The organism is Pseudomonas sp. ADAK21 (assembly GCF_012935735.1).
Taxonomy (GTDB): domain Bacteria; phylum Pseudomonadota; class Gammaproteobacteria; order Pseudomonadales; family Pseudomonadaceae; genus Aquipseudomonas; species Aquipseudomonas proteolytica.
The window spans coordinates 2,162,402-2,277,744 of record NZ_CP052857.1 but is presented as its reverse complement, the minus strand read 5'-3'; the positions used below and the strand labels follow the sequence as shown (position 1 = coordinate 2,277,744).

The window sequence follows — 115,343 nt, the reverse complement described above, 5'->3', positions numbered from 1 at the left end:
GGCCTGGCGGCGAGGGGCAAAATCATGATGCTTTGCCGGCATGCAAAATATTCCTCAAAGGCATGGCTCAGCGCGGGTTGGCCTCGCATAAATCCCATAATTGACGCTGCAGGCTCTGGCCCGCCGCCCCCATCCCACTGCGCCCATACAGCGCCAGCCGCACGCCCTGCACCGCAGGTAAACCACTGTCGGCGCCGAGCACCACGTGCCCGGTCTGCACCACCCGCTCCGGCAACAGGCTGATACCCAACCCCGCCGCCACCGCAGAACACACACTGGCCAGGCTCGCGCTGGAATAGCCAATGCGCCAGCGCCAGCCACCCACCTCCAGGTGCTGGAGCATTTCGTTGCGGTACAGGCCGCCCACCGGGAACGCCACCAGGGGCAATGGGTCACGGCCCAGCGCCGGCATGCGGCGGCTGTCGACCCAGCACAACGGCTCCGGCCAGGAGGCCAGGCAGTCATCGCTGTCGCCCATCTGCTTGACCAGCAACACATCGAATTCGCCGCCGCGATACTGGCGCAGCAGCGCCGGCCCCAGGCCGCTGGTGACCTCCAGGCGTACCCGTGGATAGGCCACGACAAACGCCGAAAGCAATGGCATCAAGCGCTCGGCGGCGAAGTCCTCGGGCACGCCCAGGCGTAGCACGCCATCGCTCTGCTGGTTGATCAACACATCGGCGGCTTCTTCGTTCAGCGCCAGGATGCGCCGCGCATAGGCCAGCAGGCGCTCACCCTCGACCGTCGCCACCACCCGGCGCTGATCGCGGTCAAGCAAGCGGCAGCCGACGCTGTCTTCCAGGCGGCGCAATTGCTGGCTGACGGTGGATTGGGTGAGGTGCAGGCGTTCGGCGGCGCGGGTGAAATTGGCGCAGTCGACGACGGCGATAAAACTGCGCAACAGCACGGGATCGAACATGAACACCACCATCGTGTTTGCCACTGGTTGGCATGGTTATATTTAATTTCAGAATACCCCAGGCGGTGGCCATACTTCCCGTTCATTGCACTGAAACGAGGTTCCCATGGCATGGCCTACTCCTTTCAAAACCGCCGTCCTGGCATTGGGGTTGATGGTGGCAAGTAACAGCATGGCCGCCGATAAAGGTTTGCTCGACGCCGTGCGTGCCGGGCAATTGGCGCAGGTCGAGCAACTGCTGGCCAAGGGTGCCGATCTGGATACCCGCGCCATCGATGGCAGCACGCCGCTGTTGCTGGCCACCCAGGCCAATCGCGTCGATATCGCCCGCGCCCTGATCGAGGCCGGGGCCGATGTGAACCGCAAGAACCTGATGCAAGACAGCCCTTACCTGCTGGCCGGCGCCAGCGGCCACAATCAAATCCTGGCCATGACCCTGGCCCATGGCGCCGACCTCAAGAGCACCAATCGCTACGGCGGCACCGCCCTGATCCCGGCGTGCGAGCGCGGCCACGTGGAAACGGTGCGCCTGCTGATCGACGCCGGCGTCGACGTCAACCACGTCAACCGCCTGGGCTGGACCGGGCTCATGGAGGCCATCGTGCTCTCGGATGGCGGCCTCGCCCATCAGCAAATCGTCGCCATGCTGATCGGCGCCGGTGCCAATGTGAACCTGCCCGACCGCGACGGCATCAGCCCCCTGCAACAGGCGCAAAAGCGCGGCCAGGTCGCCATCGCCAAACTGCTGCAAGAAGCAGGTGCCCAATGAGCCCACAACACGATCAAGCCTGGCTGCAACGCGCCGTCGCCCTGGCGCAGGACAACGTGGCCCGGGGCGGGCGGCCGTTTGGCGCCGTGCTGGTCAAGGACGGTGCTGTGCTGGTGGAGGCGGTCAACCAGATCCACCTCGACCAGGACCCCACCGCCCATGCCGAAATGCTCGCCATCCGCCGTGCCAGCCAACAGCTCGGCCCACGCCTTGAAGGCTGTGTGATCTACGCCAGCGGCCAGCCGTGCCCGATGTGCCTGGGTGCCATGTACTTGTGTGGCGTGGCCCGCGTGGTGTTTGCCGCGAGCAATGAAATGGCCGCGCCGTTCGGGCTGTCGACTGCCGCGGTTTACCAGCAGATGAGCCTGCCGCTGACCGCCCAGCAACTGCCCGTCGAGCACCTGCCGATGCCGGCCATGCAAGCCCTTTACCGTCAATGGAAGACCCTGCATGACCCTGAATAAATCCCTCGCCGGCTGGGGCCTGCTGGTGGTGCTGGGCCTTAACCTGCGGCCGATCCTCAGCTCCATCAGCCCGTTGCTCGGGGAGATCCGCCTGGCTACCGGCCTGAGTTTCCAGAGCAGTGCCTTGCTCACCAGCCTGCCGGTGGTGTGCATGGGGCTGGTGGCGCTGGTGGGCATCCGCGTCGAGGCGCATTTGGGCGAACGACGCGGGATCGCCCTGGGCTTGATGATGATCCTGCTCGCATGCCTGGCGCGCTGGCTACTGGGCCAGGCACCGGCACTGCTGGCCACGGCGTTGCTGGGCGGGGCCGGTGTGGCGCTGATCCAGGCGCTGGTGCCGGCGATGATCAAGCGCCAGTTCCACCAACGGGTGCCCCTGGCGATGGGAGTGTATTCAGCCTCGTTGATGGGTGGCGGTGGCTTGGCGGCGCTGCTCAGCCCGCTGGTGGCCAGCCATTTCCAGAATTGGCAGGCCGGCCTGGGCATCTGGCTGCTGCCGGCGCTTGGCGCGTTGCTGCTGTGGGCGTGGCTGCCATTGGGCGCGGCGAAAAACCTGCAAGTGGCGCCGCCGCTCCAGGGCCTGCGCAACCGCCGCGCCTGGTTACTGGCACTGTATTTCGGCCTGGTGAACTGCGGGTATATGAGCATGGTGGCGTGGCTGCCGGCGTACTACCAGCAACTGGGTTGGGGCGTGCTGCCCAGCGGCTCGCTGCTGGCGTTCATGACGATTTTCCAGGTGATTGCCGCGCTGTTGATGCCGGCGCTGGCGCAACGCGGTATCGACCGCCGGCCCTTGCTGACCATCAGCCTGCTGGCCCAGACCGTGGGTTATCTCGGCCTGCTGTGGGCGCCGCTGCAATACCCACACCTGTGGGTGGCGCTGATCGGCTTCGGCCTGGGGGCGTGCTTTGCCCTGAGCCTGCTGCTGACCCTGGACCACCGCCGTGACCCACGGGAAGCCGGGCAACTGGCGGCATTCGTGCAGGGCGTGGGCTTCTTGATCAATGCCGTGTCGCCCTGGATGACCGGCTGGCTGCGCGAACTCACCGGCAGTTTTGTCAGCGCCTGGGCGGTGTTGACCGTGACAGTGATCGCGATGCTGGTGGTCACCCGGGTATTCAGCCCAGCCACTTACCGCAGCACCGCCGCTTGCTGATTGTGTAGGAGCGAGCTTGCTCGCGAAAAACGTCAACGATAATGCGCAGAACCAGGTTAACCGCGTCGTCTGGGGGTTCTTCGCGAGCAAGCTCGCTCCTACAGGTGATTGTTGGCTAGAAGTCGTAGCGACCGTCACCACCCAAAAAGCGGCTCGCTGATTTTGTAGGAGCGAGCTTGCTCGCGAAAAACGTCAACGATAACGCGCAGAATCAGGTTAACCGCGTCGTCTGGGGGTTCTTCGCGAGCAAGCTCGCTCCTACAGGTATGCACTCAAAAATCGTAGCGGCCGGTCACGCCCAGGGTGCGCGGGGTGCCCAGTAGCCCTTCATAGCCACCGTTGCCGCCTGTCCACAGGGTGGTGTAGTAGGTTTTGTCGAAGGCGTTTTTCAGCCATAACGACACATCCCATTGACCCTGCTGGAAATCGCCACGCAGGCCGGTGGACAGGTTGACCAGCCCATAACCGGGAATCTGCCCATAGTCCGAATCCTCGACTGTGCCCACCGCCTTCGAACGATAGGCATAGCTGGCGGTAACGTAGGGTTCGAAGCCGTTATCCAGGTTCCATTTGTATTCGCCGTTGGCGTTGGCAATCCACTTCGAGGCACCCACCACCTGGTGCCCGCTGAGGTCGCACGAGGCCGGTGCGCCAGGGCGCAGGCTGACTTCCGGTGGGCATGGCGCATCTTTGTACGACAGGTAACGCACATCGTTGAACGAGCCGTTGAGGTTCAGCGTCAGGCCACGGATCGGCACCAGGGTGCTTTCCAATTCCACGCCACGGGAGCGTACGGAGCCGGCATTGGTCAGGTACTGCACGCGGTTGCCGTAGTCGTAGGCATTGGTCTGGTAGCCATTGACCTGGGTCCAGAACAGGTTGGCGTTGAGTTGCAGGCGACGGTCCCACAGGGTGCTTTTAAAGCCCAGCTCGGCGTTGTTGGCGCGCTCGGTGCCGATCAACAGTGAGTCCGCACCAGCGGTCGGGGCCGAGCCTACCGCCAGGTTGACCCCACCGGATTTCTCGCCATGGGACAAGGTCGCATAGCCCAGCACGTCATCGCTAAAGCGATAACTGAGGTTCAGCAAACCGGACGGGCTGGTGCTGTACTGGTTGAGGTCGCCGGAGTCATACGCGCCCGTGCGCCCATTGCGCGCAGTGGCCGCCGCGCCACTTACGGCTGCGCCCCCCACAGGTGCATTGCGGCTGACCCAGGCGCTTTTTTCTTCATAGGTGCCGCGCAGGCCGGCAGTGAAATCCAGGCGTTCGGTCAGGTGCCAGGTGCCTTGGGCGAACAGGGCAAAACTGTCGGTGCGGATATGCCCGTTGCCGATGCTGGTGACATTGCTCAAGGCCCCGGTCGGCGTGCCGTTCCAGATATCAGCCTGGGGTCCGTAGTAGGCGAAGGATTTGTTGTCCAGATCAGAGCCGAAGTAGTAGGCGCCCACCACGTAATCGAAGAACCCACCGGTCGGCGACGCCAGGCGAAATTCCTGGGACCACTGTTTATCTTCCACCGACACGCCAGCGTTATACGAGGCCGGCACGTTCAGACCATCGTCGTTGCGCGGGGTGAAATTCCACCAACGATAGGCGCTGACCGACGTCAAGGTGAAGTCGCTGGGCAGGGTCCAATTGGCCTCCAGCGAGGTACCGCCCTGGAACACCGTGACACGCTGGTCGTTGTCCAGGTTGACCTTGCGGTGCGCGCCGTTGACCAGGGTCGCCCCGGCTGCATCCGCCCGCGACTGGTAGAGGTTGGTGCCATTGATGGTCGGCCCGGTGCTGTACAACACGCGGGTGCCGGCGCTGGAGGCCTCTTCGTTGTAGTCGCCGATCCAGCGCAGGTTGAAGGCCTCGTTGGGCTTGTACAGCAGTTGCCCACGAAAGCCCTGGCGTGAACCGCCGTTGAGATCGTGGCCGTTGTATTCGTTCTTGATATCGCCATCGCTGCGGGTGCGATAGGCAGAAAAGCGCCCGGCCAATTCATCGTTGAGCGGCCCGGAAATCGTGCCCTTGGTCTGGAAATAGCCGTCTTCGCCCACCGACGTCTCGATGCTGCGCTCCGGAGTAAAACTCGGCGCGCGGGTGCTGATATTGATCACCCCGGCTGTGGTGTTCTTGCCGAACAGGGTGCCTTGCGGGCCGCGCAAGACTTCAAGCTGCTCGATATCCATCAGGTCGAATACCGCCATGCCCGGGCGCCCGAGGTACACGTTGTCGATGTACAACCCGACACTGCCTTCCAGGCCATCGCTGGCCGGGTTATTGCCCAGCCCGCGAATCGACACGCTGGACTGGCGCGCATGCATGTAGGCGACGTTGACGCTGGGCACCAGTTGCTGCAAGTCCTGGATCCGATAGACCCGCTGGCTCTCCAGGGCCTGGCCGCCGATCACGCTCATCGGCGTGGGCACTTCCTGGGCGCTTTCGGTGCGGCGGCGGGCGGTCACGGTGACCGTCTCCAGTTGCCCGCTGGCGCTCTCGCCCTTGGGCACCAGGGCGGGGGTTTCGGCGGCCTGGCTCGGCGTCCAGCCGGCACTGCCCGCCAGCAACAGCGCCAGGGGCAGGCGTTTGAGCCGCCAGAGGGAGGACGGTACAACGGGCTTCGACACACTCATAAGCGGCTCCGGTCGTGCGGAATATGTACAGCCACATATTCCATAAAGTTATTTATTTATGTTTTTACAAACATTTACTGCATAAGAGATAGCCTTTATAAGGAGTCGACCTAATGCATAGCCAATGCATTTCCCCGATATTTTTAATGTGAAAAATGCATATCGACCTGCGCCAGCTCCGTCACTTCATCGCCCTCGCCGAACAGCGCAGTTTTGTCGCCGCCGCGACCACGGTGAACCTGTCGCAATCGGCCTTCAGCCGCAGCATCCAGGCCCTGGAGCACAGTGCCGGTTGCCAACTGGTGGATCGCGGGCGCAAGGACCTGGCCCCGACCAAACAAGGCCAGGTGCTGCTGGAACATGCGCGGCGCCTGGTCAGTGGCGCGCAGCAGTTGGCCAACGAGATCAGCCAGTTCAATGGCCTGGAAGCCGGCGAGCTGCGCTTCGGTTGTGGCCCGGCACCGGCAGCCGGCTTGATCCCGCGCGCCATCGGCAGCTTTATCGGGCGCTACCCCAAGGCTCGTGTGCAGTTCCAAGTGGATGATTGGCAAAGCCTGGGCAAGCGCCTGCTCAGTGAAGAGTTCGAGTTTTTTGTCGCCGACACCCGCCACTTCGAAGCCAACCCCGACTACCACACCCACCGCCTGCGCCCGCGCAAATGGCATTTCTGCTGCCGCAGCGGACACCCGCTGGCCCAGCGCGAAACTGTCAGCGCCGCCGAGTTGATGAGTTATCCCCTGGCCGTGACCATCCGCCCCCCGAACCTGCGCAAGGTCATCGTCGACCTCAGCGGCCGGCCCGACTACACGCCCAATGTCGAGTGCGAGAACGGCTACAGCCTGCTGGGGGTGGTGCTGCGTTCCGACGCCATCGGTATCGTCAGCGCCAACAGCGATGCGCTGCACCTGACCCGGGGCGAGCTTGTGCGCTTGACGATCGAGGGGTTGGCCGAGGACCTGGAGGAGCGCTACACCCGCTATGGCATCGTCAGCCGCGCCGGGTATCGGCTGTCACCGTTGGCCGAGGCGATGATCGAGCAGATCAAGCAGGTGGATGAGCAGGATGACGAGGTGTGTTCGCTGGAGAATTTTGCGGTCTGAGCCACCGCTATCGCAGGCAAGCCAGCTCCCACAATGGAATGCGATCAACCTGTAGGCGCTGGCTTGCCAGCGATGGCGCCAGTCGTCACACCCATGCACCAACTGCATAAACCCCATTCCCCAAATGCACTTGCCTCAACCCCCTCCAACCGGCGAAAACCCTCATCTGCCCCTCATCCGGTGACCCCCATGCCCCACGTGCGCAACGTGCTCTACATCATGTGCGACCAACTACGTCGCGATTACCTCTCCTGCTACGGCCACGCCCATCTGCACACCCCCAACATCGACCGCCTGGCCGCCGCTGGCGTGCGTTTCAGTCGCGCCTACACCCAGGGCACGATCTGCGGGCCGTCGCGCATGTCGGCCTATACCGGGCGCTATGTCAGCAGCCATCAGGTGGCCTGGAACGCGGTGCCGCTGCCCCTCGAAGAGCTGACCATCGGCGACTATCTGCGCCCCCATGGCATCCGCACCGCGCTGGTGGGCAAGACCCACGCCACGCCCAATCTCGATGCCCTGCAACGCCTGGATATCGACCCCGACAGCGCGCAGGCGCAGCCCCTCAATGAGGTGGGTTTCGAAGCGTATTTTCGCCATGACGGCATCTTCCCCGACAGCCCACTGTTCGCCGATAAACGCGAGTCCGCGCCCTATACCCATTACCTGCGCGCGCAAGGTTACGCCGGCACCAACCCTTGGCATGAATGGGCCAATGCCGCCGCCGGCGATGCCGGGGAGGTGCTGAGCGGTTGGCAGATGCGCAACGCCCACTTGCCGGCGCGGGTGGACGAGGCGCATTCGGAAACGGTCTACACCACCGACCGCGCCCTCGACTTTATCCACGAACAAGGCGAGCACCCCTGGTGCCTGCACCTGTCGTACATCAAGCCGCACTGGCCCTATATCGCGCCCGCGCCGTATCACGCGCTGTATGGCGTCGATCAGGTGCAGGCAGCGATTCGCGCCGAGCCTGGGCAAGCCAGCGATCACCCGGTATACCAAGCCTTCCGCCAACACCAGGAGAGCCTGAACTTTTCCCGCGATGAGGTGCGGCTGCGGGTGATTCCCACCTATATGGGCCTGATCAAGCAGGTGGATGACCAACTCGGTCGACTGTTCGATGCGCTGCAAAGCACAGGTCGCTGGGATGACACGCTGATTGTGTTCACCAGCGACCATGGCGACTTCCTCGGCGACCACCAACTGGGCGAAAAAGAGTTTTTGCTGGAGCCGGCGGTGGGTGTGCCGCTGATTGTCCGCGACCCACGCGCCGCGGCCGATATCAGCCGGGGCACGGTGGATCGGCGCCTGGTGGAAACCATCGACGCCCTGCCCACCTTCCTTGAGGCCCTGGGCTTGCCGAGCGCCGAGCATCGTCTGGAAGGCCGCTCATTGATCCCCCTGCTGCATGGGGTAGAAACGGACTGGCGCCGCTACGCCATCGCCGAATACGACTACGCGTTCCAGGCCCCGGCCCGCGAGCGCCTGGCGCAGCCGATCGATCGCTGCCGCATGACCATGGTGCGCAGCGAACGCTGGAAATACCTGGCCTATGACGGCTTTCGCGCGCAACTGTTCGACCTGGAAAACGACCCGCAGGAACTGCACGACCTGGGCGCAGACCCGGCGTACGCCCAGGTGCGCGAAGTGCATCAGGGTTATCTGTTCGAATGGCTACGGGGTTTGAAACGGCGCACCACCATCAGCCACGGGGAGATTGATCTGCGTGGCCAGCGGTTTCGCTATGGTGAGCCTGAGGCAGAGAAGGTGGTGCAGATCGGCGTCTGGTAAACGGGACGCGGACTTGTGTGGGAGCGGGCTTGCCCGCGATTGCGGTGGATCAGTCGACATAGGTGTTAACTGACATATCGCTATCGCGGGCAAGCCCGCTCCCACAGTGGATCTCCCACATTGGTTCGGTGGTGGGCTACAGGCCTTTGGTGGTCTGGCTGCGCTGCCCCTGCACGCTCACCGGCACATCGCCCTTGAGGGTCACGCGGCGCACGATGCGTTCCTGGGTGCCGTAGTCATCCACCGCGTAATGCTGGGTGGCGCGGTTGTCCCAGATCGCCACATCGCCGGTGCTCCAGCGCCAGCGCACGGTGTTTTCCAGGCGGGTGACGTGGCTTTGCAGCAGGTTGAACAGGTGTGCGGAATCGGCCTGCGAGTAACCCTTCAAGCGTTTGACGAAATGCCCCAGCAGCAGGGTTTTCTCGCCACTGACCGGGTGCACACGCACCACCGGATGCTCGGTCTCGTACACCGTCGAGGTGAAGATCTTGCGGTACTCCTCAAGCTTTTCCGGCGCCACATCCGGCTTGCGCGCGGCGTAGTCGTATTCGTTGCTGTGCACCGCCCACAGGGTGTCGGCCAGGGCCCGCACTTCGGCGGTCAAGTCGTTGTAGGCGCTGGCGGTGTTGGCCCAGACCGTGTCGCCACCCGATGCCGGCGCCAGCACCGAACGCAGGATCGAGGCCTTGGGGTAGGCATCGACGAAGGTCACGTCGGTGTGCCAGGAGTTGGCGCGCTGACCACGCCCGCCGTCCAGTTCCATCAGAAAACGCGTGCCATCGCGCACCGGTACCGTGGGGTGGGCAATCGGCTCGCCGAGCAAATGGGCGAACGCTTCCTGGCTCTGGTCATCGAGGTGCGCCTGCTCGCGAAAGAAGATCACCTTGTACTGCACCAGCGCTTGCTGGATGGCTTCGATGGTGGCGGCATCGAGGTCGCCGGACAGTTTGATGCCCCGGATCTCGGCGCCGATACGCCCAGCGACCGGGTGAATATCCAGCGCCAGGGCGACGGGTTGAACAGCGAGTGCGGCATTGCTCATTGGATGACCCTCATGTGTCTGCTTACGGTGGGGTGACGCTGCGCCAACGCTCTATTCATATGCAATTTAGGTCTAGCAAATGAACTAATGCTTCGTTGACGGAATAAGAGCTTGCATTTAAAACCTCAGCTCCCCTGGTCGCAAATGCCTTCGACCTATTTTTAAAATGCCGGGAAAGCATATGGATCTTCGCCAACTGCGCTACTTCATCGCCCTTAACGAACACCGCAGTTTTGTTCGCGCGGCCGACGCCATGGGCATCACCCAGCCGGCGTTCAGCCGTAGCATCCAGGGCCTGGAACAGGAGTTCGGCTGCGTGCTGGTAGACCGTGGCCACAAGGATTTGCGCCCCACGCCGGAGGGCCAGGTGGTGCTGCAACATGCCCTTAGCCTGGTGCACGGCGCCGCGCTGCTGAGCAGTGAAGTGACGCGCATGACCAAGCTCGACGCTGGCGAACTGCGCTTCGGTTGCGGCCCGGCGCCCGCCGTGAAACTGGTGCCGGATGCGGTGGCGCGTTTCGTCAACGCGCACCCGAAAATCCGCACGCGGTTCCAGGTGGATAACTGGGAAACCCTGAGCCGCAGCCTGAGCCGGGAAGAGATCGAATTCTTTATCGCCGACATCCGTCAGTTCGAAGCCGACCCGAACTTCCAGACCCAGGCGCTGACGCCCAAGCGTGGGGTGTTTTTCTGCCGGCCGGGGCACCCGCTGCTGGCCAAGGACAGCCTCTCGACCAACGACATGTTCGACTACCCGCTGGCGTCGCCGCTGATCTCCCAGGGCATTCGCAAACTGCTGGCGAACCTCAGTGGGCGCATGGACTTTTCACCGAGCATCCAGACCGAGCACTTTGCGGCGCTGGTGAAGATCGTGTTGCAGTCCAACGCCATCGGCGTGGGCACCGAGGAAGCCTTTGCCGAGGACATCGCCCGCGGCGCGCTGGTGCTGCTGCACTGGCGCAACCTGCCGCAGAACATGGAGACCATGAGCGCGCGTTGCGGGATAGTCAGCCGCACCGGCTCACGCTTGTCGCCGGCGGCCAAGGCGATGATCGAGACGTTGGTGGCGGTGGATCGCCAGGAAGTGGATGTGGCGGTCTGAAGGGCGCCATCGCAGGCAAGCCAGCTCCCACATTTGACCGCATTCCAATGTGGGAGCTGGCTTGCCTGCGATGAGCATAGGTATCTACACAACTTTCAGAAACTGACGACCTCCCCTGTGGCGAGCGGGCTTGCCCCGCGCTGGGCTGCGAAGCAGCCCTAAACCCGGCCATCGCGGTTTATCTGAAGAAACGCGGCGGGCTTTTTGGGGCTGCTTCGCAGCCCAGCGCGGGCGATGCGGCGTTCCGACAAGCCCGCTCGCCACAATAGCCCTCTCTGCACGGGTTTATGCGCTGCGGCAAATTTGTGTAGGCTGCGATGAGGCCAGTTCATGCGCCGTAGATTTCAGATCCCAGCCGCAGCCAACCCCGGCACCACCCAATCACTGACCTGGAACGGCTTGCGAATCAGCCGCTCCTTCGACGCCAGATCCACCGCATCCTGCAGCTTGCCCAGGAACACCGGATCCAGGGTCGATGGGAAAATCTCGCTGAGTTTCTGGTCCTTCAAATCATTGGTCAGAATCACCGGCGGATAACTCGCCAGCCCCGACACCAGCTCGATATACGCCTGCTTGTTGTTGTCATCGGTCAACCACTGCACCGCCTGCTGCTGGGCCTTGAGCAGCTTGGCCACCACCTCGGGATGGGCGTCGACAAACTTGCCACTGCCCACCAGCACCGCCTGCACGCTGCCCGCGCCACCCAGGTCCTTGGTGGTCAGGGGGATTTCGGCCAGGCCCTTGGCCTGCAGTGAACTCAGGTTCGACCCGCCCCAGGTCGCATCGATCTGTTTGGCGGCCAGGGCGGCCACGGCGGCGTTGAAGTCCAGGTTGATGATTTTCAGGTCCTTTTCACTCAAGCCCTGGCTGGCCAGGGCGCCGTTGAGGGACAGTTGGGTGGCCGTGCCGCGAAACACCGCCACGCGCTTGCCCTTCAGGTCCTGCAAGGTTTTGATCCCCGAACCCGGCACCACGCCCAGGTACTGTTTCACCCCGCGAGCGGTGGCGCTCAGCAGCCGGGTGTCGAGGCCATTGGAGCGGCCGATGATCGCGGCCAGGTCGCCCAGGTAAGCCAGGTCTACCTGGTCGTTGGCGAAGGCTTCATTGATCACGGGGCCGGCGCCCTTGAAGTAATTCCACTGGATCTTGATGCCTTGGTCGGCGAAGGCTTTTTCGAAGATCTGCTGGCTCCTCAATACATCCGTCAGGCCGCCCCCACTGTTCTGGGTGCCGGCGCTCAGGTCGGGCACGGCAATACGGATTTCCTTGAGGTCGGCGGCGTGCACCAACCCGGCGAGCGCAGTGCCGGCGACCAAGGTGATCAAGCGTTTAAAGGGCAGTTTCATGGGGTGTGCTCCTGTGGGCGACGGTGGCCTGGGGAGCAGAAAGTACGCACAACGGGAACAAAACTTTAAATACTATAAATTCACTATTTAATAGCTTTTTGGACTATGCAGCCGCAGACGCCGGTTCCAGAGGGTTATGCATCAACAGCATGGAAAATATTCTTCAAATGCATTGGATGCGTGTCGGGCAGAGGCTTTAAATGGTTTTTCTTATCCCTAAATAATCTTGATTGTTTATTTATAAGATCAAAATCACATAACAAACCTGCCGACCACGGAGGTCTTCCATGGCCCGAATCTCACTGTTGAGCCTGCCCCTGGCCGCTACGCCAAAGGGCGAGCAGACCCATTGGCCGAACCTGAGTGAACGCCTGCTGCCATGGTTGCTGCCACTCACGCTGTTTGCGCTGTGGTGGCTGGCCAGCCGTCAGCATTGGATGAGTGAACAAATCCTGCCGGCGCCCGCGCTGGTCTGGAGCAGTGCCGTGGAATTGGCCGGCGGCGAGTTGTGGAGCCACTTGGCGATCAGCCTGCAACGGCTGTTCTGGGGGCTGTTGGCCGGCATCGGGGCCGGGGCGTTACTGGGCGCGCTGCTGGGCTTTAGTGCCCGTGCCGAACGCCTGGTGTTCCCGACGTTCAGCGCCCTGTCGCAAGTCCCGACCCTGGCGTGGATCCCGCTGTTCATGGTGTTTTTCGGGATTGGCGAAACCCTCAAGCTGGTGGTGCTGGTCAAGGCGATTGTGGTGCCCGTGACCCTGCACACCCTGGTCGGCGTGCGCGATGCCCAGCCCGGTTTGCGCGAGGCCGCACGCGTGCTGCGCTTGCCCAGCCACCTGTTGATCCGTCGGCTGATCCTGCCCGCCGCACTGCCCGCGTTCATGGCCGGGGTACGCCTGGCCCTGGCCGCCGGCTGGACCTCGCTGCTGGCCGTGGAGCTGCTGGCCTCCAGCGAAGGCATCGGCTACCTGATGGTCTGGGCGCGGCAGTTGTTCATGCTCGATATCGTGTTTGTGTGCATCGTGGTGATCGGGGTGCTGGGCGTGGCGATGGATCGCGGCATTGGCTGGCTGGATCGCAAGTGGGTGCATTGGCCCCATCCGGCTACCGCGCAGATCCGCCGTGGCCCGCGCTACCAAGGCTGGCAACGCCTGCAACCCTGGTTGCTGCCCCTGAGCCTGTTGGCGCTGTGGCAGTCAGCGACGGCCCTGGACTGGGTCGATCCCAATATCCTGGTCAGCCCTTGGACCGTGCTGTACACCACCGCCAGCGGCGTATTCGATGGCAGCCTGCTCAGCGCCCTGGGCAAAAGCCTGGGACGCACCTTGAGCGGTTTGCTCCTCGGCGGCGGGCTGGGTTTTGCCCTTGGTCTGTTGTTGGGCCTGTCGCGCCGCAGTGAGCGAGTGCTCGGCCCGACCCTGGCGGCCCTGCGCCAGATCGCGATCTTTGCCTGGGTGCCGCTGCTCACCGCCTGGTTCGGCCTGGGGGAGTTGGCCAAGTCGGTGTTTATCGCCCTGGCCGCGTTTTTCCCGCTGTTCATCGCCACTCAACGCAGCGTGCTGAACCTCTCGCCGCAGCTCAATGAAGCCGCCCAGGTGCTGCGCCTGAGCCTGGCCTTGCGCCTGCGTCGCCTGGTGTTGCCAGGGGCGGCGGCGGGGATTTTCGCCGGGCTGCGCCTGAGCCTGATCTACGCCTGGCTGGGCACCATCGGCGCCGAATATTTCATGCCGTCCAATGGCGGCATCGGCAGCCTGATGATCGGCGCCCAACAGCTGCTGCGCATGGACCTGATCATGAGCGGCATGCTGCTGGTCGGTCTCACCGGCGCGGCACTCAACCTTATCGGCCAACGCATCGAAACCCGCGCCACGCGCTGGAGACACGCATGACTGCACCTATTGTCAGCTTCAACCATGTGGGCAAGACCTTTGACGTCGATGGCTTCGAGCTGGAGGCCATCCGCGAATTCAACCTGGATATCGCCGAAGGCGAGTTCGTCGCGATTGTCGGGTCCAGTGGCTGCGGCAAATCCACGTTGCTGCGCCTGCTGATCGGCCTGGACACGCAGTTTCGCGGCGAGATCCGCGTCGATGGCAAGGCCGTGGAAGGCATCGGCGGCGAGCGCGGCATCGTGTTCCAGGAACACCGTCTGTTCCCATGGCTGACGGTCGCGCAAAACATCGGCCTGGGCCTGGTCAACGAGCCGTTGAGCGAGGCCCAGCGCCAACAGCGCATCAGCGATTTTATCGAGCTGGTCGGCCTCACCGATTTCACCCGCGCCTACCCGCACCAATTGTCTGGCGGCATGGCACAACGGGTGGCGATCGCCCGTGGCCTGGTGGCCAGCCCGCGCATTCTGCTGCTGGACGAGCCCTTCGGCGCCCTCGACGCCCTGACCCGCCAACAGATGCAGGATGAGCTGCTGGCGATCCGTGCCCGCGCGAAGATCACCACAGTGCTGGTGACCCACGATGTGGAAGAGGCGATTTTCCTCGCCGACCGTGTGGTGGTGATGGAGCCCCGGCCTGGGCGGATCAAGCAGGTGGTGGATATCGCCCTGCCCCATCCGCGCCAGCGCAGCAGCTTTGACTTCCACCAATTGCGCGAAGAACTGCTGCACGAACTGATCAGCGACGACCACTACCAACCGCCGCTGCCGGAGCAGATCCGTGACCTGCCCCTGGCCTTTATTGCCTGCTGATTGAGGAGTGTCTTGATGCCGCAACGTCCCAACTTTCTAGTGATCCTGGCCGATGACATGGGCTTCTCCGACCTCGGCGCATTTGGCGGGGAAATCGCCACGCCGCACCTGGATGCCCTGGCGCTGAACGGCCTGCGCCTGACCGACTTTCACACCGCGCCCACCTGCTCGCCGACCCGTTCGATGCTGCTCACCGGTACCGACCACCATATCGCCGGGATCGGCACCATGGCCGAGGCGCTGACCCCGGAGCTGATCGGCAAGCCGGGCTACGAAGGCTACCTCAACGACAAGGTGGTGGCCCTGCCCGAACTGCTGCGCGAGGCCGGTTACCAGACCTTGATGAGCGGCAAATGGCACCTGGGGCTGACGGCGGAACTGGCGCCCCACGCCCGTGGTTTCGAGCGTTCGTTCTCGCTGTTGCCGGGGGCGGCCAACCACTATGGTTTCGAGCCGCCCTACGACGCCAGCACGCCCGGGCTGCTCAAATCCACCCCGGCGCTGTACATCGAGGACGACACCTTCGTCGAGCAATTGCCCGAGGGCTTCTACTCCTCGGATGCCTTTGGCGACAAGCTGCTGCAGTACCTCAAGGAGCGCGACCAGGCCCGGCCCTTTTTTGCCTACCTGCCGTTTTCCGCGCCGCACTGGCCGCTGCAGGCGCCGGTGGAGATCGTCGATAAATACCGTGGCCGCTACGACGCTGGCCCCGAGGTACTGCGCCTGGAGCGCCTGGCAAAACTCAAGGCCCTGGGGCTGATCGATGCCGACGTCGAGCCCCATCCGCTGATCGAGCTGAACACCCAATGGGCGGCTTTGAGCGATGAACAACGCCAGGTCTCGGCGCGGGCCATGGAGGTTTATGCGGCGATGGTCGAGCGCATGGACTGGAACATTGGCCGGGTGGTGGAGTACTTGCGCCAGCAGGGGCAACTGGACAATACCTTTATCCTTTTCATGTCCGACAACGGTGCCGAGGGCGCGCTGCTGGAAGCCTTCCCCAAGTTCGGCCCCGAGCTTTTGACCTACCTCAACCAGCACTACGACAACAGCCTGGGCAATATCGGCCGCGCCAATTCCTATGTCTGGTATGGGCCATCGTGGGCCCAGGTGGCGACGGCACCTTCACGCCTGTTCAAGGCCTTCACCACCGAAGGCGGGATTCGTGTGCCGGCGCTGGTGCATTACCCGCAGTTGGCACTTAAGGGGCAGATCAGCCATGGCTTCGGCACGGTGATGGACATCACCCCGACCATTCTCGACCTGGCCGGCGTGCGTCACCCCGGCAAACAGTGGCGCGGCAAGCCGATTGCACCGCTGCGGGGCAAGTCGTGGCTGGGCTTTTTGTCTGGGGAAACCGCGCAGGTGCACGACGAACATACCGTCACCGGCTGGGAGCTGTTCGGACGCCGGGCGATTCGCCAGGGGCAATGGAAGGCGGTGTATATCCCGGGGCCCGTAGGGCCGGCGACCTGGCAGTTGTATGACCTGGGGCGTGATCCTGGGGAGATCCATGACCTGGCCGTGAGCCAGCCGGAAAAGCTGGCGACCTTGATTGGGCACTGGCAGCAGTATGTGGAGGAAACGGGGGTGGTGCTCAGTGCTTCGCCGTTTCAGCCGGACTGAGGTTTTGTAGTGTCTGGTAGGGCCCTTTCGCGAGCAAGCCCGCTCCCACATTCGACCGCATTCCAAAGAATGTACTCGGTCAAGTGTGGGAGCGGGCTTGCTCGCGAAGAGGCCTCCCCTGGCACCACTTAACCCTGCGCCATCTCCCGCAACCTCAGGACGTCGAGAATCTCAATCTCCCCATACCCCAACCGCACAACCCCCTGCTCTTGCAACGCCTTGAGCAGCGTATTGGTCGTCTGGCGCGATACCCCCAGCATCGCCGCCAAGTCCTCCTGCGCCAATTGCACCACACGCCGCGAGCCATCGATCTCGCCATAACCCTCGGCGATCATCCACAACCGATGGGCTACCCGCACTGACGCGGGCGCAAGGCTCAACTGCTCGATATTGATAAAGCTCAGCCGCAACTTCTGGCTCATCAGCAAGGCCATGTCCCGCCAATAGGCCGGGCTTTGCGCAAGCAGTTGCAGCATCGCCGCCTGCGGTACCTGCAACAGGGTGCAAGGCCCGACCGCGCACGCGTCGTGGGTGCGCGGCAGGCCGTCGAACACAGCGATTTCACCGAACCAGAAAGGCGCCTGCGCCAGGCTCAACAACGCCTCCTTGCCTTGCTCGTTCACCGCGCTGATGCGCAGGCTGCCCTCCAGCACCGCGTACAGGCCGCACGGTGGGTCGCCACGCTTGAACAGCACCTGCCCCGCCGTCAGCTGCCGCACGCGGGCGTGGGCCAGCAGACTATGCTGCAAGGGAGCAGGCAGATGACGGTACCAGTGGCCGCTGGACAGCCGTCCATGCCAAGACTCTGCGTCCATGAGAACTCCAAAGATTGTCGCCCAGTTGACAGTTTGTCGCAGTCCTACAGGGCATGATCAAGCATCCTACAGGAGGAATAACAATGAAAAGCCTCGTCGACCATCTGAGCCAATACGCCGCCTACCACCGCGACCCGCGCAACATCGCCAGCCACTTTATCGGCATCCCCATGATCGTCGTCGCCGTCGCCGTGCTGCTATCACGCCCCGAATGGACAGTGGCCGGCCTATGGCTGTCGCCGGCGGTGTTGCTGGCGTTGTTTTCTGCGGGGTTCTACCTGCGCCTGGAACTGGCGCTTGGGGTGTTGATGAGCGTGCTGATGGGCTTGTCGGTTTGGGCTGGGCATGTGCTGGCAGCGCAAAGCACGCTGGTGTGGCTCAGCAGCGGTATCGGCCTGTTTGTGGTGGGCTGGGTGATCCAGTTTGTCGGCCATTACTACGAAGGGCGCAAGCCTGCGTTCGTCGACGACGTGTCCGGGCTGATCGTGGGGCCGTTGTTTGTGGTGGCGGAACTGGCGTTTCTGGTGGGGTTGCGCCATGAGCTCAAGCGGCAGATCGAGGAGCGGTCGGGGCCGGTGGCCGTGCGTCACAAGAACGCCACGGCCTGAGAGGCACCGGTAATCCCAATGTGGGAGCGGGCTTGCTCGCGAAAGCGCCGGTTCAGTCGGTACATTCAGTGACTGAACCACCGCTTTCGCGAGCAAGCCCGCTCCCACAGGTTTTTTGCAATCTTTTTAAGCCTTTTGCCAGACCTTGGGCTTGAAGAACAACGTCGCGCCCCGCGCCAGCCCGGTGAGGCTGTCGTGGTCCTTCACCACTTCGGCTTCGATCAGTTCGCTCTGGCCTTCGACCTTCAGCGTGATCCGCGTGGTGGCGCCCAGCGGGCGGATGTCGCGCACTTGCGCGGCGTGGTGGTCTTCCAGTTCATGGCGTGACAACGACACCTCGTGCGGGCGGAACAGTACGTGCTGGTCTTCGCCCAGGTGCAGGCGGTTGGAGTCGCCCAGGAAGTGATAGACGAAATCGCTGGCCGGGTTTTCGTAGACGTCGCCCGGTGAGCCGATCTGCTCGATCACGCCCTTGTTCATCACCACGATCCGGTCGGCGACTTCCATGGCTTCTTCCTGGTCGTGGGTCACGAACACCGAGGTCAGGTTGATGTCCTCGTGCAGCCGCGCCAACCAACGACGCAGCTCCTTGCGCACCTTGGCATCCAGGGCGCCGAAGGGTTCGTCGAGCAGCAGCACCTTGGGCTCCACCGCCAGGGCACGGGCCAGGGCGATACGCTGGCGTTGGCCGCCGGAGAGTTGTTCCGGGTAGCGATCCGACAACCAGTCCAGTTGCACCATGTTCAGCAACTCGTGAACCTTGGCCGCGATCTGGGTTTCGTTCGGGCGCTGGCTCTTGGGTTTCATGCGCAGGCCGAATGCGACGTTGTCGAATACGGTCATGTGGCGGAACAGCGCGTAGTGCTGGAACACAAACCCGACGTTGCGATCACGCACATCATGGCCGGACACGTCTTCGCCGTGAAACACGATGCTGCCGGCGTCCGGGGTTTCCAGGCCGGCAATGATGCGCAGCAAGGTGGTCTTGCCGCAGCCGGAGGGGCCCAGCAACGCCACCAGCTCGCCACTCTGGATATCCAGGTTGATGCTGTCCAGGGCCTTGAAGGCGTTGAAGTTCTTGCTGACGTTACGGACTTCGATCGACATGACTTATTCCTCAGCCGCACCGGCGCGCAGGCGGTTAATTCGGTTCTCGCTCCACTGCTTGAGCAGCAGGATGAAGAGCGCCAGGATCAGCAACAGACTCGCCACCGCAAACGCAGCGACGTGGTTGTATTCGTTGTAGAGAATCTCGACGTGCAGCGGCAAGGTGTTGGTCACGCCGCGAATGTGGCCGGACACCACCGACACCGCGCCAAACTCACCCATTGCCCGCGCAGTACACAGCACCACGCCGTAGATCAGGCCCCACTTGATGTTCGGCACGGTGACATGCCAGAACATCTGCCAGCCATTGGCGCCCAGCAGGCGCGCGGCTTCTTCTTCCTGGGTGCCCTGCTCCTGCATCAGCGGGATCAACTCGCGGGCCACGAATGGCACGGTGACGAAGATGGTCGCCAGTACGATGCCCGGCAAGGCAAAGACGATCTGGATATCGTGATCCTGCAACCACGGCCCGAAGAAGCCCTGGGCGCCGAACATCAGCACGTAGACCAGGCCGGCGATCACCGGCGAGACCGAGAACGGCAGGTCGATCAGGGTCACCAGCATGCTCTTGCCACGGAACGAGTACTTGCTCACGCACCAGGCCGCACTGACGCCGAATACCAGGTTGAGCGGTACCGAGATCAGCACCGCAATCACCGTCAGCTTCAAGGCCGACAGCGCATCCGGCTCGAAGATCGCGGCAAAGAATGCGCCGAGGCCGAGCTTGAGGCCCTGGGACACCACGATAAACAGTGGCAACAGCAAGAACAGGGCGAAGATCAGCCAGCCAAGGCCGATCAGGATACGTCGCGACACCGCACTGCCACGGCGGGCAGCATTGGCCGAAGACGCGGCGGAAATAGACGATTGGGACATGTTCCGCGCCTCCTTATGGGTGTTCGATGCGCCGCTGCAACAAGTTGATCAGCAGCAGCAGGACAAAGGAAACCACCAGCATCAGCACGCCGATGGAGGTAGCGCCGGTGTAGTCGTATTGGTCGAGCTTGACCATGATCAGCAACGGCAGGATCTCGGTTTTCATCGGCATGTTGCCGGCGATGAAAATCACCGAGCCGTACTCACCCACGCCTCGGGCAAACGCCAGGGCAAACCCGGTCAGCCAGGCCGGCAGCAGCGCCGGCACGAGGATGTAGCGGAACACTTGCAAGGGCTTGGCGCCGAGGCAGGCGGCGGCTTCTTCGATTTCCCGGGGGATATCGGCCAAGACCGGCTGCACGGTACGCACCACGAAGGGCAAGGTGACGAAGGTCAGGGCCAGGGTGATGCCCAGGGGGGTGTAGGCGATCTTGAAGCCCATGTCGGTGGCGAACTGGCCAACCAGGCCGGACGGCGCGTACAGCGCGGTCAGCGCAATACCGGCCACGGCGGTGGGCAGGGCGAACGGCAGGTCGATCATCGCGTCGATGATCTTGCGCCCGGGGAAGGTGTAGCGCACCAGCACCCAGGCCAGCAGCGTACCGATCACGCCGTTGATCAGCGCGGCGTACAGGGCCGTACTGAAGCTCAGCTTCAACGCCGCCCACACGCGCGGCGCCGAGATGATGGCCCAGAACTGATCCCAGGTGAGTTGGGCGGCGTGGACGAACATGGCCGCCAGCGGTATGAGCACAATCAGGCTGAGGTACACCAAGGTGTAACCCAGCGTCAGCCCGAAGCCGGGTATGACGGGGGAGATACGACGCGACATAAAAGTCCTTGGTTAACAGGTAGATACCACTGCAAGAACAAACCTTTGTGGGAGCCTGGCTTGCCCGCGATGCAGGCACCTCGGTGTATCAGTTACACCGCGGTGATGCTATCGCGGGCAAGCCCGGCTCCCACAGAAAGCTCACGCCTGGCAGCAGTGTGGCTTACTGCGCCGTGTAGATCTGGTCGAACACGCCACCGTCATTGAAGAATTTCGGTTGGGCAGTTTTCCAGCCGCCGAAGTCTTTGTCGATAGTCACCAGGTCCAGTTTCGGGAACTGCTGGGCGTATTTGGCGGCCACATCCTTGTCACGCGGGCGGTAGAAGTTCTTTGCCGCGATCTCCTGGCCAGCCGGGCTGTACAGGTGGTTGAGGTACGCCGTGGCGATTTCGGTGTTGCCCTTTTTCTCGGCGTTCTTGTCGACCACGGCCACGGGTGGCTCGGCGAGGATCGACAGGGACGGCACGATGATGTCGAACTTGTCGGCACCGCCATCTTCCTTGAGGGCCAGGAACGCTTCGTTTTCCCAGGCCAGCAACACGTCACCCTGACCGTTGTTGACGAAGGTAATGGTCGAGCCGCGCGCACCGGTGTCGAGGATCGGCACGTGCTTGAACAGCTCCTTCACGTATTCCTGAGCCTTGGCTTCGCTGCCACCGGCCTTGAGGCCATAGGCCCAGGCGGCGAGGAAGTTCCAGCGGGCACCGCCGGAGGTTTTCGGGTTCGGCGTGATCACCGACACGTCATTCTTGATCAGGTCGCCCCAATCCTTGATGCCTTTGGGGTTGCCCTTGCGCACCAGGAACACGATGGTCGAGGTGTAGGGCGTGCTGGCCTCAGGCAGGCGGGTCTGCCAGTTCTCCGGCAGGGTCTTGCCCAGCTTGGCAATTTCGTCGATGTCGCCGGCCAGGGCCAGGGTTACCACGTCGGCGCGCAGGCCGTCGATCACCGCCCGGCCTTGCTTGCCCGAACCACCGTGGGACTGCTGGATCTTCACGTTGTCGCCAGGGTGTGCCTTTTTCCAGAAGCTGGTGAATTCGGCGTTGTAGTCCTGGTACAGCTCACGGGTAGGATCGTAGGAAACGTTGAGCAGCTCGTAATCCTTGGCCACTGCGGAACCGGCAAACACGGCGCTGGCCAGGGCGGCCAGGGCATAACGGCGAATCGACGACATAGACAAGCTCCTGAAATTCTTGGGTGTTGGCTTTTCTTATAAGTACGGGTCCCGCAATCGAAGCGCCGTGTTGCCTCAGCTCGGTTTGTTGCCCGGGCTCTGCAAGCGGAATTTCTCTTTGCGTTCGATCTGCACCACTTGGGCGTTGTGTACGGTGATTTCCACTGCGCCGAAACGCAGGTCACGCAATGCGCTTTGGATCTCGCGCAAAATGGCTGCTTCGTCCTGGCCGTCAACGCTGCGTAGAGATGCGCTCATGGTCGTGCTCCTGAAATGAGAAGTGCCTGGCAGTGGCGGCACTGCTTGCGGCGTGAGAGCGATAGTAGATAAGCGCGGATATTCTTAAAAATACTATTTAAGAATGTTTATATAACCAGAAAGAATTTTCAGGCAGGGCATGACGTTACGGCGTGCGCACATATAAATGTGGGAGCGGGCTTGCCCGCGATGGCGGAGTGTCAGCCAATAAATCTGGCACTGATACACCGCTATCGCGGGCAAGCCCGCTCCCACATTTACTGTATTGCGGCCCCGCAGAGAGGTCAGCGGATAGCCGGGGCCCGGGCCCAATCAATGTCCGCCGCCAGCATCGGCCGCCCAAACCAGTAGCCCTGGCCGAGGTCGCACTGGTGATTGAGCAGGAACCGCGCCTGTTCCATCTGTTCGATGCCTTCGGCATGCACTTGCATGCCCATGCTCTGCGCCAAGGCGATGACCACCCGCACAATCGCCGCGTCGTCTTCATCCCACGGCAGGCCGGCGACGAAGCCCTGGTCGATTTTCAACTTCTGCACCGGCAGGCGCTTGAGGCGCAGCAGTGACGAATAGCCGGTACCAAAATCATCGATGGCCAGGCTCAGGCCCAGCTCGCGCAGGCGGTGCAGCTGTTCCAGGGCCACTTCCGGGTCATCCATCACCGCGCTTTCGGTGACTTCCAGTTCCAGCTTCGCCGGGTCCAGGCCGGTGTCGTGCAGCACCTTGGCGACCTGCTCGTACAGTTCGTGGCGGCCAAACAGTCGGCTGGAAACATTTACCGCGAGGAACGACAGCGTTTTGCCTTCCTCCAGCCATCGGCACATCTGGCGACAGGCTTGGTCCATGACCCAGGCATCGATCTCGGCGATCAAGCCGGTGCGTTCGGCGATCGGGATAAATTCCGCAGGCGGCACCAGCCCACGCTGCGGGTGCTGCCAGCGCACCAAGGCCTCGACGCCAATCAGGGCGCTGGTTTGCAGATCGTGAACGGGCTGGTAATAGACGCGAAGTTCATGCTGATCCAGGGCTCGGCGCAGTTCGTTGCCGACCTCGATCCGGTTCTGCGCGTGGGCGGTCAGTTCCTCGGTGTACAAGGCAAAGCCTTCACGCCCGGAACTCTTGGCCTTGAACAAAGCGGAGTCAGCGTTGCGCAACAGTTGTTCGGCACTCAAGGCGTCGCTGGGGAACAGGCTGATGCCAATACTCACGCTGACAAATAATTGGTGACCGTCGAACACGAACGGCAGCTTCATGCTGTCGATAATCCGCTGGGCCAGGGCCGCAGCCTGGACCACCTGTGGACAACTTTCCGCCAGCACCGCGAATTCATCGCCGCCCAGGCGTGCGAGGGTCACGCCGGGGCCGAACAGGCCTTGCAGGCGCTCGCCCACGGCCTTGAGTAACTGGTCGCCTACATTGTGGCCAAGGCTGTCGTTGATGATTTTGAAATGGTCCAGATCCAGCATCAGCAGCGCGCAGCCACGCTTGTGGATCTGCGCCGAGGCCAGCGCCTGCTCGGCGCGGTCGGTGAACAGCAGGCGATTGGGCAGGTCGGTCAACGGGTCGTGGTGAGCCAGATGGGCCAGTTCGCGCTCGGAATGCTTGATCGCGCTGATGTCGGAGAACACTGCAACGTAATGGCTGATCTGGCCCTGGTCATCATGGATGACGCGGATGGTTTGCCACTGTGGGTAAATTTCCCCGCTTTTACGGCGGTTCCAGATCTCGCCGCTCCATTCCCCGTCTTGGTTGAGTGTGCGAAACATCTGCTCATAAAAAGCTGGCGAATGACGACCGGACTTGAACAGGCTCGGCTGTCGACCCATCACGTCATCTACCTGGTAACCGGTGATTTCGATGAAGGCGCGGTTGACGTGCACAATCCGCCCGCGGGCGTCGGTGACCAGCACCCCTTCGCGGGTGCAATCGAACACTGCCGCTGCCTGGCGCAGGCGCTCGCGGTTTTCTTTCAACGGTTGCTGGATACGGTGGGTACGGGCGCTGCGGGCGCACAACAAGAAGATAAACAGGGCACTGAGAACCACCCACAGGTAGCCGCGCAGCATCTGCCAGTGGACTATTTCCCTGGGTTCATCGATGAAATTGATAAATACCTGCTGACTGAGCTGTATCCACAAGACGGAAATCAGCAAGTACACCAGCCCCGCACGTAGGGCACCTCGGTATGAAAGCAGCATATGACTAGTAATCCTTACTAAAAAACAGAATCGCCCTACAAAGGCTGCGGATTATAGAATAAGTAACATCTCGTCACTCCTATTCAAAAGGGCGACTGGTTTTATCTGTACGCTTAGTGATAATGCGTGAGCTGTTCTTTTCTTTATCTGAGGGCCATACAGCCTATGTGGTACAACGGTTTTCTTGACTTGTCAGCCTGGCAACTGGTGGCAGTCACTCTGTTGATGACCCACGTGACCATCATCGGTGTCACGGTCTATCTACACCGCTATTCAGCCCACCGCTCCCTGGAGCTCAATGCTGGCCTGAAACACTTCTTCCGCTTCTGGCTGTGGTTGACCACGGCGCAGAACACCCGCGAGTGGACCGCCATCCACCGCAAACACCACGCCAAATGCGAAACCGTCGACGATCCCCATAGCCCGGTGATCAAGGGCCTGTCCACGGTCCTGCGCAAAGGGGCCGAGCTGTACCGCGCCGAGGCGGAAAACCCCGAGACCCTGCGCATCTACGGCAAGAACTGCCCGGACGACTGGATCGAGCGCAAACTCTACACCCGTTATCCGCTGCTGGGCGTGGCCCTGATGGGCATCATCGACGTGCTGCTGTTCGGCACCATCGGCATCACCATCTGGGCGATCCAGATGATGTGGATCCCCTTCTGGGCCGCCGGTGTGATCAACGGCCTGGGGCATGCCATCGGCTATCGCAACTTCGAATGCCGCGACGCGGCGACCAACCTGGTGCCGTGGGGCATCATCGTCGGTGGCGAAGAGCTGCATAACAACCATCACACCTACCCCAACTCCGCCAAGCTGTCGGTGAAAAAGTGGGAATTCGACCTGGGCTGGGCATGGATCAAGGTGTTCAGCTTCCTGCGCCTGGCCAAGGTTCAGCGGGTCGCGCCGATTGCCCACCGGGTCGAAGGCAAGGGCCACCTGGACATGGACACCGCCATGGCGATCCTCAACAACCGCTTCCAGATCATGGCCCAGTACCGCAAGTTGGTGATCGCGCCGTTGGTCAAGCAGGAACTGGAAAAGGTCGATCACTCGGTACGCCACCAGTTCCACCGCGCCAAGCGCCTGCTGTCGCGCGAGACCAGCCTGCTGGATGAGCGCCACCACCTGCGCATCCAGAGCATGCTGGAGCACAGCCAGGCCTTGAAAGTGATCTACGAAAAGCGCCTGGCGCTACAGCAGATCTGGCTCAAGACCAGCAGCAACGGGCATGACATGCTCGCGGCAATCAAGGAATGGGTGCACGAGGCCGAGGCCAGCGGGATCCAGTCCCTGCGCGACTTTGCCCACCAGTTGAAAACCTACTCCCTGCGTCCCACCGCCTGACCTCTGCAGGAGCCGGCTTGCCGGCGATGAGGCCTTTGAACTGTGCAGCAGATTCAAGGCCGCCATCGCTGGCAAGCCAGCTCCTGCAAGGCCCGGGTATGTTTCCAGTTGGCGCCCACAGTTTTTTGGCGTCATTTCACAGTCGCCGAATATTCCCTCTCAATCGCGACTGATAACGGAACTTAGCTGCAATTCCCCTCTCTCAAACAACACTTCGCCATCCTGGCGGGCTTGTTTTGACTGCTGTTCGATGCTGCGGCATGTCCAGAGAGAATTGTGCCGATGGTCCACGAAACGGACTCCCCAACGCCCACCACACCCGACTCGACGGATACGTCGCGTCCAGCGGCTGCCGCCACCTTGCTGGCATTGATGCACGCCCAGGGCGAAGTGGAGCGCCTGAGCGAGCGCGAACAGCTGTTGAGCTCGCTGCTGGTGAGTGTCAACGCCGTGCTCTGGGCCATCGAGTGGGAAACCCGGCGCGTGCTGTACGTGAGCCCTGCCTATGAGCGCATCTTCGGGCGCTCGGCCAGCCTGCTGTTGGCCGAACACCGTGGCTGGCGTGACAGCATCCACCCCGAAGACCAGCAATATGCCGAGCAAAGCCTGGCCCAGGTACTGGCGTTGGGAGCGGTCGAGGATCGCCAGTACCGCATCATCACGGCGGACGGGCAGATCCGCTGGCTCAGCGACAAGTGCTTTACCAACCAGCAGGCTGCCCCGGGAAAACCGCTGATTGTGGTGGGCATCGCCGAAGACATCACCGAAAAGAAGCACCTGGAACTCGAACTGCAGCGCCTGGCCACCACCGACGTGCTGACCCGCAGCAGCAACCGCCGGCACTTCTTTGAATGCGCTCACCACGAATTCGAACGCGCCTGCGCCCAAGGCCTGCCCCTGGCCTTCCTGTTGCTGGACATCGATAACTTCAAGAACATCAACGACACCTACGGCCACCTGGAGGGCGATCAGGTGTTGCTGCGTATCGCCGAGAGCGGTCGCGGGGTGTTGCGCCGTGGCGACCTGTTCGGGCGCATTGGTGGCGAAGAGTTTGCTGCAGTGCTGCCGGGATGCGCGCCGGAAAGGGCCATGCAAGTCGCCGAACGCTTGGGGCAGGAAGTGCGGCAACTGAGTTTCAGCCATGAAGGCCAGCCCTACAGCGTGACCGTCAGCCAGGGCCTGGCCAGCCTCACCGCCGAAGATGCAACCCTGGACAGCCTCTTCGCCCGCGCCGATGCGGCGATGTATGAAGCCAAGCGCCAGGGCAAGAACCGGGTAATTGCCAGCTGAAGTCGCCGAAGATGACCAAATAAAGCCCCCCACGCGGCATCTCGGCCAGACAACAAACCTGGGGGCACCACAAAACAAATGTAGGAGCTGGCTTGCCTGCGATGGGGGTGTATTTGCCAGCCGTGCAGTGCCTGGTCCGCCGTCATCGCGGGCAAGCCCGCTCCCACAATGGGGGGGGCGGTGAGGCGGGAGGCTTGGAGGCACCACAAAACAAATGTGGGAGCTGGCTTGCCTGCGATGGCGGTGTGTCTGCCAGCCGTGCAGTGCCTGGACCGCCGTCATCGCGGGCAAGCCCGCTCCCACAGAGGGGGGGGCGGTGAGGCGGGAGGCTTGGAGGCACCACAAAACAAATGTGGGAGCTGGCTTGCCTGCGATGGCGGTGTGTCTGCCAGCCGTGCAGTGCCTGGCCCGCCGCCATCGCGGGCAAGCCCGCTCCCACAATGGGGGGGCGGTGAGGCGGGAGGCTTGGGGGCACCACAAAACAAATGTGGGAGCTGGCTTGCCTGCGATGGCGGTGTGTCTGCCAGCCGTGCAGTCTCTGGACCGCCGTCATCGCGGGCAAGCCCGCTCCTACAGGGGCGGTGGCTGCCTGGCACCGCGCCTACACAGGCTTGCGGATGCGCATCAGCTCCGAAACCCCGACCTTGAGCAACCGCGCCGTCTTGCCCTTGGCCAACGCCTCGACACCTTCATGCTCGGTCAGCCCTGCCAGTTGCGCCGCCATGTTCATCACCAGCGCCTCTCGGGAATACACCCCGCCTTCCAGGGAATAGCTCGCCGCGATCAGTTGGCGCAGTTCCAGGGGCAAGCGCCAGCGCGTACGCAGCGCCGAGCCGTAGCCGGCACCGAAGGTGGATAACGACTCGCCAATCAACTCATCGTCCAGTTCACCGCCGCCCTGGCGCCACTCCTGCAAGCTGCGCAGCAGCGCAAGGTCGCCCAGGCGGTGGAGGATACCGGCGCTGTAGCAGCGTTCGTGGTCAAGGTCGAGCATGCGCGCCAAGGAGCGGGCGTATTGCGCAGTCTGCTGGGACAGTTGCCAATGGCGTTCGGCGTACTCCATCAGGCTGGCATCGCCAAGGATCACGTTGCGCTTGAGGGCCAGGCCAAGCATCAGGTTCATGCTCTGCCCGGCTGCCAGCTTGTGCAGGGCCATGGACAGCGTCTGCACCGGCGTGCCGTGATGGCCGGCGCTGTTGGCGGCGGCGATCAACACGGCGGTGATCTGTGGATCGGTTTTTACCTGCTCTTCCAGTTGCTTGAGATCCAGGCCTTCCGGCGCCAGGCTGCGTTGCACGGCGGCCTTGACGTCAACCCGCAGCGGCGCGCCGTCCGACAGCTCGCGGCGCCGCTCCAGGAACACCGGCAAGGTCATGCCCGCGGCCAGGGCCGGGGCCTCGCAATAAACCGTTTCGCCTTCATTGAGCAGCAGGTCCTGCAGGCGTTGCGTAAGGCCTTCCATGTTCAAGGGTTTGGTCAGGTAAGCAGTCGGCGCCAACGGCAACGCTTCGCGCACGCTGGCGCCGTCATTGCGTGCGCTCAACAGAATAAACGGCAAGGCCGGCACGCGCCGACCCTGACGCACACTGCGCAACAGGCTCAGGCCATCAACGCCCGGCAGTTCCCAATCGGCAATGATTAAATCGTAGGGTTTGTCTCGCAGCAACTCGGCGGCTTGCTGCCCGTCGGCGCACACATCCAGCCGCGCGTCGCAGCGCACATTCAACAACACCTGCTTGAGCAGATCCCGCGACCAGGGGTCGGTCTCGGCAATCAGCACACGGGGTACAGCAGGTAAATCAACAGCAGTCATGCAGCACGCTCCATCGGCAATCCTTGCACCTTAGACAAAGGAAGCGCCCGCGTACAATGAACAAGGCCTGAATCGGTGCACAACCCACAAAAAAACCCCGCCGAAGCGGGGTTTTCCTGTCGATCGGGTCAGCCTGCGCTTACAACTCAGAGAAGCACTCTTCGATGATCGCCAAGCCTTTGTCCAACTGCTCGTCCGGCGAGGTCAGCGGGACCAGTACGCGCAATACGTTGCCGTAGGTGCCGCACGACAGCAGGATCAGGCCCTTGTCACGCGCCTTGGCCACGACGGAGGCTACCGCCGCAGCGTTCGGCTTGTGGCTGTCGCCATTCTCGAACAGCTCGACCGCGATCATCGCACCCAGGGCACGCACTTCACCGATCACCGGGTACTTGGCCTGGATAGCCTTGAGGCCGGTCACCAGGCGCTCGCCAACAGCCTTGCAGCGGTCCAGCAGGTGCTCTTCTTCGAACACCTCCATCACCGCCAGGGCCGCGGCGCAAGCGATCGGGCTACCGGCATAGGTGCCGCCCAGGCCGCCTGGGGCGATGGCGTCCATGTATTCGGCCTTGCCGCACACACCGGCCAGCGGGAAGCCGCCAGCGATGGACTTGGCGAAGGTGGTCAGGTCGGCGGCAACGCCCATCTGTTCCATGGCGAAGAAGGTCCCGGTACGGCCGGCACCGGTTTGCACTTCGTCGGCGATCAGCAGGATGCCGTGCTTGTCGCACAGTTCGCGCAGGCGCTTCATGAAGGCTTTAGGCGCGACGTAGAAACCGCCTTCGCCCTGCACCGGCTCGATGATGATGGCCGCGATATCACGCGGCTCGGCATCGTTTTTGAAGATGCGTTCGATGCTGGCGATGGAGTCGTCGATGCTCACGCCGTGCAGCTCGTTCGGGTACAGCGCACGGAAGATGCCGCCCGGCATCAGGCCCATGCCAGCGGAGTACGGCACGACCTTGCCGGTCAGGCCCAGGGTCATCATGGTGCGGCCGTGGTACGCGCCAGTGAAGGCGATCACGCCGGCACGGCCAGTCGCGGCACGGGCGATTTTCACAGCGTTTTCAACGGCTTCGGAACCGGTGGTGACCAGCAGGGTTTTCTTGGCGAAATCACCCGGGACCTTGGCGTTGACTTTTTCGCACAGCTCCACGTAAGGCTCATAGGCCAGGACCTGGAAGCAGGTGTGGGTCAGCTTGTTCAGTTGCTCGGTCACGGCCGCGATGATTTTCGGGTGCAGGTGACCGGTGTTCAGTACAGCGATACCGCCAGCGAAGTCGATGAACTCGCGACCTTCTACGTCGGTCACCGTGGCGTTCTTCGCGGATTCGGCGAAGATCGGGTGAATCTGGCCAACACCGCGCGGTACAGCGGCTTCGCGGCGTTTCATCAAGGAAGCGTTAGTCTTGTTGCTCATAAATTCCTCATTCGCCACTCATCGGGTGGCGCGGTCCAAGGATTACGTGGCGGGGAGGCAACTACGCCAGCATGCGATGATCGACTGCCACAGCTTTCCCGGCCACTTCGAATAACGGTGTGAAGCACGCAAAGGACAGCGCTCTCGTGCCCTTTGCGTTTACAGCGATACCTTGCCGGTTAGATGCCCAGGCAGAGGTATTTGATTTCCAGGTAATCCTCGATCCCGTACTTGGAACCTTCACGGCCCAGGCCCGAAGCCTTGATCCCGCCGAACGGTGCCACTTCGTTGGAGATCAGCCCGGTGTTGACGCCGACCATACCGTATTCCAGGGCCTCGGCCACACGGAACACACGGCCCAGGTCGCGGGCATAGAAGTAGGACGCCAGGCCGAACTCGGTGTCGTTGGACATGGCGATCACTTCGGCTTCGTCTTTGAAGCGGAACAGCGGCGCCAGCGGGCCGAAGGTTTCTTCCTTGGCCACAGCGGCGTTTTTCGGCACGTTGGTGAGGATGGTCGGCTCGAAGAAGTTGCCTTCCATGACCTTACCGCCAGCCAGCAACGTCGCGCCTTTGCTCAAGGCATCGGCGATGTGTTCCTGGACCTTGGCCACGGCTTTTTCGTCGATCAGGGGACCGGTGGTGGTGCCGTCTTCCAGACCGTTGCCGATCTTCAACTTGGCCACGGCCGCTTTCAGTTTTTCAGCGAACGCGTCATACACCGAGTCCTGGATATACAGGCGGTTGGCGCATACACAGGTCTGACCGTTGTTACGGTACTTGGAGATGATCGCGCCTTCGACGGCCTTATCCAGGTCAGCGTCGTCGAACACGATGAACGGCGCGTTGCCGCCCAGCTCCAGGGAAACTTTCTTGATGTCCTTGGCGCATTCGGCCATCAACTGGCGACCGATTTCGGTCGAGCCGGTGAAGGACAATTTACGCACGATAGGGTTGCTGGTCAGCTCGCTGCCGATATCGCCGGCGCTGCCGGAAACCACACTGAACACGCCGTTGGGGATGCCGGCACGCTGGGCCAATTCGGCCAGGGCGAACGCCGAGAACGGGGTTTGCGACGCAGGCTTGAGGACCATGGTGCAACCGGCGGCCAGGGCCGGGCCGGCTTTACGGGTGATCATCGCGGCCGGGAAGTTCCACGGCGTAATAGCGGCGGTGACACCGATCGGCTGCTTGATCACGATCAGGCGCTTGTCCGGCTGATGGCCAGGGATCACGTCACCGTAGACACGCTTGGCCTCTTCGGCGAACCACTCGATGAACGAAGCGGCGTAGACGATTTCGCCCTTGGCTTCGGCCAGCGGCTTGCCCTGCTCCAGGGTCATCAGGCGCGCCAGGTCATCCTGGTTCTCGATGATCAGCTCGAACCAGCGACGCAGCTTGTTCGCCCGGTCCTTGGCGGTCAGTGCGCGCCAGGCCGGCAAGGCCTTGTCGGCGGCTTCGATGGCACGACGGGTTTCGGCGGCGCCCATCTTCGGCACGGTGCCCAGGATCTCGCCAGTCGCGGGGTTGTTGACCTTGATCGTTTGACCGTTGTCCGCATCGACCCAAGCGCCATCAATAAAGGCTTGCTGGCGGAACAACTGGGTGTCTTTAAGCTGCATGTCGGCTTTCCTTAACAGCACCGCGCGCGCGCGGGGCAAATTAGAGTTGTTGAAAGGCGCCTCGAAGGCTGCCGTCAGGGAAATCAGTCACTGGGCGCAAGCTGAAACATCGCGCACGGGAGACAGAGCGTTTGAAATCTCAAACGAATCCTAGGATCAATGGGGGGGCAGGGCAATAGTCTGTTCGAAAAAAAGAACGAAAACGGCGCATTAGCCGGATTATTCTGACAAGCGTACGACAGCCCGATTCAACGCCAACGACGCACACCGCCCGGTACAGAGCCTCCCTACTCCAGAATCCCACCGGCAGACGGCCAAAAACCAGCATGGACGCCCAAGGTCGACATGGGTATGATGGCGCCCGCACAAGCATCCGTAGCTCAGCTGGATAGAGTACTGCCCTCCGAAGGCAGGGGTCGTGGGTTCGAATCCCGCCGGGTGCACCATACAAACGAAAAGCCCCAGGTCTTGCGACCTGGGGCTTTTTTGTGGGCGCTGGTTCAGCGTTTTTGCAACGCTTCCAGCCGAGCCGGTAGGTCTTCGTCAGGAAAGCGCGTGTGCAAGTCCAGCAGCTTTTCATCCGCCGCCCTGCTCTCACCCGCCTGGCGCAGGCGCACGATTTCCTCTAGCCCTTGCTCCAGGGACTGCGGTTTGGCGGCCATCTGCTTGCTCATTTTGGCCATGGGCTCGTCAGCCATGGCACTTGCCATCTCAGCCTGGACGGGCGCGCTGTCTGCCTGTGGCGCTAGCGCCAGGCGAGCCATCGGCGCGGGGGCGGCTGGGGCGGACAGTGCCTGTGGCGGCGGCGCGGCGGCGTACTGGGCGGTCTCGGGCAGGTTGAGGTCGGGCACTGGCGAGCGCAGTACTACGCCAATCAACAGTGCGACCCCGGCCACGGTGGCAAAGGCCATCTGCCAGCGTGGTCGTTGGCAGGCTTGCAGCCAGCGTTGCCACAGGCTTGGCGCGGGCGTGGGGGCTTCGCGGCGGGCGGCGGCGAGGATGAAGGCGTCGAGGGACGCGGGTGGCTCGCTGGCGCTGTGTTGGCGAAAGTGCTGGATCAGCCCTTCGTCAGTCGGATCCTGGGGGTGTCGGGAGTCAGTCATACGGGTACCTCCTCGGCCAGCAGCCGACGCAGTTTCTGCTGGGCGTAACGCAAGCGGCTTTTTACCGTTTCCAGTGGGCTGCCGGTGAGGGCGGCGATTTGCGGCAGTTCCAGCTCGCCATGCAGGCGCAGCATGAACACTTCGCGCTGGTCTTCGGGCAGGTCTTGCAACGCTGCTTCCAGGCGGCCCTGGTCGCGGCTCAGGCTCAGTTGTTGCTCGGGGCCGGCGCTGTCGTCGGGCTTGGCGTGCAGCTGTTCATCGTAGCTGTCGTGCAGCGGGTTGTGGATGCCGTGCTTGCGCCAATGATCGATCAGGCGGTTGCGGGCAATCTGGAACAACCAGGTACGAAAACTCGCCCGGCCTTGTGGCTCGGTAGTGCTGCGAATCAGGCTGAGCCAGGTGTCCTGGTAGATTTCCTCGGCCAGTTCGGCCTTGTTGCAAAGGCCCACGAGGAACCGGTAAAGGCCCTGGCGATGCCGGGCGTACAGGGTCTCGAACGCAGCAGCATCGCCGGAGCGGTAGCGGGCCAGCAGCGATTCGTCGCTGGGTGGATCGTCTGGTACGGCCATATCAGGTGGCGAACTCCTTTCGATGGATCAATGCAGATTAGCTGTGGGAGCCGGGCTTGCCCGCGATAGCGGTGGGTCAGGCGCTATTTTCGGCGCTGACCCACCGCTATCGCAGGCAAGCCAGCTCTCACAGGGGATCTCTGTTGTGGGCAAGATCAGTGTTTGAGGCTTTGGGCCAGTTCCACCAGTTGTACGAATTCATTGCGCAGCCCGTAGGGGTCATCACCACGGGCCGAGCGGGCCAGGGTGGCGGTGTCTTTCAGGCTCATGGTGCCAGTGTAGCGGCCATCGCCCTTGAGCTGTTGGGCGAAGGCGGCCACGGCTGCCGCGAAGCGCAGGTCGTCGCTGGCAGCCTGCTGGGTGCTATTGATCGGGTGTTCGATCAAGCGACTGCTGCCACCCGCCGCCGGCTTGTAGCGGACCCGCAACATCGCCAGTTCTGCAGCGTTACCCTCGGCAGCCGGCGCCGGGGCATAGCGCAGCGGTTCCAGCCAGCCTTTGGCGCCCTTCGGTACGATTTCATACAGCGCCGTCACGGTATGCCCGGCACCGATCTCGCCCGCGTCCACCTTGTCGTTGCTGAAATCCTCACGCTTCAAGGCGCGGTTTTCATAGCCCAGCAGGCGATATTCGCTGACTTGGGCCGGGTTGAATTCCACCTGCAGTTTTACATCCCGCGCCACCACGGCCAGGGTCGAGCTGAGTTGTTCCACCAGCACCTTGCGCGCTTCGCGCAGGTTGTCGATATAGGCGTAGTTGCCATCGCCCGCGTCGGCCAGTTGTTCCATCAGGTGTTCGTTGTAGTTGCCCACGCCAAACCCCAGGGTGGTCAGGGACACCCCGGTTTTGCGCTGGTCCACGGCCATTTGCTTGAGGCTGTCGAAGTCGCTGATGCCGACGTTGAAGTCACCGTCAGTGGCCAGCAGGATGCGGTTGATGCCCTTATCGATAAACCCTTCGCGGGCCATCTGATAGGCCAGTTCGATACCCGATGCACCCGCCGTCGAGCCGCCGGCGGTCAATTGGTCGATGGCGTTGCGGATTTTTGCCTTGTCACCCCCGGACGTAGGCTTGAGTACGACCCGCGATTCGCCGGCATACACCACCAGGGACACGCGGTCCTGAGCACGCAGTTGGTCCACCAGCAGCTTGAGGGTGCTTTTGACCAGCGGCAGGCCTTCGCGGCGGTCCATGGAACCGGACACATCCACCAGGAACACCAGGTTGGCAGGCGCCAGTTCGGCCACGGCACGCTCGGACGCCTTGATACCGATACGCAGCAGGCGCGTATTGGGATTCCAGGGGGCGGGCGCGACTTCAGTGGTCACGCCAAACGGCGAGCCGTCGGTCGCCAGTGCGTAGTCGTAGGGGAAGTAGTTGACCATTTCCTCAAGTCGTACAGCGCCTTCAGGCGGCAGTTGACCTTGGTTGAGGAAGCGTCTGACATTGGCGTAGCTGCCCGTATCGACATCGATGCTGAAGGTAGAAACCGGGGTTTGGGCAACGCTGTGCACCGGGTTGTCCGGCAGGTGCTGATACTGCTCACGCGGCTCGGCGCGGTATTCCATGGCCACTGCGTCATGCATAGCCATCGGTGCCGGCATTGCCATTCGCTTGAGCATGGCGCCCTGAGCCTGAACGGGCTCGCTTTGCAGCTCGGGGACAGCAACCGCTTCGGGTGCCTTGGCTTCGTCACGGGATGACAGCCCACACCCGGCAAGTGCCACCAGCAAGGTCACGGCAAAGCCCTGGGCAGCGGGGCGCAGGAAAAGAAGAGGACGGGACATGGGTTGAACCTCGTGAGTGAATGATGCGTTCACAAGGTCAGACGTTAGAAATGGGCGGTTCGGGTTAACTCCCGCTCAGCACAGTGGCGAGGGGGCTTGTCCCCCGCTGGGCTGCGCAGCAGCCCCTCTAAGACCCATCGAGCTTTATCAGATACACCGAGGGGCCAGGGTTGGGGCTGCTGCGCAGCCCAGCGGGGGACAAGCCCCCTCGCCACAGCAGCCCCCTGGACAAGGAGGCTCTTATCAGTCCGAGCCGTACTTGGGCGAGCGCGGGCCGTACAGCAGGCCGGTGCGTTGCCCGGCCGACAGCAGGCGTGCGCTGGTGATGCCGGCAATCGGGTGCGCTGCGTCGGTGGAGCTGTTGATCACTTGCTTGACCGCCGCCGTGATCAGCATGCCCACCAGGCCGCCACCGTTGTTGTTGCCTTCCTCGCTGGATGCCCGCGCCGAACCGGTCCACAAGGTGGTGCCAGTACGCAGGTCGACCAGTTTGGCCGAGGCGGTCACCGAGGTGTCGCTGGTGACCAGCATGTACTTGGTGCCGTATTCGCTGACGGTGATGTACAGCGCCGCGTCCGCGCCGAAGATCTCATGCAGCTTGCCCGGTGCCACGGCCTGGATATCGTTGGCGGTGGTCAGGCCGTTCTGGCGGAAGGTTTCATCCACCAGGGCAATCGGCATCACGTAGTAACCGGCTTCGGCCAACGGGTAAGTCACCTGCGATACCAGGCTGTAGGACGCCTGCACTTCAGGGGATTCGTTGATCGGTGGCAACACCAGGATCGACTTCGGCCGCGCCTGCTTGTACGCCGAGTAATCGACGGTCTTGGGCGCCGCGCAACCGCCCAGCAAAGCCAGGGCCAGCAAGGCGCCGGTGATTTTCAGCAGGCTCATTTGACGTCTCCGGCCTTGGCGTTCTTCAGCAAAAAGTCCATGTAGGCGGCCGACTCAGGGAACAGCGCCTTCTCGGTGCGAAACTGCTGCACCATCTGGTCATCCTTGCCCATGCTCAGGTACAGCATGCCCAAGTGGGCGTGGTAGCCCGGCGGGGCCTGGCGGCCACTGGCGTTGATCTTTTGCAGGTCGCGTTCCAGCGCTTCGACCTGGGCTTCCTTGGGCTCGCCCTTGAAGTACTCGTAAACCTGTGGCTGGTAGCTTTCCCATTGATACAGGGGTTTGGGTGCCGTCTGGCACCCTGCAACCAGCGCGGTTGCTGTCAGCATCAGCGCCAACTTCACTGCCTTGCTCATCCGTGTACTGCTCCTTGAAAACAACTAATCAGTTACGCGGGTTCCAGGCGCCGGCGTTGATGCCGTCGACCAGGCGATTGATCGCTTCGCGCATAGCCAGGTCCAGGACCTTGCCATTGAGGGTGGAGTCATAGCTGGCGGTGCCGCCAAAGCCCACGACTTCGCGGTTCGACAGCGCGTATTCACCGGCGCCCTGGGTGGAATACACCACTTCGGAAGTGCTGATGTTGACGATATTCAGGTTGATCTTGGCGTAGGCCACCTGGGTCTTGCCACGGCCGAGGATGCCGAACAGTTGGCGGTCGCCGGTCTCTTTGCGGCCGAACTCGGTCACATCGCCGGTCACCACGTAGTCAGCGCCCTTGAGGTTTTGCGCGGTGCCTTTGATTTTCGCTTCCTGGGAGATTTCGCCCATGTTGTCGCGGTCCAGCACGCTGAAGCGGTTGGTCTGCTGCAAGTGGGTGATCAGGATGGTCTTGGCCTGGCCACCGAGGCGGTCCACGCCATCGGAGAAGATCCCGCGCATGTAGCTGGAGCGGTTATCGAACTTGCCCACGGCAATCGGCACACGTACGCCGGAATAGGCGACGTTGGCGCTGGCGACTTTTTCGATCGGCAGTGCGCGGGAGCTTTCGGTCGCGCAACCGGCCAGGGACAGCACTGCTGTAACGGTAAGGCCGGACAGGAGGATTTTTAAGAGTGATTTCACGTGGTGCTCCTAAGTGATAAATCGAGACCGCAGGTGACGCTAGCGCGATGGAATACCGCGCAGATCGTCAACGATAAAACGGCTAAGCGCTCCGGTGTAGAAGGTCTCTACATTAGAGTTGCCGCTGTTGGTCAGCACCCCGGCCATGGTTTTCATGTTCTGCCAGTCGCCCTTGTAACCCGCAGGCATCAGCCCTTGGCGAGCCTGGGAAAAATGCAGAACCTCGGCATCGGTTTTCTTGACCTTGACCTGATAGCTGAAATCGACACTGGCAAGGATGGTGTTGTCATCGACGATGGCCGTCATAAAACCGCCCTTCGTATCTTGAATACGCCGCGTATAGATGACGCTCACCTCCAACAAGTAGTCGGCCTTTTCCTTGCTGGCGGCGTAGCGCTTGGCCTTGAGCAAGCGGTCGACCAGATCGACACCCAATTGCTGGCGAACCTTGTCATCTGGCAGGAAGCGTTCGTTCTTGCCCACCACCTCAACGTCAAATGTATCGAGCCAATACGTGGCGCTCTTGGGAATAGTCACGGGCGCTGGAGAGATGTAGTACGCAGGCTTGGACGCACAGCCGGCCAGGAAGGACAGCGCCAGCAGTAAGGCAAAAACACGCATCTTCGAATTCATCCCTGATTAAGTGCTGCGGCATTTTACGGGGTTGAGAGCGGTTCTCAAGTTGTTTCGTCCATTCCTGTAGGAGCGAGCTTGCTCGCGAAGCACGTAAACGATAACGCTCATTTGCTGAATGAACGCGTCGTCTGGACGTTTTTCGCGAGCAAGCTCGCTCCTACAAGGACTGTTTAGAACGCGTAGCGCGCCTTGAGCATGACGCCATCGGCGTCAAACCCGCTGCGGGCCTGGCGGGTGTAGCTGGCACCGACGCTGAACGCCGAGACCTGGTAGTTCACGCCCACGCTGGCTTCATAGCTGTCACGCGCGACCGATGCGCCGGTTACGCTGAACGTCGAGCCACCGTTCACAAAGCTGGACGTCTGCGCCACGCGATCACCCATCAGGTCGTGATAGGCCATCAAGGTCGCTTCCGGTTGCAGGGTACCGGCGCCCAGCGGCAGGTTGCCCGCCACACGCAGGCCAGCGCCCAGTTCACCGACTTCGTAACGCTGGGAACCGGTGTTCAGGGCTGCCGAAGAACCCTTCTCGTGCAGGCTGTCCATGTGCACGCTGGAGTAGCGTGCTGCCACACGTGGTTCGATCAGCACGCTGTCCGACGCCTTGAAGCTGTAGCCGCCGATCACGCTGGCCGACAACGCCTGGCTGTCGTAGCTGCCCTTGGCGGTAGTGCCGACGATGTGGCGCTTGCTGTCGTTGTCGTTGACGCCATAGCTCAGGCTGCCATCGACAAACCAGTTTTGCAGCGACCAGTTGCCGTACAGCGACAAGGCGTTGCCCTGCACTTCGGTCTTGTTGCCCTGGTCCGAATGGATGTTGGAGTTGAGGTAGCTGTACGCCACACCCACGCGGGTGTTGTCGTTCAAGCGCCCGTCCACGCCCACGGCCACGCCGCTGCTGTTGGCCGAGTAGCCGTTGTCGCCACCGCGACCGTCCTGGTCCATGTTGCTGCTCAGGGCTTGCACCCAAACACCGCCGCGTTCGCTGCCATCGCGTTGGCCGGCCAGGCGATTGAGGATCGCGCCGTTGATCACGGTCTGCCCGGACAGGGCCACGTCCAGCGCGCCACGGTTCACGTCCGGCTTGAGCTGTTCGCCAATCCGCGCCAATTGCTGGGCAGTGCCGGCGTTGGCCACGGCCTGGAACACCGCGTCGTCCTGGCTCAGTTGCCCCAGCACTTCGTTTTTCAACAGGTTAACGGCCGTCACCGCCGAGGTCGTAGCGCCAACGCCGCCGAGGTCGGTTTGTACCTGCTCGTCTGGCTTCAGACCCACTACGGCCTTGACCGTCTGCGTATCGGCCGAGTAGCTGAGTACATCGAGCAACGACGAGCTGCTGGCAACCGTCAGGCCGTTGTTCTGCACGCTGCCGGCTTGCAGCAGGGTGTATTCGGTGCCGCTGGGTGCTGCGGTGAAATCGCCGGGCTTGGCGCTCAAGGTCACGTTGGAGCCCTGGGCGAAATTCGCGGCGCCGCTGACCGTCAGGTAAGGCGTGGTCGGCACGACGCTGTTGGACAGGCGCATATCAATCCCGGCACCGTTGGCCACATTCAGGTCGCCAGTGATCGCGGTACCGGCGCCAGACAGGTTCAACGAACCCGCGTTGATCGATACCGGGCTGCCAATGCGCGCGCCGGTAAAATCGGCCTGGCCGTTGATGTTCACACTCGTGACACCGAGTACGTCACCCACGATTTTGCCGCCGCTCCAGTTCAGGCTCGCCAGGTTGCCGCCGTCGATGGCGGTGCCGGAGTTGCTGCGGATTTCGCCGGCTTGCTGGTTGATCTCCAGGGGCGTCAACTGGTACTGCGGGTTGATCTTGATCGCCGTCGCATCGGCGCTGATCAGGCCACGGTTGACCAGGCCGCGCTCACCGCTCGGCGAGGTGGTGTTAAAGGTCGCGCCTTGCACGTTGAAAGCCATGGCGTTGCTGCCGTGGGCTTCGATGGTGCCGGTGTTGAGCAGGTAGTCGTAGGTGCCCGCATCCAGTTGCACGGCGATCGACTGCCCGCCGTTGACGGAAACCAGGCCGCTGTTTTCGATACGCAGGGGGTTGGTATCGGTTTCGATCTCGATCCCCAGGGCCTCTTCACCGGTAACGCGAATGGTCCCGGAGTTGAGCAGCTTGCCACCGATGGTGACCGGCATGTTGTTGTGGGTATCGAGGATCAGGCCGTAGCCGTAGTAGGACGTGACATCCACCACACCGCTGTTGACCACGTCGCCCGCCACGGTGGTGCCGTTGAGGTAGATACCCTCGGCGTCGGATTCATCGCCCGAACCTGGGACTTCAACCAGGGTGATATTGCCCGAGTTGATGATGCTGCCGCCCACGTTGCTGGCGCCCACTTCAAAGCCTTCAGCCCAGATCGTGTTGCTCAGGTGGATATTGCCGGCCTGAATGATATCGCCGGTGATGTTGCTGCCGGTGGTGGTGAGCATTTGATCCAGCGCCCCATCGACGATCAGGCCACGCACGGCTTTACCGCCGGCATCCAGGGTCAGGTTGGCGTCGTTGCGCAGCGTGCCCTGGATATCGGTCAGGGAAATATTCACGCCATCGGCACTGGGTTGGGTCGAGACGACATTGCGCGCGCCCACCAGGGTCACAGGCTCGTTGAACGTCTGGGAGGCCCACACGTTCTGACCGGTGCTGACGTCAAACTCCACTGCGCTGACTTGTGCGGCAACGGCGCTGACCATCATGGCCAACAGGGTTTTCTGGAACTGCTTGCACTTCATTTGAAACTCCATTTACTACGACAACACCGCCAATGTGCCCGGCGGTTGTAGGGGGCATGATTCAGGACGCGGGGACGGGAATACGCTGTGCGGGGTCGGTGATGTCATACACATGCTGCTCACAGCCGGCGCCGACGATCACGAATTCCACCAGGTAAACCTTCTGTTTTTGCGGCTTGAACGCCGAGGTCATCGGGCCACAGGCGTAGACAATTTTTTCGGCGTAGCGGTAGTAGTTCGAGTCGTACACCCGCGACTCGCCCAACACTTCAATCGTGTGCTGCGGGTCGGCCAGCACTTCCAGCTGCGGGAAGCGCTTGACCGCCGCGCTGTTGGCCACCTCGCTCATCTTGGCGATCCAGCCGAACACCTTGCCCCGGCCCGAATCCACCACCGTGCCGAGGATCTCCGGGCGCTGGTCGGCATCGCCGCCACGGCGCACGGAGAACTGCACGGGGTAGGTAAACCCGGTGGCGCGCATGATCACCTTGGCGTGCTCGGCATCGGCCACGACTGTGTTCTGCTGCAACTGCACGCCATCTTTCAAGAGGCTGGGCGACGAGTCGCGGGCATTGGAGTGGCAGCCTGCGAGGGCCAGGGCTGCGAGGATAAAAGCAAGGTTCTTCATAAAAGGTTTTTCCTTGGCGACAGCGGGGCTGGGGTGGCCCTACTGGAATCAAAAACTCAAAAAAAACACCACCCCATATAAAAACAGGGAAAAGCCAGCCAACGCCGCACGCCACTCCGGGTCGGCGTCCTTGCTCATGCCGCCAGGCGCGATGGCCACCCTGGCGCCTCGCGCATAGTTGTAGACCGCCTGGCCAAACCACAGCTGCACCAACACCATGGTCAAAAAACGATTCCAACTACCATCAAATCGCAAGAAGCCGTTCAATAACGCTGCCAGCAATAAAGCCACGCCAATGCCATGCCGGTACTTGTACAAGTGATGGCTCATTCATCTGAGCGCCCAAACAACCGCGCCAGCCAGCCGGCTTTTTCTACGCGGGCAGAGGCTGGTGCCGGGATAACGTCTTCACTGGGGTGGAGCAAGTCGCCGGGGTAATGCTCATGCCCCAGGCAGGCGCTGTCATCGAGCCCGAACGCCTTGACCGCGGCAACCGCCTCAAAGCACCAGCGGCCGAAGTAGCTACCCATCTCAAGGGGGTGTTTTACCGGATCGCCATAGACATACCACCAGGGTTGCTGTTTACCGCGTCGGTTCAGCTCCAGGTACCAATGTTCCACGAACGCCCGCAACAGCGAGGCCTGCTGTTGCTGGGGCGCGTCGATGGCCTTGAGCAGCCTCGCATAAGGTTTGGCGTGCAATAGCTGTTCACCAATCACGCGCCCTGGCTGACGGGATGCGATGATTCGGTCCAGCAGAACGTCCTGCCCGCCTTCGCCGATCAAGGCGACCAGCCGACGCCACTGGTCGTCGGGAATCTCCAGTGCCAGCGCCAGGCTCACCAACCAGAAACACCAGATGTAGTGGTTCAGGTCCGCCAACTCGAAGGTCCAGTCACGGCAAGTCTGCAGCGCATTTTCAGCACATATCGTGTCGGACTCTCGATTGGAAAGCTCCCATGCATCCATGATGGCGGGAAAGTACGTAGCCATCGATGCAACAGGACTGCCTCGCGAGTAGACGCGAATGGCTGCACGCAAATTATCTTTGGCAAAGTCGAACGCAAATTGCGCTCTGTATACCGGATTGGCCGACGGCTGCGACAACGTTTGGCTCACGCGCTCTATCCATTGCAGATCCTTTGCCTCACGACCATCCCAATACTGTTTATCTCCCAAAGGTGCGCGAATCATGGAGAACCTCATTAACGTCTTTCGGACGGTAAAATTTTAGACGTGTCTACCGCTTTGATTTTTCCGCGGGCATCAAGCACTTCAATTTCTGTCGCGCCATCTGGACGCGTTCTCACGACCCAAGTCTCCGTGCGGTTCGCGTCCACGGCGAGCCGTACATCCATACTCTGATTCTCTCCAACCGCACGTTCCAGACGATCGCCGCCAAGAATCCATGAGGTCGAGCCTTGCTTGCCATCTTGCGTATTGCCTAACCCCGAGGAGCCAGACTTCTTGTTATCCCCAACGAACTTGTACTCGATAACAACAAAGTCGACATCCGGGCGAGTGACCTTATAAAGATCATCGACCCCTGTTTCCCCGATACCCGGCACGCGGGCCAGCTTCTGTCCTTCGGGAACGATTTGCCGCACAGAGCGCTCGCCAAACAAGTCTCCCATCACACCTTTCTGCTCCCTGGTCAAAACCCCAAGGTCCATCAGCGGCTTGCCATCAGGCCCATAGATACCGCCACTCTTGAGCAGTGCCTGCTCGGCCGCTTCGTTGATGATACCGGTGAAGCGTTTGCCCACCGCCCCGGCCAGCTCGCCGGTCAGGCGGGTGGTCGTCGCGCCAGCACTACCGACACCCGCGCCGCCCAGGCCGAGGCCCACGCCGGTAGAGGTGGCGATCATCTCGTTCTGGCGCAGCACGTCGGCGCCATAGCCCTGCATGATATGCAGGGTGTCCAGATAGCCCTTGAGCCTCAGCTCTTCGGGCAAGCTCTGCACCGCCTCTACCGCCGCGATAAATTGCCGACCGCCACAGCTTGGGCAATTGACGGTACTCATCGCCCAAAGCGCCGTCTTGGAACCGAAACTGGCCAGATCCTCTACGGCATTGGCAATACCCTCGGCACTGCCCTGACCTTTGGCATTGAGGATTTCGGCCATGTTTTTCGGGTCATGCAGGTACTTGTAAGGGTCGACCAGCTCAATGTACTTGACCAGGTTTTCAACCGACGGCCGGTCTTTCATCAGGCGCGACAGACCCAGCCGTTCATTGTTGTAATCGGCCAGGCTGACCTGGAACAGGTCCGCGCTTTTGGACTGCGAAAGCTCGCTGCGCAAGAAGCTGGCCGCCGTCGTGGTGTTGCCATCCTCGACACCCAACACGGTGTTCCAGCCGCGATCGACCATCGCCGCCGCCGTTCGCAGCAGCTCTATGCGTGCTTGCTCTTCGGTGATGCCCTGCGCTTGTGCATAGCGATCGACGCGCTCCTTGTCGGAGGCGAACTTGATCTCGTCCGGGTGCAACTGACGGTTGTACCGATCCACGCTGGCCGCAGTGCCACCGGCAACAATGGCGCCGCCGGTGCCATGCCCGGAACCGACCGCCGTCCCCACGCCGGAGGCAATCAGCGTAGCCACGGCCTTACGGTCGGCCTCTTTCATGCCACTGTCTTCCAGCGCTTGCAGAATCGAGGGCATCAGCGCCGCCGAGGCGCCCGCACCCAACGCGCCGCTCTGTACATTGCCGCTGGAAAGCCCCAACGCAGCGCCCGCCAATGCGTGCAACATAACGCGCGCTGCGCCGCCTTCGGCCCAGGCGGCCTTGGTTGCGCTGTCGATGTCTTTGCGGTTTTTCTGCTCGTCGGCAAAACTGCCGATTTTATTGAAGATATCGCTGGCCGATGTATTGGCCACGATCCCCACCGCCGTACCGCCGGTAGCGCCGCCCAGCCCGGCGGCAATCAGCCCGGACGCAATATCGGCCATCAGTTTTTTGTCGCCACCCACTTGCCAGCGCAGCGCCTCGGCATTCGCCGTCTCGTACGCCTGGGCCGCAGCACCCGCCGTTGGCGAGCCCGCGGTGGCCTGGTCTTTTGCCTCTTGCCCAAGCTTCTTGGCTTCATCCGCCTTGGCTTTGGCCACCGCACCGATCACCCCACTGGCCAATTGCGCCGAGCTTTGGATCAGGTCGATGCGCTCCTGCATGGCCTTTTCGTCTGGGCGGTCGAGCTTCTGGTTGGCATTGGCGGTGTCGCGGTTGAGCCCCACCAGGTCATTGGCGCCCTCGGGGTTGCGGACCACAATCGTGCCATCGCTGACCGCACTGCGGGTGTGGCTGCGCTCGTCTTCCTTGAGCGCCACCGGAATGCTGCCACCCGGTGAGGTGCCGCCGCTGCTGCTGAATGATGCAGAGAGCCCCGCCGACTGGCTCTGGATCTCACTGGTGTTCTTGATATCACTGACGATCAGGCGATCAGTGCTCAAACGGTTCTTCACCGCCGCCGCTTCGCTGGCAATCACCCCGCCCTGCAAGGTGGTGGTCTTGCCGACATTGATGTCGTAGCCACCGGCCCCCGCAAACAGGCCGGTCTGGTCGGTCACGGCCTTGTAGTCGCTGTTCATCTTGGCCGCAGCGATGCTGGCCGAGCCGGTGACGGTGGAGCCGTAGCAGAACGGCGGGATGCAGATACTCGCGCCAAAGCCTGCGCTGCTCTGCTTGCTGCGCGAAGACTCGGTGTCCTGACGCGAGAGGATATTGAGGTCGCCACCAATGTCGGCCTGGATGCGATCGGCGCGCACCTGGGCACCGGCGAGGGTGGTGTCGCCGCCGCTTTTGAGCAGCAGCGAGCCGGTGTCCAGGGTGGTGTTGACCTGGGTTACCGAGTTGCCATTACCGTTGTTTTTCGCGCCCTGTGCACCCAGGTCGAGGGTGAAGCCGTTCTGCTCGCCGATGTTGAAGCTGGCGCCAATGGCAGTCTTGTTGGTCGAGCCATCGTTCTTGCGGTCGACGGTGTCCTGGGCGCTTTGCAGCAACACGTTGTTCTTGGCCAGCAACAAGGTGTTGGCGGCTTTCAGGCTGCTGCCGGTGATCTCGATATTGCCCTGGGTGCCGGGCGCTTCGCCGGTGGCGACAATCGACAGATCCTGCCCCGCATTGAGCGTGCTCTGGCGCGCCGTCAGGCTGTTGTACTCGCTGCTGGCCTTGCTGCGGGTGTTGGCCAGTTCGGTGCCGATCTTGATCAACGACCCGTTGCTGGGCGAACCGCCCTCTTTGTTCTTGAAGCCGGCGCTCTGGCCGTTGGCGTCCGACGCCTGGCCACCCAGGTTGTAGGCGGCCAGCGCAGCCTGGGCGATTTTCACCGCCTTGAGGCGCGGGTCATCGGCGTTCTTCGCCGCCTCGGTGGCATCGTGGATGCTGCGCGCAGTATCAATCACCGCACCGCCAATCACCCGGCCCACGGCCAGGCTCTTGGAGCTGTCTTGCGTGGTTTGCCGCGCCGTTTCAGCACCGGCGGTGATGGTCACGTTGGAGCCACTGAGGTCCATGTTCTTGGTGCTGACCAGGTCACTGGCGACCACGTTCAACTCACGCCCGGCAATCAACGAAACATTGCCTTCGCTGGAGCCGATGGTGCTGCCGGTCAGGGTGGTTTCCTGGGCGGTGCCGTTGTGTTTGCTGCTGCTGATCGACAGGTGCTGATTGCCGGTGATGTCGTCCAGGCCCAGCTTGTTGCCGGTCAACACGCCGGTCAGGTCGCGATTTTTTTCCTTGTGCATGTCGGTGCGCGAAAAGGTGTTCTGCGCCGCATCAATGGTCAGGTCACGCCCGGCCTGCACGGCCAGGTCGGCGGTGCTGACCAGCGCCGAGCCGGTCACTTTCGCATCCTGCCCCGCCACCACGCTGACCGTCTCGCCAGAAACCATGCTGCCCACGGCCATGCTGCGTTTCTCGTCAACCTTGTCCTGGACCTTGCTCGACTTCAGCCCGCCCCAACTGCTTTTGCTTTCTTTGCGCTCATGCCGCGCACTTTCGGCATCGGTCACGGCGACGATTTGCACATCCTTGCCCGCCACCAGTTTTGCCGCGCCTTTGTCGGCGGCAACGCTGCTGCCCGCCAGCAGCAGGTTCTCACCGGCTACCAGGGTGCTGTTACCGCCGGAGCTGACGCTGCTGCCCACGTTGTTGACGGTGTCGGTTTCATCGAGGCGGAATTTTTTCCCGGACGAGCTTTTCTTGGTCTTGCTGTAGAAGCTGTAGTCCTGATCTTCGGCGGCCTTGAGGGCCAGGTTCTTGCCGGCCACCAGGTACGCTTCATTGCCAGCGCTGACGTTACTGGCGAGCAACAGCAAATCCTCGCCCGCATTCAAGGTCAGGTTGCCGCCGGCCTTGAGCACGGTGGACACCTGGCTGACATGGTCCTCGATGCTCTTGACCTTTTTCGAGTTGTACGCCGAATGCTGCTCGTTGGCCGCCGCGGCCAGGTTGACGTTGCGCACGCCACCGACGCTGATATCGCGCTTGGCTTCGATCTGGCTGCCCACTGCGCTCACATCACGCCCGGCGACCACATGGAAGTCGCGCCCGGCTTCAACCACCGAGCCTTGCTGGGTGATGATCTCGTGGCGCGAACGGCTGCCAATGGCGCCGCTGTCCAGGGTTTGTGCCGAGACGATATTCACGTCGCGCACCGCCTGGGCGGTGGTGTCGCCGCCACTCTTGAGGGCACCGCCGACGCTGTTGATATCGCGCCCGGCCTGAATCGCCAGGGTGCTGGCCGATTCGATGCGCGCCGCGTTGTCGATAAAGTCGGTGCGCTCGATGCGGTAGTCGCTGGCGCTCTGGTGCGTGGTGACGCTGCGCTCATTGAGCAGGTCGGCGCCAACCACCAGGTTGACCTGCTGCCCGGCGATGATCCCGCCGGCACGGTTGTTGAGGTTATTGCCGGTCAGCAGGTCGAGACGGTTGCCGGCTTCCATCAGCCCGCTATTGCTCAAGTTGCCGCCCACATTGGCGCCCAGGTTGCTGGTGGCGCGCAGCGTGCCGACGTTGTTGAGGTTGGCGCCGGTCATCAGGCTCAGGTCACTGCCGGAAATCAGCGCACCGTTGGGGGCCAGGCGATTGCTGGCCTGGGCCAGGTACAACACCGGCACCAGCACTTGCTGGCCGGCGACGCTGGCGTTTTCCAGCCACACGATGTCGTGGGTCAGGGCCGCCACTTGTTCGGCGGTGAGGCTCACGCCCACGGCCAGGTTCAGTTGCTGGCGCGCGCCGATGGCATTGTCCATCAGGTACTTGAACACACCGGCGTCGCTGGTCTGGCCGTCGATGAAACGCTGGCCGGTACGGGCGACCACGGCTTGCTGGATCAGGCGCTGCTCATAGAAGCCATCGCCCAGGCGCTTCTGGCTGGTATCGGGGTCGTAGCCTAACTTGGCCAGCATGTAATCGGAACTCAAGAACTCAGCCATGTTGGTCAGCTGCGGGTTGGTCTCGATCAGGTACTTGTGCGGGTTGGCGGCAAACTGGCTGTTGGGCAGGCCCTGCACGCCGCTGCCATCGCTGAAGTGGAACAGGCCATTCTGGCCGGTGGGCAAGCTGAAGCCCGGCAGGCCCAGGGGGTTGACTTGTTGCTGGGCGACGTCCGGTGGCAACTGCCCGTTGAGGTGCACCTGGGTGGAGAAGCCGGGGGCGTTGGTGTCGGTCTTCGCGCCGCTGCCGACGTAGGTGTAGCCGCCGCGCACCACGCCGTTATCGATACCGGCCTGGGCCTGGATATTCACCGCGCCGCCCGCCTGGATCACCGCTGCGTAGCGCTGGTCGGGAGCCGCCAGCTGGGTGGTTTTGGTATCGCCCCACTGGCGTTCCATGCCGCCGATAAAGCCGGCCATCGCCGCTTCCAGGCCGCCCAGATTATTGGGGTCGTAGGCTGCGCCACCCATCGAATAACGCTGGGTAAATTGCGCAGCGGCCCGGTTGTAGCCTTCCGGGTGACGGGTACGTTCAGAAGAGAACACACGCTCGGTGAGGGTGTCGTGGGTTTCGAGACCGATGTTGGTCAACTGGTTGACCCGCGCCGTCAGGCTGCCGGCCGCAGCGATGCTACTGCTGCTGTTGAGCACATCGCCGCCGACCAACAGCAGGTTGGCGCCAGAGGTAATGCTGGAGGCCGCACTGGCGTCGGTGACCCTCAGGCGATCACGCTGGGCGATCAAGAACGGACGGTTTTCCTTGCCGCCGTCGCAGTCGCCACCGTTGACGTTTTCAATGCACTGCACCGGGCTGATCGACGCGCTATAGATCCCCGACTCGCTGGTCAACACGGTACGGATATTCTGGATAGTGCCAGCGGCCAGGCTCAGGCTGCCGTCACTCTGGATGCTCGACGAGCTGTTGATGATGCTGGTGGCCAAGGCCCCTTTGCCGTCGCGGTCGATGCTCAGGTTGCCCATGGCATAGATATCGGCACCGAGGTTTTTCAGGCGCTCGACCCGCAGGCTCATATCTCCGCCACTGAACAGCAAGCCGTTCTGGTTGAGCAGGCTGGCGGTGGTCAGGGTCATGGCGCGACCGCTGCCCAGGGTGCCGAGGTTATTCACCGCAGCGCTGGCCAGGGTGAAGTCGGTGGCGGCGGTCAGGCGGCCGGTGTTGTTGAGGGCGCCGCCCAGGCTCAGGTCGAGGCTGCCGTTGCTGGCGATCACGCCCTGGGTGGACCAGTTCTGGCCCGTGCCTTTGATACGGTTGGCCGCGAGCAATTGCCCGGTGGTGGTTTGCTCAAGGGTGTCGACATTGACCGTGAGGTTGCCGGCCTGGATCAGGCTGCTGTTGGTCCAGTTGGTTTTATCCAGGCTCAAGTCGCCTTGGGTCACCAGACTGCCGCCGACGTTATCGAGGTTGATCCCGGCGATATCGAACACCCCGGTGCCCACATGCAGCACGCTGCCGCCCTGGTTCTGGAAGTTGCCGGCGGCCAGGCTCAAGTCGGCATTGGCCGCTTCCAGCTTGCCGCCGCTGTTATCCAAGACACCGCCAATCGCCAGGCGGCTTTGGCCGCTGGTGCCCAGGGCGCGCAATTGCCCGCCCTGGTTGCTCAGGCTGGCGGCGGCGATATCCAGGGTGCTGGCGCTTTCGATCAGGCCACGGTTGTTAAGGGCGCCCAGCAGGCTGAGGTCGACCTGCTGACCGGCGATCTGCCCGGCGTTATCGACGCTGCCGCCACTGAGGCGCACGCGCTGGCCGGCGAATACACCGCCGTTACCGTTGTTGAAAACACCGGCGTTGATCAGCGCATCACCCGCCTTGGCCGAGAGCTTGCCCCCGGCGTTGTTGAGGCTGCCGACCGTGAGGTTGAGGCCGGCGTTTTCGCTGTGGATCAGGCCATCGTTGTCGTTTTGCACCAGGCCGCTGGTGTTCAGGGTCAGCCCGGCGTTTGCCGCCAGGGTGCCGCTGTTGCGGTTGTCCAGGCTGGCCGCCAACACCGTCAGCAAGGTTTGGCTGGTGAGTTTGCCGCCCTGGTTGTCGAGGGCTGCAACACGCTCGATCGACAGCGGGCCGGCGCTGGCCAGCTTGCCGTTGCGGTTGATCAGGTCGGCCAGCAGGTCGAGGGTCAGTGCGCCGTTGCCGGTCAGGCTGCCGGCGCTGTTGTCCAGGCTGTTGCCGCGCAAGGTGAAGGCGCCGGCGCTGTCGATGGCGCCGCCCTGGCTGTTATTGAGTGCGCCGCGGAGGGTCAGGGTTTGCGTGGCGGCGCTGGAGATCACGCCTTTGTTGCTGTTATCCAGGCTGTCGCCGGTCACGCTGAGGGTGTCGTGGCTGACCACCACGCCGCCCTGGTTATTGACCTGTGCAACGTTGGCCTGCAACGCGCCATCGCTGATGATTTCGCCCTGGCTGTTGTGCAGCGCAGCGGCGGTCAACTGGGTGCTGCCGCTGGTCAGCAGGCGGCCTTTGTTGCGGTTATCCACAGTGCTGGCGGTGACGTCCAGGGCCTTTCTGGCGCTGATGACGCCGCCCTGGTTATCCAGGGTCTGGCTGGCCTTGACGGTGGCGGTACGGCTGGCAACCACACTACCGTTGTTGCGGATATCGCGGGCGTCGAGGCTGACGTCGCCGGTGGTGGTGCGGGTGTTATCGGCATTTACGCCGGCTTCGATAACGCCGTTGTTGGTCAACTTGCCGCCGCTGCTCAGGCGCACCGTGTCGCGGGCTGCGAGGCTTTTCTGGGTGTTCAGGTCGCCGCTGGTTTTCACCGTCAGGGCGGTGCCGGCGTAGGCCGGGCCCTTGGCGTCGAGGCTCGCCGCCTTGACGTCGATCGCGCCACTGGCCGCAGCTTGCGCCATGCTCAGGTGCCCGTTGGCATCGAGCTGGATATCGCCCGCGCTGGCCGCCAAAGTGCCGTCCAGTTTCACCCCGACACCGGCCTCGGTGCCCACCAGCTTGATCGCGCCGGCGTACATGCCGCCCAGCGCCGACGAATCGATCGCCAACTCAGGCTTGTCGCTGCCATCGTCGGCGCGCGCGGTGGTTTTTAGCGTCTGGGCCTCAACATCATTGCGCCCGGCAATCACGGTCAGGTTGCGCGCATTGATCTGCGCGTTGATCTTGGCGGTGCGGGTGATGATTTCGAAGCGGTCGACGTTGCTCGCGTTCAAGCCCTGGCCGTCGATGGTCACGGCGCCGCCATCGACCTGATAACGGTCCAGACGACCGTTATCAAGGATCGGTTTGCCGGTGGTCAGGGTCACGTTGGGGGTGTTGATAAAGCCGCAACCATTGCAGGTCACGCCATAGGGGTTGGCGACGATGACCTTGGCCGACTGCCCCGCCACTTCGGTGTAGCCGCGCAACTGGCTCGCGCTGCCGCCGTTGACTTCGTTGAGGATGACATTCGCCGAGCCGCCCTTGAGGTTGGGGTTGCCGACGATAATCCCGCCCAGTTGGGTGGACTGCAACGGGCCGCCGGCGTTGTTGAGGATCACGCCATTGGGGCCGACGTTGTAGTCTTTGAAGTGGTTGTGGGACAGGCCGCTGCCATTGGGCGTGGCGATGTTGACCACCGGCACGCCATTGCCCGCTGCGCCCACTGTGGTGCCGGGGCCGCTGACCACGATGCCGTCGGCCTGGGCCAGCAGCGGTTGCCAGAACAGCGCGTTGGCCAGGATCAGCACCAGGCCGCGCTTGGGCAGGCCGCAGAACGCGTCACGACGCTTCAAGGCAGCAGAAGGCAGGCGGGCGAGGAAGGCAAACTGGCGGACGTCCATGTCAAATTCTCGATGCGGCTAGGCGTTGAATTACAGGTAGAAATCCATCCGGAAGTAGATCGGCGCTTCGCGCTCGCTCATCACTGCCGGACGTTCCAAAGAGTGGGCAAAGGTCACGCTGGTGCTGACGTTTTTGCCACGGGCGAACAGCTCCACGGAGTTGCTGGAAACCCGGCCGTGGACGATGTCGTTGTAGCGGTCATTGCGGATCACGCCCTGGTCATAACCCAGGCTCACACCGTATTCGCCGAAGGCCGGGCGCAACCAATCCACCAGCACCGGCCGCGACCAGCGCAGGTCGTTGCGCCAGTAGCCGCCGCTGTCACCATTGAGTTGCTGGTCCTTGAAGCCGCGCACCGAAGACGAGCCACCGAGGCTCATGCGCTGTGGGCTGAACAGCATGTCTTCACTGCGTTGGCCGGTCGCCAGGCTGGTAAAGCTGAACGACTCGCCCCACAGCGTGAACGGCTGCAGGTAGCTGACGGTGGCGGTGTATTTGCGGTAGCGCGAATTGGGTTGGCGACTGCCGAATTCGCCACGTTCGTCCTGGGACTGGGTATCGAGCAGGCCAATGCCGTTCTGCATGCCCAGATCCATGTTGACGAAGGCACTGCCGACCCGCCGACCGTGGTTGATGCCGACCTGCATCTCGCTCAAGCGCGTGCTGCTGTCCAGGCGAGTGCTGAGCACGTAGTTGTTGGTACGCAAGTGGGACAGGCCGACGTTGACCGAGGTCTTGCTCACGTCATCGCGATGCACCACGCGTTCGGCGCGCAGTTGGTGGTTCTGGCTGTCGCCCGATTGCTTGAAGCTGAACGTGTCGGCCTGGCCCAGCGCGCGGTAGTCGCTCTCGCTGTAGGTGTAGCTGAAGTTCCACCAGCCCCACGGCACGTTGTAATAGAGCATGCCGTTCTTTGAAGTCTTCTGGTGATCGCTGATCGCGTCATGCCCACCGCGCAACACCAACTGGTCGGCCAGGCCCAGGGGGCTGTCCCACTCAAGGCCGGCGCCCCACTGCTGCTCGCCGGTACTTTTCTGCCCGTCGTTATTACGCGACAGGCTGGCGCGCCAGGGCTTTTGCGGGTTGTTTTTCACCAGCACCGAACTGCCGCCGATGGCATCGCCGGGGGCCAGTTCCATTTGTGCCTGGTTGGAGGGCAAACGGTTGAGCTGATCGATGGCCTGTTCGATTTCCCGCAGGTTGAGCAAGTCGCCGTTTTTACCCGGAAAAGCCATGGCCAACTCGCGTGCCGACAACGTGCTGTCGTCGGCGCCCTTCAAACCTTCGAGCTTGCCTTCCACCACCAACACTTGCAGATGCCCTTTGGACAAGTCCTGCTGCGGCAAGTAGGCACGGCTGGTGACCATGCCCTTGTCGATGTAGTGATCGGTGACGGCCTTGAGCAGTTGATTGAGCTGGGCCACGCCCAGGCACTTGTCTATATAGGGCTTGATCAAACGCTCACGCTCGGTGGCGGACAGGTTGTCGGCGCCCTTGAGCTCGATGGTCTTGATCGGGAAGCAACGGCTATCCACCGGAGCGGTGGGCGTTGCGGGTTTGACTTCTTTGCCGGGCAATTCCTTGAGGTCTTCGAGGCGCCGGCGCTGCTCTTCAAGCAGGCGGTTCTGCCGCTCGCGGATCAGGTCCTGATCACCTGGCGAAGTCGCAGCCACCGCGCTGTTAGACGCGCAGAGGGCGAACAGGGCAATACACAGTGAATACCGAATCCGTGGCAATAACGAAGGCATGTTCGATCCATCGAATAACAAGGGGCGGCAAACTAACATCGAACTTCCACCCAGCCAAAATGTTCGGCTAGTTGAAGCCAAAAATTAAATCACCTGTAAGCTGCTGATAAATAACGATAAAAACTATCAGCAACAATTAAATGCTTGTATTCGGAATTTTTATTCCGACAAGCGGTATCAGTTTTGATACAGCTTTCGGCGCAACTTGAAAGTTGCCATTAGTTAGCCATCAATGTTGTGCCGAGATGGTTTAGTAGCCAAAGAGGCGGAAAAGTTCGCGGTTATTTTGTGAATTGGATCCCATTTCTGACGATAGGTACCGCAACCCCCCCACCCTGTGGGAGCTGGCTTGCCAGCGATGGCGGCCGCGAGACCGCCGCAGAGTGTCAGATACCCAACGTCATCGTTGACGTCCATCGACGGCAAGCCGGTGTCCGCAGAGAGGTTGGGTCGCGTTCTGAAATGGATCGGTGTCTTGCACCGTTTCAAGGAGGGGGCTTATAGTCCGGCGGTCGTCCACATGGCGATTCGGGTTTGGCGACCTGATAGTAGAGAATGCGCAAGCTAATGGCTTTTTGCAGCCATTTGCGCACCCGCAAAGTCGTGCTATGGCGGCTGTGCGCGGGAGACCTTAGGGTCTGCCGGTTTTCTCTACTACCGGTTCGCCAACCTGCGCACAGCTGCCACCCATTCGTTTGGCGACGTTTGAGTGATGGTCAGACCACTTAAAGTAGAGAGCCAAAACATGAACCGATACATACCCCTCACCGGCCACGACTGCGCAATCCCGGCCCTACTGATCGACACCCAGGCACCGCTCGACGTCCTCCACGACGCTGCCGCACACCGCATTCAAGCCGTGACCCAACTGCTGGAAAACATCGCCTTTAGGGAGGAAATCAGCAGTGACACCGTCACCCTTCACGACTTTGCACATCTGTTAGCCATTCCGTTACGTGATGGCTGTGATTTGATGGATGTAATTACGCGTAGATTGAGTTCGTCGACTTCATAAACAAAGTGGGCGGTTCATTGCCGCCCAATCTGATTGGGCTTAGAGCCATCAGATACAAGAAATAAAAACCAAATTATTAAAGAGCGAAGTTACACAAGCCACAAAACAATCACCTCACTCAAAACCAACCCCAGAAAAATCGTAATCATACTCCGCCACCCTCGAAGCAAAAATAAATCCGTCCCCTTTTCTCACGTATCTCTGAACCGCAGGTAATGAAACAAAATTTTGACCGCTAATAGCAGGATCACCTTGTAATGCTTTTTGAATGATCTCTGGCGTTACATCTGCCCCTTTAGAAACCAAAGGCCCCTGCACTGTCGCTTTTGCACCAAGTAAAAATTACTCTTTTCGACGATAAACGACCCTCTCAGCTTCCGACAAGCTAGGTAGGTCTTCGTTGCCGACCAAAATTTCCGACTTGCATTTTAAATTTGAGTCTTGATAAGCAGTATATTGACATATGATATCTTCAACCTCATCAATATCATCCTCTATATTTTCTTCAAGATAAAATCTAATTAACCAAACATCATCTTCACAAGACAATACCACCATCCTGAAATTTGGAGTAACTGCCCCCAGCATTGCTTGAACAAGCATTAAGACTTGGAAATTCCAAGTTTTCAATTCGGCTTCTGCATTCATTTCTGAGTCCAATTAGGGTTAGCAGGGACAATACTTGGGCTTTCTGTACCTTTGATGATAAAGACATTAGTTTAAGTGAAAAGGGGACAGTGAAAAGGGGACAGATTTATTTTTATCTATCGCGCCGTGGCCTACCTTGCCCTCGAGAGGCGATTCGGATTCCTGCGATACGCTCGACCTCATCGGTGAAGCGAGTAGTTCCAGTAAGTTGCCCGCGCTGTAGAGCCAGACGTATCGTTTTCAACTCATCGTTTGAAACCGCCTGATTTACGAAGCTCTTGTAACTTTCATGCCGATCCTGCTTTGTATCACCCAGTACATCAAAGCAATCATCAACATCTAACCAATCGTTATCAGGAGAACAGCCGACGCGAGCGTTATAACTTGACCATGGGTAGTCTGCCGCACTCGCCACCATATCGGCACGAACAGGATTCAGCTCGATATATCGACAGCACGCCAGAAGATATCTTTCGGACTGCACCACGCTCGACTTATAGCGACCCTCCCACAAAGTACCTGTCCGCCCTTCTACCCGGTTCCTATAGCGAGTAGCTCGTGCTGCAAGCGCCTTCATAAGCTGCCCCAAACCAGCAACCGACTCGCTTGGTGCGACTAACAAATGAATATGATTGGTCATTAAACAATAGGCATATACTTTTACGCCAAATGCCTCCTTCAGTTCCCGAAGATTCCCTACATAGCGTTGGTAATCTTCTGGCGCGGCAAATACAACCTGACGATTGTGACCACGTTGAACAATATGGTGCGGATAGTTTGGTAGAACAACACGTCCCATCCTAGGCATAATGAACCTCCTTCCTTAAGAGCTTATAGCCTAGCAAAGGGATAAAAATAAATCCGTCCCCTTTTACTCGTCCCCTTTTACTCCTTTTTACAACATCTGATCCAACTCCGCGATCCTTGCCAGTGTAATTTTTCCAGTCTGGATGATAAGGATTAGCCTTCATTTCATCCGAAACTTTGGTTATTGCTCCCCCTTTTGCACCATTAAATCACTAACACTGGAGACACACCGAACTTTGTCGTCAGAACATAAGATTCCAAACCATTTGAATCTGGAACAATCACCAAAGACCCTACACTTCCAAAATCAAGCGCTAATACTTCCCCCACCTCAAGGCAAGCGCTCTCAACTTTATGATTCAAAAAATCAAAAAACAGTAAGCCCGTAGCAACCTCCTCACCGTGCCCCCATCGCTCGCCGCCGTTACTATTGCTTTTAAAAGGGCACTGAATTAACACGGTTACTCCATTTCCGAAAATCAGAACCTGCGAACCTACACCAATAGTCACACCTGTCAGCACTGCTGACCTTAACTCCGCCAAATCTGATTCATTAATCATATTGTCCTCTTAACGCTTAGGCGGCACGGTGTTGGGTGGCAGTGGTACATGCGTATCTCCCCTTGCACCAGTTCCACCCGTGGCCGGGTTTATAGGTTGCCCATTTTTCACGGATATCCAGTAGCCATTTTCCAAACCGGGAACAGGCGTAGAGCCTGAAGGCATCAACCGAATATATGTGCTACCTGGAGCACTTGGGTCGGAACCAGGTGGATAATAGATTGTACTACCTTGCGTTTTACCTGGACGACTCACCCAGCCCGGAGGAATAACTGGCCCCTGAGGAGGATTCGATAGAGGTTGCAATTTTGGAGGGATTTTGGGGCCCACACTGATGGAGCCTGCCTCTTTTGCACCAAAGGATTAAGCCATTAGGTTAAAAGAAACCTGACCCCCTTCAAAAAACCGCCTAAAAATATCAACCACAATTTCAAAATCCGTACAAACTCCTGAGGCATCTACAGCATCCCCAAGGATACAAACTGTCTGCCCTGAATTTTCGCCTCCTATGTAAGACCGAACAATGTAATCCTCGCCATTGTCCTCCCCTAAAGTCATCGCATACTTTCCATCATCTGCAATAACTTGCAAACTCAACAGCTCAAACCCATTAAAATTCACAGCCTCTAATGTAACAGAGCCAGACGTCCCGCATACTTCTCTTAGACGAAGTTCAATATCACTCCAAAGAGGTTCTTTAGCTCTACCCCCCTGACATTCAGATCCAAACCCGACAATCCATGATAGAGAAAATTTCATTACTAATTCCTCTCTCTCAGAGCCCGCATTCCAGGCTGCCAATATAGAGTTTTACCAGTTGCAACCTCTTTGACCTCAAGAGAAGTAAGTCCAGATTTCTCCGCCATTGCCGCAATATCTCCTCGACAGTACCCACACACTGCTTTACCAGAGACGGTAAGCTCCATGCTTGCCCCCATAGTTTTACCAGCAGTATATGCCTGCTGAATCACACCTATTTCTGCGTGAGCGTCGGCCATGTTTCCATTTGGCAGGACTTTCCCAGATGCGTCAGCCTTAGCGGTTACCCGATCAGATATCAAGGTTGGTTGACTCGCATTAGCTTCTGAAGCTGGACGTGCAGTCTGATTAAAATCGGTGAATGTTTTTCCGCCAATCTTTCCCTCTGCGGTTACAACTGGAGATACACCTTTTGACCCAACTATTCGCGCCTAATATAAACCGGAACCACACTATCACCAGAAAAATCTATCCAGGCTTCACCCACAGCAACACCATATGTTATTGATACTGACTCAACCCCCATAACTAATGAGTCAAACTCAGTAATCACATCATCGATTTCCTCTCTATCCTCAGCCAAATCCTCCACCAAGAAAAACCTAACATCCACCCCTTGAGAAAAATCAATCAGTACGGCTCTGAAATTTGGGGAAATCGCCCCCAACAAAGCCTGCATCAATGCAATAATTATTTTATTCCTAACTATTAAATTCATATCAATCCACCAGCTTGGGGGTAGGACTAGTAGGGACAACACTTGGACTTTTCGTTCCCTTAATAATGAAAACGTTCGTTGGCTGACTGTTTATCCCCGCACCAATATTTACGTTAGTTCCAGTGACCCCATCAACTCGAACGATAGGAAACCCTTGAGCATTCTTACCTAGAACAACCGCATTACCAGAACGATATGCGTCCAGAACCTTCTGCGCATCAGAGATATCGTTCAAATACCCCCCTTTACCTCGCTCCGCCAACTGAGGTGTTCCCTCTAGATGTCTTAGCTGCTTCTGGCGACTAATTTGAGCGGAAACCTCTGGAAAGTCTTTAGGCGTAAGTATTCCTTTTGCACCTTGTAAATACTTTATCGCCTTTTCCAGCTGCGCCAACCCTGCCGGATCGGTATCCCCCGGCAACCGAGGCCTAGACTCGACTCTACCACCACCGGCCCCACCACCGCTTATCAAGGCTAGCCGGTCCATCGAAGGACCCCAGTCTGCAATCTGTTTTGCCAAATGTTCTGCAGCCGCTACAGATCGGTCCACCAACTCAGTTTTGTAACTCTCACAAACCTGTGTTTGGCATTGCATTGCCATCAGGTCATCCAACGCGACAATAATTCCAGGCAGCTTGTCTTTAGCGAGGAGAGAACTGGTGATGCCCATCGCGTACTCGGTTTTGTACAGACTTTCCTCGTTAAACCGCTCGTTGTCCCATTTGTTCTTCTGACATGCTTCATCGGTACCGCAGCTCTTCATCCCGGAAGCAAACGCCTTAATGTCCGACTGCTCCAGATAGTTGTAAACGGTACCTTGCTGCGCAACCCACCCAGCAACCTCTTGGTCCTTACTGCTGCCACCAACTCCTGCTGCGACCGTCACCCCAATCAACTGTGAGGTCAACGCCAATACGCGCTCATGAGCCTCCCCCGGAAACATCTCCGCCCCAAAAGTCTGTATCAACGCTTTATTCGCGCCGGCTGCAATAGCACCAGAGGCAAAATCCCCCCCTGCCGCTTCTGCGATCAGCCCTCCGACAATCGCATGCACCGCCACTTTAGTGGAAAGACCAGAACCACTGAGCTCGGTACCCACACGTTCGTAAATCATTCCGGAGAGAATACTGGCGGTCAGATCAATAGCTGCTTGACCGATATTTTTAGTAAAACTACCACCATTCGCGACAGTTCGCAGCGCCGAATTGACCGCCAACTGCCTGCCAAGGTCAGATGTGGTGAGTTCACCGGTGACTCCGGCGAACTTCGCGATAGCACCGCTGGCCCCTGCGATTGCATAGCCTTTCAGGCTTTCACTAGACGTCATGTCCTTGGCGATAGCACCTAAGTTTCCTTTGTTATTGATCGTGCTTGTCGCACCTTTTATTGCGACAGCGGTATACACCGAGTTCGCGGCGAGCCCCGTCGTGGATGTGGAAGCAGCCCCGACAAGCCCCGCACCGGCCCCCCAAGTGAAGTAAGTGACAATGATGGCGATGACCAATGCCGCACCACCACCCAAACTTGAGTTGTTGTATTTAAAGCTATCGTGGACCTCTTGGACCCTGCGCCAATCCACATCCCCGCGCTTCTCGGCCTCTTTCAACCAAGCCAGTTGCGGGTCGGCTTTTACCATCACATCAATTGTCTGGCTTACGGTGTGCTGGTCGATCTGCTTGATATCAATCTTCAAACCGTCGACGGCTTTAATCACGATGCTACCTTCCGCAATCATCTGCGTTTGGCGCAACGTCTCGTCGGTGTTGCCTTTGCCTTTGGAGCTCGTCCAAACCAGGCTGTTTTTGCTCTTCTCATGACTCTCCTGCCGCAAATCCTTAACCGCCTCAAACGTCACCGCCCCGCCGCTGACAATCGCAATATCCCCGCCACTGTCGAGCTTCGCCGCTTGATACAACTGATCCCCGCCGCTCTCCAGCGTCAGGTCACCCCCGGTCTTGATCTCGCTGCCGATGTTTTTCACATCGGTCACTTCATCGCGCTGGGTCTTCTTGCTGCCCCAGTTGCCCTTCTTGTTCATGTCATACAGCGAGTAATTGCTGTCTTGTGCCGCCAGCAGGTTCAGCTCGTTATCGGCATGTACATAGGCTTCGTTGCCCGCGCTGATTTTGCTGGCGACCAGGGTCAGGTCGGTGCCGGCGATGGCGATCAGATCGCCGCCCGCCTTTAGCTCGGCGCTTTGCTGGGTGACGGTGTCCAGTTGCTTGGTGGTTTTGGTACCGCCTTTTTTGCCTTTGGAATAGTCATGTTCCTCGTTGGCCGCCGCTGCCAGGGTCAGGCTTTCGCCGGCCTTGGCGCTGAGGTTTTTCTCGGCGCTGACGCTGCTGCCGATGACAGCCATGTCGCGACGGGCATCGAGGGTCAGGTTGCCGCCGACTTCGACGCTGGAGGCGTGTTGCAGGATGGTTTTCTCGGTGCTGCTGACGCGTCGGCGCTGGAACGCCGCGTCATCTTGTTCGGCCTGGCTGGCGATGATGACGTCGCGCCCGGCCGCAAGATTCGCGTCGCCACCGGCCTTGATGGTGCTACCGCCGCTGTATAGGTCGCGCCCGGCGCTGATTTTTACGGTGTCGGTGGCTTCGAAACGGGAACCCGAGCTGACCACGTCGTTACGCAGTTGGTAGCCCTGGCCTTCATTGCGGAAGGTGGTCACCGTGCGCTCGTTGATAACGTCGCCAGTGACGGCGGTGGCGCTGATATCGCGCCCGTTGATCACCCCGCCCCGGGTGTTGCGGATCGAGTCGGTGGCGAGCATCTCGAGGCGGTTGCCGGCTTGCATCAGGCCGCTGTTGTCGATGTTGCCGGCGACCATGTTCAGGTTGTTGGTGGCGCGTAAGGTCCCGCTGTTACGCAGGTCGCCGCCGGTGATCAGGCTCACGTCCTGGCCCTGGATCAAGGCGCCGTTGGGTGCCAGGCGGTTGTTGGCCTGGGCCAGGTAGAGCACTGGGGTCAGGACTTTCTGGCCGTTGACCTGGGCCTCTTCCATCCACACGATGTCGTGGGTCAGCGCCGCCACTTGTTCGGCGGTGAGGGCCACGCCCAGTTGCAGGTTGAGCGAGTCGCGATAGCCAATGGCGTTGTCCATCAGGTAGCGGAACAACGCGTCGTCGCTGGCGATACCGTCGATGTAGCGTTGGCCGGTCCGGGCCACCACGGCTTCGCGGATCAGGCGTTGCTCGTACAGGCCGTCACCCAGGCGTTTCCAGCTGTCATCGGGGTTGTAACCGAGTTTCGCCAGCAGGTAGTCGGAGCTCATGAACTGCTTGAGGTCGGTGAGGGCCGGGTTGGTCTCGATCAGGTATTTGTGGCTGTTATCCACCGGGGTGACAGGCGGCAGCCCTCGCACGCGGTTGATCGACAGTGCGCCGGTATCCAGTGCCAGTGGGCCCTGGCCGTTGACTGCACCACTGAGTGGCTGGCCGTCGAGGTTGAAACCGCGTTCTTGCACGGCGGTGTAGTCGAGGGTTTGCTCTCGATCCTTGGCGGTAATCTGGCGGCCGCCGACGCTGAAGTCCGCAACGCTCGTCGAAGCGCTGGAAGCTCCATCAGTCTTGGCTTGCTGGCCACTGAGGCGGAACAAACCGTTCTGCCCGGTGGGCAGGCTGAAGCCGGGCAAGGTCACGGGGTTGACCTGGCGCTGGGCCAGGTCCGGCGGCAATTGCGCGGTGACTGCCGGTTTTACGGTCGAGGCGAATACATCCGAATTGGTGTTGCGATTGGCTGCTGGAGTGTCAATGTTCGTGGCGTTCGGACGGATGACGCTGTTGTTGATTTCCTGGGTGGCGTTGACCGTGACCGCGCCAGCCGCCTGGATCACAGCTTGGGCAATTACGCTGCCGGAAGTGGGTACCGTGTAGCTGGAGAATTTGAAAAAGTTGCCAATCCCGCTCATCAGCTTGTCCATGGTCATTTCACCAGGACGGTAATCGGTGGAGCTGGGGTCGTTGTAGAGGTTCAACTGGTTTCTGCGGCTGATAAACGTATTGTATTGGCCGCGATCCCGGGTATAGAACTCGGAGTTGTAGTGGATCTCTTCGCCACCCGCCGCGCCTGTATTGTTCAACACATCGGTATTGATCAGGATGCTTTTGGCGGCCGAGACCGAGCTGTAGAGGTTGTCGAAGGTCTGGCTACCCACGGTCAGGTCGCCACCGGCGTTGATAAACGCCGAGGCCGAACTGCCGCTGACTACGTCGTCATAACGCTCGACGGCGCTGAAGTGAACTTCACAGCCCTTGCCGTCACAGAAGTCATCAAAGTAAGTATTAAGGTTGCCCGACACCAGCTTCTTTTCAGTACTGAACTGGTAGCGAAGGTTGCTCAAGGTATCCGCCAGCAAACGCATGCTCTCGTCGCTTTCCAGCGTGCCGGAGATGTTCTCGATCAGCGCGCTGCGCCCGCTAGCGTCATCGCGGGCGATGTCCAGGCCACCTAGGCTGTATACGTCGCCAAAGCGGTTGCTGAAGTCATTGACCCGTAGGGTCATGTCGTTACCGCTGAACAGCAGGCCCTTGTCGTTGAGCAGATGGGTAGCGTTCAAGCGGACCTTTTCAGAGCCACCCAAGGTGCCGTAGTTGTTCAAGGTGGTGGCGTTGACCGTCAGGTCGCCGATGGAGGTCAGGCGCCCTTGATTGTTCAGCACGGTGCTGTTGATTTGGGTGAGCGCACCGCCGGCAATCCGACCATTTTCACCCAGGTCCATACGTGCGCTAGTGAGGGTCATATCACCCAGGCTGCTGACGCGGCCATTGCCGCTGTAGCCGCCGCTGAGCGTCAGGTTAAGGCTGCCGTCACTGGCCAGCAGGCCTTCGTTGGTCCAGGTGTCGCCGGTGCCGGTCAGGCTTTGCGAGCCCAGCAACTGGCCGCTGGCGGTCTGGGTGAACTGGCCGATGTCGAGGTTCAGACGCCCGGCCTGGATCACGCTGCTGTTGGTCCAGCTTACGGCCTTGATGTCCAACTGGCCGTTGGTGACGAAGCTACCGCCAGCGCGGGTGACTTGGTCGGAGGTCAGGTCGAATGTTCCGCTGCCGCTATGGACGATGCGCCCACCGTTGTTGTTCAGATCGCCGGCTTGCAGCGTGAGTTGTTGATTGGCACTTTCCAGCGCACCGAAGCGGTTGTCGAACAAGCCGGAGGTGCGGATATCGGTGGTGCCAACGCGGCCCATGGCCCGCAGGTTGCCGCCCACGTTATTGATGGTTTGCGCGGCGAGGCGCAGGGTCTCATCGCTTTCGATCAGGCCAAAACCGTTGCTCAGGGTGCCCGTGAGGCCGAAGTCGATGCTCCGCGCACCGACTTTACCGCCGTTGCCAACAGCTGTGCCCTGGTTATCAAAGTCCTTGGCCGTAACCTTGAGCAGGGTATCGGCATACACACCGCCGCCCCGGTTGTTCAAGGTGGTGGTGACAATCTTGCTCTCACCGCCCAGGGCCGACAGGTGCCCCAGTTGGTTGAGCAGCCCGCCCTTGGCTTCGATTTCCAGGGATTGCGCCTGTGTGATACCGCCGCCGTTGTCGAACAGGCCCGTCACCAGCTTGATCCAGCCCTGGCTGCTATTGAGGACGCCACCCGTGGTATTGGCCACGCTGGCCGTTTCCAGGTCCAAGTTACCGCTGAGGCTATCGACGCGCCCGCCCTGGTTGTTCAGGGCCCCGCTGAGCCGTAGCAGGTTGTCGGCCTGGCTTTGTAGCGTGCCTTGCTGGTTATTGAGCGTGCGTGCAGCCAGATCGAGCTTGCCTTTCTGGCTGAAGATCAGGCCGTCTTGCTGGTTTTGGACGTCACCGGCCAACAGCTTGATGACCAGGTCTTTCTGGCTGGCCAGGGTGCCTTTGTCGCGGTTATTCAGGTCGCCGTTGGCGAGGGTCAGGTCGAGCCGGTCCTGGCTGACCAGTTGGCCGCCACGGTTATCCAGGCTCGCAGCGTTGAGCAGCAGCGCCGCACCACTGGCCAGACGCGCCTTGTTGGCGTTGATCAGTGCCCCGCTGAGGGTGCCTTCAAGGGCGCCCTGGCTGATCAGTTGCCCGGCGCTGTTGTCCAGACGCTGGCCGATCAGCTTGAGGGTGTTGGCATTGATCTGGCCGCCACGGTTGAGTATTTCAGTGTTGGCGTTGTTGAACTCCAGGGTTTTGCCCGCCGAGATCAACCCTGTGTTGCTGTTGTCGAGCCGCCCCGCCACATTGAGCGTGACATCGCCCTGGCCCGAGATAACGCCTTGATCGTTGTTGAGGCTCGCTGCATTGAGCGTTTGTTTGCCCTGGCTAACCAAAGCGCCTGAGCCGTGGTTATCCAGAGCACTTGTGAGGCTGGTATGCAGGGTGCCGCTCTTGCTCGACAACGTGCCTTCTGCGCTGTTGTCCAGGCTACCGCCAACAACCGCCAGGCCATTCCAGCCCGAGATCAAACCTTTATTGGCGTTGACCACTTCATCAGCTTCAAGGCGCAATTGATCGGCGCTGAGAATGACCCCGCGATCACCGTTATCAATGCGCTTGGCCTTTACAGTGAACGCCGTCTGGCTGGAAATTTCGCCCTGTTCACGGTTACTCAGTTCGCCCAGTCGAGCGAAGGTCAGCGGCCCTTTGGCGCTGATCAAACCGGCGCGGTTGTCCAGGTTGCCACCTTGCAGATCGAGGGTCACAGCGCGCTCGCCGATCAACCGGCCTTGGCGCTGGATCAACTGCTGCACGATGAGTTTCAAATCGCCCTTGGCCGAGATTTCGCCGCCCTGGCTTGAGTCGACCTTTTGCCCGGTCAGGGTCAAGTCACCTTGGCTATTGATCAGCCCGGTACTGTTGTCGAGGTCGGTGGTGGTCAGGTTCAGCGCTTGCTGGCTGCCGATCACGCCATCGCGGTTATCCACATCGGTAGCGGTGACCGTCAGGCTGGCGTCGCTGACAATGTGTCCGCCCTGGTGGTTGTTCAGCGCGCCCGTGGTGAGCACCTGTTGTGTACCGGCCGAGAAGCGACCCTTGTCGCTGTTGTTGAGCGATCCTGAGGTGGTAGTGAGCGTGGAGGCCGCAGTGACCAACCCCTGGTTGCGGTTGTCCAGCAGGCCCGTGACGTTCAGGTCCAAGGTGCCACGGCTGGCGAGCGCACCCGCCGCCTGGTTATTTAAGCTATCGGCGTCAACCCGCAAGCCGTTTTGCGCCGACACGACGCCTTCGGCGCTGTTATCCAGAGCGCGGGCGATGCGTACCTGCAGGCTGTCGCGACTGATGATTTTGCCGCCACGGTTATCCAGCGTGGCCGCCGCCATGAGGAAGGACTGCGTGCTGGAAATCTCGCCACCCTGGCGGTTATCTACAGCCCCAAGGTTGCGTAGCAGCAACTGGCCTGGCGTCGCAATCAGGCCTTGCTCACGGTTGTTCAACAACCCGTTCTTTACGTCCAGGTCGATAGCGGCCTGGCTGACCAGTTCGCCGCGACCTTGTTGGTCCAGCCCGGTGACAGTGGCTTTGATCGACGATTTGGCAAAGATCGAACCTTGCTGGCTGTTATCCAGTTGCCCGGCATCAAGGGTGATGCCCGCGTCGCTGCTGATGCTGCCACGCTGACTGTTGTTGAGGTCAGCGCTACGCAGGTCAACATGCTGCTTGCCGCTGATCACACCGCCCTGGCTGTTATTTAAGTCAGTGCTGAGCACTGTGACGCGGCCATCTGCGAGCAACTTGCCCGCCTGGTTATTCAACACCCCCTCAGTGGTGACTGACAGCGCCTTGGCCGCAGACAAAATACCGCCCTGGCTGTTATCCAGTGCACCAGCCTTGACCGTTAGCTCGCCCTCACTAAGCAGTGTGCCCTGGCCGTGGTTGAGCAAATCGCCGGTTAACCGGATGTTGAGGTTTTTCTGGCTGCTCAGACGCCCACCCTGGCTGTTATCCAGTTGACCGCCGTTCACTACCAGGCCTTCGCGCCCAGCCAACAGGCCTTTGCTCTGATTGATCAGGCGTTGCACCGTGAGATTCAGGCCGTTGTCACCGATCACTTTGCCAGCGCTGTTGTTTAACTGGTCGGCCACCACCAGTACCTTGGCCTGGCTGGAGATTTCGCCCTGCTGGTTGAGGATCTCTTGGCTGCGCACTTCCACGCCGCCAGTGGCCGCGACGAGACCGCCATTGCGGTTGTCCAGCGTAGTGCCGCTGAGGCTCAATGCACCGTCGCTGACCAGTTCACCGGCTTGTTGATTGAGGACACCGACTGTCGCGTGCAGATCGCCCGTGGCGCTGATACGGCCACCCGCGTTTTCAAGCTGAGCGGCGTTGAGAGTCAACTGACCCGCACTGCTCAACTTGCCACCGCTGCTGTTGTTCAGGCTCGTCAACTCAACACGGGTATTGGCCTTGCTGCTGATGACGCCCTTCTGGCTGTTGTCGAGGCTGCCACCGGTCAGGGTCAAGGCCCCGTCGGCGATCACCAGACCATCCTGGTTGACCACGCTGTCGCCGCGCAACCCCAGGGTGGTTTTACTGGATACCAGCCCGCCCTGGCTGTTGTTCAGTTGCCCAGCGGCGATCTGTTGGGCGCCCTGGCTGACCAGGTTACCTTCATTGCGGTTATCCAGCAGCCCGGTAATCGTTGCGTTCAAGCGGCCCTGGCTGACAACCGAGCCTTTATCGCGGTTATCCAGGCTGGCCGCTTGCACCGTCAGCAATGTGCTGGCGGAAAAGATCCCCAAGCGGTTGTCGATGGCGCCGCTGGCCGTCACGTTCAATTGGCTACCGAGCAATTTTCCGGAACGGTTATCCAGCGTCGCGGCGCTGAGGGTGGTTTGCGTCGCGGAGATCTCGCCTGACTGGTTGCTCACCTGTCCAGCCGTGACACTGGCCTGCCCCTGACTGGCCACCAGACCGCTGTCATTGGTCAGTTGGCCGGTGTTGAGTGCCAACTCCTTGAGGCCAATGACTCGACCCTTCCGGTTATCCAGCTTGGCCGCCACCGTAATGTCCGCGCGATTATCGCTGTGCAGCAAACCCTCGTCGCGGTTGTCCACGGCGGTGGCTGTGATGTTCAGGGTATCCGTGCCGAGCACGCGGCCAGCGCGGTTGTCCAATTGCCCGGCATTAACCAGCGTTTTCGTGCCGCTCAACGTGCCGCCCTGATTGTCCAGCGCCTGGGTAGCGCTTGCGTTGAGGTTGCGACTGGCAACCACACTGCCGGTGTTTTTCAGGTTTACCGCTGACAGGCTGACATCGCCGCTGGTATTGCGGCTTTCATCAGGGTTAACCCCCGCTTCGATGATGCCGTTGTTGAGTAATTGCCCGTTGCTGGCGAGGGTAATGCTGTCGCGGGCGGCGAGGCTTTTCTGGTTGTTCAAGCCCGTGGTGGTTTGCACATCAATACGCGTGCCGGCATACACCGCGCCCGTAGCGTCCAACTGACCGGCCTTGATGACGACCGCTTCACTGGCCTTGGCATTGGCCATGGTCAACCGACCACTGGCATCCAACTGAATATCACCACCACTGGCCGCCAGGGTGCCATCCAGCTTCACCCCCACCCCAGCCTCAGTCCCCACCAACCGAATCGCTCCCGCATACATCCCACCCAGCGCCGACGAGTCAATCGCCAGTGTTGGCTTGGCGCTGCCATCATCGGCACGCGCCGTGGCATCCAAGGTCTGCGCATTCACGTCATTGCGCCCGGCGATCACGGTCAGGTTGCGTGCATTGATCTGCGCGTTGATCTTGGCCGAGCGGGTGATGATTTCGAAGCGGTCGACGTTGTCGGCATTCAAGCCCTGGCCGTCGATGCTCACGGCGCCGCCATCGACCTGATAGCGGTCCAGGCGGCCGTTGTCGAGGATGGGTTTGCCGGTGGTCAGGGTGACGTTCGGGGTGTTGATAAAGCCGCAACCGTTACAGGTGATGCCGTAGGGGTTGGCGACGATGACTTTGGCCGACTGGCCCGCCACTTCGGTGTAGCCGCGCAACTGGCTGGGGCTGCCGCCGTTGACTTCGTTGAGGATGATATTGGCGGCGCCGCCCTTGAGGTTGGGGTTGCCGAGGATGATCCCGCCCAGTTGCGTTTCTTGTGTACGGCCCGTGGCGTTGTTGAGGATCAGGCCGTTGGCGCCGACGTTGTAGTCCTTGAATTGGTTGTGGGACAGGCCGCTGCCATTGGGGGTGGCGATGTTCACCACCGGCACGCCATTGCCTGCCGCGCCCAGCGTGGTGCCGGGGCCGCTGACTACGATGCCTTCGGCCTGGACCAGCAGCGGCTGCCAGAACAACGCGTTGGCCAGGATCAGCGCCAGGCCGCTTTTGGGCACGCCGCAGAAGGTGTCACGGTGCTTCACGGCAGCGGACGGTTGGCGGGCGAGGAAGGCAAACTGGCGGACATCCATGTCAAATTCTCAATACGGCTAAACGTTGAATTACAGGTAGAAATCCATCCGGAAATAGATCGGCGCTTCGCGCTCGCTCATCACTGCCGGACGTTCCAAAGAGTGGGCAAAGGTCACGCTGGTACTGACATGCTTGCCGCGGGCGAACAGCTCCACGGAGTTGCTGGAGACACGGCCATGTACTTCGCGGTTGTAGCGGTCGTTGCGGATCACGCCCTGGTCGTAACCCAGGCTCACGCCGTATTCACCAAAGGCCGGACGCAGCCAGTCCACCAGCACCGGCCGCGACCAGCGCAGGTCGTTGCGCCAGTAGCCGCCGCTGTCGCCGGTCAGTTGCTGGTCCTTGAACCCGCGCACTGAAGACGAACCGCCAAGGCTCATGCGCTGCGGGCTGAACAGCATGTCTTCACTGCGTTGGCCGGTGGCAAGGCTAGTGAAGCTGAACGACTCTCCCCACAACGTGAACGGTTGCAGGTAGCTGACGGTGGCGGTGTATTTGCGGTAGCGCGAATTTGCCTGCCGATTGCCGAAACGGTCACGTTCGTTTTCGGCCTGGGCATCGAGCAAGCCGATACCGCTTTGCATGCCCAGGTCGACGTTGACAAAGGCGTTGCCGACCCGCCGCCCGTGGTTGATGCCCCACTGCAGTTCGCTGAGGCGATGACTGCTGACATCCAGGCGGCTGCCTTCGATGTAGTTGTTGGTACGCAGGTGAGCCAGGCCAACACTGAGCGAGGTTTTGCTCAGGGCATCACGATGCACCACCCGCTCGGCCCGCAGTTGATGGTTCTGGCTGTCGCCGGTTTGCTTGAAGTCAAAACCGTCGCCCTGGATCAGCGAGCGGGTATCGCTCTGGTTGTAGCTGTAGTTGAAGTTCCACCAACCCCACGGCACGTTGTAATACAGCATGGCGCTTTTCGAGGTTTTCTGATGATCGCTGATGGCGTCGTGGCCACCGCGCAGAATCAGCTGATCCGCTAGCCCCAGGGGGCTGTCCCATTCAAAACCGGTACCCCATTGCTGTTCGCCAGAGCTTTTTTGCCCGTCGTTATTGCGTGACAGGCTGGCGCGCCAAGGCTTTTGCGGAGTGTTTTTCACCAGCACCGAACTGCCGCCCACGGCATCGCCGGGCGCCAGTTCCATTTGGGCCTGGTTGGAGGGCAAACGGTTGAGCTGGTCGATGGCCTGCTCGATTTCCCGCAGGTTCAACAACTCGCCGTTTTTGCCAGGAAAGGCCATGGCCAACTCGCGGTCCGACAGTTGGCTGTTGGCCGCGCCTTTCAAGCCTTCGAGCTTGCCCTCCACCACCAATACTTGCAGATGCCCGGTGGACAGGTCCTGTTGTGGCAGATAGGCGCGGCTGGTGACCATGCCCTTGTCGATGTAGTAGTCGGTGATCGCCTTGAGCAACGCATTGAGTTGCGAGACGCCCAGGCATTGGTCGATATAAGGCTTGAGCAAGCGTTCGCGGTCAGCCGCGGACAGGCTGTCAGCGCCCTTGAGTTCGATGTCTTTGATGGGGAAGCAGCGGGTATCCACTGGCACAACAGAAGCCGCCGGCTCAGCCGATTTACCGGGCAGGCTCTTGAGCTCTTCGAGGCGGCGCTGTTGTTCTTCCAGCAGGCGATTTTGCCGCTCGCGGATCAGCTCTTGATCGCCAGCAAACGTGGCGGCCGTTGCACTATTCAAGGCAACGCACGTCAAGCAGACGCCCAGCAGCAGCCGAATCCTTGGCACTAAAAAAGACATATTCGCTCCATCGAATTGCGAGGGATGGCAAACTAACATCGAACAAATCGCCAGCCAATATTTTGGCTAACCCTTAATCACTCAGCTAAAACCACTTAACTGATTGATAATTTTCAATAAAGCACAAATGCGAAAATGTGTTACTTGAAACACACTCTCAATTTCCGACAAGTGGTATCAAAAGTGATACGGTTTTTGACGAAATTTCAGTCCCGTGTCAGCCTCACTTCACATTGTCTTGTTATCTGCAAACCAACCAAATAGGACCATTCCTAAAAAATTAGAGATAACTCCTATAATTAAAGTAATCATTCCTACAGCTCCTAGCCTTCCTGCCCCACCACCAGTTTCAACCCTGGCCGCCGTACCTCGCGGGAATGATGCGACGTCACCGCCTGCACCCCACCCTCCTGATCGTTATGAATCACCAACACCCCAGGCCTGCGCAGTTGCTCAAGCTCCCCCGCCGCCAACCGGAAGCTCTCGCTCAGGCCGTGGTCACTCAGCGCCTTGGTTGCCGTACGGCGCTGGGCAAATTGCTTGCCGCGCCGTTGTTGGTAGCGCGCCCAAGTGATCAGCAGCACCGCATTGAACAGGGCGATCCACAGGTAGATCTGCAAGGTGTTCAGCGCGGCAAAAATCGGTGCATCGATGCGTGGGCCGCCGTTGCTATCGAGCATCGGCACCAGGCCGCGCACCAGCAGGAGCACCAGGCCGGCCCAGGCCATCAGGGTCAGGAAGATATCGATGGCCTGCATCACAGGCCGCTGTGGGGTGCGGATCAGGTTCATGGGTTCACTTCCTTGGCAGGTGCCTTGATGCCGCGATCCGGGCTGACCCAGCGCGCGCGTTTTTGATGTTGGCGGAACAGGACTTTGGGGAAGCTGACCAGGGTGGTGAACAGGCTCACCAGCCAGAACACCAGCGGGTACCAGACGGTCCAGAACAAGGTTTTCCACAGGCCGCGCTCGTAGCGCCGGTCGATCATGATGCTCACGGCAAACTGCACCAGGCACACCACCGCCAGCAGCAAGCCGGTGAAGGCCGGCGGCATCAGCGAGCCGACGGCAATCGCCTCGGGCAACGGCACGACTTTGCCCACGCCCCAGAAGATCACCGACAGCAGGAAGGTGAAGGCCCAGCCGGTGGACAGGCAGTATTCGAACAGCAGCGGCCACAGGTAGCGGTGGCGCCATTGCCAGATCCCGCGGATGTTCTTGAACAGCACTTCGGCGCCGCCCTGGGCCCAGCGCAGGCGCTGTTTCCATAGGCCACCGAGGGTTTCCGGCATAAGGATCCAGCACAGCGCGCGCGGTTCGTAGAAGATGCTCCAGTGGTCCAGTTGCAGCTTCCAGCTCACGTCGATGTCTTCGGTGATCATGTCGGTGCTCCAGTAGTCGACCCGGTCCAGGGCCGCCCGCCGAAACGCCACCACCACGCCGGATACGGTGAAGATCCGCCCGAACACCCGCTGGGTACGCTTGATCAAGCCGATGATCGAAGAGAACTCGCCCACCTGCACCCGGCCGATCAAGGTCGAGCGCGTGCGGATCCGTGGGTTGCCGGTGACCGCCCCCAGACGCGGGTTGTCGAGCATCGGCGCCACCAGGTAGGCGGCGGCATTGCGGTCGAGCAAGGCGTCGCCATCGATGCACACCAGGTATTCACTGTGGGCCGCCACGGCGCCCATGCGCAGGGCCACGGCCTTGCCCTGGTTTTGCGCCAGATGCAGCACGCGCAAGCGCGGCTCATGCAGCGCCAGGGCATCGAGCACCTGGGCGGTGTTGTCGCTGGAGCCATCGTTGATCGCAATCACTTCCAGGTTGCGATAACGCTGGGCCAACGCCGCGCCAATGGTCTCGGCGGCGTTGTCGCCTTCGTTGTAGCAAGGGATCAGGATCGAGATCAGCGGCTCGCCCTTGAGCACCGGCGCCGGGGTGTCATCGGCCCATGGCCAGTGGCGTTCCCAGTGCAGCCAGAAGTACAGGCCACCGGCGATCCACAGCCCGGACATGAACAACGGGTAGAAAAATACGAACTCCATCAGGAACTGCCCAGTGACCAGGAAGATCAGGCCCAGGGGCACACCCAACACCAATGCCAAAACGAGAAGAGCTAGGATTCTGTCGAACATGAGTCAAGGATTCCATTTGTTGGAAAGGGCCGGACGCACGGTGTTCAGATCCGGCGAATTCTCCAGGAAGTTGTCGGGGTAGTAGCCAAAACTGCTGGCGCCCTGGCGCTTGAGCACGCCCATCCACTCGGCCATTTGCGCACCAGAAAGATCTGGTGCGGCCGGGGTGCGCCAATCCTTGGCCTGCAATTCGAAGACCGTGCGCTGCATCGCCCCGGGCCGGGCCTTGACCGTGGCCACGAGTTTTTCCAGCCACGCGTTGGAATTTTTCAACGACTGGCCTTCCATCAACGGCATCGCCATCGGCGCGGTCCAGTCGTAGTGCTGGAGGAAGTCGTCGAGGTTCTGCGCAAACCAGGCTTCGCTGGCTGGGTTGAGCATCGGTTCGGCGAAGATGTTGCGCGCGGTGAGCACTTCCGGGCCGCGCAGGGTGCGGACCTTGGCGGTCAGTTCATGGGTGAAGTCGATCAGGTAGCGGCTCTTGAAACGGGTCCAGCGCTGCATCACCTCCGGGTCGGCGCGCAGTGCCTGGATGCTGCCCGGCAGGCCGTTGGCTGCGTAGGTTTTCAGGGCCTGGGGGCTGGCGTCTTCAAAGTCCGAAAGCACGGCGTCGTCGTGGAACAACACGCCATGGATAGCGCTGGTACGGGCGAGGTCTTCGTAGATCTCACCGATGATTTTGCGCACCTTGGGATCGAACGGCGACAGCCGCTGGTACTGCTTGGGGTCGACGTCCACCTTGCCGGTGGCCGGGTCCCAACGGCTGACGCGGGGCAGCTTGGGGTCCAGGGCAAAGCTGAGCACCGGCATCCAGGCGTAGACCTTTACCAGGCCGCCACGGGTGTGCAACTGCCAGCTGACGCGGTTGAACAGGTCGGCGCGCATCGGCAGATGGCGGTTGGGGAAGTACAGCGAACGCGCCAGGCCATCGCCCTTGGGGTCCGCGAACGCCTGCAGGAACACGGTGTCGACGCCCATGTCCAGCACGCGCTGGACCAATGCGTCGAGGTTGCGCACTTCTTGCGCCTTGTCCGGGTCGTAGACCTGGTCCAGGTCCACATGCAGTACGCGCATCGGCGCTTTGACCTGCGCCGAGACCATGCTGTTGGCGAAGTCTTCGCCGTACGGGTCGTTGTCCACCAGAAAGCGCGGGCTGCTCATCAAGTTGCCGAGGTTGTCGAGGCCGTCCTCCAGGGTCAGGGCCATCTGGTAACCCTGCTCGCCCACTACCGCCAGAGAGGTGCCGTCCGCCGCTCCGTATGGCCAGACCCACACACGCGGGGCCTTGCCGGTAACGGCGCGGATCTTATTGGAAATCGCCGCGACGTCGGCGCGCATCCGCGCCTGGAACTGCGCTTCGGGCTCATAACTGCGGGTGACCGGGTCATAGCGCCGGGTAGCCGCAGCCGGCTCCATGTTGCCCTGGGGGTTGGCCAGCACACCTTTGTGAAGGGCGTCGGTATGCGCGGCGATTTCCACCAGGCCCGATTGCGCCACTTCGCGCACTTGTTGCCAGGTCAAAAACTCCCCGCGGTCACGGGGCACGCCGGCAAAATCCACCGGTTGGTTCAACGGCGTGTCGACCCAACTGCCCACCGGCGCCAGCACGGCCGGCCACTGGTAGGCACGCAGGATCGGCATCACGCGGGTGTAGAAGCTCGAATAGCCGTCGTCGAAGCTGAGCATGACGGCTTTGGGCGGCAGCTGTGGCCCACCGGCGCGGGCGGCGAGGACCTGGTCGACGCTGACCGCCTGGTAGCCGTTCTCGCGCAGCCAGGACAACTGTTCGATCAGGCGTTCGGTACGCACCGCCACCACTCTCTGGTCGGGGTCACGGTCGTTGACATCGTGGTAGGCAATGCCCAGGAAATGGTTTTTCGGCCACGGCGCTTCGTTGACCGGTTTGAGTCGTTCGGCAGGTGGCGTAAAAGGCGCGGGGGACTGGGCACAGGCACTGCTCAGCAAAAAAACCAGGGCCAGCAGGCAACGGGAAACAAGGGTCATGATCGGACTCTTCTAGAAACGGTAAGTGAGGTCGACGAGCAGGCGCACATCGCTTTCGCGCTGACCGTCATAAGGTCGGTTGATCCAGCTCAGGTTGGCGCCGGTTTCCAGTACGTCGTTCCAGCGATAACGCTGGCCGTAACTGAGCAAACCAATGGCGCCGGTGGCGTAATCGCGCTGGCTGTAGGTGCCCGCACCGGCCTGGAACTGCTGACTCCACTGGGTTTCGTAGCGGTGATAGAGCACATGGTTGACGCTCACCGTGGGGAGCACGCTGAAGTCTGAACGCGGGTTGAAATACGCGGCTTCTTCCTTGCTGTTGCGGCTGGCGGCGACTTCCAGGCCAAGGTCCACTTGCACGCCCGGCGAGCGGTAGACGCCCTCACGGCCGCTGAACAGCGCCTCGACACGGTCGTTGCCGTCACTGAAGTGGGACGGGCTCAGCGCCAGTCTCCACTCACGGCTCTCGTTGGCGCGCCAGCGGATAAACCCGCTGCCGCCATTGGCCGTGACGTTGGCATTGAGCGCACGCAACGGTGTGCTGGCGGCCAGGTAGTCAAGACTGCCCCCGTACTGCCAGTGGTCGTTGATGTCTCGCGCAATCGCCAGGCGTGCGCCTTGCTTGGTGCCTTTGCCGTAGGAATGATTGGAGACTTCGGCCTCCAGGGTCATATCGCGGGTGCGCCGTTCCACGCCCAGGCGCTGCCAGCGGTGGTGGCCAGTGCCTTCTTCAAAGTCGGCGGTGGCGTAGCCGATACCGCCGAATATCCGCCAGTCTTCATCGATGGGCGGGCTGTAGAGCAGGGTTTCGATGCCCCAGTCGCGACTACCCGACACCGCCCCGCCGCCATGACTTTTACCGGTCTCGGCCTCGATGCGCAGCTCGGCCATTTCATGCACCTTGCGCAGGCGCTGGAGGCGTTGGACCTGGCGGTTTTCCGGGGCGCGGTCGACCACGTCATCGGCGAGCACATCAAGCTGGCGCCACTCCTGCAGCTCCAGCGCGTTGTAGCCTTGGGAGACTTCCAGGTCGATATGGCGGGGGTTCTGGTTTTCTGCGTCCTTGAGGGCAATCTCCGCACGCCGCGGCCAGGCGCGGGCGCGGAACATGTCCGCCTGGGCCACGCGCATGCCGACGTTGCCGGGCGAGGTGCGCACCAGGTTCTCCAGGCTTTTTTCACTGGTTGGCAGATCGGCGCCGTAGGTCGCGGCCTGGGCCGCCAGTTGCTGGGCGGCCAGCCACGCGTCGTTGGGGTTGCCGAGGGGCAGCCCCTTGAGTTCGACCCGAGGCTTTTGCGTGCTCGCCAGGTCGTTTGCGACGGCGCGGGCTTCGCCGGTCTGGTCGTTTTCCAGCAGGGAGTAGTACAGCGCGGTGCTGTCTACCACTTGGTTGCTGGGGTCGGCGTCCGGCGCGGCCACCGCTTGGCGAAACAGCGGCGCAGCCTTTTCCGGCAGGCGTTGATCGAGGTAGGCGGCGGCCACCCAACGCAGGGCGTAGCCGGGCAGTTGCACGCCTTGAGCTTGCAAGGCTTCGTAGTCGTGGATCACCTCGGCGGTACGTGCACGGGCCTTGAGCGCGCCCATCCGGTCGATACGCCAGCGCACCACATCGTCATGGGCACTGGCATCCGGGGTCCAGGTGGCGAGCAGTTGGTCGTAATCCTTGAGGGCGCGGTCGGCGATCACAAAGCGTTCGCTTTCACTGCGCGTCGGGAATTCAGCCAGGCGCACACGTTCGGCAGCCAAGTCACCTTCCAGGCGGCGCTGGGTCACCGGGTCCAGCAGGCCGGGGTGCAGCGCGCTCAGGCGCAAGGCCGGTTCCGGCATACGTGCACGTTGCAGGGCGATCAGGTATTCGCGCACCACCTCGGGCTGGTTGCCGGCGCGGATAAACGCCTGGTCGAACTCGAACAGTGAATCAAACGGCTGCCCGGCACGGGACAACGCGTAGCCCAGGGCCATGCGCCGCTCGACATCCTCGGGCTTGGCCACCACCAGGGTGCGGGCACGCTGTACGGCTTCGGCGGCTTTGCCGCCATCGGCCAGGGTCAGGGCCAGGCCCAGTTGCAGCTGCGGGTTGTTCGGCTCGCGCAGCAACGCCTGGCGATACACGGCCTCGGCGGGTGCCCAACGCTGTTGATTGCGGTAGGTACGGGCCACGGTGGTCAGTGCTTGAGTGGTCAGTTGGCGCTGGCGCCCCTGGCGCTCATAGACCTTGAGTACTTCATCATCCTGACGTGCCCAGCTGGCAATCAGCAGGTGGTCGCTGACCTGACCAGCGGTCTGGCGTTCGACAGGCAGTTGGCGCAACAGGTTGAGCGCCGGCGTGTAGTTGCCGGTGCGGGCCTGGCGAATCAGGGAGTCGTAGGCAGGATCGGCCACGGCCAGGGTTGGCAGCAGCAGGACGGCACCGATCAGTAGACGCAATCGATCAGGACCGTAGGCAGAGGGGTTACGCAACATGTCGTCAGCTTCCTTACTTGGAAAGCTGTAGCGATATCGCCTGTACAACACGCATCAGGCCGCCGGTATCTGGGGACCCGGACTAGCTTTCCTGGGGCGCAATATCCCCGAGCGGGGTAAGGATTTGGACAAATCAGGACAATTGTTCAGAATTGTCCTACAAGCTAGTGGAGATCAAATGTGGGAGATTCTATGTTGCAGGTAAACCCTGCAACCTTAAGTTCGGTTGGTATTCGCTCTGGTTTTTCATCAGCGCGAATGCCACCCGGCAGAGCTTGCGGGCGAGGATTACCAGGGCTTGGGTCTTTGCCAGTCCTCGGGCCAGGTAGGACTCGTAGTACGGTTTCCAGGTCGCAGATCGGCTAGCGGCCATCGCTGCGTTGTGAGCAAGGCGCCGCAACTCTGAATCGCCCTTTTACTCAAGTGCCGAGGGCCGGCCTTTTTTCCGGAGTCTTTTGGTCTCAGATCCATCCCCAAGAAAGCGATGAATGCATCGCCATTGGCGAACTGACCGCGCATGAAGGCTGTCGCTAGACCAGTAGCCGTAAGATCACCCACTCCCTCAATGGCTTTGCAGCGCTTGATATTTTCGGTGATGCCCGCCTCTTTGCTGACCTTGTGCAGCAACTTCTGAATGACCTGCTCAGCTTGTTTGAAGGACTTTAACTGCTGGGCCAACTCGTCTTTCAAAAGCGGTTCGCCTGACCAGCTCAGTGTGAGGCTTACACGCAAGTTGATAAGTTCTGCACGTCGGTGTAGCAAGCTTTTCAATAACTTGTAAGCCTGCGGAGGTGGACTCCAGAGCCGTAGCCGTTTCTGCTCGCTGCTCAGGTAGCGCGCTAATAAACGTGCATCACAAGGGTCGGTTTTCGCCCGCTGGCCAATGCTTTCGCGGTAATGGCTCAACCGATAAGCGTCTACAACGTAAACCCGATGTCCTATTTCATGGGCGAGTTCAGCTGTGTCCAAGTGGTAAGTGCTGGTGGCTTCCAGGGCAATTGAGCTGTTGGCAGGTAATGTGTTGAGCCAGCGGCCAAGAGCATCGCGGTCGTTGGTAATGGCTTGAGTGGCGTTGAGGTCTTCGCGGTAGGCAACGATTTCGGCCTTGGCCACATCGATACCCACAACCGTTGGTGAAGTAAGGATTGTCATAACTAATCCTCGGAGCTAGGGTTTAAGGGCTTGTCGGGGTCTATCCCAGCGCTGGCTTGCCTCTATTGTCGGTTTTCCCGATGAATTCCTTATCGGCGCTTAGGGTAGAAAGGGCGGGACGAGAAGTCTCCCACGGTCCGTACTGGCTAGAGTCGGAATCGGGCTTTTAGTCGCCGCCCACCCCTTCAAGTCTAAACATACAAGCGGGCTTGCTCGCGAATGCGGTGGGTCAGTCATGGATATGTTGACTGATACACCGCATTCGCGAGCAAGCCCGCTCCCACATTTTTGCTTCGGTGTTGGCCTACAGGGGCTTATTGCGCGCCGCTGACCGCACCCAGTTTGCCCAGTACGCCGCCGATAAACTGCTCGACGGTCATTTTCTGGCCATTGAAGGTCACTTCATTGTTGGCGTAGTGCAGCTTGGCCAGGATGTCGTTGCCTTCCAGGGTTGCCAGTTGCGTGCCCACGGCCATCCCGCTGACCATCTCGCTGGCCATCTGGGATTGCTGCTCGATGGCTTTGGGGTCGGTCACGCCACCGATCTGCGCTTGCAGTGCAGCAATGTCAGAGATCATCGGCTTGGACAGGGTCAGGTTGGCATCCAGCAGCGTGATCATCTGCTTGGCCAGTTCAACCGGTGGCAGCTCCATGGTGGACGGTTTGGTCAGGTCTACCACCAGGTTGAAGCGGCTTTCGCCATTGGCGGTCTTGAGGGCCAGGTTTTCCAGGGCCACTTGCGGTTTGGCGGCCAGCAGCAGGTCGACATTGGCCTGGGCCAGCGCTTGTTCGGCTTCGCTCAGTTGCAGTTCTGGAATCGGTTGGCCGGCAGCTTGGGCAGCCTGCACCGGTTGCATCTTTTCCTGATACAGCTTGGTCAGCACCATGGCCGACGGCACGTCGATGTTCTTCATGCTCACGGCCATGGCCGCCGAGCCGACAGGTTTGCCCTGGTAACCGATCTCGGCGACTTTGTAATCAACACGGCCGCTGAGGTTGTTGTCCTTGGTCTCGCTGCTGTCTTTCTGCTCGAAGCCTTTGACGGTCAGCACCGCTTGTTGTGGACCAAAGGTGAACTGGGTGTTGCTCAGCTCGACGGTGTTCTGGCCGACATAAAAGCCGAAACTGCTCTTGGACAGGTTGCTGGCCACGGTCAGGCCGTTGAGTTGCGCCTGGAACGGTGCGCCATCAGGGCCGACCAGGTCCACCTTGAGGGCGTCCATGTAGCCATTGACCTTGATCTCTTCACCCTTGGCGGTGTTGAAGTAGTCCATCTTCAGGCCAGAGAAGTTGACGCTGGTGGTGGCGTCCTTGTACTCCAGGGGCAGCAGTTCCATGTTGCCGTTCACCGAACGGTTGAAGCTGATGTTGGCCACGCCGTTGATTGGCGAAACATCCTTGGTGGCGGCGAACCATTTTTCGGTGGTCGGGTTCTTCTCAAGGGCCAGATGGCTGGTAGCCAGCACCGGCCACCACTTCAGGGTAATCAGGCGCGAGACAGGCAGCGGGCCGTGCTCGATACGGTCGACAAACAGCAGCTCGCTGTCTTTGAACTGTTCACCGAACGCCGCGCCTTCGGCCTTGAGGCGGAAGTGGCCGGTGCTGCTGAACCAGCCGCGATCCAGGGAGACCATCTCCAGGGTCATGCGGCCATCGACACCGGCCAGGGAGCGTTCCATCTCCTTGTTGGCGTCTTCGATCGTGGTTTTCAACACCCCTTCCAGCTGGCTGCCGGTGTACCAGGCACCGCCGGCACTGACCACGCCGACGGCGGCAACAAAACCCAAGAGTACAACGGCTGATTTATTCATGAAGTGTCCTGATCCAATCCTGTGCGAAGTGGGCTGTCTTCCCTGACTCCCGAAGTGGGCGTCGGCTCAAGCCCGCCGAAATCGGGGCAAGGTTAGCACTGGCGGGGGGGCTCGTTGCAATCTCTTGTGGCTAACGGCGGGGTCCAGGGGGTGGACAGGGAACACTGTGGCGAGGGGGCTTGTCCCCCGCTGGGCTGCGAAGCAGCCCCCCCTCGGTCTTCCTGATACACCAAGGGGGCAGGTTTTGGGGCTGCTTTGCAGCCCAGCGCGGGGCAAGCCCGCTCGCCACGGGGAAATGTTGCGCTTAGTCAGGAGTATTCCATCTCGATTTCGTCGAGCTGGTGGTCGAAGCTCTTCAGCCGGGCGGTCCAGGTGTACACCAGCACTTCAAACTCGCGGTGGATCACCGCATTGCCCGGGGTGTCGGCCTTGGGGTCGTAGAAGTCCAACTGGTAACGCTCGCGGGCCATGGCGGTGGCGACGTCGGACAGCTCCCGGGCGTTGTTCAGCCAGTGCCTCCCTTCGGCCACTTGCCGGTCGAGCAGCACGCATTGTTTTTTCAGGGCCTCGAGGCTTTTTTCGAGGGGGGTGCCGGTCAGTTCGCCCATGACTTCCTGGAACGTCCGCCCAGGCTGCCAGTAGCTGCCCCAGAAGTAGCGGTCGAACACGGTTTCGACCCGGCGCAGGGCGACCTTGGTGTCCCAGATCGCGACCCGCGTCTTGCCTTGTTCAAGGATTTTTTTCTGGGTGCGCTGGCCCTGGTAGGACGCCCAGGCCACCACGCCAACGGACAACGCGGCGATCAGCGCGCAGGCGCTGTCGAGGAACACCATGGCCTTATCCAGTTGATGGGCCAGCATGACACCGTAGAAGTAAGTCGCCGATAACAACACCAGTGCGAAGAGCACGCACCAGAAAGCGGGAGCATAAGGGTTTTTCATTATTGGAATCCCCATGAGCAACGCAGGCAGTGATCAGCGGGCCATCACGCAAGCCCGTCTGATCAAAGCATAGCAATCGCCTCAGGGTTTGCCGGGTTCTGCACCGTGCGTTCGTCCGCTTTCCCAGCCGCCGCCCAAGGCCAGGAACAGGTCGATCTGGCTCATTGCCACCTGCGTGTTGGCCTGCGCCAGTTGCGCACGCATGTCGGTGTAGGTGCGGGTGGCTTGCAGGTCGGCGAGGAACGACTCGCGGCCGGCCTGGAAGAAGCGGTGCGTCTGGTCGGCGGCCTGTTGCGCCGACTGCTCGGCCTCGGCCAGCGCATCGCGGCGCTGCAGCTGCGCGGTGTATTGCGCCAGCCCGGTCTGGGTCTCGCGGATGGCATTGAGTACCACCCCGTCGAAGTGCGCCAAGGCCCCCTGGGTCGCGGCTTCGGCTTCATGAATGCGCGCGCGCGAGCCGTTGGACGGCACCGTCCAGCTCAACAGCGGGCCGAAGCCCCAGCGGTTGGTGGCCGGTTTGCCAAGGTTGTCGATAATACCCACGGTGCCGATGGAGGCGCCGATGCTGATATCCGGGTACAACTCGCCGGTGGCCACGCCAATTCCCGCCGTCGCCGCCGCCAGCCGGCGTTCGGCCTGGCGCACGTCGGGGCGGCGTTTGAGCAGGGTTGCACCGTCGCCCACCGGCAGCAACTGGGCGATATGCGGCAACTCGGCGCAATCGCGGGTGCCGGCCGGCAGTTGGTCCAGGGGCTTGGCCAGGAGCATCGACAGGCGGAACAAACCGGCCTGGCGTGCCGCCTCAAAGCGCGGCAGTTCGGCACGCAGCGACTTGAATTGGGTTTGCGAACGGGTGACCTGGGTTTCATCACCGCGCCCGGCGTCGCGCAGGCGTTGGGTCAGGCGCGTGCTTTGGGCTTGCAAATCCAGGGACTGGCGGGCGATGTGCAGCTCTTCGTTGGCCGCGCACACCTGGGTGTAGGAGCGCACCACGTCCGCCACCAGGGTGATGCGCGCGGTATCCACGGCGGCCTGTGTCGCGTCGGCGTTGGCCTGGGCGCCTTCGATACCGCGCTGCAGGGTGCCGAACAGGTCGAACTGATAAGAGGTGGTGATGCCGATATCGCCGACATTGGCCACCGGTACCTTGTCCGCCAGCAAAAAGGCTTCGCCGGACTCCTGCAAACGCTGGGCGCCGAGCTTGACCCCGCCGCTCCAACCGCCCGCCGATTGCGCTTCCTGCACCTGGAAACGCGCCCGTTGCAGGTTGGCCGCAGCCACGCGCAAATCGGTGTTGGAGGCCATGGCCTGGCGCACCAGTTCATCCAGGCGCGGGTCCTGGTACAGCTTCCACCAGTCGGCGGGTACCGGGGCCGAGACCACATTGTTGCCCTGCCCGGCCAGTTGGCCCTGCAGGTCGCCACGGTTGACGGCGGCTGCGTCGGGCAACTGGTAATCCGGGCCCACCACCTGGCAGGCCGACAGCAGCAGCCCCAGCCCGGCAGTCGCCAGCAGTTGCTTCATGGCTGGTCTCCGGATTTTGCCTGGTCATCGATGATCGACACGGTGGCCGTGCGCCCGGCAATCATGCGGAAATCCGCCGGCACATCGTCAAACGCAATGCGCACCGGGATCCGCTGGGCCAGGCGCACCCAACTGAAGGCCGGGTTGACGTTGGGCAGCAGGTTGGAGCCGCTGGTGCGGTCACGGTCTTCGATCCCGGCGACGATGCTCTGCACATGGCCGCGCAAGCGCGCGCTATCGCCGACCACGCGGATATCCACGCTCTGGCCGACATGAATGCCGTCCAGCTTGGTCTCTTCAAAATAGCCGTCGATGTGGAAGGAATTGCTGTCCACCACCGACAACACCGGGCGCCCGGCGGTCACGAACTCCTGGGCCCGGGGCGCACGGTCGTTGACGTAGCCATCCACCGGGCTGCGGATCACCGAGCGGTCGAGGTTGAGCTGAGCGCTGTCCACCGTCACCTGCGCTTGGGCCAGGGCCGATTGGGCGCGGGCCACGCGGGACTGGCTTTCTTCCAGTTGCTCGCTGGCCACCAGGTTGCCCAGGCCCCGGTTGCGCCTGGCTTCACGCTGGGCCTGGGCCAGGGTTTCCTGGCGGTCGGCCACGGCCGCCTGGGCTTGGCGCAGGGCCAGCTTGAAGCGGTCCTGGTCCACCGAAAACAGCACCTGGCCACGGCTCACCAACTGGTTGTCGCGCACGTCCACTCGCTGGATCAGCCCGGACACGTCCGGGGCGATCTGCACGATGTCGGCACGGATATGCCCGTCGCGGGTCCAGGGGGCGAACATGTAATACATGACCATGCGCCAGACCACGACGCAGGCGAAGGTCACTACGAGCAACGTCAGGACCACGCGGCCAATCGTCAAAAAAGGTTTTTTCATGTCATCAGGTATCGACTGAGTGAGTCCACAGCGCCCAGCAACAGCGCGTAGAGAGCCACATTGAATAATGCCCGGTGCCAGACCAGGCGATAGAAGTGGACGCGGTTCAACAGCCCGTGCACCACCAGGTAAAAGCCATACGTAATGCCCATCAGCACCAACAGCGTGGGCAGGAACACCCCGCTGATATCCAGGTCACCGATCATAGAGGCGCTCCATCGGGCAGCGGCGCTTGCATCTCGGCACCGCCAATGAATTCGACCCCAGGCAACAGCGCCAGGCGCAGGCCGGCCAGGGCGTGCAACAGGTGCAGGCGGGTATCGCCCTCGCCTTGCAGGCCCTGGCCGTTAAGCGCGCGGCGCGTGCGATCGAGGGTCATCAACAGGCCGCTGGGCGCGGGCAAGCGCTCACCGGCTTTAAGGCAGGCCTTGAAGTAAGCGCCGACACCTTCGACCACTTGGTTGAGCAACACCCGTGGCACGCCGAGGATGCGCGGCGAGTAGGCCAGCAGGTCGAGCAGGTTCAGTGCCACCCGCAAATCACGCAGGGCAATGCCGGTGTCCTGGCCAGTGAGGGCCAGGCGCGGCAGGTGCTGCATCAGGCGGTCGAGCATTTGCACGGCCATGTGCCGGTGCTCGGCCAGGGTCGCAGGTTCGGTGAGGCCGACAATGTCGCGCCAGCTGAAGCGGGTCAGGCGCTTGGCCGCCAGTTCGGCGCCAAAGGGCCGGGCGATCAGCGTCCACACAAAGGCAAACAGCAGGCCCACGGGACCGGCCAGGTTGACGTTGGCGAAGTTGAGGAAGTCCGCATCATAGGCCCCCTGGATACTGATGAATGATGAAGTGTTCACCAGCGTCAGCAACATGCCCAGGTAAAAGCGCGGTTGCACGGTGAGGGTGCCGATGCAGATGAACGGCACGGCGAACGCCAGCACCAGCATCGGGAAATCGTGCAGGTTGGGCAGCACCAGAAACAGGTAGAGGCTGGCGAACAGCACCGACATTGCCGTCCAGAAAAAGAACCGATAAATCTGTGGCGCCGGGTCGTCCATCGAGGCGAAGAAGCTGCACGCCACCGCCGCCAGAATCACCGCACTGCCGCCGTCGGTCCAGCCCAGCAGAATCCACAGCACCGAGGCGACGATGATCGCGGTGACGGTGGAGAACGCCGAGTAAAACATCAGGCCACGGTCAAGAAATGGCGTGAGCCGGCCCAGCCGCCAGTGACGGTAGACGGCGCGCCAGGTGTCCTGGCTTTCGCACTCGATGGCGGCTTGCAGGCTGCGGCAGTCTTGCCACAAATCGATCCACTCACCAAGGCGGTACAACGCGTTGGAAAACAGCAGGGTGTGGCGATCGTCCAGCGCTTCGCCTTGGGGTTGCAGGGCGTCTAGCTGGTCGCGCAAGGCGCGCCAGCTTTCCAGCGGTGCGCCTTGTTGGGTGTCTTGCAGCCATTGCTGGGTGGCTTGGAGTATCGGCGTGAGGCGATCGAGAAACTCCGGAGCGCGGTGTTCGATGGCGTACAGCGCATCATCCAGGGCATCCACCACCGGCAGCAGGTGGATCATGCGCCCACGCAGTTCCTTGGTGTTACGCACGGTCTGCGGCCGTGCGCCTTCGTGGGGCAACTGGCCGATCATCAATTCGAGAGTGTTGAAGGTGGCGACCATACCGCCGCGCAGGTTGCTGACTTCTTCAGGCTGCACATTGCGCGTCAGAAAGCGCTGGCTGTAGACCTGGGCATCGGCAAACCACTTGGCCACCGAGCCATCGAACACCGGCATCAGGCGGCGCGGCCAGAACATCGCGCCCACCACGGCGGCCACTGCGATGCCGAGGAAGATTTCTTCGGTCCGCGCCTCGGCCACATCCCACACCGCCAGGGGGTTATCCACCACTGGCAGGGCGATCAGCGGCAGGGTGTAGCCGGCCAGCATCAAGGCGTAGTTATTAGCTGTGCGCAGGTGCATGGAGAGGAACAGCAAAGTGCCCGTCCACAATGCAATCACCACCACCAGAATGTAGGGCGACTGTACAAACATCGGCACAAAAAACACCGCCGCCGCCGCGCCCATCAAGGTGCCGATGGCGCGGTACAACGCCTTGGAACTGGTGGGGCCGACAAACGGGCTGGAGACGATATACACCGTGGCCATCGCCCAATACGGACGCGGCATTTGCATGAGCATGGCGATGTACAACGCGATCATCGAGGCGGCGAAGGTACGCACGCCGTAGAACCAGTCGCGAGCGGGCGGAAAGCCGCTGAAAAATCCGTTCAAAGCGTCGCCGCCTCAAAGGCGCGCAACACACGCAGCGCGGCCTGCATATCGGTGGGCGCAATGTCGGCCAGCACTTCACGACGCAGGCGCACCAGTTGCGCCTCCACGGCTTGCACCAGTTCCCGACCGCGCTCGGTGAGGCTCAAGGCCTTGGCGCGGCGGTCGTGGATATCTTCGGTGCGGCACACATAACCACTGCTGCACAGTTGGTCGAGCAGGCGCACCAGGGACGGGCTTTCCATCCCCGAGGCCTGGGCCACCTTGACTTGATGCACGCCGTCGCCGAGACGGCCGATCATCAGTAAAGGCACTGCGCAGGCTTCGGAAATACCGTAGCTCACCAGGGTGCTCTGGCAGATTTTGCGCCAGTGACGGGCGCCAGCCACCATGCTGCTGCTGAGGCTCATGTGAAGGTGTTCGAGGGAGTGGGACACGGGATAGTTCGCATACAGTTAGTTTGCTAACTATCAATATGATCGAGGAATGGAATCTCGTCAACTTTTGATACAAATTCCCTGATAGGCGGCGGGCTGTGGCCTGTAGGAGCGAGCTTGCTCGCGAAAAACGCCAATACACCGCGTTGATCCAGGTTACCCACGCCATCGTTACCGACCTTCGCGAGCAAGCTCGCTCCTACAGGCGACTGCGGCGCAACCGCACATTCAGTTCATCCACCACGTGCGCCCAATCCGCATCCTCGAGGATTTCCTCGCGCAAAAAAGCCTTCTGGCTGTCCGTCCAGAAAAACGCATCTTCCAATTTCAATTCCGCCTTGAGCGGCGAATGCACGGCAACAAAACGCTCAATGCTGAGGGCGTCATCGGGCAACCCAAGCTGTTTGAACAATGACGGCAGACTGTGAACAGGCGATTCCATGACAACTCCAAAACCAGGTAATTGCCCACAGTCTAGACCGATAAAACTCAGCGAATGGCTGCCACCGGTGCAACATCTTGCAATGTTCACGCTATCATCTTCACCTTTGCCCAGCGGCATTCGCGGACTCCCGGAATAAGGACAATTCATGCGCATCGGTCTTCTGTCATCCCTGGCCCTGGCACTGTGTGCCGGCGTTTCCCTGCAGGCCCAGGCCAGTGGCGACGACTCCTGCTACCCCGACTGGCGCGTCTCCCAGGATTCGCTGACCGCCTGTAGCAACATGCCTTTTCTGAGCCCCGGCAATGACAGCCGGACCAACCTGCGCCTATTGCTCGCGGCGAAAAAGAACGCGCCCCTGACCCCCAATGCACTGGGCGAAGATGACCTGGCCCAGGGCTTTGGCCCGGTCCCGTTCCCGGTGTATCGCCTGGTGCCCCGCCCTCCCGAGGGGCAGGCGCCTGAGGAAAAAGGCGCGGAGCTTGCGCAGCTGCTGGCCTCGCTGGGCATCCAGCGCGAGGCCACGGCAGCGGCAGGCGATCAGTTTTTGTGGGGCGAAGGCAGCCGCTGTCGCAGCAACAATGTGCAGAGCGCCACCGAATTTGTACGCCAAGTGATCAAGGCCGATGTGCCGACGAATGAGCGGGTGCTGCTGGCCAATGCACGCCTGAAATTGCTTGGCACCTGCGACTGGCAGGGCGAAGTGCTGCTCGAACCCCAGTTGATTGCATCCACCCAGGGCCGTGAACTGACCACCTACCTGCTTGCCGCTGCCGACTTTTACAGCGGGCGCTTTGTGTATGCCGAGCGTGGGTTTGCCGCCGTCACCGTGACCACGTTGCCATGGCTGAAGGAAACGGCGGTGTACATGATCGCCCGCGCGTCGCTCAACCATGCCCAGGAAAACGCCTTCGATGAATACGGCCTGCCCCAGCGCCAGGCTGTGGATAAGTTGGCCCTGGATGAAGCCGAGCACAGTTTTCTCAGCTACCTGAAGACTTATCCACAGGGCGACTACGCGGCCTCCGCTCGCGGCCTGCTGCGTCGGGTCCATTGGCTGGCCGGCGATGCGGCCAAGCTGGCCGACGACTACGCCTGGCAACTGACCGAGGCCAGCGATGCCGAGCGCAATGGGTCTATCGATGAACTGGTGGAAGAAACCGACAACAAGCTGCTGACCAGCTACGCCGAGACCATCCGCAACCCGCTGTTGCTGGCGATCAACGATCTGATGTGGATGCGCGCCAACAACCCGCCCAAGCTGACCCGCGCCACCCTCGACGCCCAGAAGGCTGCATTTGCCAACGAGCCGGCGTTGTACGACTACCTGCAGGCGGCGTTTGCCCTGTATGTCGAGCACCAGCCGAACACGGCGCTGAAACATCTGCCGCCAGCGCTGCCAGCGAGCCTGGATTACTTGGCATTCAGCCAGCAAACCCTGCGCGGCCTGGCCCTGGAAGCCAAGAACGACTGGAAAGGCGCAGAAACGCTGTGGCTGCAACTGCTGCCACTGGCCAAGCAACCGTTGCAGCGCGAGCAACTGGAATTGGCCCTGGCGATGAACTACGAACGCAGCGGCCAATTGGCCAAGGTGTTCGCCGCCGACTCGCCGATCCAGACTGCGCAAGTGCGCTATATCCTGCTACGCAGCGTCGCCGGCCCCGAGTTGCTGCGCCAGCAGATCAGCCAGGCCAGCGACCCGCTGGAGCGCCGTACCGCGCAATTTGTATTGCTTTACAAAGACCTGTTGCGCGGCCAGTTCGCGACTTTTGCCGAGGATTTGCAGCAACTGCCGGCCTCGCCTGCCGCAGATAAAATCGGCACTAGCCTGGGCTATGTGTACGACGGTGGCCAGGCGCTGACCTTGTTCCGCTGGAGCGGCGACAAGGCGCCGTCCGGCTACACCTGCCCGACCATCGCGCAAACCGCCAGCACCTTGCAAAACGACGCGAAAAACCCACACGCCCTCAACTGCCTGGGTGAGTTCATCCTGCGCAACGGCCTGGACGGCATGCCCCTGGAAGAGGCGCGCTCGGCCGGCAGCCTGGGCAGTACCGCATCGGGTTTCAGCGGTGAAACCTTCTCGCGGCTCGATGGCTACAAACAGGTGATCGCCAACCCCAAGGCGCCCCGGGACGACAAGGCTTATGCGCTATTCCGGGCGATCAACTGCTATGCACCTTCAGGCTATAACAGCTGCGGTGGCGAAGACGTCGACAAAGCGGTGCGCAAAGGCTGGTTCCGCCAGTTGAAAACCGGGTTTGCCGACACGCAGTGGGGCAAGTCGCTGCAGTACTACTGGTGAAACACCTGTGGCTAGGCTTGCTGCTGTTGGCAAGCCCGGCCTTCGCCACCGTCGACGCCCACGACTATGACGCTTTCTGGTTGTGGAGCGGCGTCGCCCCACAGCCGGTGCTCAAGCAGGCCAAGACCCTGTACATCCTCCAGGGCCAGATCAATTCGACCCGCCGCCAACCCAGCCTTGGCGTGCAGTTCATCGCCCAGGGCATGAGCGTGCCGCGCATCCGCCAGGGTGAGGTGTGGGTGGTCTACCGCGCCCACACCCTGCGTTGGCCAGAGCCGGTCTACACGAAATTGCTCGGGCAGGTGCAACGTTGGCGTGCAGCGGGTAACCCGGTGGTGGGCATCCAGATCGACTTCGATGCCCGCACCCAATACCTGCACGAATACGCCGACTTCCTCAAGGGCCTGCGCCAGCGCCTGCCAAGGGATTTGCGCCTGAGCATCACCGGCCTGATGGACTGGAGCAGCAACGCCGACCCGGCCGCCATCGCACAGCTCAACGGCGTAGTGGATGAAGTGGTGGTGCAGACCTACCAGGGGCGCCATAGCATCCCGGACTACGCGGCGTACCTGCCACGGATGAACCGGCTGGGGCTGCCGTTCAAGATCGGCTTGATCCAGGGCGGGGATTGGCAGGAGCCGGAGTATTTGCAGGAGAGTGAGTGGTTTCGCGGGTATGTGGTGTTTTTGCAGAATCCACCAGATCCTTGACACCTGCGCAAAATCCATGCAATAGATTGTCCACAGTCCATGGACAGTGGACGGAGAGGACTGGATCAAAATGAAAAGTCAAGACATCGTAATCCTCTTTAAGTTGATCAGCCTAAACCTCCAAGCCGAAGGAGAGCGGGTCAAAAAGCGCAATTTCACTGTGAGTCTTGATCTTGAAGAGGCCATGGATCTGGTGCCGATTGATTCCCGGGATTATCTGGATCGCTTCCTTGACCTGCGCATGCAGGGGAATATCGAAAAAATCGACCTCTCACAGGGCCAGCATTGGGAGGGATGGGAAGATATTGATGAGGATTCGATCGCACCGAATATGGAAAGCTATTCCGTACGAGCGCTCGCAGCTTCGCTGGCGTTAAGTAAAAGTGAGGTTTCCAACTCACTGAATCGCTGCCGTGACATTGGCCTTATTCATGCAGACCGCCTGAGCGGCCAGCCGATTGTCAGGGCCGTGGCTCTTCTGGACTTTGTAAAATATGGTGTGCGTTATGTGTTCCCTGCCAAGCCAGGTCCTATCGTGCGAGGCATCCCCACAGCATTTGCCGCTCCGATTATGGCCGGCAAAGTCATGACTGGCGGCGACCTCATTCCCGTATGGCCAGACGCTTACGGAAAGAACAAAGGTCAGGAAATCACCCCCTTGTATAAAACGGTTCCTGGAGCCGTGAAAAAAGACGAACTGCTTTATCATTTTCTAGCTCTCGTAGACGCCATTCGTATTGGAGGCCCGCGAGAAACCAAGGTCGCAGATGCCATGCTGCGAGAGTGGATCCTGTGAACTCAACCAAAGCAATGATGCTGCTGATGCTTGAAGAGGTCGCCCAAGCGCTGGGCGAAGAGCTGAGGAGCCAGGTGGCCTTTGTCGGGGGATGTACAACCGTCCTGCTGATCACCGATGAATACACTCAAGAATCAATTCGCGGCACCGACGATGTGGACCTGGTCATTCAACTGAGCAGCACTGGCGAGTGGTATCGACTGGAAGAAAGACTCAAATCCCAAGGTTTCAAGAACACCGGCCAGGACACTGTCACCTGTCGCTTGCGATTAGGTGCCCTGAAGGTGGACTTCATGCCGACTGACGAAAAGGTACTGGGCTTCTCCAATGCCTGGTTCGTGGGAGGTCTGGAGAATGCCATCAATCACCAACTGCCAAATGGCACTTGGATCAAGGTGTTTGCGGCCCCCTGGTTTCTTGCGGCGAAGCTGCAGGCTTATCAGGGTCGGGGTCATGGCGATGTGCTGATGTCCAACGATATTGAAGACATCGTTGCCCTGCTGGATGGCCGCGAAGAACTGCTTGAGGAAACAAAACCGGCGCCTGCTGCATTGCGGCGCTTCGTCAGCGAACAACTCGCCGCATTGCTGAGCTTCACAGCCTTCCATGATGTCATCCAGAGCACGGCCCAAAACGCCGAGCGCGAATCGCTGATTCACGAGCGCATCAATAAGCTGATTGCAGATGGGACATACGCTTGAATCTACATTCGAGCGCCACCCGACAAGGAACCGGAAGAACAGAAAACCGCGATGTCACAGGCTCTGCGTACAACAGCGGCACGTACCTCTACGTGATAGCAGACGGCACCTCCAGGCCCGACAGTAACAAGTTGGCAACAGCTCTGACTTGCGGCCTTCTCAAGTCTTTTTCCAACGCAAGGCCATCAAGCTTATCTTGCCTCGACACAGCCCTTGAATTAACGCTGTCCTCACTCAGCGCAATACGCTCAACACTCTGCCCTGAATACCCCTTTGCATCAGCCAGTTACCTCGTTTTACTGGTGCTTGGCGATACTGCTATTTCAATACATGCAGGGGACTGTTGCCTGGGATTGATTGATAAAGAAAAAAACCTGAAGTGGCTGACAGCGCCCCACTGCGGCCCCAACTGGAAGGGGAACCTGAGCCACGCCTTCATCGCCAACAGCCCGGCCCGCAAAACGCTGCTCAACTGCATGAGCCACCGCAGGCCACATGAGCCACAGGTTCAATCCTTGAGAGTTCTGCCTGACACCCGATGGATTTTGGCTACCGACGGTTTTTGGGCCGAACTCTCTCCCACACACCAGTTCAAAGCGATAGAAAACTCCAGTCTTGAAGGCTACCCAGGTGAGGATGATTGCACCTTTATGCTGCTAGCTTAGAGGCGGCGCATCCTTCAAGTGCTGAATGACACGCCGCTATCGCCGGCAAGCCGGCTCCTACAGGGTTGTGCCTTACCAGTCGTAGGTCAGGCTCGAGACCACCGTGCGCCCTTCGCCGTAGTAGCAGTCCAGGTCACTGGTGCACTGCGACACATAGGTTTTATTGGCAAGGTTCTGCACATTCATCGCCAGCTTCACGCCTTTGAGCTTGAGGGGCGAGGCGCCCAGGTCGTAGCTCAGGCTGGCATCGTAGACGGTGTAGGACGGCACCGTGAAGGCGCCGACAAAATAGTCACCCATGCTGCTGCGCGAGTAGCGGGCACCCAGGCCTGCGCCGAGGCCGGCCAGGGGGCTGTCGCCGATCACCGTATAGTTGACCCACAACGCCGCCGTCAGGGGTGAGATGCCCGCCGGGTGGCGGCCTTCGCGACCTTCGTCGTCCTTGGTGTACTTGATGTCGTTGCGCGCGGCCGAAGCGACCACATCCCAAGCGTCGCTCAGCACCGCCTTGGCTTCGAACTCGACGCCGCGCGAACGCATGGCCCCGCTCTGGCTGCTGACGTAGCTGAGCGGATTGGCCGTCAGGATATTTTCCTGGTCCAGTTGGTAGACCGAGACCTGCACAAAACTTTCCTGGCCCGGCGGCTGGTACTTCACGCCGACCTCATACTGGTTACCGGTGGACGGGTCGAAGGGCTTCTTGTTGGCATCGAGGCCGGACAGCGGCAGGAAGGATTCCGAGTAGCTGATAAACGGCGCCAGGCCGTTATCGAACAGGTATACCAGGCCCGCGCGCCCCGTGAATGCCTGGTCCTTGCTGCTGGTGCGGTCGCCGCTCAGCGGCACCTTGTTGACCACGTTGGCCCAGTCATAACGCCCGCCCAGCACCAGCGCCCACTTGTCCCACTTGATCTGGTCCTGCACATACAGGCCGGTCTGGGTGATGGTGTTGTCCCAGCGGTACGGCTGGCCAAAATTCAGCGGCTGGCCGTAGACCGGCGTGAACAGGTCGATGATCGGCGGATTGCGGTCATAGAGGCCGAGGAACTTGGAATTGAAATGGTAGTAGTCCAGGCCCACGATCAGGGTGTGGGAGAACTCGCCAGTGTTGAACTCGGCCTGGGCGATGTTATCCACGCCGATGACTTTGTTGTTCTGCCGCCAATCCACACCAAAGCGCTGCAGGTAGCGTTGATCCATGGCGCCGGTGGCCGGGTTGGCGACAAACCGATAGCCGTGCAACGGCGCCACGTAGCGGTCGTCCACTTCGGCATAGCGCGCGTTTTGCTTGAGGGTCCAGGTGTCGTTCAAACGATGGGACAACTCGTAGCCGAAGGCGACCTGTTCGCGGTTGTATTTGTTGACGCCTGGCTCACCGATAAACAGATCACGGTCGATCTTGCCGTTCGGGTTTTTCCAGATCGTCCCGGAGGCCGGCAGCCCCTGGGCTTCGGGCACGCCCTTGTCTTTCTGATATTGGGCGAAGAGGGTCAGGCTGGTGTCGTCATTGGGTCGCCACGTCAGGCTGGGCGCGATGAATTGGCGCTTGTTTTCGAAGTAGTCGATCTCGCCCTGTTCGTCCTTGAGTCGTCCAGTAAGGCGATAGAAGAATTGGCCTTGGTCATCCAACGGGCCACTGAGGTCGAGGGCCGCGCTCTTGTGCTCGTAGGTGCCGGCTTCGAGCACCACCTGGCGCACCGGCGTCTCGCTGGGGCGCTTGCTGACCATATTGACGATGCCGCCCGGCTGGTTGTGCCCGTACAGCACCGATGCCGGGCCCTTGAGCACTTCGATGCGCTCCAGGGAATAGGGCTCGATCTGCAACGCACCGCCGGTACTGCCACCGCCGTACGGCAAGTGCAGGCCGTCGAGGTACAGGGGCGTTGGCGAGAAACCGCGGGAGGTCGGCTCATCGAACAGCTTCACCCGGTCGGAAAAACCACCGGCGCTCATGCCTGGGGTGTAGAGCAACGCCTGGGTCACGCTTTGCGCACCGCGCGCCTTGATTTCGGCGGCGGTGATGACGTTGATGGTCTGGGGGATTTCCACCAGTGCCGCATCGGTCTTGCTGCCCGTGGCGCTACGCATGGCGACGATGCCGTCGACCGGGCCCCAGGCGTTCTCCTGGGCCTGCTGGGCGCTGATCCGCGTCGCGCCCAATTGCACCGAGCCGTCCCCCGAAATCGCCTGCACCGACCAGCCACCCGCGGATTGCATCGCCACCAGGCCGCTGCCCGCCAACAACTGCTCCAATCCAGGCCCGGTGGCATAGCGACCTTGCAAGCCAGGGCTGCGTTTGCCAGAAGTCAGTGCCGCGTCCACCGAGAGCAAAATCCCCGAGGCGCTGGCGAAACGGTTCAACGCCTGGTCCAGGCTGCCGGCGGGGATGTTGTATTGGCGCAAGGCTTCGCCGGCGCTCTCCTGGGCCTGAACCATGGTCGGGACGACCGGTACAGTCGCCAGCACACTGATAAACAGGCCACGGCGCAGGGCGCGGGCCAGAGGTTGGATTGGGTGGTGCGGCATTGCAGGACTCCCCCGTGAGAACGCTTCTTGATTGGCTTTCAAGAGGTATCCCGCACGGGATTGGAAAACCGACAAAAGAAAATCAGATTTTTTTCAAAGACCTGTAGGAGCCGGCTTGCCGACGATGGCGGTGTGTCAGGCCCTGGGTTTGATGGTGACCCAGTAACGGGTCACCGCCTGTGCCTGCACCGGTAGCGAGCGCTCCAGCGCTGCGAGGATGGCGTCGGTGTCATTCAGGGGAAATACGCCCGTCAGCAGCAGGTCCGACACCGATTCATCGCAACGCAAAACCCCTGGCCGATAGCGGCTCAGTTCAGCGACAAAGCGCCCTAGCGGCTGGCGCTCGGCGATCAGGCGATTCTGGGTCCAACTGCTGGCGTTGGCATCCAGCGCGGTCACCGCCGAGGTCTGGGTTGCGCTGAACCACAGGCTGTCCCCCGCGTTCATCAGCACTGGCACCCCCTGCACCGGGCGCACCTGCACGCGCCCTTCATACAGATCAACGCGGCTACCGTCGTCCAGTTCGCGCACGGCAAACCGGGTGCCCAGAGCCTGGATATCGCCGGCGGCGGTCTCGACGATCAACGGGCGGGATGGGTCGTGGCCGCTGGTCAGTAGGATCTCGCCACGAATCAGGCGGATGCGCCGCTCAGTGGCACTGAAGCGCAGGTCGATGGCGCTGTCGCTGTTGAGGTCCAGGTGGGTGCCGTCGCTCAAGGTCAGGTGGCGAATCTCGCCGGTGGCGGTGCGATGCTCGGCAAAGGCCGCCTGCCAGGGCTGGCTGCCCTGGACCCAATAACCGCTGCCACCGGCCACCAGCAGCAACCCGAGCAGTTTCAACGCGGCCCGACGCTGGGGGTCTGGCGCGTCGCGCAACACCGCACGGGCGCTGTCGGCGGGCACGCCGCCCAAGGTCTGCTGTAACTGCTGCAAACGCTGCCAGGCGCGGCGATGCTCCGGGTCGGCAGCCTGCCAATGGGCAAAGGCCTGGCGCTGGGCCCCGTCGAATTCGCCGCCCCATTGCAGCATTAACCACTCGCTGGCCTGCTCGACCACAGCCGGGGCGATCGGCGCGTCATGGCGGGCTCTCATTCTTCGTAGGCCACCTGGTAGCAGGCGATGATCGCGCGGGTCATATACTTCTGCACCGAGCTGATTGTCACCCCCAGGCGTTCGGCGATCTGCGCGTAGGTCAGGCCTTCGAACTGCGACAACAGGAACGCGCGGCGCACGTTCTCGGGCATGCGGTCGAGCATGGCGTCGATCTGCATCAGGGTTTCGAGGATCAGGGCGCGGGTCTCCAGTGACGGCGACTGCGGCTCGGGCAAGTGCGCGATGCTTTCCAGGTAGGCGCGTTCGATGCGCAGGCGCCGCCATTGGTCGATCACCAGGTTGCGCGCGATCTGCGTCAGGTAGCTGCGGCTTTCCTTGGCCCCGGGAAAACGCCCGGACACCAACAGGCGCAGGAACGTGTCCTGGGCCACATCGGCGGCGTGCTCACGGTCGCCCAGGCGCTTGCGCAGCCAGCCTTGCAGCCAGCCATGATGGTCGCGGTACAGGAGATGAAGCTGTTGCTGGCCGTCAGTCGCGGTGTCCATGAATCGCTCGGATACATTATTGAGAGCAATTATCATTACAGCTTGTGTCGCGACTGGCAAAATCTTTGTTTTCAGAGCCCCTGGATTGTGCCCCGCAGGCTTATTGTGGTGAGCCGGTTCAACACAACAAGCCCATTACCAAACCAACAGGATCTAGCTGGACAACGGGTACACCGACTCCCAGCCTCCACCCAGTGCCTTGTACAGGCCGACCATGGCCAGGGACACGCCGGTGGAGCTTTCCACCCATTGTTCCTGGGTCGCCAGCAAGGCGCTCTGCACCGTGAGCACGTTGACGAAATCCACCACCCCTTCGACGTACTGGTGCTGCGCGGTGTCCAGGGCGATCTGGTTCTGGCGCACCGCTTCGGCGAGGCTGTCGCGCCGCAGTTGGCTGGCGTTGTAGCGGGTCAACTGGTCGTCGATCTCATGCCAGGCGCGCAGCACGGTCTGCTGGTAAGCCAGAGCCGCTTCCTGCTGCTGGGCCTCGCGCAGGTCGAGCATGCCTTGCAGGCGGCCACCGTTGAACAGCGGCAGGCTCAGCGACGGGCCGAAGGCAAAGGTGCGTGAACCCCAGGAGCCCAGATCCGACAATTGCATGGCCTGGGAACCGAGGCTGCCCGACAGGGTGATACGCGGGTAGAAGTCACCCTTGGCCACGCCAATGCTGGCGGTCGCCGCATGCAGGCGTGCTTCGGCCTGGCGGATGTCCGGGCGGCGCTGTGCCAGTTGCGACGGCAGGCCAATCGCAACCTGGCGCTGGGTCTGGGGCACTGCGCCGTCCGGCGACAGTTGCGCATGCAAGGCTTGCGGCGCCTGGCCCATCAACAGGCTCAGGGCGTTGATCAACTGGTCCTGGCGCTGCTGCAAATCCGGCAGTCGCGCTTCGATGGCGGCCACTTGCGCAGCGGCTTCAGCGACATCCAGGTGGGTCGCCACGCCATCGGCCAAACGCAGCTGCGAGAGTTTCAGGCTACGGCGCGCCACGTCGAGGTTTTGCTCGGTGACCGCACGGGTGCTTTGCACGCCGCGCAGTTGGATGTAGTCCTGGGCGGTCTCGGCCAGCACCGACAGGAGTACGCTGCGGCGGTCGTTTTCGGCCACTTGCAGGGTGGCGTCGGCAGCTTCGGTTTCGCGCCTTACCCGGCCCCAGAAATCCAGCTCCCAGGAAGCGGCAAAACCGGCGTCCCACAGGTTGAAGGCCGAACGGCCGTTGTTGCCGGACGGGTCGCTCAGGCCATTGGCGCTGTTGCGTTTGCGGCCGTAGTTGCCATCGGCGCTGACCTCTGGATAGCGCCCGGCGGTCGTCACCTGGCGCACCGCACGGCTCTGTTGCAGGCGGCTGCTGGCCAGTTTCAAGTCGAGGTTGTCGCTCAGTGCCCGGCGCACCAGGGCCGACAGTTGCCGGTCGTGGAACACGTCCCACCACTGTTCTTCCAACGGGTCGCTGACCGCGCGGCTGGCGGCCTGGCGGCCCTGGGGCTCGGCCCATTGCGTCGCCGACTGGGTGTCGGGCCGCTTAAAGTCCGGGCCGACGGTGCAAGCGCCCAGGCTGATCATGCTCAGAGTAAGCAGCGCGAGTTTTCTCATTGCTGCGCCACCTCACGTTGCTGCGCACTGGGCTGGGTATTGACGCTGGCCTCCACCGACATACCGACCCGCAGGCGATGAATATGCGCCTGCCCTGGTTCCAGGAGGATTTTCACCGGAATACGCTGCACCACCTTGGTGAAGTTGCCGGTGGCGTTGTCTGGCTTGACCGAGGCGAAGGTCACGCCCGTGGCCGGCGCCAGGCTTTCCAGGTGGCCCTGGAGCACTTCACCGTCGAGGCTGTCGACCCGCACTTCAACCGTTTGGCCGGCATGCATGTGGGACAGTTGGTTTTCCTGGAAATTGGCCACCACATACGCGTCGGCCAGCGGCACCACGGCGAGGATCTTGCTGCCGGGTGTGACAAAGGCCCCGACCCGCACCGCACGCTCGCCGACCATGCCGTCCACCGGCGCGACGATGCGTGTGTACGACAGCTGATAGCTGGCCATTTCCAGCGCGGCCTGGGCCCGCTTCAAACCGCCTTCAGCTGCATCGCGCTGGGCCGTGAGGATTTCCACCTGCTTGCGTTCGGCGGCCAGTACCGCTGTGGCGTTGGCCAGGCGCGCATTGGCCTGGTCGATGCGGGTCTTGGCTTGCTGGGCGTTCTGCACAGTGCCGGCGCCGACACCGGCAAGGTGGTTGTAGCGGCTCAATTCGTGTTCGGCAAAGGCCACTTCGGCGCGATCGGCGGCCACGGTGGCCTGGGCCTGGGCGATCACCGAGCTTTGCCGCTCAAGGGTGGCTACTGCGTTTTTCAGTTGGGCCTGGGCCATCAGGGTCTCGGCATCGGCTGCCTGGGCGGCGGCGCGCAAGTCGCGGTCATCGATCAGCGCCAGCAACTGCCCGGCCTTGACCTGTTGGTTGTCCTCTACCAGCACCTCTTTGATAAACCCGGCCACCCGTGGCGCCACCAGGGTGTAGTCGGCAGCGACGAAGGCGTCGTTGGTGGTCTGGCGCTTGCTGCCAAACACGCCCGGCGCCAGCAGGTACACCAGCACGCCCACGGCGCACACGGCGATAACAGTCACGGCAATCTGGTCTTTACGTTTCATGGGAATCCTTTGTTTCAGTCAACAATCAGGCGGGTGCGCGCGGCGGGAAAATCCGCGTCGGCATCCAGAAAATCAGCAGGATCAACGCCACCGCGACACCGGCCATGACGTAATAGAGATCCGAAGACGTCAGCACCACGGCCTGCTGGTGCAGCCGATGGGCCAGGCCCGTGGCATCGCCGTCGGCCAGGGGCGAGTTACCCAGGGCGTCCACCAACATGGTCGAGTGGAAATGCAGGCGGTGGGTGGTCAGTACCTCGATCACGCCGGTGGCGACCACGGCGGCCAGGCCCTTGACCGTGTTGAACCAGGCCGAGGCAAACGGCCCGTCGGTGGGCACGATGCTGCCGGTAGACAGCATCAACAGCGGCAACACCGCCATCGGCTGCCCGAAAATCTGCAGCAGTTGCAGCACGTAGAACTCGTCCCGGATCCACGCCGAGGTCAGTTGCGCGCCACCGATACACGAGAGGGTCAGCATGCCCAGGCCAATCCCCAGCACCCAGCGGCAATCCACCCAGCGCAGGTTGCACAGGGCCGCTACCAGCGGCAGGGCGATCAACTGCGGCAGGGCCATGACCAGCATTACCGGCGCGGTCTGCAGCGGCCGATAGCCCTGCACCTGCGCCAGGTAACTGGACGGCAGGATGATCACCGCCTGCAGCACCACCAGCACCCCGGCCAGCACGATCAAGGCAAACGACAGGTTGCGCAGGCCGAGCATCTGCAACTTGAAGAACGGCATCGGGTGTGACCATTCATTGATCATGAACAGCACCAGCAACAGCACCCCGCCCACCAGCAGCGTGGTGATCAGCGGCGACTCGAACCAGTCCAGGCGATTGCCCTGCAAGATGCCGATCACCAGCATGCAGATCGCCGGGAACCCCAGCAGCAGGCCGCGCCAGTTGAATTGCTTGAGGCGCTCCAGGCGCAACGGGTCCTGGGGCAGGCCGTAGGCCACGGCGGCCATCGCCAGCAGGCACGGCGCGACGATCTGCCAGAACGCCCACTGCCAACCGACATATTCGGTCCACAGCGCCGCCAGCGGTGTGCCAAGGCTGGGGCCGAAGGTAGCGGTCAGGGCGTAGCCGGCCAGGCCGTAGAGTTTGACGTTGGCCGGCAAAAAGCGCAGGGCCACGGTCATCAGCATCGGCGGTAGAGCGCCACCGGCCAGGCCTTGCACGGTACGCAACAGCAGCAGGCTTTCGTAGTTCGGTGCCAGGGGGCACAGCACCCCCAGCAGGGTAAACAGGCCGATGGCCCACAGGGTGAAGCGGCGCAGCGAAAACGTCACCGAACACCACGGCGCAAAGGCCATGGCCGAGACGGAGGTGGCCGTGTAGGCGGCAACCAGCCAGGTGCCTTCGTCAAACCCGATGTACAGCGCACCGCGGATATCGGCGAGGGCGACCTTGGTCACCATTTCGTTCAGGCCCGAAACCAGAACCGCCAGCAGCACGCCGACCAGGCCGATGATGATCCGCGGGCCAAACACAGGGGGGCTGACGGCGGCGGGTTTGGCTGCAGCCAAGGGAGCGGGGGCAGCGAGGGAAGTCATGAAGGTACAACTCGGAAATAGAATACCCGAGCAGTTTAATAAGGCTTAGACATGACGAAAACTGACTTATGGGAAGGTTATAACTGCATAAGACGCAATGATTGAATGTGGGAGCTGGCTTGCCTGCGATAGCGGTGTATCAGTGACAGATGCCTTAGCTGACACACCCCTATCGCAGGCAAGCCAGCTCCCACACAAGCTAGGCCAGCTCCACACATTTGGATCGAAGTTGTCAGGTGGGCTGGGCTTCGCGCCAGGTGGCCGCGCAGCTTTCGCGCATGGTTTCACGCAGCCATTTGTGCGCCGGGTCTTTGTCGAAACGCGGGTGCCAGGCCTGGGTCAGCACCAGGGTCGGCAGGGAGATCGGCAAGGTGAATGCGCGCAGCGGCAGTTTCAGGCGATTGGCGCTGTACAGCGCTTCCTTGGGCACCGGCAGGATCAGGTCGGAGTCGGGCAGCATGAACATCGCGCCGTGAAACCCTGGCGCGATCATCGCCACCCGGCGTTCCAGGCCCTGGGCATTGAGGGCGGTGTCGATCGGCCCACGGGCAATACCGCGCCGGGAAATGCTGATATGGGAGTAGCTGGCAAAGCGCGCGGCGGTGATTTCTTCGTCGAACAGCGGGTGGCCTTCGCGGGCCAGGCCGACGAAGGTGGTGGAGAACAGGTTCTGCACCTTCACTTCCGGGGTGATCGGCATGGTGTTGCCGACGCGCAAGTCCAGGCGCCCTTCGCGCAGGGCTTCGTCGTCGCTGTCGCCTTCGGGGACGAACCGCAGCTCGCAATGGGGTGCCATCCGCTCCATGGTGTCGAACAACCGCCCGCCATACACGCCGACAAAAAAGTCATTGGCGCGCACGCTGAAGCGCCGGCGCAGGGTGCTCAGGTCGACTTCATCCGCCGAACGAAACAACAACGCCGCCTGCTCCACCACATTGCGTACCTGGCCTTGCAACTCCAGGGCTTTGGGCGTAGGCACCAGGCCGCGCCCGGCGCGCACCAGGATCGGATCGCCCACCGCTTCGCGGATGCGCGTCAGGGTTCGGCTCATGGCGGCCGGGCTGAGGTTCATCCGCCGCGCGGCGCCCACCACGCTGCCCTCGTCGAGCAAAGCGTCGAGGGCCACCAACAGGTTCATATCCGGTAATTGCATGCCAAGCACTCATGATGGGTTTGGAGTACAGCGCACGCAATCGTAGCAGGCTTTACCGGTACTGCCCGGTGGCGAGGGGCTCCAGGCCCCCGCAAGGGTTTATCGCTGCATGCCCCAGCGCTTCACGGTGACGCGCTCCAGGGTGTCGAACACCAGGTTCTCTACGAGCAGGCCGATAAGGATCACCACCGCCAGCCCCGCGAAGACCTTGTCGGTGTACAGCTCGTTGCGGTTCTGGAAGATGTACCAGCCCAGGCCACCCTTGCCGCTGGTCGCGCCGAACACCAGTTCGGCGGCGATCAGCGTACGCCAGGCAAAGGCCCAGCCAATCTTCAGCCCGGCGAGGATCGACGGCAACGCCGCCGGAATCAGGATAAACAGCACAAAGCGCATGCCCTTGAGGCCGTAGTTGCGACCGGCCATGCGCAGGGTTTCCGACACGCCCATGAATCCCGAGTAAGTGTTGAGTGCCAGGGCCCACAGCACCGAGTGCACCAACACAAAAATCAGGCTGTTCTGCCCCAGGCCAAACCACAGCAACGCCAATGGCAGCAGGGCAATCGCCGGCAGCGGGTTGAACATCGAGGTCAGGGTGCTCAGCAGGTCACGGCCCATCTGGGTCGAAACCGCCAACGTGGTCAGGGCGAATGCCAGGACAATCCCGATCAGGTAGCCCTTGAGCAGCACCACCAGCGAGATACTGACCTTACCCAACAGCTCGCCACTGGCAATACCGTCGTAGAAGGCGTGGAAGGTCTGCAGGAAACTGGGCAGCAGCAGGTCGTTTTTCTGATAGCGCGCCGCTGCTTCCCAGAGGAGCGCCAGCACGATCAGGATCAAGCCTTTGCGCAACCAGCCTTGTTGCCACAGGCGCTGGCGCAGGGGTAAGGCACGCTCCACGGGCACGCCGGGCAGCGGTTGCAGGGTGATTTCATATTCCTGGCGCATGGGCACAGTCCTTCAATAAGCGATGCGGATATCGGCGAAATCCAACTCGGTTTCTGCCTCGGGCGTTTCATCGAACAACAGGCGATGAATACGCCGCGCCGACGCCTGGAACTCCACACCGCCAAGGCTGTGCAGGTCATATTGATGGCTATGGATTTCGGCGCGCACACGCCCTGGATGGGGCGACAGCAGCAGGATGCGGTTACCCACCACCAAGGCCTCTTCGATGGAGTGGGTGACGAACAGCAAGGTAAAACGCACCTCCTCCCACAGCAGCAGCAACTCCTCTTGCATCTTGCGCCGGGTCAGGGCGTCGAGGGCGGCGAACGGTTCGTCCATCAGCAGGATTTTCGGCTGCATGGCCAATGCCCGGGCAATCGCAACGCGAGCCTTCATGCCACCGGACAGGGTGTGGGGATAGGCGTCGGCAAAGGCGCTCAAGCCGACCTTGTCGAGGTAATACAACGCCCGTTCTTCGGCCTCGCGACGCTTGAGGGTCTTGGACGCCAGCAGCGGGAACATCACGTTCTGCTTGACGGTTTTCCACGGCGGCAACTGGTCGAACTCCTGGAACACCACGATGCGATCCGGGCCCGGCTGCTCGACCTTCTGCCCTACCAGGCGAATTTCGCCTTCGCAGGGTTTGATAAAACCGGCTACCGCCTTGAGCAGCGTGGACTTGCCGCAGCCCGAAGGCCCCAGCAGTACAAAACGGTCGGCCGGATCGATCTCGAAACTGACCTGGTGGGTGGCCCGCACTACCCGTTCGGGCGTGCGGTATTCAAGGCTGACGTGATCCACCGAGAGCAGCGCCTCAGTGGTGTTCAGGTTGCTGGCCGTGTGGCCTTGCAAGGGTGCGTTCATCTCAGCTCCCTTGCAGCGGCTTGGCATCCTGGAAGAAGTAATCCTTCCACGACTCGGGTTTGTTCTTGATCGCGCCCACGCGGTAGAGGAACTCGGCCAGCGGGTAGGTGTTTTTCGGGGTGACGCTGAATTCGAATTGCGGGTTGTCGATAATTTTCAGCAGCGCGACACGGTCGATCTTGGCCTTGGTCACGCGGATGTAGGTGTCGGCAGCGGCGCCCTTGTCGTTCTGCGCAAACTGCGCGGCCTCGGTCAGTGCATCGATAAAGGCCTTGTAGGTTTTCGGGTTGTCGTTGCGAAACTTCTCGGTGGCGAACAGCACGGTCGGTGAGTTCGGCCCCAACAGGTCATAGGTGTTGAGCACCACATGCACGTTCGGGTTGGCCAGGGCCTGGTCCTGGAACGGCGGGTTGGAGAAGTGCCCGGTCAGCTCGGTACCGCCGGCGATCAGCGCAGCCGTGGCGTCCGGGTGCGGGACGGCGATGGTGTATTTATCCAGGCGATTGAATTCCTTGTCGCCCCATTGCTTGGCCGCCGCGTATTGCAGGAACCGCGACTGCACGGAAACCCCCACGGCCGGTACCGCGATGCGATCTTTTTCGGTGAAGTCGGCGATGGTCTTGACCTTGGGGTTGTTGCTGACCAGGTAGTAAGGGAAGTTGCCCAGGGAAGCCACGGCCTTGACGTTCTGCTTGCCGTGGGTGCGGTCCCAGATGGTCAGCAGCGGGCCGACACCGGCGCCGGCAATGTCGATGGAGCCAGACAGCAGCGCGTCATTGACCGCCGCACCTCCGGACAATTGGGTCCAGTCGACCTTGATGTCGATACCTTCCTGCTTGCCGTATTTTTCGATCAGGTTCTGGTCGCGCACCACATTGAGCAGCAAGTAAACGATGCCGAACTGCTCGGCAATGCGAATCTCGCCTTCGGCCTGGGCGACGGCGGGAGCAACCAAACTGCCGGCCAACAGGCTGACGCCAAGGCCAACGGTCGCGGCCAATCGTGCAAAGGGGGTTTTCCTGGACATGGTCATGCTCCGAATCAGAAGGGGGCGTCGCCCTGGATGGTGGTGCGAAACAGTTTGCGACGCAGGTGGCTGGGGCAACCGGCGGCCAGGTGGATCAGCGAGCGGTTGTCCCAGAACACCAGGTCGTGGGGCTGCCAGCTGTGGCGGTAGATGTTGTGCGGGTGGATGCTGTGGGCGAAGAGTTGGGCCAGCAGGTCGCGGCTTTCGTCTTCGGGCAGGCCGACGATACGGGTGGTGAAGCCTTCGCTGACGAACAGCGCCTGGCGCCCGTTTTCCGGGTGAGTACGCACTACCGGGTGCACCACTTCGGCGACCTGGGCCAGTTGTTCGGGGGTCAGGGTCGGGCGCCAGTTGCCTTCGAATTTGGTTTCGCTGTAGCGCGCGGTGTACGAATGCGCAGCGCTGCGACCTTCCACGGCCTTGCGCAGATGCTCGGGCAACTGGTCCCAGGCTTTGTGCATGTCGGCAAACAGCGTGTCGCCGCCTTCGGACGGCAGTTCCTGGGCGTGGAGCATCGAGCCCAGGCTCGGCAGTTCCTTGTATGAGAGGTCCGAGTGCCAGAATTTGCCCGCGTCGCCCAGGCCGATGGACTGGCCGTTTTCGATGATGTTGGAAACGATGAGGATTTCCGGGTGGTTGGCCAGCAGAAACTGTTTGAGCACATGGATCTGCAACACGCCGAAGCGGCGGCTGAAGGCGATCTGTTGCTCGGGGGTGATGCGCTGGTCGCGGAACACCACCACATGGTGGTCCAGGTGCGCACGGTGGATGCGGGCGAAGTCCTGGTCGTTGACCGGGCGCGACAGATCCAGGCCAATGATCTCGGCGCCTACGCTGCCGGGGAATGGGCGGATGTCGAAGGTTTGGGCGGTGGATAAGGCGGCTGTGGCGGTGGACATGTGATCACTCCCTGGCAGTCAGGAGAGTGACTTTATAGATATAAGAATTGGAATTTAAATACCGTTAGAGAATAACGATATGGCCTTTTTGCGGCAGGGCCTGGGGGATGGGGTGGGGTTGAGGGCCCCATCGCAGGCAAGCCAGCTCCCACATTGAACGGCGTACGCGGTCCAAAATGTGGGAGCTGGCTTGCCTGCGATGAGGCCAGGCCAGGCAATCGAGATCAACGCTCCTGCAGCGACTCGGCCCGGGCCTTGATGATGGGCTTGAGCAGGTAGCTGAGGATGGTCTTCTTGCCGGTGATGATGTCGACCGAGGCGACCATGCCGGGGATGATGATCAGTGGCTTCTCATCGGTGCCCAGGTGGCTGCGGTCGGTGCGCAAGGTGATCATGTAGTAGGTGGTTTTTTTGTCTTCATCGGTGATGGTATCGGCACCGATGCGCTCCAGCTTGGCCTTGAGGCCGCCGTAGATGGTGTAGTCGTAGGCGGTGAACTTGACCACGGCTTCTTGTCCCGGGTGCAGGAAGGCGATGTCTTGCGGGCGGATCTTGGCTTCTACCAGCAAGGTGTCATCCAGCGGCACGATTTCAACCATGTCGCTGCCGGGCTGGATCACGCCGCCAATGGTATTGACCAACAGTTGCTTGACGATCCCGCGCACCGGCGAGGTGACCAGGGTCCGGCTCACGCGGTCTTCGAGAGCTTTGCCGGTGGCCTGGGCCTTGTTCAGGTCAGTACGTGCCTCGTTGAGCTCGGTCAGCGCTTCACTGCGGTATTTACCACGCGTTTCGTCGATCTTGCGCTGTACTTCCTTGATCGCCGAGTCGGCGCGGGGGATGGCCAGGGTGGTGGCGTCCAGTTGCCCACGGGTTTCCATTTCTGCGCGCTTGAGGCGCAGCACTTCCACCGGCGACACCGCACCCTGGGCGACCAGGGGTTCGGACATGTTGATTTCCTGGCGCTGCAACGACAGTTGGTTACGGTACTGGCCTTGCTTGGAGGTGTATTCGCGCATCTCCTGCTGGCGCTGGGTCAGTTGTTCCTGCAAACCACCGATTTCATCCTTGAACTGCTGGCGCCGGCTTTCATACAGCGACTGCTCGTTGATGGCCTGGGTGGGCGCAGCGGCACGCACGTCTTCAGGAATGTTCAGCGGCCGGTCTTCGACCTGGGCGTTCAAGCGCTCGATGCGCAGTAACAGCGACAGGCGCTGGGCCTCGGTTTCCCCGGCGTTGGAGACAAAGCGCGTGTCATCCAGGCGGATCAGTGGCGCGCCAGCCTCGACGATCTGCCCTTCCTTGACGTACAGCTCGGCGACGATGCCGCCCTCAAGGTTCTGGATCTTCTGCAACTTGGAGGATGGAATAGCCTTGCCATCACCGCGCGTCACTTCGTCGACCTTGGCAAAACCGGCCCACAGCAGCATGCACAGGAAAAACCCGATGATCCCCCAGATGGTCAACCGCACCACACGCGGGGCATCTTCGATCAGGGCCTTCTTGACCTCTGGCAGTGGCTGGCCATCCAGCGAATCGGAACCAATGAAATAGCGACGGACCGCGTCCTTGAATTTACGCAACACTGATCTGCCCCTTCTTCAACGCTTCCATCACTACGGCTTTCGGGCCATCGGCAAGGATTTGCCCACGGTCGATGACCAACAAACGGTCCACTAGGGACAACAGCGACGCACGGTGCGTCACCAGCACCACGGTCTTGTTTTCCACAACGGCTTGCAGGCGCTGTTTCAAGCGTTCTTCACCGGTGTTGTCCATGGCGCTGGTTGGTTCGTCCAGCAGCAGGATAGGCGGGTTGAGCAACAGGGCGCGGGCCAGGGCGACATTTTGTCGCTGGCCGCCAGAGAGGTTCTGGCCGCGCTCGCCCACTTGCAGCTCGTAGCCTTGTGGATGCAAGCGGGCAAATTCGTGGACGCCCGCCAGCTCAGCGGCTTGCAGTACCACTTCGTCTTCAACGTAACGGGCGCCGGAGACCAGGTTGTCGCGCAGGGTGCCGGCCAGCAGTTGGATGTCCTGGGGCACATAGCCGACGTTGTGGCGCAGTTCGCTGACGTCGATCTGGCGAATGTCCACGCCGTCCACCAGCAAGGCGCCGGAGTCGGGTTGGTAGAGGCCCACGATCAGTTTGGCCAGGGAGCTTTTACCCGAGCCGCTGCGCCCGATGATGCCGATCTTCTCGCCGGGCTTGATCACCAGGTTGATGTTCTTGAGTGCCATGTTCTGCTGGTTGGGGTACGTGAAATTCAGGCCCCGGCACTCGATGGCGCCCTGCAGGGTACGGCGGCTCAAAGGGCGTTCTTCGAAGTTGCGCTCTTGGGGCAGCTCCATCATCTGGTCGGTGGAGACCATGGTGACCTTGGCTTGCTGGTAGCGGGTCATCAGGCCCGACAGCGACGCCAGCGGGCTGAGGGCGCGGCCACTGAGCATGTAGCAGGCAATCAGGCCACCCATGCTGAGATTGCCGTCGATGATCTGGTAGACCCCGAAGACAATCATGATCACACCCGCCAATTGCTGGATCAGCAGGGTGATGTTCATCGACAGCCCAGAGAGCATTTTCACCCGCAATTCAAGGCGGCTGAGGGTGCCAATGGTTTGCTCCCACTGGTATTGGCGCTCGCTTTCAGCGTTGTTGACCTTGACCGCATCCAGCCCGGCCAGGGTTTCGATCAGGCTCGACTGGCGCTCGGAGGCCAGGGCCATGGTGCGCTCCATGGTGGCGACCAGCGGCTTTTGCAGCAGGTAGCCGATGCCCAGGGCAATCGGGAAGGCCAGCATGGGGATCCACACCAGATGCCCGCCGAGGATCGCGATCACCATGAATATCAGCAGGGTAAACGGCAAGTCGATCAGGCTGGTGAGCGTCAGGGAGGCGAGGAAATCACGCAGGCTCTGAAACTCGTGGATGTTCTGGGCGAAGCTGCCGACCCGTGCCGGGCGGTACTTCATCGACATGCCGACGATCCGCTCGAACAACGTGGCCGAGATGATCAGGTCGGTTTTCTTGCCGGCCAGGTCCAGGCACAGGCTGCGCAGGCTTTTGAGGACTAGGTCGAAGACGTAGGCGATGAAAATACCGGTCGCCAGCACCCACAGGGTGGCGGTGGCCTGGTTGGGCACGACGCGGTCGTAGACGTTCATCACGAACAGCGGCGCTGCCATGGCAATCAGGTTGATCAGGAAACTGGCGGCGATGGCATCGGCGTAGAGCCAGCGCGAACGCTTGAGGGTGTCACGAAACCAGGAGCGGGCCCGGGGGATCAGGGTGCCGTGGCTGACATCGAATTTGTGTTGGGGCTGGGCAAAGAACACTTTACCGGTGTAGTCATCGGCCAACGCCTGGCGCTTGACGATGGTTTCACCGCCATCGCTTTCGCTGAGCAGCACCTGCGCCTCGTCCTCACCCTGCCAGCCGAGCAGCACGGCACTACGGCCATCCTTGAGCAACAGCAGCGCCGGCATGGCAATCGGGGGGATCGAATCGAGCTTGCGTTGCAGCAGCCGCCCTTGCAAACCGGCGCGGGCCGCAGCCCGGGCCAGCAAGTCGGCGGTCAGTTGCTGTGCCGGCAATGGCAGACCGGTGGTCAGCATCGCCGCACTGGCGGGCTTCTGGTGCAGGGCGCAGAGAGCCAACAACCCGTCGAGTAACGGGTCGTCGTGCAATGTGCGTGGATCATGACTGAGATGGACTCGACTGACTTCTGATTCCACGCGGGCTCTCTCAACTAACAGATGGGACTATAAGGAATAGCTCAATTCATCCCAGGCAGTTGGACTTTCGGCTTCACGTCGTTCTGGACGACGGAGGCCATCGGTGCGACCACTCCTTGGCTCTTGAGCAACTCGCCCATGGTCGCCTTGATTCGGTACTGAGTAAATAACTGAACGTTTTTTATCTCTTCCAAACGACGCGAAGCCGTGAACAGCTCGTTTTCACTGTCGAGCAAGTCAAGCAGAGTTCGTTCGCCCAGGCTGAATTGTTTCTGGTAGGCGCCGCGCACCTTGCTGCTGTGGTCGACGTATTGCTGGGCAATCGGCACCTGGGCATTGGCGTTGTTCATGGCGTTCCAGGCCAGGCCCAGTTCTTCGTTCAACTGGCGCAAGGCGTTGTTGCGGATATCCAGGGCCTGGTTGGACTGGTAGGACTTGGACTCCAGCTCAGCCTTGTTGCTGCCACCGGCGTACAGGTTGAAGCGCATGCGCAGCATGGCTTCCCAGCCGTTGTTGTGGCTGGCGTCGCCGTCGATGTTGTTGTCGGCGTTACGGCCCAACTCGGCGTCGAAACGTGGGTAGAAGGAAGACTTGGCGGCTTCGTATTGTTTTTCGGCAGCGGCGATGTCGGATTCGGCCGAACGCAGGATCGGGCTGTTATCGAGCATCTGGCGACGCGCTTCATTCAGGTCTGCAGGCAGCAGCGCCATGAAGCTGGGCGGACGCTCCAACTGATCGGCTTCTTGGCCAACGGCACTGAGGTAGTTGGTCTGGGCGTCGGCCAGGTTGGTCTGCTCGGTGATCACGTTGTTACGGGCTTGGGCCAAACGGGCTTCAGCCTGGTCCAGGTCAGCCCCGCTGCCGACACCGCGCTGGGTGCGCAGTTTGATCTGGTCGTAGATGCGCTCGTGGTTACGCAGGTTGTCTTCGGCCAGACGCACGAACTCACGACGGGTCAGGACGTCCAGGTAAACCTGGGCTACCGTCAATGCAGTGCGCTCGGAAGTGCCAAGCAACGAAAAAGCGCGGGAGTTAACGGTGGCTTGTTGACGCCCTACTTCACTGGAGGTGGCAAAACCGTCAAAAACCATTTGCTGCAGGCGCAGGCTCGATTCGCCGCGATTGAGGGTGTCCCAATGGCCGCCACGGGCGCGAGTGGATGAACTGTCGGTGCCTTCACGGCCATAACCCGCGTTCAAGTCGACACGGGGCAGGTAACCACCCTTGGCCGCACGCAACTGATAGTCAGCCGCGATACGAGCGTTGACACCTGCCTGAATCTCAGGGTGCACATCCAGCGCTTGCTGCATGGCCTGGGGCAGGGTTTGGGCTTGTACGAAACTGGCGGCGAGAACGAACGGTATTGCCTTAAGCAGGTGCAAACGCATTTTAAGAATCCCCAGGACTTCTTGTCTCAAGTCACAGCAACTTGGTTGTGCTGCGTTAGAAAATGGCTACCGTAATGACCGTACGTCGGAAAGTTCAAAAGCGGAACTGGTTCACACATGTAGGACGGTTCGCCGCATGAATATCAATGTGACATTAGCGAGGCGATTGTTTAGGATGGCGCCAAGAAGGTCAATAGTTTGGCATAAAGTAAATCGCCAAAAAATATAGCCAATTATTTGACGTCACTCGTTTTATAAACTACGCACCTCCCAGGCTGATGAATCCCATCGGGTCTCAGCCTTAGGAACACCCACAGAATGGATCGCCGGAGAAATCTTCAATGAGCAGTGTTGTTGCAATCGTCAAAAGCATTGTTGGCCAAGTTTTCGTCATTTCTCCGGAAGGCGCCCGTCGGGTGCTGGTTGAAGGTGATCGCCTGTTTGCCGGCGATCAGATAGACACCGGCATGTCGGGCTCCGTGAGCCTGGAGCTGGCCGATGGCCGTACGCTGGACCTGGGGCGTGATACCCAGTGGAGCGCCAACGCGCCCGACTCCAGCACTGACCTGGCCCAAGCCACTGCACAGGCCGCTCCATCGGTTGCCGAACTGCAGCAGGCCATTGCCGCCGGCGCTGACCCGACCACCGACCTGGAAGCCACCGCCGCAGGCGCGACAGCTTCCGGCACGGGCGCTGCCGGTGGCGGCCACAGCTTTGTGATGCTTGATGAGACCGCAGGCTCGGTCGATCCGACCATTGGGTTTCCGACTGCTGGCCTGGGTTTCGCAACCAATGCGCTGACCAACGAACTCGGCGGGCAGCCGACTGACCCACTCACGGCCGCACCTTTGCCGTCGACCCTGACCCTGGGCGCCACACCGACCATCACCGAAGCCGGCGGCGTGCTGACCTACACCGCCACAGTGACCCAGCCGTCCACCAGCAACCTGACGATCACCCTGTCCAACGGCGCGGTGATCACCATCCCGGCCGGCCAAGTGACCGGCTCCGTCAATGTGCCTTTGGCGCCCAACGACAGCCCGTACATCGATCCAGGCCAGATCAGCGTCACCGTCACCGGCACCACCGGCGGTAACAACCTGATCTTGACCGTCGACCCGACACCGGCAGTCACCCAGATCACCGACACCATCGACACCACCACTGTGACCCTGACAGCAGGCGAAACAGTGACCGAAGGCGGCCAGATCACTTACACCGCGACCCTGACCAACCCGGCACAGACCCCTGTCACCATCACCTTGAGCAACGGCTCGGTGATCACCATTGAGGCAGGCAAGTCCACCGGTACGGTGGTGGTCGATACACCGGCCAACGACGTCTACAACAATGGCAGCACGGTCAGCACCACCATTACCGGGGCAACCGGTGGCAACTTCGAAAAGCTGGAGCCAGACACCACCCCAGCTGTCACCACGATCACCGACTCGGTCGATGACACTGGCCTGACCCTCACCGCCACCAATACCGTGACCGAAGGCGGCCAGATCACCTACACCGCGACCCTGACCAACCCGGCGCAAACCCCGGTTACCGTGACGTTGTCCAACGGTTCGGTGATCACCATCAAGGCCGGCGAATCCGTCGGCACCGTGGTGGTCGATACCCCGGCGAACGACGTCTACGTCAACGGCAGCACCGTCACTACGACTATCACCGGGACCACCGGTGGCAACTTTGAAAACCTGGTGCCCAACACGACGCCAGCCGTCACGACCATCACCGATTCGGTCGACACCACCACCGTGACGCTGACAGCGCCAGGCGATGTCAACGAAGGCGGCCAGATCACCTACACCGCCACGCTTTCCAATAAAGCAGACACCGACGTTACGCTGAAGCTGGATAACGGTTCGACCATCATCATCAAGGCGGGTGAAACCGTTGGCTCCGTCACCGTCGATGCTCCGGGCGATGATGTGTTTGTCGACAAAAGCACGCAAACCGTGAAGATCGTCGAGACTGATGGCGGTAACTTCGAAAAACTGGAAGTGGCCGGTGACGGCGCTACCACCACCGTGAACGACACCATCGACAAGGTTGATGTGGTGCTGACGGCGACCACCACCGTGGGCGAAGGCGGCCAGATCGTTTACACCGCGTCGCTGGTGGACAAGGCGGGTAATCCGGTCACCAACACCACCAATCCGTTGACCGTGACCCTGGACAATGGCCAGACCATTACCATTGGCGTCGGCCAATCCGCGGGCACTGCCAGCACTGTTGCGCCTAATGACGTGTATGAGGGCAACCAGACCGTCACCACCGCGATCACCAATGTGACCGGCGGCGCGCATTTCGAGAACCTGGTACCTGGCACCACGCCAGTCAACACCACCGTGACCGACACACCCGACACCACCGACACCACCACCGTCACCCTGACCGCACCGGGCGAGGCCGACGAAGGTGGCAACATCACCTACACCGCGACCCTGAGTAACAAGGCCGGCAGCGACCTGACCCTTACTTTGAGCAATGGTGATGTCATCACTATCGCCAAGGGCGAGACCACAGGCCAGGTGACCTCCAAGGCACCGACCGACGACGTATTCAAAGATGCGGGTCCGATCAACGTCACGATCAATCCGGACTTTGTGGGTGGTGGTTTCGAGAAGCTTGATATCGCTCCGGGTGGGGCGACGACGCAGATCAACGACACCATCGACAAGGTTGATGTGGTGCTGACCGCGACCAAAACCGTGGGTGAAGGTGGTGAGATCGTTTACACCGCTACCTTGGTGGATAAGAACGGCGCACCGGTGACTAATATCACCAGCCCAGTGACAGTGACTCTGGATAACAACCAGGTCATCACCATCGGTGTGAACGAGTCGAGCGGTACTGTTTCGGCTGTAGCGCCAGACGACGTATACAAAGGCGACCAGACTGTTACGACCGGCATCGAAAAAGTCACCGGTGGCGAGCACTTCGAGAACCTGGTCCCTGGTACTGACAAAGTCACCACCGTCGTAACCGACACACCGGGCACCGACAACACCACCACCGTCACCTTGACCGCGCCAGACGCCGTCAACGAAGGCGGGAAAATCACCTACACCGCCACCTTGAGCAACAAGGCTGACACTGACGTCACCCTGACCCTCGATAACAAGCAAACCATCACCATCAAGGCCGGCGAAACCGTTGGTACCGTGATTGTTGATGCCCCTGGCGATGACGTGTTCATCGACAAGAGCACCCAGACCGTACAGATCACCGGCACTGAAGGCGGTAACTTCGAGAAGCTGGTGGTTGCTGGCGACGGTGCGACTACGCAGATCAACGACACCATCGACAAGGTTGATGTGGTCCTGACTGCCACCAAAACTGTCGGCGAAGGCGGCGAGATCGTTTACACCGCCACCCTGGTCGACAAGGACGGCAAGCCCGTCACCAACACCACCGGCCCGCTGACCATCACCCTCGATAACAAACAGGTCATCACCATCGGTGTGAACGAGTCGAGCGGTACTGTTTCGGCTGTAGCGCCAGACGACGTATACAAAGGCGACCAGACTGTTACGACCGGCATCGAAAAAGTCACCGGTGGCGAGCACTTCGAGAACCTGGTCCCTGGTACTGACAAAGTCACCACCGTCGTAACCGACACACCGGGCACCGACAACACCACCACCGTCACCTTGACCGCGCCAGACGCCGTCAACGAAGGCGGGAAAATCACTTACACCGCCACCTTGAGCAACAAGGCTGACACTGACGTCACCCTGACCCTCGATAACAAGCAAACCATCACCATTAAGGCCGGCGAAACCGTTGGTACTGTGATTGTTGATGCTCCAGGCGATGACGTGTTCATCGATAAGAGCACCCAGACCGTCCAGATCACCGGCACTGAAGGCGGCAACTTCGAGAAGCTGGTGGTTGCAGGCGACGGCGCAACGACTCAGATCAACGACACCATCGACAAGGTTGATGTGGTCCTGACCGCGACTAAAACCGTGGGTGAAGGCGGCCAGATCGTCTACACCGCAACCCTGGTCGACAAGGCTGGAAACGTGGTGACTAACATCACCAACCCAGTGACCGTGACTCTGGATAACAACCAGGTCATCACCATTGGCGTGAATCAGTCGAGCGGTACTGTTTCGGTTGTAGCGCCGGACGATGTGTACAAAGGCGACCAAACCGTTACTACCGGCATCAAGGAAGTAACTGGCGGCGGGCACTTCGAAAATCTGGTTCCGGGCACTGACAAAGTCACCACGACTGTCACCGACACACCGGGCACCGACAACACCACCACCGTCACCTTGACCGCGCCAGACGCCGTCAACGAAGGCGGGAAAATCACTTACACCGCTACGCTTTCTAATAAAGCGGATACCGACGTCACCCTGACGCTCGACAACAAACAAACCATCACCATCAAGGCCGGCGAAACCGTTGGTACCGTGATTGTTGATGCCCCTGGCGATGACGTGTTCATCGATAAGAGCACCCAGACCGTCCAGATCACCGGCACTGAAGGCGGTAACTTCGAGAAGCTGGTGGTTGCTGGCGACGGCGCAACGACGCAGATCAACGACACCATCGACAAGGTCGATGTGGTTCTGACTGCCACCAAAACTGTCGGCGAAGGCGGCGAGATCGTTTACACCGCCACCCTGGTCGACAAGGACGGCAAGCCAGTCACCAACACCACCGGCCCGCTGACCATCACCCTCGATAACAAACAGGTCATCACTATCGGTGTGAACGAGTCGAGCGGTACTGTTTCGGCTGTAGCGCCAGACGACGTATACAAAGGCGACCAGACTGTTACGACCGGCATCGAAAAAGTCACCGGTGGCGAGCACTTCGAGAACCTGGTTCCAGGTACTGACAAAGTCACCACCGTGGTGACGGATACCCCAGGTACTGATAACACCACCACTGTGACCCTGACGGCTCCGACTGAAGTGAGTGAAGGTGGAAAAATCACCTACACCGCCACCTTGAGCAACAAGGCTGACACTGACGTCACCCTGACGCTCGACAACAAACAAACCATCACCATCAAGGCCGGCGAAACCGTTGGTACTGTGATTGTTGATGCTCCAGGCGATGACGTGTTCATCGATAAGAGCACCCAGACCGTACAGATCACCGGCACTGAAGGCGGTAACTTCGAGAAGCTGGTGGTTGCTGGCGACGGTGCGACTACGCAGATCAACGACACCATCGACAAGGTTGATGTGGTCCTGACTGCCACCAAAACTGTCGGCGAAGGCGGCGAGATCGTTTACACCGCCACCCTGGTCGACAAGGACGGCAAGCCAGTCACCAACACCACTGGCCCGCTGACCATCACCCTCGATAACAAACAGGTCATCACCATCGGTGTGAACGAGTCGAGCGGTACTGTTTCGGCTGTAGCGCCAGACGACGTATACAAAGGCGACCAGACTGTTACGACCGGCATCGAAAAAGTCACCGGTGGCGAGCACTTCGAGAACCTGGTCCCTGGTACTGACAAAGTCACCACCGTCGTAACCGACACACCGGGCACCGACAACACCACCACCGTCACCTTGACCGCGCCAGACGCCGTCAACGAAGGCGGGAAAATCACTTACACCGCCACCTTGAGCAACAAGGCTGACACTGACGTCACCCTGACCCTCGATAACAAGCAAACCATCACCATTAAGGCCGGCGAAACCGTTGGTACTGTGATTGTTGATGCTCCAGGCGATGACGTGTTCATCGATAAGAGCACCCAGACC

Annotated in this window: 80 protein-coding genes, 1 tRNA gene and 1 pseudogene (1 of these 82 cut by a window edge); 20 read left to right on the top strand and 62 right to left on the bottom strand. The window is 61.1% G+C overall.

What is annotated here, in order from left to right; genetic code table 11:
- Window positions 1–67 precede the first annotated feature (67 nt).
- Window positions 68–919 carry a LysR family transcriptional regulator gene (locus HKK57_RS10345; protein ID WP_070996557.1) on the bottom strand — a complete coding sequence of 284 codons (852 nt, stop codon included), beginning with the start codon at window positions 917–919 and terminating at the stop codon, window positions 68–70.
- A 154-nt stretch (window positions 920–1,073) separates the two neighbouring features.
- Between HKK57_RS10345 and HKK57_RS10340 the strand changes: the two genes are divergently transcribed.
- The 3 genes from HKK57_RS10340 to HKK57_RS10330 are packed head-to-tail and all read left to right on the top strand — an operon-like array spanning window position 1,074 to window position 3,308.
- Window positions 1,074–1,688 carry an ankyrin repeat domain-containing protein gene (locus HKK57_RS10340; protein WP_029299514.1) on the top strand — a complete coding sequence of 205 codons (615 nt, stop codon included), beginning with the start codon at window positions 1,074–1,076 and terminating at the stop codon, window positions 1,686–1,688.
- On the top strand, window positions 1,685–2,152 hold the full coding sequence (locus tag HKK57_RS10335) for a nucleoside deaminase (protein WP_029299512.1): 468 nt from the start codon (window positions 1,685–1,687) through the stop codon (window positions 2,150–2,152). Before HKK57_RS10340 ends, HKK57_RS10335 begins: the two co-directional genes overlap by 4 nt.
- Complete coding sequence (locus HKK57_RS10330) at window positions 2,139–3,308, top strand: CynX/NimT family MFS transporter (protein ID WP_169390123.1); 1,170 nt, start codon at window positions 2,139–2,141, stop codon at window positions 3,306–3,308. Before HKK57_RS10335 ends, HKK57_RS10330 begins: the two co-directional genes overlap by 14 nt.
- Window positions 3,309–3,580: 272 nt before the next feature.
- Here HKK57_RS10330 and HKK57_RS10325 read toward each other — a convergent pair whose 3' ends face one another.
- A complete protein-coding gene (locus HKK57_RS10325) occupies window positions 3,581–5,929 on the bottom strand; it encodes a TonB-dependent receptor (protein WP_169390122.1) in 2,349 nt (782 codons plus the stop codon).
- 155 nt (window positions 5,930–6,084) lie between these two features.
- Here HKK57_RS10325 and HKK57_RS10315 point away from each other — a divergent pair, with 155 nt between their 5' ends.
- Window positions 6,085–7,029: a LysR family transcriptional regulator gene (locus HKK57_RS10315; RefSeq protein WP_169390121.1), complete on the top strand. Its 945-nt coding sequence runs from the start codon at window positions 6,085–6,087 to the stop codon at window positions 7,027–7,029.
- Between the two features lie 189 nt (window positions 7,030–7,218).
- Window positions 7,219–8,823 carry an alkaline phosphatase family protein gene (locus tag HKK57_RS10310; RefSeq protein WP_169390120.1) on the top strand — a complete coding sequence of 535 codons (1,605 nt, stop codon included), beginning with the start codon at window positions 7,219–7,221 and terminating at the stop codon, window positions 8,821–8,823.
- 136 nt (window positions 8,824–8,959) lie between these two features.
- Here HKK57_RS10310 and HKK57_RS10305 read toward each other — a convergent pair whose 3' ends face one another.
- Window positions 8,960–9,865: a TauD/TfdA dioxygenase family protein gene (locus tag HKK57_RS10305; RefSeq protein ID WP_029299503.1), complete on the bottom strand. Its 906-nt coding sequence runs from the start codon at window positions 9,863–9,865 to the stop codon at window positions 8,960–8,962.
- 181 nt (window positions 9,866–10,046) lie between these two features.
- On the opposite strand from HKK57_RS10305, the gene HKK57_RS10300 reads away from it, so the two are divergent.
- Entirely contained in the window at window positions 10,047–10,967 is a 921-nt protein-coding gene (locus HKK57_RS10300) for a LysR family transcriptional regulator (RefSeq protein WP_029299502.1), read from the top strand.
- Window positions 10,968–11,311: 344 nt separating this feature from the next.
- On the opposite strand, the gene HKK57_RS10295 is transcribed toward HKK57_RS10300, so the two are convergent.
- Window positions 11,312–12,313 carry an ABC transporter substrate-binding protein gene (locus tag HKK57_RS10295; RefSeq protein ID WP_169390119.1) on the bottom strand — a complete coding sequence of 334 codons (1,002 nt, stop codon included), beginning with the start codon at window positions 12,311–12,313 and terminating at the stop codon, window positions 11,312–11,314.
- 287 nt (window positions 12,314–12,600) lie between these two features.
- On the opposite strand from HKK57_RS10295, the gene HKK57_RS10290 reads away from it, so the two are divergent.
- From HKK57_RS10290 to HKK57_RS10280, 3 genes are read left to right on the top strand one after another with little or no spacing between them, the layout of a single operon-like run.
- Window positions 12,601–14,199: an ABC transporter permease gene (locus HKK57_RS10290; RefSeq protein ID WP_029299500.1), complete on the top strand. Its 1,599-nt coding sequence runs from the start codon at window positions 12,601–12,603 to the stop codon at window positions 14,197–14,199.
- Entirely contained in the window at window positions 14,196–15,011 is an 816-nt protein-coding gene (locus HKK57_RS10285; RefSeq protein WP_029299497.1) for an ABC transporter ATP-binding protein, read from the top strand. The genes HKK57_RS10290 and HKK57_RS10285 overlap by 4 nt, the downstream gene beginning before the upstream one ends.
- 15 nt (window positions 15,012–15,026) lie before the next feature.
- Window positions 15,027–16,637 carry an arylsulfatase gene (locus tag HKK57_RS10280; protein ID WP_029299494.1) on the top strand — a complete coding sequence of 537 codons (1,611 nt, stop codon included), beginning with the start codon at window positions 15,027–15,029 and terminating at the stop codon, window positions 16,635–16,637.
- Between the two features lie 128 nt (window positions 16,638–16,765).
- On the opposite strand, the gene HKK57_RS10275 is transcribed toward HKK57_RS10280, so the two are convergent.
- Entirely contained in the window at window positions 16,766–17,452 is a 687-nt protein-coding gene (locus tag HKK57_RS10275) for a Crp/Fnr family transcriptional regulator (RefSeq protein ID WP_154907963.1), read from the bottom strand.
- An 83-nt stretch (window positions 17,453–17,535) separates the two neighbouring features.
- On the opposite strand from HKK57_RS10275, the gene HKK57_RS10270 reads away from it, so the two are divergent.
- Window positions 17,536–18,060: an Mpo1 family 2-hydroxy fatty acid dioxygenase gene (locus tag HKK57_RS10270; RefSeq protein ID WP_029299490.1), complete on the top strand. Its 525-nt coding sequence runs from the start codon at window positions 17,536–17,538 to the stop codon at window positions 18,058–18,060.
- Between the two features lie 126 nt (window positions 18,061–18,186).
- On the opposite strand, the gene HKK57_RS10265 is transcribed toward HKK57_RS10270, so the two are convergent.
- The 6 genes from HKK57_RS10265 to dibA form a co-directional block, all read right to left on the bottom strand.
- Window positions 18,187–19,167, bottom strand: coding sequence for a sulfate/molybdate ABC transporter ATP-binding protein (locus HKK57_RS10265; protein ID WP_029299488.1), 981 nt, complete (start codon window positions 19,165–19,167; stop codon window positions 18,187–18,189).
- Window positions 19,168–19,170: 3 nt separating this feature from the next.
- The gene (gene cysW / locus HKK57_RS10260) at window positions 19,171–20,043 is read right to left on the bottom strand and encodes a sulfate ABC transporter permease subunit CysW (protein WP_029299486.1); all 873 of its coding nucleotides are present in this window, start codon (window positions 20,041–20,043) and stop codon (window positions 19,171–19,173) included.
- A 13-nt stretch (window positions 20,044–20,056) separates the two neighbouring features.
- Complete coding sequence (cysT, locus tag HKK57_RS10255; protein ID WP_029299485.1) at window positions 20,057–20,875, bottom strand: sulfate ABC transporter permease subunit CysT; 819 nt, start codon at window positions 20,873–20,875, stop codon at window positions 20,057–20,059.
- A gap of 163 nt (window positions 20,876–21,038) precedes the next feature.
- Entirely contained in the window at window positions 21,039–22,049 is a 1,011-nt protein-coding gene (locus tag HKK57_RS10250) for a sulfate ABC transporter substrate-binding protein (protein WP_029299484.1), read from the bottom strand.
- A 75-nt stretch (window positions 22,050–22,124) separates the two neighbouring features.
- Window positions 22,125–22,307 carry a sulfur starvation response protein OscA gene (gene oscA, locus HKK57_RS10245; RefSeq protein WP_029299482.1) on the bottom strand — a complete coding sequence of 61 codons (183 nt, stop codon included), beginning with the start codon at window positions 22,305–22,307 and terminating at the stop codon, window positions 22,125–22,127.
- 284 nt (window positions 22,308–22,591) lie between these two features.
- Window positions 22,592–24,502, bottom strand: coding sequence for a phosphodiesterase DibA (dibA, locus tag HKK57_RS10240; protein WP_169390118.1), 1,911 nt, complete (start codon window positions 24,500–24,502; stop codon window positions 22,592–22,594).
- A 165-nt stretch (window positions 24,503–24,667) separates the two neighbouring features.
- On the opposite strand from dibA, the gene desA reads away from it, so the two are divergent.
- A complete protein-coding gene (gene desA, locus HKK57_RS10235; protein WP_169390117.1) occupies window positions 24,668–25,849 on the top strand; it encodes a delta-9 fatty acid desaturase DesA in 1,182 nt (393 codons plus the stop codon).
- A gap of 282 nt (window positions 25,850–26,131) precedes the next feature.
- Window positions 26,132–27,139, top strand: coding sequence for a sensor domain-containing diguanylate cyclase (locus HKK57_RS10230; RefSeq protein ID WP_029298883.1), 1,008 nt, complete (start codon window positions 26,132–26,134; stop codon window positions 27,137–27,139).
- A 601-nt stretch (window positions 27,140–27,740) separates the two neighbouring features.
- On the opposite strand, the gene HKK57_RS10225 is transcribed toward HKK57_RS10230, so the two are convergent.
- From HKK57_RS10225 to gabD, 3 genes are all read right to left on the bottom strand, one after another.
- Entirely contained in the window at window positions 27,741–28,952 is a 1,212-nt protein-coding gene (locus HKK57_RS10225; RefSeq protein WP_070995862.1) for an HDOD domain-containing protein, read from the bottom strand.
- 139 nt (window positions 28,953–29,091) lie between these two features.
- Window positions 29,092–30,372 carry a 4-aminobutyrate--2-oxoglutarate transaminase gene (gene gabT / locus HKK57_RS10220; protein ID WP_029298879.1) on the bottom strand — a complete coding sequence of 427 codons (1,281 nt, stop codon included), beginning with the start codon at window positions 30,370–30,372 and terminating at the stop codon, window positions 29,092–29,094.
- Window positions 30,373–30,551: 179 nt separating this feature from the next.
- Window positions 30,552–31,994: an NADP-dependent succinate-semialdehyde dehydrogenase gene (gabD, locus tag HKK57_RS10215; protein WP_029298877.1), complete on the bottom strand. Its 1,443-nt coding sequence runs from the start codon at window positions 31,992–31,994 to the stop codon at window positions 30,552–30,554.
- Between the two features lie 369 nt (window positions 31,995–32,363).
- Here gabD and HKK57_RS10210 point away from each other — a divergent pair.
- Window positions 32,364–32,440 (top strand) — tRNA-Arg (locus HKK57_RS10210).
- A 54-nt stretch (window positions 32,441–32,494) separates the two neighbouring features.
- On the opposite strand, the gene HKK57_RS10205 is transcribed toward HKK57_RS10210, so the two are convergent.
- From HKK57_RS10205 to HKK57_RS10145, 13 genes are all read right to left on the bottom strand, one after another.
- Window positions 32,495–33,097 carry a hypothetical protein gene (locus tag HKK57_RS10205; protein WP_029298852.1) on the bottom strand — a complete coding sequence of 201 codons (603 nt, stop codon included), beginning with the start codon at window positions 33,095–33,097 and terminating at the stop codon, window positions 32,495–32,497.
- The gene (locus tag HKK57_RS10200; protein WP_070995863.1) at window positions 33,094–33,666 is read right to left on the bottom strand and encodes an RNA polymerase sigma factor; all 573 of its coding nucleotides are present in this window, start codon (window positions 33,664–33,666) and stop codon (window positions 33,094–33,096) included. Before HKK57_RS10200 ends, HKK57_RS10205 begins: the two co-directional genes overlap by 4 nt.
- A 155-nt stretch (window positions 33,667–33,821) precedes the next feature.
- A complete protein-coding gene (locus HKK57_RS10195) occupies window positions 33,822–35,453 on the bottom strand; it encodes a vWA domain-containing protein (protein WP_169390116.1) in 1,632 nt (543 codons plus the stop codon).
- A 243-nt stretch (window positions 35,454–35,696) separates the two neighbouring features.
- On the bottom strand, window positions 35,697–36,347 hold the full coding sequence (locus HKK57_RS10190) for a DUF799 domain-containing protein (protein ID WP_029298845.1): 651 nt from the start codon (window positions 36,345–36,347) through the stop codon (window positions 35,697–35,699).
- Window positions 36,344–36,703, bottom strand: a complete 360-nt coding sequence (locus HKK57_RS10185) for a DUF4810 domain-containing protein (RefSeq protein ID WP_029298843.1) — start codon at window positions 36,701–36,703, stop codon at window positions 36,344–36,346. The genes HKK57_RS10190 and HKK57_RS10185 overlap by 4 nt, the downstream gene beginning before the upstream one ends.
- A 28-nt stretch (window positions 36,704–36,731) precedes the next feature.
- Window positions 36,732–37,412, bottom strand: a complete 681-nt coding sequence (locus tag HKK57_RS10180) for a CsgG/HfaB family protein (RefSeq protein WP_092232635.1) — start codon at window positions 37,410–37,412, stop codon at window positions 36,732–36,734.
- Window positions 37,413–37,451: 39 nt separating this feature from the next.
- Window positions 37,452–38,033 carry a hypothetical protein gene (locus tag HKK57_RS10175; protein WP_169390115.1) on the bottom strand — a complete coding sequence of 194 codons (582 nt, stop codon included), beginning with the start codon at window positions 38,031–38,033 and terminating at the stop codon, window positions 37,452–37,454.
- 185 nt (window positions 38,034–38,218) lie between these two features.
- Window positions 38,219–40,789, bottom strand: coding sequence for an autotransporter family protein (locus HKK57_RS10170; RefSeq protein ID WP_169390114.1), 2,571 nt, complete (start codon window positions 40,787–40,789; stop codon window positions 38,219–38,221).
- A 61-nt stretch (window positions 40,790–40,850) separates the two neighbouring features.
- Window positions 40,851–41,417 carry a hypothetical protein gene (locus HKK57_RS10165; RefSeq protein ID WP_029298836.1) on the bottom strand — a complete coding sequence of 189 codons (567 nt, stop codon included), beginning with the start codon at window positions 41,415–41,417 and terminating at the stop codon, window positions 40,851–40,853.
- Window positions 41,418–41,465: 48 nt separating this feature from the next.
- The gene (locus HKK57_RS10160; RefSeq protein WP_154907969.1) at window positions 41,466–41,708 is read right to left on the bottom strand and encodes a hypothetical protein; all 243 of its coding nucleotides are present in this window, start codon (window positions 41,706–41,708) and stop codon (window positions 41,466–41,468) included.
- 35 nt (window positions 41,709–41,743) lie between these two features.
- A complete protein-coding gene (locus HKK57_RS10155) occupies window positions 41,744–42,610 on the bottom strand; it encodes a PoNi-like cognate immunity protein (protein WP_070995869.1) in 867 nt (288 codons plus the stop codon).
- An 11-nt stretch (window positions 42,611–42,621) separates the two neighbouring features.
- Entirely contained in the window at window positions 42,622–51,636 is a 9,015-nt protein-coding gene (locus tag HKK57_RS10150) for a two-partner secretion domain-containing protein (RefSeq protein ID WP_169390113.1), read from the bottom strand.
- Between the two features lie 30 nt (window positions 51,637–51,666).
- Complete coding sequence (locus HKK57_RS10145; RefSeq protein ID WP_169390112.1) at window positions 51,667–53,385, bottom strand: ShlB/FhaC/HecB family hemolysin secretion/activation protein; 1,719 nt, start codon at window positions 53,383–53,385, stop codon at window positions 51,667–51,669.
- A 745-nt stretch (window positions 53,386–54,130) separates the two neighbouring features.
- Between HKK57_RS10145 and HKK57_RS10140 the strand changes: the two genes are divergently transcribed.
- Complete coding sequence (locus HKK57_RS10140) at window positions 54,131–54,400, top strand: hypothetical protein (protein ID WP_178121979.1); 270 nt, start codon at window positions 54,131–54,133, stop codon at window positions 54,398–54,400.
- Window positions 54,401–54,742: 342 nt separating this feature from the next.
- Here the strand turns inward: HKK57_RS10140 and HKK57_RS10135 are convergent, their stop codons facing one another.
- From HKK57_RS10135 to HKK57_RS10030, 21 genes and pseudogenes are all read right to left on the bottom strand, one after another.
- Complete coding sequence (locus HKK57_RS10135; RefSeq protein ID WP_053255812.1) at window positions 54,743–55,048, bottom strand: hypothetical protein; 306 nt, start codon at window positions 55,046–55,048, stop codon at window positions 54,743–54,745.
- Between the two features lie 112 nt (window positions 55,049–55,160).
- Window positions 55,161–55,856 carry a transposase gene (locus HKK57_RS10130; protein ID WP_169390111.1) on the bottom strand — a complete coding sequence of 232 codons (696 nt, stop codon included), beginning with the start codon at window positions 55,854–55,856 and terminating at the stop codon, window positions 55,161–55,163.
- 203 nt (window positions 55,857–56,059) lie between these two features.
- Complete coding sequence (locus tag HKK57_RS10125; RefSeq protein ID WP_169390110.1) at window positions 56,060–56,416, bottom strand: hypothetical protein; 357 nt, start codon at window positions 56,414–56,416, stop codon at window positions 56,060–56,062.
- 363 nt (window positions 56,417–56,779) lie between these two features.
- Window positions 56,780–57,175, bottom strand: a complete 396-nt coding sequence (locus HKK57_RS10115) for a DUF6911 family protein (RefSeq protein ID WP_069665395.1) — start codon at window positions 57,173–57,175, stop codon at window positions 56,780–56,782.
- A gap of 2 nt (window positions 57,176–57,177) precedes the next feature.
- Entirely contained in the window at window positions 57,178–57,600 is a 423-nt protein-coding gene (locus tag HKK57_RS27285; RefSeq protein WP_133714088.1) for a cytidine deaminase-like fold-containing protein, read from the bottom strand.
- Entirely contained in the window at window positions 57,597–57,893 is a 297-nt protein-coding gene (locus tag HKK57_RS10105) for a hypothetical protein (protein ID WP_237150398.1), read from the bottom strand. Before HKK57_RS10105 ends, HKK57_RS27285 begins: the two co-directional genes overlap by 4 nt.
- A gap of 1 nt (window position 57,894) precedes the next feature.
- Window positions 57,895–68,253, bottom strand: coding sequence for a two-partner secretion domain-containing protein (locus HKK57_RS10100; protein WP_169390109.1), 10,359 nt, complete (start codon window positions 68,251–68,253; stop codon window positions 57,895–57,897).
- 30 nt (window positions 68,254–68,283) lie between these two features.
- Window positions 68,284–70,002: a ShlB/FhaC/HecB family hemolysin secretion/activation protein gene (locus tag HKK57_RS10095; protein WP_169390108.1), complete on the bottom strand. Its 1,719-nt coding sequence runs from the start codon at window positions 70,000–70,002 to the stop codon at window positions 68,284–68,286.
- Window positions 70,003–70,325: 323 nt separating this feature from the next.
- Window positions 70,326–70,793 (bottom strand): poly-beta-1,6-N-acetyl-D-glucosamine biosynthesis protein PgaD, encoded by a 468-nt coding sequence (gene pgaD / locus HKK57_RS10090; protein ID WP_169390107.1) that lies wholly within the window; start codon window positions 70,791–70,793, stop codon window positions 70,326–70,328.
- Window positions 70,790–72,136 carry a poly-beta-1,6-N-acetyl-D-glucosamine synthase gene (gene pgaC / locus HKK57_RS10085; protein ID WP_029298825.1) on the bottom strand — a complete coding sequence of 449 codons (1,347 nt, stop codon included), beginning with the start codon at window positions 72,134–72,136 and terminating at the stop codon, window positions 70,790–70,792. Before pgaC ends, pgaD begins: the two co-directional genes overlap by 4 nt.
- Before the next feature lie 3 nt (window positions 72,137–72,139).
- On the bottom strand, window positions 72,140–74,140 hold the full coding sequence (pgaB, locus tag HKK57_RS10080; RefSeq protein ID WP_169390106.1) for a poly-beta-1,6-N-acetyl-D-glucosamine N-deacetylase PgaB: 2,001 nt from the start codon (window positions 74,138–74,140) through the stop codon (window positions 72,140–72,142).
- A 12-nt stretch (window positions 74,141–74,152) separates the two neighbouring features.
- The gene (gene pgaA, locus HKK57_RS10075; RefSeq protein WP_169390105.1) at window positions 74,153–76,603 is read right to left on the bottom strand and encodes a poly-beta-1,6 N-acetyl-D-glucosamine export porin PgaA; all 2,451 of its coding nucleotides are present in this window, start codon (window positions 76,601–76,603) and stop codon (window positions 74,153–74,155) included.
- Window positions 76,604–76,793: 190 nt separating this feature from the next.
- Window positions 76,794–77,755: pseudogene (locus tag HKK57_RS10070) on the bottom strand (IS110 family transposase).
- A 314-nt stretch (window positions 77,756–78,069) separates the two neighbouring features.
- Window positions 78,070–79,566: a YdgA family protein gene (locus HKK57_RS10065; RefSeq protein ID WP_029298822.1), complete on the bottom strand. Its 1,497-nt coding sequence runs from the start codon at window positions 79,564–79,566 to the stop codon at window positions 78,070–78,072.
- 308 nt (window positions 79,567–79,874) lie between these two features.
- Window positions 79,875–80,507 carry a hypothetical protein gene (locus HKK57_RS10060; RefSeq protein ID WP_029298821.1) on the bottom strand — a complete coding sequence of 211 codons (633 nt, stop codon included), beginning with the start codon at window positions 80,505–80,507 and terminating at the stop codon, window positions 79,875–79,877.
- A gap of 81 nt (window positions 80,508–80,588) precedes the next feature.
- Window positions 80,589–82,031 (bottom strand): efflux transporter outer membrane subunit, encoded by a 1,443-nt coding sequence (locus HKK57_RS10055; protein ID WP_133714065.1) that lies wholly within the window; start codon window positions 82,029–82,031, stop codon window positions 80,589–80,591.
- Entirely contained in the window at window positions 82,028–82,918 is an 891-nt protein-coding gene (locus HKK57_RS10050) for an efflux RND transporter periplasmic adaptor subunit (RefSeq protein WP_169390104.1), read from the bottom strand. Before HKK57_RS10050 ends, HKK57_RS10055 begins: the two co-directional genes overlap by 4 nt.
- Window positions 82,915–83,124, bottom strand: a complete 210-nt coding sequence (locus HKK57_RS10045) for a DUF1656 domain-containing protein (protein WP_029298814.1) — start codon at window positions 83,122–83,124, stop codon at window positions 82,915–82,917. The genes HKK57_RS10050 and HKK57_RS10045 overlap by 4 nt, the downstream gene beginning before the upstream one ends.
- On the bottom strand, window positions 83,121–85,199 hold the full coding sequence (locus HKK57_RS10040; RefSeq protein WP_154907976.1) for an FUSC family protein: 2,079 nt from the start codon (window positions 85,197–85,199) through the stop codon (window positions 83,121–83,123). The genes HKK57_RS10045 and HKK57_RS10040 overlap by 4 nt, the downstream gene beginning before the upstream one ends.
- Entirely contained in the window at window positions 85,196–85,606 is a 411-nt protein-coding gene (locus HKK57_RS10035) for a MarR family winged helix-turn-helix transcriptional regulator (RefSeq protein ID WP_029298811.1), read from the bottom strand. Before HKK57_RS10035 ends, HKK57_RS10040 begins: the two co-directional genes overlap by 4 nt.
- A 226-nt stretch (window positions 85,607–85,832) precedes the next feature.
- Complete coding sequence (locus tag HKK57_RS10030) at window positions 85,833–86,075, bottom strand: DUF2789 domain-containing protein (protein WP_029298808.1); 243 nt, start codon at window positions 86,073–86,075, stop codon at window positions 85,833–85,835.
- Between the two features lie 148 nt (window positions 86,076–86,223).
- Here HKK57_RS10030 and HKK57_RS10025 point away from each other — a divergent pair, with 148 nt between their 5' ends.
- From HKK57_RS10025 to HKK57_RS10005, 5 genes are all read left to right on the top strand, one after another.
- Window positions 86,224–88,380 (top strand): outer membrane assembly lipoprotein YfiO, encoded by a 2,157-nt coding sequence (locus HKK57_RS10025; protein WP_169390103.1) that lies wholly within the window; start codon window positions 86,224–86,226, stop codon window positions 88,378–88,380.
- On the top strand, window positions 88,377–89,090 hold the full coding sequence (locus HKK57_RS10020; RefSeq protein ID WP_169390102.1) for a DUF3142 domain-containing protein: 714 nt from the start codon (window positions 88,377–88,379) through the stop codon (window positions 89,088–89,090). The genes HKK57_RS10025 and HKK57_RS10020 overlap by 4 nt, the downstream gene beginning before the upstream one ends.
- A gap of 70 nt (window positions 89,091–89,160) precedes the next feature.
- Window positions 89,161–89,886, top strand: coding sequence for a hypothetical protein (locus HKK57_RS10015; RefSeq protein WP_169390101.1), 726 nt, complete (start codon window positions 89,161–89,163; stop codon window positions 89,884–89,886).
- On the top strand, window positions 89,883–90,587 hold the full coding sequence (locus HKK57_RS10010; RefSeq protein WP_237150399.1) for a hypothetical protein: 705 nt from the start codon (window positions 89,883–89,885) through the stop codon (window positions 90,585–90,587). The genes HKK57_RS10015 and HKK57_RS10010 overlap by 4 nt, the downstream gene beginning before the upstream one ends.
- Window positions 90,584–91,252 (top strand): protein phosphatase 2C family protein, encoded by a 669-nt coding sequence (locus HKK57_RS10005; protein ID WP_169390100.1) that lies wholly within the window; start codon window positions 90,584–90,586, stop codon window positions 91,250–91,252. Before HKK57_RS10010 ends, HKK57_RS10005 begins: the two co-directional genes overlap by 4 nt.
- Before the next feature lie 72 nt (window positions 91,253–91,324).
- Here the strand turns inward: HKK57_RS10005 and HKK57_RS10000 are convergent, their stop codons facing one another.
- From HKK57_RS10000 to HKK57_RS09935, 14 genes are all read right to left on the bottom strand, one after another.
- Window positions 91,325–93,778, bottom strand: a complete 2,454-nt coding sequence (locus HKK57_RS10000; RefSeq protein WP_169390099.1) for a TonB-dependent siderophore receptor — start codon at window positions 93,776–93,778, stop codon at window positions 91,325–91,327.
- Between the two features lie 135 nt (window positions 93,779–93,913).
- Entirely contained in the window at window positions 93,914–94,870 is a 957-nt protein-coding gene (locus HKK57_RS09995) for a FecR domain-containing protein (protein ID WP_169390098.1), read from the bottom strand.
- A complete protein-coding gene (locus tag HKK57_RS09990; RefSeq protein ID WP_029298794.1) occupies window positions 94,867–95,376 on the bottom strand; it encodes a sigma-70 family RNA polymerase sigma factor in 510 nt (169 codons plus the stop codon). Before HKK57_RS09990 ends, HKK57_RS09995 begins: the two co-directional genes overlap by 4 nt.
- Window positions 95,377–95,529: 153 nt before the next feature.
- Window positions 95,530–96,966: an efflux transporter outer membrane subunit gene (locus HKK57_RS09985; protein WP_169390097.1), complete on the bottom strand. Its 1,437-nt coding sequence runs from the start codon at window positions 96,964–96,966 to the stop codon at window positions 95,530–95,532.
- A complete protein-coding gene (locus HKK57_RS09980; protein ID WP_029298789.1) occupies window positions 96,963–98,021 on the bottom strand; it encodes an HlyD family secretion protein in 1,059 nt (352 codons plus the stop codon). The genes HKK57_RS09985 and HKK57_RS09980 overlap by 4 nt, the downstream gene beginning before the upstream one ends.
- 25 nt (window positions 98,022–98,046) lie before the next feature.
- Window positions 98,047–99,582: an MFS transporter gene (locus tag HKK57_RS09975; RefSeq protein ID WP_092232585.1), complete on the bottom strand. Its 1,536-nt coding sequence runs from the start codon at window positions 99,580–99,582 to the stop codon at window positions 98,047–98,049.
- 232 nt (window positions 99,583–99,814) lie between these two features.
- A complete protein-coding gene (locus HKK57_RS09970; protein ID WP_092232583.1) occupies window positions 99,815–100,735 on the bottom strand; it encodes a LysR family transcriptional regulator in 921 nt (306 codons plus the stop codon).
- Between the two features lie 99 nt (window positions 100,736–100,834).
- Window positions 100,835–101,683: an ABC transporter permease gene (locus tag HKK57_RS09965; RefSeq protein ID WP_169390096.1), complete on the bottom strand. Its 849-nt coding sequence runs from the start codon at window positions 101,681–101,683 to the stop codon at window positions 100,835–100,837.
- Between the two features lie 12 nt (window positions 101,684–101,695).
- Complete coding sequence (locus tag HKK57_RS09960) at window positions 101,696–102,547, bottom strand: ABC transporter ATP-binding protein (protein ID WP_029298781.1); 852 nt, start codon at window positions 102,545–102,547, stop codon at window positions 101,696–101,698.
- A gap of 1 nt (window position 102,548) precedes the next feature.
- On the bottom strand, window positions 102,549–103,574 hold the full coding sequence (locus HKK57_RS09955) for an ABC transporter substrate-binding protein (protein WP_169390095.1): 1,026 nt from the start codon (window positions 103,572–103,574) through the stop codon (window positions 102,549–102,551).
- A 14-nt stretch (window positions 103,575–103,588) separates the two neighbouring features.
- Complete coding sequence (locus HKK57_RS09950) at window positions 103,589–104,473, bottom strand: TauD/TfdA dioxygenase family protein (protein ID WP_029298777.1); 885 nt, start codon at window positions 104,471–104,473, stop codon at window positions 103,589–103,591.
- 224 nt (window positions 104,474–104,697) lie between these two features.
- Window positions 104,698–106,059 carry an HlyD family type I secretion periplasmic adaptor subunit gene (locus HKK57_RS09945; RefSeq protein WP_029298775.1) on the bottom strand — a complete coding sequence of 454 codons (1,362 nt, stop codon included), beginning with the start codon at window positions 106,057–106,059 and terminating at the stop codon, window positions 104,698–104,700.
- Window positions 106,049–108,205 carry a type I secretion system permease/ATPase gene (locus HKK57_RS09940; RefSeq protein WP_029298773.1) on the bottom strand — a complete coding sequence of 719 codons (2,157 nt, stop codon included), beginning with the start codon at window positions 108,203–108,205 and terminating at the stop codon, window positions 106,049–106,051. Before HKK57_RS09940 ends, HKK57_RS09945 begins: the two co-directional genes overlap by 11 nt.
- 41 nt (window positions 108,206–108,246) lie before the next feature.
- The gene (locus HKK57_RS09935; RefSeq protein ID WP_029298771.1) at window positions 108,247–109,593 is read right to left on the bottom strand and encodes a TolC family outer membrane protein; all 1,347 of its coding nucleotides are present in this window, start codon (window positions 109,591–109,593) and stop codon (window positions 108,247–108,249) included.
- A gap of 341 nt (window positions 109,594–109,934) precedes the next feature.
- Between HKK57_RS09935 and HKK57_RS09930 the strand changes: the two genes are divergently transcribed.
- Window positions 109,935–115,343: the 5' portion of a retention module-containing protein gene (locus HKK57_RS09930; protein ID WP_169390094.1), read on the top strand. It continues 11,052 nt past the right edge of the window; the window shows 5,409 of its 16,461 coding nt (coding positions 1–5,409); its start codon is at window positions 109,935–109,937; its stop codon lies beyond the right edge, outside the window.

Coding starts and splice junctions, on each gene's coding strand:
- HKK57_RS10345 (WP_070996557.1), bottom strand. CDS start 919: ATGTTCGATCCCGTGCTGTTGCGCAGTTTTATCGCCGTCGTCGACTGC.
- HKK57_RS10340 (WP_029299514.1), top strand. CDS start 1,074: ATGGTGGCAAGTAACAGCATGGCCGCCGATAAAGGTTTGCTCGACGCC.
- HKK57_RS10335 (WP_029299512.1), top strand. CDS start 1,685: ATGAGCCCACAACACGATCAAGCCTGGCTGCAACGCGCCGTCGCCCTG.
- HKK57_RS10330 (WP_169390123.1), top strand. CDS start 2,139: ATGACCCTGAATAAATCCCTCGCCGGCTGGGGCCTGCTGGTGGTGCTG.
- HKK57_RS10325 (WP_169390122.1), bottom strand. CDS start 5,929: ATGAGTGTGTCGAAGCCCGTTGTACCGTCCTCCCTCTGGCGGCTCAAA.
- HKK57_RS10315 (WP_169390121.1), top strand. CDS start 6,085: ATGCATATCGACCTGCGCCAGCTCCGTCACTTCATCGCCCTCGCCGAA.
- HKK57_RS10310 (WP_169390120.1), top strand. CDS start 7,219: ATGCCCCACGTGCGCAACGTGCTCTACATCATGTGCGACCAACTACGT.
- HKK57_RS10305 (WP_029299503.1), bottom strand. CDS start 9,865: ATGAGCAATGCCGCACTCGCTGTTCAACCCGTCGCCCTGGCGCTGGAT.
- HKK57_RS10300 (WP_029299502.1), top strand. CDS start 10,047: ATGGATCTTCGCCAACTGCGCTACTTCATCGCCCTTAACGAACACCGC.
- HKK57_RS10295 (WP_169390119.1), bottom strand. CDS start 12,313: ATGAAACTGCCCTTTAAACGCTTGATCACCTTGGTCGCCGGCACTGCG.
- HKK57_RS10290 (WP_029299500.1), top strand. CDS start 12,601: ATGGCCCGAATCTCACTGTTGAGCCTGCCCCTGGCCGCTACGCCAAAG.
- HKK57_RS10285 (WP_029299497.1), top strand. CDS start 14,196: ATGACTGCACCTATTGTCAGCTTCAACCATGTGGGCAAGACCTTTGAC.
- HKK57_RS10280 (WP_029299494.1), top strand. CDS start 15,027: ATGCCGCAACGTCCCAACTTTCTAGTGATCCTGGCCGATGACATGGGC.
- HKK57_RS10275 (WP_154907963.1), bottom strand. CDS start 17,452: ATGGACGCAGAGTCTTGGCATGGACGGCTGTCCAGCGGCCACTGGTAC.
- HKK57_RS10270 (WP_029299490.1), top strand. CDS start 17,536: ATGAAAAGCCTCGTCGACCATCTGAGCCAATACGCCGCCTACCACCGC.
- HKK57_RS10265 (WP_029299488.1), bottom strand. CDS start 19,167: ATGTCGATCGAAGTCCGTAACGTCAGCAAGAACTTCAACGCCTTCAAG.
- cysW (WP_029299486.1), bottom strand. CDS start 20,043: ATGTCCCAATCGTCTATTTCCGCCGCGTCTTCGGCCAATGCTGCCCGC.
- cysT (WP_029299485.1), bottom strand. CDS start 20,875: ATGTCGCGTCGTATCTCCCCCGTCATACCCGGCTTCGGGCTGACGCTG.
- HKK57_RS10250 (WP_029299484.1), bottom strand. CDS start 22,049: ATGTCGTCGATTCGCCGTTATGCCCTGGCCGCCCTGGCCAGCGCCGTG.
- oscA (WP_029299482.1), bottom strand. CDS start 22,307: ATGAGCGCATCTCTACGCAGCGTTGACGGCCAGGACGAAGCAGCCATT.
- dibA (WP_169390118.1), bottom strand. CDS start 24,502: ATGCTGCTTTCATACCGAGGTGCCCTACGTGCGGGGCTGGTGTACTTG.
- desA (WP_169390117.1), top strand. CDS start 24,668: ATGTGGTACAACGGTTTTCTTGACTTGTCAGCCTGGCAACTGGTGGCA.
- HKK57_RS10230 (WP_029298883.1), top strand. CDS start 26,132: ATGGTCCACGAAACGGACTCCCCAACGCCCACCACACCCGACTCGACG.
- HKK57_RS10225 (WP_070995862.1), bottom strand. CDS start 28,952: ATGACTGCTGTTGATTTACCTGCTGTACCCCGTGTGCTGATTGCCGAG.
- gabT (WP_029298879.1), bottom strand. CDS start 30,372: ATGAGCAACAAGACTAACGCTTCCTTGATGAAACGCCGCGAAGCCGCT.
- gabD (WP_029298877.1), bottom strand. CDS start 31,994: ATGCAGCTTAAAGACACCCAGTTGTTCCGCCAGCAAGCCTTTATTGAT.
- HKK57_RS10205 (WP_029298852.1), bottom strand. CDS start 33,097: ATGACTGACTCCCGACACCCCCAGGATCCGACTGACGAAGGGCTGATC.
- HKK57_RS10200 (WP_070995863.1), bottom strand. CDS start 33,666: ATGGCCGTACCAGACGATCCACCCAGCGACGAATCGCTGCTGGCCCGC.
- HKK57_RS10195 (WP_169390116.1), bottom strand. CDS start 35,453: ATGTCCCGTCCTCTTCTTTTCCTGCGCCCCGCTGCCCAGGGCTTTGCC.
- HKK57_RS10190 (WP_029298845.1), bottom strand. CDS start 36,347: ATGAGCCTGCTGAAAATCACCGGCGCCTTGCTGGCCCTGGCTTTGCTG.
- HKK57_RS10185 (WP_029298843.1), bottom strand. CDS start 36,703: ATGAGCAAGGCAGTGAAGTTGGCGCTGATGCTGACAGCAACCGCGCTG.
- HKK57_RS10175 (WP_169390115.1), bottom strand. CDS start 38,033: ATGCGTGTTTTTGCCTTACTGCTGGCGCTGTCCTTCCTGGCCGGCTGT.
- HKK57_RS10170 (WP_169390114.1), bottom strand. CDS start 40,789: ATGAAGTGCAAGCAGTTCCAGAAAACCCTGTTGGCCATGATGGTCAGC.
- HKK57_RS10165 (WP_029298836.1), bottom strand. CDS start 41,417: ATGAAGAACCTTGCTTTTATCCTCGCAGCCCTGGCCCTCGCAGGCTGC.
- HKK57_RS10155 (WP_070995869.1), bottom strand. CDS start 42,610: ATGATTCGCGCACCTTTGGGAGATAAACAGTATTGGGATGGTCGTGAG.
- HKK57_RS10150 (WP_169390113.1), bottom strand. CDS start 51,636: ATGGACGTCCGCCAGTTTGCCTTCCTCGCCCGCCTGCCTTCTGCTGCC.
- HKK57_RS10145 (WP_169390112.1), bottom strand. CDS start 53,385: ATGCCTTCGTTATTGCCACGGATTCGGTATTCACTGTGTATTGCCCTG.
- HKK57_RS10140 (WP_178121979.1), top strand. CDS start 54,131: ATGAACCGATACATACCCCTCACCGGCCACGACTGCGCAATCCCGGCC.
- HKK57_RS10135 (WP_053255812.1), bottom strand. CDS start 55,048: ATGAATGCAGAAGCCGAATTGAAAACTTGGAATTTCCAAGTCTTAATG.
- HKK57_RS10130 (WP_169390111.1), bottom strand. CDS start 55,856: ATGCCTAGGATGGGACGTGTTGTTCTACCAAACTATCCGCACCATATT.
- HKK57_RS10125 (WP_169390110.1), bottom strand. CDS start 56,416: ATGATTAATGAATCAGATTTGGCGGAGTTAAGGTCAGCAGTGCTGACA.
- HKK57_RS10115 (WP_069665395.1), bottom strand. CDS start 57,175: ATGAAATTTTCTCTATCATGGATTGTCGGGTTTGGATCTGAATGTCAG.
- HKK57_RS10105 (WP_237150398.1), bottom strand. CDS start 57,893: ATGAATTTAATAGTTAGGAATAAAATAATTATTGCATTGATGCAGGCT.
- HKK57_RS10100 (WP_169390109.1), bottom strand. CDS start 68,253: ATGGATGTCCGCCAGTTTGCCTTCCTCGCCCGCCAACCGTCCGCTGCC.
- HKK57_RS10095 (WP_169390108.1), bottom strand. CDS start 70,002: ATGTCTTTTTTAGTGCCAAGGATTCGGCTGCTGCTGGGCGTCTGCTTG.
- pgaD (WP_169390107.1), bottom strand. CDS start 70,793: ATGAACCTGATCCGCACCCCACAGCGGCCTGTGATGCAGGCCATCGAT.
- pgaC (WP_029298825.1), bottom strand. CDS start 72,136: ATGTTCGACAGAATCCTAGCTCTTCTCGTTTTGGCATTGGTGTTGGGT.
- pgaB (WP_169390106.1), bottom strand. CDS start 74,140: ATGACCCTTGTTTCCCGTTGCCTGCTGGCCCTGGTTTTTTTGCTGAGC.
- pgaA (WP_169390105.1), bottom strand. CDS start 76,603: ATGTTGCGTAACCCCTCTGCCTACGGTCCTGATCGATTGCGTCTACTG.
- HKK57_RS10065 (WP_029298822.1), bottom strand. CDS start 79,566: ATGAATAAATCAGCCGTTGTACTCTTGGGTTTTGTTGCCGCCGTCGGC.
- HKK57_RS10060 (WP_029298821.1), bottom strand. CDS start 80,507: ATGAAAAACCCTTATGCTCCCGCTTTCTGGTGCGTGCTCTTCGCACTG.
- HKK57_RS10055 (WP_133714065.1), bottom strand. CDS start 82,031: ATGAAGCAACTGCTGGCGACTGCCGGGCTGGGGCTGCTGCTGTCGGCC.
- HKK57_RS10050 (WP_169390104.1), bottom strand. CDS start 82,918: ATGAAAAAACCTTTTTTGACGATTGGCCGCGTGGTCCTGACGTTGCTC.
- HKK57_RS10045 (WP_029298814.1), bottom strand. CDS start 83,124: ATGATCGGTGACCTGGATATCAGCGGGGTGTTCCTGCCCACGCTGTTG.
- HKK57_RS10035 (WP_029298811.1), bottom strand. CDS start 85,606: ATGAGCCTCAGCAGCAGCATGGTGGCTGGCGCCCGTCACTGGCGCAAA.
- HKK57_RS10030 (WP_029298808.1), bottom strand. CDS start 86,075: ATGGAATCGCCTGTTCACAGTCTGCCGTCATTGTTCAAACAGCTTGGG.
- HKK57_RS10025 (WP_169390103.1), top strand. CDS start 86,224: ATGCGCATCGGTCTTCTGTCATCCCTGGCCCTGGCACTGTGTGCCGGC.
- HKK57_RS10015 (WP_169390101.1), top strand. CDS start 89,161: ATGAAAAGTCAAGACATCGTAATCCTCTTTAAGTTGATCAGCCTAAAC.
- HKK57_RS10000 (WP_169390099.1), bottom strand. CDS start 93,778: ATGCCGCACCACCCAATCCAACCTCTGGCCCGCGCCCTGCGCCGTGGC.
- HKK57_RS09995 (WP_169390098.1), bottom strand. CDS start 94,870: ATGAGAGCCCGCCATGACGCGCCGATCGCCCCGGCTGTGGTCGAGCAG.
- HKK57_RS09990 (WP_029298794.1), bottom strand. CDS start 95,376: ATGGACACCGCGACTGACGGCCAGCAACAGCTTCATCTCCTGTACCGC.
- HKK57_RS09985 (WP_169390097.1), bottom strand. CDS start 96,966: ATGAGAAAACTCGCGCTGCTTACTCTGAGCATGATCAGCCTGGGCGCT.
- HKK57_RS09980 (WP_029298789.1), bottom strand. CDS start 98,021: ATGAAACGTAAAGACCAGATTGCCGTGACTGTTATCGCCGTGTGCGCC.
- HKK57_RS09975 (WP_092232585.1), bottom strand. CDS start 99,582: ATGACTTCCCTCGCTGCCCCCGCTCCCTTGGCTGCAGCCAAACCCGCC.
- HKK57_RS09970 (WP_092232583.1), bottom strand. CDS start 100,735: ATGCAATTACCGGATATGAACCTGTTGGTGGCCCTCGACGCTTTGCTC.
- HKK57_RS09965 (WP_169390096.1), bottom strand. CDS start 101,683: ATGCGCCAGGAATATGAAATCACCCTGCAACCGCTGCCCGGCGTGCCC.
- HKK57_RS09960 (WP_029298781.1), bottom strand. CDS start 102,547: ATGAACGCACCCTTGCAAGGCCACACGGCCAGCAACCTGAACACCACT.
- HKK57_RS09955 (WP_169390095.1), bottom strand. CDS start 103,574: ATGTCCAGGAAAACCCCCTTTGCACGATTGGCCGCGACCGTTGGCCTT.
- HKK57_RS09950 (WP_029298777.1), bottom strand. CDS start 104,473: ATGTCCACCGCCACAGCCGCCTTATCCACCGCCCAAACCTTCGACATC.
- HKK57_RS09935 (WP_029298771.1), bottom strand. CDS start 109,593: ATGCGTTTGCACCTGCTTAAGGCAATACCGTTCGTTCTCGCCGCCAGT.